Genomic DNA, 115,343 nt, shown 5'->3' on the forward strand with positions numbered 1-115,343 from the left:
GGCCATCGTCGCCCACATCGAGGCCCACAACACCGCCGGCAAGGCCTTCGTGTGGACCAAGTCGGCAGATGAGATCCTCGAACGGGTAGCGGTTGCTTGTGAACGTATTTCTAACTCAGGACACTAGCCATGCCGATTCCGTACGACGACGAAGCTGTGCCGGGGCTCATTTGGACACTTACCTCGTCCGGTGCGCAGACTGTGGACCTCATACTCAAGGCCGTATCGGCTGAGCTTGCCCGAGAATCGAACGTTGGTAAGAAGTAAGTGACGCGGAGGCCTCGGCCTGACGGTGGTCGGTTGCGGGAAGGGGCCATCCCAGAGGGGACAGCGACCACTTATCCCTATAAGCCCGGCTACGCCCTGCCACCACCTGTCCCGCGAAGGCCGGCTTCCGGCAAGTTCGGCAGCACCTTGAACACCCCCGGGTGATCCGGATCGTCCACGCGCGCCGTACGGGTCTCCAGCAGGAGATGCAGGTAGCCCTCGGCTCCGCCGGGCGGGGTGACCTCGAACCCGAGCGGCGTCCAGCGGTCGATGTCGCGCTGGGAGGCATACGGGAGGATGGCGACGGTGCAGCCTGGCGCCAGCGTGTCGCAGAGGCGGCGCACGAGGGCGAGGTCGATGTTGCGGCCCTCGTACGCGGGGTCGATGACGAGCTCGCTGATGTAGAGGGCGTCGTTGCCGCCGCCCTCTAGGTATTCGTCATTGGGCAGTCTCGTTCTCGAAGAAGATGTCGTGGAGCGCCTCGGGATCTGCGTTGTCGGCGTCGAGCACGTGGAGGAGGGGTACGTTGAGGTCGAGGGCGCTGCTGATGTGGATGCGGGCGACGCGCGCGTGGCCGATGCGGGCGGGGTTGGGGGCGGCGGCGTCGGGGAAGATGTCGATGGAGAATCAGGTGACGAGGCCGGAGGAGGCGTTGGGCTCGCTGAGGGGGATGTCGGCGGAGACGTGCATGCGCATGGGGCCCTCCCGTGGATCAATGTGGGGAGGCTTGCACAGGTTTGTCGGCGGGGTCAAGTGGTGCGGTGAGAGGGACTCGAACGAGTGTGTGGAGTAGCGTCGGAGGTGGGAGGTTGTTGCTTACGGCGAGAGCCCAAGTTGGCAGACTAGACGCTGTAAGAGTTGTGTGATAGGTGACTCAGACTGGCGCGCCATGATTCCGAAGCAATCCCAGATTGAACTTCCGCTGCTGCAAGTCCTCGCAAGGTTTCCGGGAGGGGAGGCCAAGCCCAGCGACGTCTACCCACTGCTGGAGAAGCGATTCCCAAACTTGACCAAGGAAGACCTTGTCGAGCAGCTGGAGTCAGGGAGTTCTAAGTGGACAAATCGAGTTCAATGGGTCCGGCAGAGCCTGATCACCAAGGGCGAGATGTCGAGTCCGCGTCGTGGAGTATGGGCCATCACGGATCAGGGGCGCGCAAGGCTGGCTGCCAACAATTCTGGCGCAGGCACCGAGCCGGCAAATCCGTTGAATCTTATGGCTCTTCAGGATGAGTATCTCACTCAATTCAAGGACAATCTCCTAGAAAGGCTGATCGCACTTACACCGGAGCAGTTTGAGCATTTTGCAAAGAAGTTATTGGAGGCATACGGTTTCCTCAACATGAAAGTCACCACCGTGTCCCATGATGGCGGAATTGACGGGCATGGCTTGTTAAAGGTTGGTCTTGCCACTATGAACGTCGCGTTCCAATGCAAGCGATGGCAGACCAGTGTGCCCCGCCCAGAGGTCGACAAATTCCGTGGCGCCATTCAGGGGGAGTTCGAGCAGGGACTGTTCTTCACCACGTCCGAATTTACCGAAGGTGCCAAGGGGGCATCTGTAAAGCGCGGTGCTGTGCCCATCATTCTGCTGGATGGCGAGAGCATCGTGGGATTAATGATCGAAAAGCAGTTCGGCGTACGCCGCAAACCCCTGGAGCTCTACTTCGACGAAGTTGACCGCTTGTTCGTGGATCGAGACTGAGGATTACGAGGATGTCCGCGCGAGACGACTTCAGCGAGGCTACAAAGCGGATCCTCGCGGGCCGAGTTGGAAACATCTGCTCAAATCCAGACTGCAGGGCACTGACCACCGCGCCACACACAGATCCTGGTCGTATGGTTAACGTTGGGGTTGCCGCACATATTGCGGCGGCAGCGCAGGGCGGCCCTCGCTTTGATGACACGCAGACGCCGGAGCAGCGCGCATCGCCCGAGAACGGAATCTGGTTGTGTCAGACCTGTGCGAAGATAATCGATAGCGACACCGCGGCGTACTCAGTGGAGTTGCTGCGTCAGTGGAAGAACTGGGCCGAAGAGGCGGCGTCGTCCAGAGTCGGTAAGACTGAACATGGCCGACAGAACGTGCGACCTATTTCGCGCTTCTACGGCATACCCATCGATAGCCTTGGGGATGGTCTAATAGGTCGCGATAAGGATCTCGATTCATTGCACGCCCAGATCCAGGCGTCCGTCAGTCTCAGCGGAGGACGAGTCTTTGTTCATGGTGGGGGGGTATCGGCAAGACCCGCCTTGCGGTTGAGTACGGCTTGCGTTATGCGGACTACTACTCAGGCGGCGTATTCTATTCGATGGTGTTGGAGCGGGGGCCGATTCACGTGTTGGCCGAGTCTGGCCGTAGAGTGTTCCCCGACGAGCCCTTGGAACAAGATGAGGTGGCTGCGGCAGCTTTTTTTCGCTGGCTTGGGACGGAAAGATAGGTCCACGGCTGATTATTCTGGATGATATTTGGGGAGAGGTAGAGGAGGTAGTCGAGCGGTATGCAAAGCCGACAGATCGGCGTGGAAGAATACTCTGGCCTCTGACGCCAGACTTGAACGTGCGTGTACTAATTACCACGCGTCTTCGCCATCTGCCGTTTGCGCTGCCCTTCGAGGTCTGCGCGCTGGACGCCGACGCCGCGATAGCACTTCTCCTCTGTCGAAGCGGCCGCTCGTGGCTCGACACTGACGAGCAGGCGGCCGCTCGAGCATTGGCGGTACGGGACTTGGGAGGACATCCTCTCGCACTGTCTATCGCGGGAGCATATCTGCGTCGCGTGGGGCGGAGTGTGTCAATCTCAATGTACAGGCTAAGGCTCGACGAGCGGGGCTTGACGGAGGCGCTTGAGGACGCAGCCAAGCACGCAGGTGCGTCGATATTCGATCACGACTACTCGATTGCAAGGACGTACGCGTTGAGTATGCAACTACTCTCGCGTGGTGAGGAGCCCGTAGACGAACGCGCACGCATGCTGTTCCCGCTGCTTGCGTGCCTGGCGCCCGGGACTCCAATCGATAGTCTGCTCACCAGACGTGTCGCTCAGGCGCACGGGGACGAGGGAGATGTTGAGGCACTTGCACTTGCAGTGGCAAGACTTGTGGAGTTGTCACTACTCGATCCGGCACGTGGGTCGTTGGATGGAGATGTGGTTATACATCCAATTGTGGCAGATTATGTTCGCTGGTTTGTGGGTGGGGAGCGCTTCCGAACAGGGTTGACGGTGGTCGTTCGAGCGGTGAACCAATTGTTTCCGCCGTCTCCTGAACATTTCTGGCAAATTCTTACTGCGCGTGCCGATTCGAAAACGGAGTTGTTGTCCCCGGCGCGTGAGGCGCACGCCAGGGCAGTGTTTTCGCGAGCCGAACTGCTGGCCACTCAAGGTGAGCGAAGCGCGCTTGGTATTGCGCTGGGCGACTTGTGTTTCGTACGGTGCGAAGTGGACGAGGCCCGCAATTATTATAGGTGCGCGCTTGAGAGCCGCGAGCAATCTGTCGCTGCGCAGGTAGACGAAGATGCGCAGGTAGACGAAGATGCGCAAGTGGAAATGTTGTCGGTCGCACATGGTCGGCTGGGGAATCTGCACCTATTTGCTGGCCAGGTCAGGGATGCGTTACAAGCATATCAGCGTGCTTTGTCCCTAATCGAGGAGCAGCTTGTATCCGACCCCGCGAATGGTCGCTGGCTTGGTCGGATGGTGGTTCATCTCATGTTAGTCGGCGACGCGTCTCGTGCTTGTGGTGATACTTCAGCCGCTATGGATGCATACGGCCGAAGTTTCGATGTCGCGCGCACTTGCTAGATGCGCTTGAGTACAACCATCTTGAGTGGCGGGGCCTCACGTGTATCGGCAGCCGACTGGCGTCTGCTTACCACGAGAGCGGGCGCTTGTTGGATGCTTTACGAAGCCAGCAGGCCACTCTGGAAATTACTCAGATGCTATGCGAGCAGTCTCCGGGTAACGAGCTGCTGCAAGAAGACCTCGGAAGGGAATTTTCAGAAGATCGGTACCATTCAGCATGAATTGGGTAACAACTCTGTAACATTGATGTCGTTCTTGCAGTCGCTTCACATATTCGAACGGTTGTATGCGTTGGACCCGAATAGTCCCATGAGGCAGGCCAACGTTGCGTCATCGTGCTACAACGTGGCGCTATGTCGACTCAAGGAGGAGCCTTCGGTCATGCCTCAAGTGCGCCCGATGCTGGAACGTGCGCAGCGTTTTCTTCGCACATTGGCATCGACCAACCGGCTCGATCGTGAGCGCTTGCAGCTGCTTGAGCAGGTGGACGATATGCTCTCATAGCTCGACGCTGGACGAGCACATTCGGTGCCCACCACCTTTTCGCGCTGTGCTACACTTCACCCCTCGCAGTTCGGCTGGGATGACCGGGAAAGGACCCGATCATGCCAATCCGGAAAGTCAACCGCCGCGGGGAAACCCGGCTGTTCATTGACATCCGCTACAAGACGAAAGACGGACAGCGGGCGAGGTACCGCAAGGATGCCCAAGTCCAGACGCTCCCCGGCGCTCGTGCCGAGGAGAAACGCGTCCTTCTGAACCTCGCCCGCTTCGGCACCCCGTATGCGCCCGAGGACGACGTTCCCGCGCCGCCGGCACCATCCCCCGCCGGCTCCCCTCCCACCCCATCCACCACCCCCGCCCTCCCCACGAAGACCTTCTCCGAAGTCGTCAGCGAATACCGCTCCACCTTCATGCTGACCGACCTCAAGGTCACCACCCGCTGAGGCTACGCGCTCGTCCTCGACCGCCACCTCCTCCCGACCTTCGGCGATCTCCCCATCGTCCAGGTCGACCGCTCCGCGGCCGCCGAGCTCGACCTCGCGCTCTCCAAGCAGGACCGCGCCCGCACCACGCGAAACAACGTGCAGATCGTCCTCCGATCCGTGCTGCGTTTCGCGACGAGCCGCGGCTACCTCGCGGGCTTGCCCCCCGCATTGCCTCGACTCAAACCCGCGGAAAAGAGCATCCTCGAAATCCTTTCCGAAAGGGACATCGACACGATTCTCGCCTCCGCGGTCCCCTCCCAGCGCCTCGCGTTTGCGCTCATGGCGTACGCCGGCCTTCGCCCCAACGAAGTCCGCGCGTTACGTCGGCGCGACGTGCTCCTCCCCGGGACAAACGGCGAAGCGCAAGGCGGCTTCCTCAGCGTGCGCGAAGGCCGCTCCTACGGCGAAACGCACACGCCGAAGACGGGGCAACGCGAGATTCCCATGACGGCCCCGCTCGCGCGGCTCCTCGAGCACGTGGAGCGCGGGCCGAAGGATGGGCGTGTCGCGCTCAACCAGCAGGGCAAACCGTGGGGGCAGTACGGACTCACGCAAGCCTTCGAGCGCGGAACCCAGCGTTTCTTGGAGGGGCGGTAGAAGAGAGAGGTGCCTTTGGGGAGGGGCATGGTCGACTTCCACGGCGCGAACATGCGCTGCGATGTTGGCTGTACCACGCGCGTAGAGATCCGAGCGAAAGGTTCTGCGATTCTTCCCATTTGCTGATAAGACGATGGAGAGCCGAGGCGAGGTTCATGGCGACCGACGATGCGAGCAGCGGCGGGGCGTTGCGCCCCTTGATCTACGGGCTTTTGCTGAGCTGCACCGCGTGCGCGCCGGCAGAACGGGCGCGGATTTCGGAGAGCCCACACGCGATGGCATCGGCTTCCGCTTCACCATCCGCTCCCCCGCCCATGGCCGCGACCTCCCCACCGCCCGCGGCTGCTGCGTCGCAACAGGCTCAGCCCCAGATGAAGCCCGAAGACTGCCCCGAGGGAACGGTATTCATCCCCGGCGGCAAGCTGACGCTGACCGTGGAGCCGACCCCGCGGTCCCTCGAGACGTCATCGTTTTGCATCGACAGAACCGAGGTCACGGCCCGCGCCTATCGCGCCTGCGTCGCCGACCCCGCGCGTGCATGCACGCCTGCGGAGGCGACCGAATATCACAAGAACGGCACGATCTATGTGCCGCGCAAGCCGTACTGCAATCCCGGCAGCGCGGAGGAGCTCTTGGAACACCCCGTCACCTGCATGACCTGGCAACAGGCTGAGCATTATTGCAGCTCGCTCGGCAGGCGATTGCCCACGCAGGAAGAGTGGGAGATGGCCGCCCGCGGGCCGGATGGCCGGATGTACCCCTGGGGGACTGAATTGCCCACCCATCGACACGCGAACCTTTGCGGGCCGGAGTGTGCCCAGAGGTTCAGCCGCCGCTTGCCGATCCGATGGTGGCCCGCATTCGATACGTCGGATGGATCGCCTTCCACGGCGCCGGTCGGGGCATTTTCTCTGGATGCGAGCGCGTTCGGCGTGCGTGATCTCTACGGCAACGTTTCGGAGTGGACTGCGACGGTCACGTGTTACAGTGAAGGGAAATGCAACGAGCCATCTTCGGATGGTGAGCGCATCGTCATCATGGGAGAAGGGTGGCGCAGCATCGGTGCGGACCGCGTCCCCTGGTACCCAGTGAACGTGACACGGCCCGAAACGCGAGGTGCGGATCTCGGGTTTCGCTGTGCGTTCGGGCCCGCACCTGGTCCCATCAGAACCCCGGACTCCTCCGCAGCGCGTCCATGAGCATGGCCCCGCAGAAGAGCTGGTGCACCTGCTGCGCGAGGTCTTCCCAGTTCGAGTACGTGTTTGGAAGAATGGGGAGCCACGAATGCTCGGGCAGCACTGCGACCGTGCGGTGCGCCGTGCTCGCGACATAGGCATGGTCCCGGGGCGGAGGTTTGCCTAGAAGCGCTTGATGAACGGGCACGAAGGCTCCTGCACTCGTTCCGTAGATGCGGATCACCTTCTCCTCGTGCTTCTCGCCCACCGAGGCCCAGTTCACGGCGTGCGCTGCGAGGGCAGCGACGCGGTGGCGAGGTATGTCGAAGCAATAGACTTCGCGCAGCGTGTTTCTGTAAAACGGGTGTGCTTTGTTCTCGTCTCGCGCCAGGAAATAGGCGAGCTGTTCGTTTCCCGAGCTGAACGACGCGAGCGCCACGCGGCCAACGTGTTGCACGGGGGGACGGAAAAGCCCAGCCGCACGGAAGCAAAAGGATTGGATCGCCTCGAGCAGCTCCTCCAGGAGAGTCGCATTCACGCAGTCGCCGACTTCACGGCTGTCCTTCAAACGCGCGTCGCCAACGGGTATGACCAGTACCAGTTGCTTCTGCGAGGCTGCGATCTGGTAGAGGAGACCACGTGAGTAGGTCTTCAGCGGATCCTCGCGGTAGTTGAGATAGGAGTACACCGAAATATAAAGGTAGTTCCAGCCGAACGGATAATCCTGGAAAGAATCACCAGCATTGTGCTCCTCGAAATTCTGATTGAGGAGATGCGTCAAGTAGACGAGAAATGGCGTGGGGCCTGCGTCGACGGTGCGCCGCAAGGATCTGGGCCAGCTCACCAGAAATGCCTTGGGCAGCGATCCTTCCTGCTTGCGCTCGAGGATGAAATCGGTCGTTTGCGGTGAATACCGCCCGCGCGTGAAGCTGAGCGGGGGCACCACCAAGGGGGGGTGGGGCTCTCGCCCGGGTGGCGGCGTGACCAGCGTGGTCGTCGTGCCGAGGATCTCGGGCGTGACCAGGCTGAACTCACCATTGGGGAGCGTGGGCGTGGACCAGGACGTTGGCTCTCCCGGTGGTAACCACCTGCCGTCGGCGTTCTTAACCCATTTGTCAGCGTTCGCCTTGAGTGCCTCGAAAGCTTCCTGCGTCCTGTCCCGGAAGATGGACAGATGAAACAGGATCACCGTGACGGTATGCATCCCCCAGGTCCGCTCCGGGCCCGCTGGGCCTTCCATGACGAACGTCCCCTCGACGAAGAAGAATGCGGGCGACGCCCCGGCTGGGATGAGCGCGCCGTTCGAATCGGCCTTGAATGCCCCCTCGGCGGCCCAGTACTGAGGCGCCGCCGGCGTCCCGCGAATGATGATCGAATCGAGCTGGCTGGCCGATGGAACGGCAAAGGACCACTTCATCCCGTCCGCTTGGGCCGGCGAAAAGGTCTTGCCGCCATCGATGGAAAATTCGAACCGACAACCGCCGACGATGTTTCCCTTTCGATCGGCGGCCATGAGAACGATGACATCCATGCTGGGATCTCACTCCTCGTCCGGCGGAAGGACCGTGATCGCCCGGGCAACGGAGCCCGCGTCTTCGTTGATGAACGCCGCGCAGAGCGCATCGATCCTCATTCGCAGACGCGGCGCGTGCCGTGCATGCTCGGTACCGATGCTGATCTCGTGGTCGACCGTCGGGGGGAAGCGCGTGAAATCGATCCGCCGCCGGCCGTCGACTTGCATGCCCTCGGGACCGACGTCGAGAGCGCCGGCCACCTCGCCGGACGAATCACGCACCCGGATCTCGACGACATCGCGTTCGCTCGGCAGAAGCGCGGAGTACCAGTGGAAGCGGGGGATCAGGCAGATGACCTGGCCCTTCTGGTTCGGCGCGACGTAAATGGAGCGCTGGTGAGGCGGGGGGCGAGGGTCCGACGGGTCGTTCGGCATGCACGTGCAAGGTACGCCAAATAGGGTCTGGCATACAAGGACTCCTCGCCTGGGCTGGGCCGATGAGCTTCCATATCCGACAGCTCACAGTCGCGCCTTCGGAACCTTGATCCTCCTCGGCCGGGGCGGGCGCACAAAAGCACTTGACATTCGCGAAACCCTTTTGTGTTTCCTGGTCCTCGATACCGCTTCACGCATCCAGCGTCGGACCGGCCGCGGGGCGCGCAGCAGGAAATCAACGGTTGCTAGGACGAGCAGATGGTTTCGGCTATTGTTAGGCTGTCCGCCAGGCGGCGAGCCGTGGCGGAAGGTGCATGAGCGCTCTCACAGAAGGCAGCATCATCGCCGGCCGATACCGGCTCGGTCCCCCGCTCGCGAAGGGCGGCATGGGATCCGTCTTTTTCGCGGAGCATCTCCAGCTCCGCACCGGCGTGGCCGTCAAGCTCATGGCCCCCGCGCTCGCCGCCTCCGCCGACGCACGCGCGCGCTTCGAGCGTGAGGCGCAGGCGTCCGCGGTGATCAAGAGCCCGAACGTCGTGCAGGTGTACGACTACGGCGTGGAAGGCGACTGCCCGTACATCGTGATGGAGCTGCTCGACGGCGAGGACCTCGAGCGCCGGCTCGTCCGCGTCGGGCGTCTCTCGCTCGAAGCCACGTTGGACATCGTGCAACAGGTCTGCAAGGCCCTTCGCCGCGCGCACAAGCTGGGGCTCGTGCACCGCGATCTGAAGCCCGCGAACCTCTTTTTTGCGCGCAACGGCGACGAGGAGCTCGTCAAGATCCTCGACTTCGGGATCGCGAAGGCGAACGGTCCGGTGCTCGCTGGAAACGCCACCAGGACGGGCACGCTGATCGGATCGCCGCAATACATGAGCCCGGAGCAGGTGCGGCGCGGGAAAGAGGTCGATCCCCGCAGCGATCTGTGGTCGCTCGGAGTGATCGCCTACCGCTGCGTGACGGGCCGGCTGCCGTTCTTGGGCGAAGAGATCGGCGATCTCCTCGTCGAGATCTGCACGGACCCGATCCCTGCCCCATCGAGCATCCACGACGCTCTCGGCCCCGACGTGGACTGGTTCTTCGAGCGCGCGCTGACACGCGACGTCAACAAGCGATTCCAGAGCGCGGGCGAGCTCGCCGACGCGTTCGCGGCGGTGGTGAGCGGCAGCGGGCCCATCTCGATGAGCACCTCGTCGCAGAATTACGCGCTCGGCCCGCCGTCGGAGCCGGGCGCCGTAGCCTCGTCGCAGAATCACGCGCTCGGCCCGACGCCGGCGCCGGGCGCAGTAGCCTCGTCGCAGAATCACGCGCTCGGCCCGACGCCGGCGCCGGGCGCAGCAGCCGTCAACGCGCCGGGGTCAGCTTCGGGGGCGGGCGGAACGTTGTCGCCCTCGGGGCTCAGCCTCGCGCAATCGCCGGCGAGCAAGCCGCGCACGATCGCGGTGGCGGTCAGCATCGCTCTCGCGGCCAGCCTCGCCGTCGGGCTGGGCGCGCTCGCGTGGTCGCGCTCCTCGGCCCAGAGCGAGCCTGTTTCCACTCCGGAAAGTGAAGGAGAGCGTCCGGCGTCGTCCGAGCCCAGTCCCGCCGGAACCGCGAGTGTTGCGGCGCCCGCGAGCGTCGCGGCGTCCCCGAGCGATACGGCGTCTGTGAGCGGCACGGCGTCCGCGAGCGGTACGGCGGTGGACGCAAAGGCGCCGCCTGCAAGGCCCGTCAAGGGCGCGGTCCGGCCCAAAAGAGGGACCAAGACAGGTCATGATCCGCTCGACCATCAGTGAAGCCGCGCGCCGCGGGGCACGCTTCCGGCCCGCCGTGGCATGCGTGACCTGGGCGATCGTCTCGGGTGCGGCCACGGCGCACGCCGAGCCCGTGAAATCGGATCCTGCGGCCGCGGAGGCGCTGTTCAAAGCGGGCCGCGATCTCGTCAAGAAGGGAGACTATGCTGCGGGCTGCCCCAAATTCGAGGCCGCGCTCGCGCTGAACCCATCCGCCGGCACGATGCTCAACATCGCCCGATGCCACGAGCATGACGGCAAGCTCGCCACCGCGTGGGAGGACTACCACCGCGCACGGACATTGAATCGCGAGACGGCGGGCGACGCGCGCAAGCGGGAGCTCGACGACATCGCAAACCAGGGGATCAAGGACCTGGAGCCGCGCCTGCCCAGGCTGAAGGTCGTCGTCACCGCGCCTCCTGCCGGAATCGAAGTCTCGCGGGACGGCAAGGATTTGCCGAGCGGCGCGTGGGGTGAGGCGCTCCCCGTCGATCCGGGCAAACACGAGGTCAGCGCGCGGGCCCCGGGCCGCAAGCCTCGCACGTTCGAGGTGACACTCGAAGAAGGCAAGACGAGCACGGTCGAGATCGCGCTCGAGGTCGACACGACGCCGCCGTCCAAGGGCGGTGTCCCCGTCTGGGCGTGGATCGTCGGCGGCGCCGGGCTCGCGCTCGTGGGCGTCAGCGCCTATTTCGTCTACGATGATCTGGCCGCGATCGACGCCCTGCAAAAAAACTGCGACGTGAGCTACAATGGCACGTACTGCGCCTCGGGCTACGACTACCAGGCGGACAACAGGCGCAAGAGCCTCGATTTCGGCCTCGCCCTGGGGCTGGGCAGCGCAGGCGTCCTGGCGCTTGGCGCCGCCATTTATGGGATCGCGACAGCGCCTCGCTCGAAACCGGCCGAGTCGCAGGGCGTCGCGGTGACGCCCTGGGTCGGTCCCGGCGCAGCCGGAGCGTCGATTTTCGGGAGATTCTGATGGCTGCTTCGAAGTGGTCTCTCCTGTGCGCCTTCGCCCTGGCCGTGGGGTCGGCCGGTTGCATCGACGACGTCGTGCCGAGCTCTTCGCTCGCGAGCTGCGCGGATCTGGCGGCCACGTGTGGGCCCAAGAAAGACGAGATATGCTGCGCGAACTCGCTCGTCACGGGGGGGGCGTACGAGCGTCTCGACCTGGAACAGAACAAATCTTATCCGGCCACGGTGAGCGATTTTCGGCTGGATCGCTTCGAGGTGACGGTCGGGCGGTTTCGAAAGTTCTGGATCGAGTATCCTAATAGTATTCCGGCCGCGGGCGAGGGGGCTCATCCGAACATGCAGTACAGCGGGTGGGACGATTCATGGCCGTTACCGCAGGATCAGGTCGAGCTCACCGATACTTTGAAGTGCAACGAATACTACCAGACCTGGACGGACGAGCCCGGCGATGGCGAGCACAAGCCCATCAATTGCGTCAACTGGTATGTCGCGTTCGCCTTTTGCGCCTGGGATGGCGGCAGATTGCCGACCGAGGCCGAGTGGAACTATGCAGCGGCCCGCGGCAGCGAAGAGACGAATTACCCGTGGGGAAACGCCGCGCCGGACGATGGCCATGCGGTGTATTGCCCGAATTACTCGGAGGCGGATCAGGGCTGTCCGACCGCGACGCTCGCCGACATCTCGGACGTCGGCTCCAGGTCCCCTGCGGGCGATGGGAAATGGGGACAAGCCGACCTGGCCGGCAGCATGCGCGAGTGGACCCTGGACTACCACGACGTGTACTTTGAACAGTGCGTCGATTGCGCCAACGTGACGAATATGATCGGGGGCCGCGAGGCGCGCGGCGGCGACTGGAACAACGACGCGGCGAGCCTGAGCTCGTATCAAAGGATCGGCTACGACCCTGCGGAAGCGAAGAGCTGGGTGGGGTTTCGCTGCGCTCGCCGGCCGCGCTGAGTATCAGGGCGCGTTGCACATGATGATGTGCTCGACGGCGTCGATGAGGATCTGCTCCACCCGCGGTGCCTCGATGGCTCGGGCGTCGGCGAAGCGTTCGAGATCGAAGGGCGGCGGGTTGACCTCCAGATAGGCGAGGATCTGGAGCGGATATCCTTTCCAGCGGATCACGCAGAAGCCGACCACGTTGCGGCTCCCCGTGGCCCCCTGGAGGCCGAGGGCGAGCTCGATGCTCGGGGTATCGTGCCCTTGATCGAGGAGGATCGCGGCCTCGTGCCCGGCCCGCCGGAGCTCGGCCGCGAATTCCTCCATCTTCGGCCGGAGCAGATCGTCGCGGAGGGCCGCGAAGCTCCGGAGGAAATCGGCCTCGTCCGGCGTCCGCCCCTCGGCGATGCGCCGCGCATAACGCGCGGTGAGCCGCTCGAGGCGGAGGCGGTTTTGCTCTTTCATGCGGGCGTCGTCAGGGAGCGAGAATCAGCACCTTGGTCTGGCTCGGAGCGACGGTCATGCCCCGGGCATTGGTGCGGTTCTGCATGGTGGGGCTCGTCAATCGCGTCACCGGCGCGCCCTTGATGAGCACCTTGCGGGCTCCCATCGTGTGCCGCGAGGTGCTCATCACCGAGCGCGAGAGCACGCCGCCGGTGATGCCTGGATTGTCCCCGTTGGTCATGGGCACCTTGGTGCGCATGTTATGCGCCGGCGCGCACACGAACAGGACCTTGTAGACCGCCGAGACCGCCATGGGGTTGGCGGCGAAGTTGGGATAGGGGATCGGCGTGGGCCCCGGGGGCGTGAGGCATACGTCGGGCATCGCGAAGGCCATGCCCGCGCGCTGGGTATTGGCAAACATGGGATCCTCCTCAACCGATGTGGACCTGACCGCCGTCGATCTTGGTCAACTCTCCGCTTTTCACGAGGGTGGTTTGCGATTTGATGTTCACCGCGGCCTTGGCCGAGACCTCATAATACCGGGCCCGGACCTGCTCCGATTCGGCGATGAAGCGATAGGCTCGCGCCACGCGCGATACCCAGCGATCGGCCACCGACTCCACCGATCGGGCCACGGTCTTGACGTGATCGATCTTCGCCACCAGCTGATCGCCGAGGTAGCTCATGGCCTCCACGGCCAGGGCCGCTTCCCGGGCGTGGACCCGCACCTTGCCCGAGGCCAGCGTGGTCTCGCCGGGCGTGGCCATGCACATGCCGCTCTGGGCGCGAATCGTCACCTTGCCCGCGGGCGCGCTCATTTCCAGATCGCCCTCGGCCACGAGCCGCGTCGCCCCTGCGCCCTCGCGCTTCAGCACCGCGAGCACGTGGCAGCCCTCGTCGTGGAGGGCGAGAAGCACCAGGTCCCCGAGCTCGGGCTCGACCAGGCAGCTCACCGCCCTCTCGGCCTCGTACTCGCCCGAGCCCACGCGCACCATGAGGCGTTTGCCCAGGATCGCAGTCACCGTGCCCACCTCCTGGGTGGCCAGGGTCTCGGTCCGCTGTCTCGCCAAGTTATCTCGCATCGCTCGTCTCCGTATCTGGAAAGAGGCCTCTCAAGGAGACCAACGCTCTGCTTCGAGTAGCTCCTCGTCGTCGCCCAGGGCGCCGGCCCGGCTCGTGAACACCGCTCCTTCGTCGCGCGTCTGGTGAAAGCGGGCGCGGAAGAGCTTGGCGTGCGATAGATCCGCTTCCTCCACGCCGGCGTGGGAGAAATCGGCATAGCTGAGATCGGCGCCGCGGAGGTTCACGAGCTTGCACGCGGCGCGCAGGAAATTGGCCTGGTAGAGGCAGGCGTCGGCGAAATTCGCGGCCTCGAGGTTGGCCTTTTGAAAGACCGCCTGCCGGGCGTGGATTCCCTTGGCCGAGGCGCCGCCGAGCCGGGCCTCGGCGAACATCGCCCGCTCGGCATTGGCGCCGTCGAGCTTGGCGCCAATGAGCTTGGCGCCCTTGAAGTTGGTCTGCACGAGCTCTGCTCCGCGCAGATCGCAACCGCTGAGATCGGCCTCGTCGAGCATGGTGAAGGACAGGGCCATCCCCGAGAGATTCTGCCCTCGGAGCTTGGCTCCGCTGAGCACCGAGAGATGTATCCTGGCCCCGCGCAGGCTGGCGCTCGAGAGGTCGGCCGCCATCAGGCAGCAGCGCTCGAGCTCGGCCTCGTCGAGGACGATCTTTTCGAGCTCGGTCTCGACGAGCACGAATCGATCGAGCTTGGCCTTGCGGAAGCTGGTCTCGGCGGCGCGGCCCTTGATCACATCGACAATGGTCAGGTCCGCGCCTTCGAAGGAGACCCGGGACAGGTCACACTCGATGATTTTCGCGTCCACGAGATCGCTGCCTTTGAAGGCCGCGCCCTGCATATCGCATTCGTGGAAGGAGGTATGACGGGCCTTGGCCCCGCTGAGCTCGGCGCCGCCGAAGTCGCAGGCGTTGAAGATCGATTCGCTGATCTTCGCGGCCATGAGCTTCGCCCCCCGGAAGCTCACGCCCTCGAAGACCACACCGCCGAGATCGAGGCCGGAGAGATCGAGGCCGGCGAGATCGGCGTCTTCGATGATCTCGCCCTCGTCGATCAAGGAGAGGAGCTCGTCGCGCGTCATCCTTCGTGCCTCGTGAACGCCACCTGCTTCACCAGCGCCCCGGCGAAGCTCGTGCGATCATCGCCGATGGTGTGGAGGAGGCTGGCGCCGAAGAGGTTGGCTTTCTCGAAGATCGCGCCCGGCACTTTGGCCTTGTCGAGGACGGCCTCCATGAGGTTGGCCCCGCGGAGATCGGCCTCGCTGAGATCGGCGCGGGCAAAGCGCGCTTCCCGAGCGCCGAGGGATGCGAGGCGCGCGCCGCGGAGCACGGCCTCGCTGAAGTCCGCGCCCTCGGCCCGGGCTCCCTCGAAATTGGCGCCCTCGAGGTTCACCCCGCTGAGGTTGGCCTCTTCGAGATCAGCGGCCGAGAAATCCGCGCCCGGCAGCGCCGAATCTGCAATCACGGTCAAGCCTCGGGCCTGAGCCTCCCGGAAGGAGGCCTTCTCGCCGCTGAAATCGAGGAAGCTGGTCTCCACGAGCGTCGCGCCGTCGAAATTCGCGCCCGCCCCCTTGCATTGCACGAAGGTCGCCTCGCCGAGCTGCGCCCCGGTGAAGCGCGCCTCGGTGAGATCGAGCTGATAGAACTGCACCTCGCGTGCGTCGGCGTCGGTGAAGTCGGCGCCAAACACCAGCGTCTCGAAGAACTCGGCGCCGGTGAGATCGGCCCCGGCGAGCTGGGCCCCATCGAGGCGCGTCTTGTAGAGGACCGCATCGTGGAGATTGGCGCCGGCGAAGCGCACGCCCGAGGCCTCGGCGAGGCCCAAGTTGGCGCCCACGAGCTGGGTGTCCTCGAAGCGCGCGCCCTTCAAAATGGCGCGGACCAGGACCGCGCCCGAGAGATCCGCCGAGCTCAGATCGCAATCCGAGAGATCCGCTCCCTCGAGCAACGCCTCGCGGAGATCGGCCTCCGCGAGCCGTAAACCGTGCAGATCCGCGCCGGTGAGATCACGTCTGGCGAGTGACTCGCCCGCGCCGACCGCCGCCTCGACCTCGGCGCGCAATTTTGCCTTTTCGGCGTCCGAAAGAGCCTCGGCAGGAGGCAACAGGTGCGCATGGGCGCGATAGGCCTCGAGCGAGGAGGCCTCCATTTCTCGGAGGTCGGCGACGAATCTCGGATCCGCGATCTTGGCTTCGAGATCCGGTATCGGAGCGCCGGCTTTGCGGGATGCTGCGGCGAGATCGCGCATCTGGGCGATCTCGGCGTCCGCGCGGAACTTCGGCGGTCCTCCGCCCTCACGCTGCGACTTTTCACGGAGCGCGTCGAAATCGATCCCCTGCGCGGAGCAGTTTCTGCGCGCCTTCTCCTCCGCGTCCCTGGACCGGGCATCCATGTCTTTTTCCAGCATGTCCGCTTCGGCGTCGAGACCCTGGATGTAGTCGGCCAGATCGTCGCCCTGCGGCATCGGCGCTGCCGCGACAGGGCGGTTCGGGAGCGCCTCCTCGGGATCGATACCGGCTGCGCGGAGATCCTCCCGCGCCCGCGCGAGATCGCGCTCGGCCCGGGCGCTGGCGCGTTTTTCGAGGAGCTCGTCGTCGTCGAGGAGGTCGTCCATGTCGCCGCTGAGCTCCTCGTCGAACAGGGGCGCGTTCGGCGGCAGCTCCGGGAGCAGATCTCGCTCCCGGAGGGCCTCGACGAGCCCCTTCTCTTCATCGAGGCGCTTGATGAGCACCTCGCGGTAATGCGTGGCGGGCTTGGGCGCATCGGCCCTTTCCAGGCCAGCGAGGAGCACCGCCAGGTCGCCGGCGTCGTCCTCAGCGACCTTGATCACGCCTCGGAAGATGGCGACGCCGCGCTCCAGATTGGGGAAGAGGAGCACGGTTTCGAGGCGGGTGGCCACCTCGCGCAAAACTTCCTCGGCGGCCACGCCCTCCGCCGTCTCCGCGTTCGACACGAAGACGCGGGCGCGAAGGAGGGGCACATGGCTTTCGAGGCGCGATCGTTTGGGGTGGAGGTTTTCGAGAGCGATTGCCTCCCCGCCCTGGAAGTACTCTGCGATGCGTTGATCCGCGGGCGCGACCTGGAAGGCCTCGGGATCGATATCCCGGGCAAAGCCGGGGAAATCCTTCTCGAGCCACTCGGAGCCATAGGTGCCGAGTTTGGCGCGGCGCTCCTCGAGTGTGGGATCGAGGGCCCCGAAGGAAGCCGGCGGCGGTCGGTCCCGCGGCGAGGTGATCATGTGCCGGGGATCTTCGAGGTGCGGGAGATAATGCACCGAGCGGCCCTCCTCCTCGACCGTCGAGAGGCCCATTCCCCGGGGGTTCTGCGGGTACGAAGGACCGCCGAAGGCGTTTTCCCAGGCGATGATCATCTCGGTGATCGGCTCCGGATCCGAGGGCACCCCGTTCTTCCAGACGCGTTTGCCGACGGCATAGATGGTCTTGTCGAGGGTCGGTTTTTCCGCCGGCCCGAGCTTCAGGCGGGCGGCGAAGGCCGGGCTCGCCTTGGCGCCGGGGGCAAAGGCGGTGCCGTACACGAGGACTTCGCCCCGCGGTTTGGGCATCCCCTCGTCGAGGATCGGCTCTGCCCCGGCGGCGCCCTTGCCGAGCTCGGGCGTGACCCTCTGCCACATCGCATCTTCGGGCAGGGGCACCTCCGGCGCTTCGAGGGGGAAGAAGACGCAAATGCCGACGCTCAAATGGTGTTCGCCGCGGAGGGTGAACACCCGCTGGAAGACGGAGAGACGTTGGGGTTTGACGACGCGCATGGAGGGGTCCGAGGCAGAGAAACGGTTTTGGGGGTCGATCTCGAAGCGACGAGGAGCTCGACGCCGGCTACAGGACGACGAATCGCCCGGTGCGCCACATCTCCTGCCCCGCCTGCTTCAGCTCTCTGTCGAGCCTCGAAATTCGGGTCCTGAGCCTCTCCTGATTGACCTTGTTTTTGACCTCGACCGCGACACCATCGTAAATCTCGAGCGTTTGCCCGGTGATCTTGTACATGGAGTTGCCCTTCAACGTCTCCCGGACATTGCCAATCGTGTCGAGGTTGACGAGCCCTCGCTGGCTTTCGTCGAGCTTTCCGATGTGCGTCACCTGGGCGTTCCCGTTATGGGTAATCTTCTCGCTTCCGATGTGCGTATCGGTCAGATCACCGAAGTGGAGCGACACCGTATCTCCCTGGTGCTTCTCCTTGAGCTTCCCCACGTGGGTCACGTCTTCGTCGCCGCGATGGATCTCGGTCACGCTCCCATTCTGCGTCGACGTGGTATTGCCGATGTGGAGCTCGGTCTTGTTGCCTTTGAGGGTCTCCTTCTTGTTGCCCTTGATGGTCTCGTTCTTGGGCCCGACATAGAACTCGCTCACCTTCCCCCAGGTGAACGCGAGCTTGCCGCCCAGGAGCTGCTCGGTCTTGAGCCCGACGAGGAGCTCCTGCTTCCAGAGGCCGCCGAACTCCATCACGGCGGCGAGCTTGAAATCCTGGGTGGAGCCCACGGTGAACGTGGTTTTGTTGCCGAGGACCTTCTCCGTCTGGTGCTTCCACTCGTTGGTTTCATCGCCCTCGGCCTTGATGTCGAGGTTCCCCTTTGCCGTGATGCTGATGTCGCCGGTGACGTTGACCGTCCAGTTTTCGCCCACGGTGTTGTCGTAGTTCTTGCCGATGGAGATGAGGCCGTTGTCGTCGGTCTTGGCGATGAACTCGTGCCCGTCGTTGGGTGAGCCCATGCGGATGTAGCTGTTCGAATAGGGCGTGGAGAGCGTGACCCGCTGCGAGCCCGCCAGATCCTCGAGCTCCAGGCGGTTTCTGCCGCCGGTCTGGATGATGTTCTTGGTGTGGTTGCCGCTGCTCACCGGGCTCGGGGTGAGCACGTTGGGGACCACGCCAGAGATCACCGGGCGATCGGGATCGCCGCCGAGGAAGCTCAAGACCACCTCGGTGCCCTTGCGAAGGGGAAAATGAAATCCCTCGATGCTCCCGCCGTGGGGCTGCATCATTCGCACATAGGTGGATCCGGAGCCGCTCGGGGAGTCGTTCTCGTCGAAGTTGAACTTCACGAGGTAGCGCCCGTACTCGTCGATCTGGGCGTATTCGCTCTCCCCGCCGCCGTCGACGACGCCGTTCTCGAAACCGTAGATCCGCGGCCAGGACGTCCGGGATTCGGGCCGGAACTGGGTGCTGGCCGGGATGGCCGCCACCTCGACGAAATAGGTGTCGTCGTGCTCGAGGCCGATGAGCTCCTTGATGCGCACATCCCCGGCGGCCTGGTTGCCCTGGTGATGGACCTCGATGGCCAGATACTTGGTGTTGAAGCGGGCGCGGGGGTGCTCCTCGAGATCGAAGGTGTAGCCGGCGCGGAGGTGCATCCGCGTGCCCGTGGCCCGGGCGATCGATTTCCGGGTGAGGTACTCTTCGGATCGAATCTTGGCCAGGCGGGCCCCGGTGTCGGGAGAGAAGAAGCGCTCGCCATAGAGGCTGACCTTCCCGGCCCCCTTGGCCGAGACCGCCGCAGACCCCGAGAGATCGAGCTTCGGCCGCGCATAATCGTAGTCGCGGAGCTTGACCTCGGCGGGCATGGATCCGTGATTCAGGGAGAAGGAGCGGAACGAGGCGCCGGCGCTACGATCCGCCCCGGTCTGGGGGGAATAACGGACCGGCTTGCCCAGGCCCTCGGCGGGGTAGGACTTGTCATCACAGAAGACGACCTTCTCGCCCTCCTCGCCGTGCTCGAAGAAATAAAAAATACCCTCGCGCTCCAGCCAGCGGGAGACGAAATCGAAATCGCTCTCGCGGTATTGACCGATGTGCTCCTCCACCTCGTAGCTCTGGGTGAGGCGGAATTCGTAGCGGCCGGCGAGGCCGTTGTCGTCGAGGATCGCCCGGATGGCGTCGGGCGCGCTCTTTTGGGTGAAGATCCGGCTGTGCCGCGAGAGAGCGAGGCGTGAGAAGCGGGGCACGAGCACGACGCGCACCAAGGCCCGGCCACCATACTCGTGCACCAGATCGACGTCGCCGAGCACACCGGCGAGCACGAAGGGCGGGATGTCGTCGCTCTCGCGATCGATCACCAGGCTGGCCGGGTCGCCCACAGCTTCGGCGAAATCGATGTCGCCGTCGTCGCTGTGAAATTGCAGGTAGACCTCAAATCGATAGGGACGCGAAACGGCTTCGGTGCCACGGAAGCCGACGACACGCGACGGGCGGGGAAGTCCGCTCGACGAAAAGGTGATGAGGTCGCGCATGGGTGTACCTTTCTCATCGCGGCGCCGAGGGCCCCGGCGCTTCGGGCGTGGAGTATAGCGATCCGGCTTCCGAGAAAAAAGACGTGATTGTGCGCCGAGCAGCCGGAGCTCGACCTTCGAGACGCCGCTTCACGCGGACCGGACCCGGGCAATCTCTTCTTTGACCTGCGCGGCGAGCACCGGATCGACGATCCGCTTTTCCCACCGCCGTTTCACGCGTATCCACACGGTGCGCCGGATCCGGAGCGCATCGAGCGACGCGGAAAGGTTGCCGCGCTCGTCGGCGACGACGAGGGTCGCGTAGGTTTTTACGTCGACCGGGCCACGGATGGCCTCCCACGCAGCGAGGTACGCCGCGTCGAAGCGATCGCGCAGCGCCATCACCCCGCGCTTGACTTCCTGATCCACAGCGTCGTTCCAGCGTTGCTCCGTGGCGCGCCAGGTCTCGTCCGTGAGCCCGTGCTTGGCGAGGATCTCGGTGCGCGACGCAGGACGCTCGGCGAGCTCCGCCGCGATCGCGGCACAGCGCTCGAGGTCGATCCGGTCGTGGGGTGAAGGTGAGGTCGCTGGTGCAGGGGCCGCGGGCGGCGCCGGTGCGGCAGGGAGCTCTGCCCCGAGCGAGATGATGGGTGCCATCACGGCCGGAGGCGTCGGCGTGGCCGGAGGTGCGGGTGCGACGAAAGGTTCCGGCTCGGGCGGGACCCTCGGCGCGACCTCTTCGGACTCCGGGACGAGCATCATCGTACCGGCGTCGAAGGCGGGCGCCACGATGCGCGGCGCGTTCTGACCGGACCAGGGAGCGCCCGCGATCGGCGCAGCGGGCGCTGCGCGCGGCACGCCCTGCGTGCCCGGATCCGCGAAGGGGAGCGGCGGCGCCGTGACGACGCCGTCATCGGGCTGCAGCACGAATGTTGATGCCACGGCGCCAGTCTGCGCCGCGGGCGCGTCGTGACGCGAAGCATGCGAAAATGGCAGGATCGGCCGCGTCGCCGACGCTCCTTCGTCGTCCGCGAGCACCACGGTTTCCGCGCCCTTGCCGATGACCACCGTCACGGCGTCGTCGCCACCGACGGCGGGCGAGGTCACGGGTGATGCGGGAGCCGCGGCCTGCTCCATCCTTCGCGGATCGGGCCACACGAGCGTCTCCCCCGCGACCTCGATGCCGGCGACGATGCGCGCGGCCGCGAGCGCCGCCTCGCCCGCGACGGGGAAGCTGCGCCGGCACACGAGCGTGCATCGCTGCTCGTCACCGTCGATGCGGAGCGTGTCGGCCACGAGATCGAGCGGATGTCCCTCGGGGACGCCGAACGGGGAGAGACCAAAAATCCTCATGACGCCGCGCGCCCCCGGCAAGCGCGTGGCGACGTGCGGCCGCGTGGGCGAGAGCCCTTCGAGCACGATCCACTCATCGCCGCGCAGGAACATCGTGCGCTGATCCGGGGGCGCCGCCTGGAAATACGACCAGTCGAAGCCATCGGGGATCTCCGCGATCGCGCCCTCCAGCGCCTTGCGCGGCGTGGCTCCGAGGAGCCGCTTGCGCGCAGGCCAGGCACGCGCGATCGGGCCGAAACCGGCAGGGCGAAGCGGTGCGCCCGGATCGGTGATGCTTGCCTCGCCTTCGCCCTGCGTGATCCCGAGCGGATTTTCTTCCCCCAGCGCGCCGCTCCACGCGCGCTCGTAGACGACGGGCATGCGCTGAAAGCCCGCCTTTTCATGGGCCACGAGCCGCTTGTCGAAGAGGGGCCTCGTGCCGTCGAAGACCGCGAGGCGCAATGGCAAAGGATGCGCGGCGCGCTCCGGGGGCGCATAGGCGTGGCCCGTGAAGAGCACATCGGTGCGGCCCAGATACGGCGCCACGTCCGTGGTGAAACGGACGCTGCGGCCCGGATTGTTGCCGTGATGGACCTCGGCCCGCAGGATCGGCTGCGGCTCGGCGCGCTGCATATCCGCGTCGGGCACGAAGGCGAACGTGGCCTTGACGATGACGGTAAGGTGGAGCTGCCCTGCAACGCGCCACGCAATGGCAGCGGCGGCCGACGCCGGCAGGGCGATCACATCGGCGACAGGCGCGCTCTCACGCACGGCTGGAAGACCTATCACGGCGGCCTCCACCCTACAAGGGTTCTTTTCGGACGACGGCATTGAACGATTCTGCCGGCGCACGATCGGAGGTGGCCACGGCGATGTGTCGGGCAGCCCCTCACGACGAGGAGAGCGCCAGCCGAAAAATCGATAGCTATCAGATGTATTCGGGAAAGCATCCGCCGGACTGGCGTCGCTCTGCCCGGTCAGAGCTTCGGATACAGAGTCAGGGGTGGAGGAAGCAACAACGGAAAACGTGGGATTGTGTTGAGGGCCTCGCAGCCCCAGGAGCCCACGAGGACGTACTCACGCTTGCACTTCACGATGATTGTGTCGCCCGTCGTCGAGACCTGCAACGAGTGCGACCAGCGGCACCCGCTCCCACTTCATGAAGGTCGTCCTGACAATCCGTTTGGCTGGCCAGGTGGTTCGGCCGCCTCCGGCTGCGCCACGGATGCGCTGCCACCGCGCAGTGAAGCCTCACGCATACCTCGCTCCGCGTCTTCGTGCTTCGTGACGCGGTATCGCACCGCATCCCCCACCAGCGCCTCCACGAGCGCCCGGGCACGCTCGCCGCGCTCGCGGGAGTTCGTCTGGATTTCCAGCCGCTCGCCTTCGATGCGCAAAGAGGCGATGACAACCTCTCCCGCCCGCTGCTCGCCGCTTGCAATCCAGGTCCAGCGATACGCGTCGTCGTCCCGCTGGAGACCCGGCGCGCGGTCGAGCTCGGATACAAGCTTGCGTTCGTCGAGCACGTCGAAGTACCCCGTCGTGAAGAGGAGACGGTCGCCATCGTGGTTGACGAGTTCTGGCATCCTCGGGGTGAGCCAGACCTCGAAGAAGAAGGGGGCGAGGCTCGTTCGGAAATCTGCGTCATCGAGCTCGGCGCGTGCCTTTTCGAGATCCATGATCAAGGCGCCCCGGAGGTGGCTCGGGAGCGGCAAGAGGCCACCATCGAACTCCGGAGAACCCGACGCGCCCTGGGCAAAGACCCGCGCGGCGACGAGATCCCACGGGCGCACGGCACGCGACGCGCTCCGCTCGCGGACACGTACCTCGCCGCCATCGAGGACATTGCGAACGGTCACGCACGCACCCGGTTCAACTGCGACGACCTCATAGAGTATCATGGCGCTCGCGCGGCCCATCTCGAGGTATCTCCGCTCTCCCGCGCGGAGGTCACGATCGTGTTCGAGAAGGTGCTCGGCCAGCGTGACGCCCGCGTGATTCTGCGCGTCGAAGAAGAGCCACCACTGGAAAGCACACTCCGCCATGTCGTGCAGAATGGCGTCTTCGTACTTGTCGCGGAGGGGCACGAGGTCGCCCCAGAACCCCTCCCGCGACCCCTCCAGATCGTCTTCATCGACCGAGTCGAGCAGTCGCCCGAGCGCGGATACGCGATCCGCCGCCGTGTATGCCGCGGCAGCCGTCGCCACGCAGCACTTCTTGTACTTGCGTCCACTGCCACAGGGACAGGATTCGTTGCGCCCGATCTTCGCCATCGGGGACAAACCTACTCCATCCGCGCCGACAAGGGAAGGGCAAGGTTTGTCGCCGCCGTCGCGGCGTTCGCCCAGGAACATCTCCGCGCCAAGTTGCCCCAGCCCGCCCCCCCTGTCCGCGGACCCGAGAGCGGATCCGCGGTGCCGATGCGTTCGTCGAGGTGAGCGGGACCTACCCCATTGCGCTCCCGTGGCTCAGGAGACGCCTCCAGGGTCCTTCGACAGGGTGACCGTGAGGCTCACGTGCGCCCCTTCGAGCGCGAACTTCGATTGCAGCACGACGCCCCCGATTTTGACGGTCTGTCCCGCAGGTGGGTACATCCAAAGGGTCCCGAGCAGCGCCTGCAGGACCGGCGTTTCGGAGTCGTGGAGGCGGGCGTCGGGGTTCTGCGGCTCCGTGACGGTGGAGAAAAACGGCAGGTTGCGCGGGAGCTGGTCGAAGATCGCCAGGGCGAGCCCCGCGTAATGGAGCGCCTGGTCCTCGGTCATGTTCATCGTCTTCAAGATTCGCTTGAATCGCTCCAGATTTTTCCGGGACGCTTCGGGGATCGGAGCGCGGATGACGCACGTCTCGGTCTCGCTGTCCGACGCGAAGCCGCTGAGGAATCGACGCTTGACGGAGAACCACACGTCGAGCGAGAAATCGCGCAATCGCTCGTATTGATCCTGTAGCTGCTTCACGCTCCTCTTCAGCGCGCTCGGCGCCTCCTGAAGTTGACGAACCCGAAGGAGCTGCTCCGGTGACTGCATGAGCGCGAGCGCCAGGGAATAGACCGGGAGCTTGGCGGCCTTCTTGATCGCCTGGTTCATCGCGCCCGGCGAGACGTTCAACTCCGCCAGACGTTCCTTCAGGGCGTTGTAGACGGTCTGGACAGGCGTCTTAATGGCCGGCAACGTCGCGCCGAGCGCGGTGGTCGCCCCCTGGAGGATGAGGTCTTTCACCTCCTGCGGGAGCACTTCGAGCTCCCAATCCATGTATTCGGGCTCCGTGCTCTTGTCCGTCCAGTACACGAGGCGCGCCTGGCCCGTCGTGTCAATCTCGATGGCCCAGACCACGCCCTCCATCCACCCGACCGTACCGCTGTTGAAATACGTCGTTTTGAACTGCGGCTCGAGGATGTCGGGAGTTTCGAGCTGGATCGTTTTGATCACCCGCGACAGGGGAGGCACCAGGGCCGCGATGTTGTCCAACTTGAAATGCGGCTGGCTATGTGGGTTGTGCGTGTGACCGATGCAGATGTGATGGATGTGATGGCGCTTCAGGTACTCCGCGATCCCGGAGGACGAGAACAGGTCGAGCTCGTTCCGGCTCTGGGCCGGCGTGATCTCCTGGTTGCGCTCCGGGTCCCAGTAGTTCAGCGCGATGCCGAAGGTGCCATACAGGGCCGCGACGCTCTCATAGAACATGATGTTGTCGAGGAGCACCCGCTGCTCGTTCGGCATATGCTGCACCTGATGGGCGAAGCGCACCGCCGAGCTCCGCGCGGGCCAGGAGTCGAAGACCGGCCAGCGCGAGAAGAGGTCGTCGAATTCGAGGAGCGGGTTGCCGTTCCACGCAAACCCACGCAAATCCAGGAACGGATCCATCTTCTTGTCGACGTAGGTCGCCACGGTATTGGAGATGAGCTGCCCCAGGATCTGGTTGTTCGCCGAGTTCCAGGGGTCGAACTGATGGCCGTGGCACACCAGCATGCGGCATTTCTCGGTGTAGGCGCCGGCATCGAGGCCGAGGCGCCCGATGAGCAGGTTGTCGCGTAGCTGCTCCTTGGTCGTCTGGCCGACGAGGAGCTTCGCCGCGTCCGTGAGCACGTCGGCGATGCCCTGCTCCATCATCGTCTTGACGCCGTCGATGACGAACGCGTCGTAGAGCTGGAAGGGGCCGGAGTTGTTCTTCTCCATCTCCGTCTTGAGCACTTGCCAGACGGAGTCGTCGGTGCCGGCTTTTCTCAGGTAAGAGTCGTGATTGCCGTACGTGCGGAAATAACGCCCCTGCTTGTGGAGCGTGCGCAGCCGTTCGAAGATGCTCGGGTGCGTGCTGACGATTTCACTGAGCTTCGCCGCGATGTCGAGCGAGCCGTCGCTCTTGCGGGGGTATTCCTGGATGCTGCGAATGAACCAGAGCTCCTCGCAGTCCCCTCCCTCGATGACCGTGTACCCGTTCGTGATGGCGTAGTCCAGGATGCGCTGGTAGAGCTGGGCATTGCGCTTGAAATGGTCGATGGATCCCGACTGGAAGAGCCCCTTGTCGTCGGTCGCGGCGTCGCGATGCACGTCGCTGAAGATGAGATACTTCCTCGCCGTCCCCGGGCCCGACCCCGGCGACGGCGGCGGGAGCGTCTTGACCGTCCAATCGGCCGTCGTGCCGTCTTTGATCTTCCACACGATCGGGGTGCCGTCGCTGCCGCGTTCCGGGGAGCTTTGCTCCGCAAAATGGAGGTTCCACCACCGCTGCGCTTGCCGCTTCGCCGTGCCCGGCATGGACGCGAGGATGAGCGAGAGCCCGAGCAGCGGGTTCTCACAAGCCGTCTCGATCAGCTCGAGCTCCTGCGGACGATCCGGCGCGGCGATCAAATTCGTCAGCAGGGTGGACCAGGCCGAAAGCTGCTCCGGGGTCACGGTGACGTTCGGCGCCGTTTCGAAGTAGCTCTTCCACTGCTGGAGGAGCTTGGCCATGTCGTCGGTTTCGGACGCCGGCAACGCTGCCAGGACGCCGAGCGCTTCGAGCACTTGCGGGAAGTTCGGTGACATTCCGGTCTCCTCTCAGGGCAGCGCGTCGTAGCGGTTCATCACGCGCTTTACGTAGTCGTCATCGGCGACGGTATCGAGGTCGCCGGCCAGGGTGGAGGCGGCCCCGCCCTTATTGTGCATGTATGCCGTGATCTGGGCTCGGGTCCGCGCATCCAGCCCGAGGCTTCCGGTCGTGTTCCAGTTGCTCCGGATCGCGTGGCGCCCCATCTTGAATCCGGTGTCATCGGTCAACGCATTGCGGAGGAGCTGACCTTCCGGCGTCAAGAAAATGCTGCGGTTGACGAAGCCTTGTTTGTGCTCTTCGAAGTATGGTTCGCGCAGGTACGTCTCAACGTCCGATTGCGCGAGGCGGAGACGGGCGATGTTGGCCGCAGCGTGGGGGTGGGTCGTTGGATTGCAGAGCACCGCCGCGTTTCCGCCCGTTCCGAGCGCCAAGAGGTGCCGGCGTAGCTGCCCGGTCCGAAACATCGCTTCGATGTCGTCGGGCCCGAGGCCGGTCGTGGCGCGCACCGCCGCCGCGTGGGCCGTCACGTAGGCCGCGATCTGCGTCTTCAGCGCGGCCTCGGTCGTATTCGCCGCGACCGCAGCGGTGATCTCCTCGAATCTTTCCACCGTCGCCACCGCTCTGTCGCGCAGCGCCTGCAGGCGGGTGGTGCTGAGGCCGTAAAAGGTGGCGAAGGTCGTCGAGCCGAGGAGCGTATCGAGCGCCTTGCTGCCGACCACCTGCGCTGAGCCCCACGAAGCGGGGGTGCCGGACGCATTGCGCAGGAGCGCCGGAATCTCCCCGGTCGAGACGCCTCCCTCCACCGCCTCGATCGCGCGAATGAGCCGCGTCAGGTCCGCGTCCGCGAAGGTGGGTCGCTTCGGCCCCGCGAAAACGAGCACGCAGTTCGGGTTCGGTGCGGTGGGCGTGGAGAATGCCGGATCCTCGAGGATGCGCCGGGCCCGGCCGCCCGCGCCGGGATTGATGACGAAGTCGGGCGCCTTCGCCGCGAGGCCGGCGAGGGTCTGCTGAAGCAGCCCGATCGCCGCAATCGTCGCCGTGAGCGTGGCCACGGGCGCGGACCCACCCACAGACGGATCGACCCGCTCGACGAAGTAATCGACGCCGCCGAGCAGGCCGAGCTCGAACAGCCGGTCCTGCACGGGGCGCACGTCGGCACGCGCGTTGACCCCGGCGGTGCCGACCTTGTCGCCGAGCGTGAGCTGCACGCTGCGCGGGATCACCGGCCAGATGAGCGAACGGAGCGTCTCCGAGAACGGCGCGACACGTGGCTGCTGCGGCGCGCCGAGCATCAACGCCTGCCAATCTCCGATGGCCGCGATCGTGTACGCGATCTGATGGTCGTGGAGACGCGTCTCCTCCGCGTCGGGCACGGCCCTCGATTCAACATCGAAGTCCTCGTCGGTGAGGAAGCCGAGTCCATGCAGGCGCCGCTGGATTTGCAGAACGTCTCCCGGAGTATTGTTTCCGTCGTACCCCACGGAATCGACGAGCTCGATGGGCGTACGCAGGGCGCCCAAGCGGTCCTCCAGGGCGACGAGCTCCGGGCTGCGCGCCTCCACCCGCTCGAGCACGGGCGCGGCCTCGCCGAGCAGCGACGCACGGAAGCGCCGGATCGCCTTGCGCGTCGCCACGAGCTCGGAATCGCTGATCCGGCCGGCGCGCGCGGGATCCACAGCCTCGGCTTCGAAGTCCGGATCGGCAAGGAGCCGCATCGCGTGCAGCCGCTCCTGGAGCGCGCGCACGTCGGCCGGAAAGTTCCACCCATATGTGCCGACGGATCCGGTGAGATTCAGCGGATGCCGGCCAAAATGGAGCGGATCGACGAGGAGCTGATGCGTCTCGTCTCCGGGCTCGATGAGCCGCTGCGCCGTCCAGGGGCTGAGGTCCGCGGCGGGCGGGAGCTCGAAGACGCGCCGCCGGAGTTGCTCGATCGCCGCGAATGTCGCCACGAGCGTGGTCACGTCCAATGGGCCCGCGCCTTCGAGGTCCACAGCCTCGCTCTGATGATCCGCCTCGGCGAGAAAACGCAGACCGCGCAATCGATCCTGCACGGCACGAACGTCGGCGCGCGCGTTCACGGCGCCGGCGCCGACCGAGCTGGTCAACACGAGCGGGCCCCGTTGCTCGGAGACGAGCGAAAGCGCGACGGCCGTGTGCACGACGTCCGCCTGGTCGATCCGCTCGGTCGCGTAGGGGTCGGCGCGCTCCGCGTCGAAATCGGCCTGCGAAAGGAAGCCAAGAAGCAGAAGGCGCTCCTGCAGCCGGCGGACGTCGGGCGGCCGATTCGCAGCCGCCATGGCTGGACCCCACCCGACCATGCCGGTGAGCTCGAGCCGCGGCGGGCGATTCAAGCGCTGCAGCGCAGAATCCACCGGGTCGACCAGCGATGGAGCGGGCGCCGGCTCGCCGAGCCGCGTCTGGCGTAGGGCCGAAATGGCTGCGAGGGTCTGTGGGATGCTCGTGTCGGCGACGCGGCCGTTCTCGTTCGTGGCGGCGACCACCGCGCGCTCCACCTGATGCGCGGCGCCCGATAGAAACCCGAGCCGATGCAGCCCATCCTGCACGCGGCGGATGTCGGCGGGGCGATTTCGGCCATGGGTGCCCACGCTCGCGGTGAGCGGGAGCGGCTGCCGCCCGAAGACGAAGGGGTCATTCAGCAGATGTTCGTTCCGCGCGCCGGGTACGATCGCGCGCAAGGCTCCGCCCGCCACGTCCCTGTCGAAGGCCATAATCGCGGCCATCGTCTGCGGCTTGGTTGCGAGAGCCACCGGGCCCGCAGCGGTGACATCCGTGTACTCCGCGACATGCTGGGCGCGGGAGAGCCGCCCAAGTTGCTGCAGCCGCTCCTGCACGGCGGCAAAGGACGCGGGCTCGTTGCGGGGGACGGAGGCGTCGGCATCGGGGAGCTCACCCACCGCCGAGCTCAGGCCGATATGGATGAGAGGAAACGGTGGATCCATTGCGAGAGCCGCGACGGTCGGACCGGTGGGCTCCACACGAATCGAAGGCAGTGGGCGCCCGAACGACGCGGTGAAATGCGTTGCGAGCGCGGCGAGCAGGCGCGGTCCTGGCTGCATGGGCGGTGAGGCCGCGAGATCGATCGGCTCCGCCGCGACGTCGGCGTCGGTGAGGCGGCCGAGCCGATGGAGCCGATCCTGCACGCGGCGCACGTCATGGGGTCGGTTGTCACCGCCATCCCCGACCGATGCCGTCAGGCGGAATGGCACGGGGAGTTGCACGTCGCCGAGCAAGTAGGGAGGGCGGCGCGTCTCGACGATGCGGCGCTCCCCCTCCCGCGCCTCTATAATAATGAGGTACTCGTCCGGGGCGGCAGCTCCATCGAGCTCGAAGCGGCCCTCGTCGTCGGTCGTTATCACCGAAAGCTCACTGCCGCTGAAAGCGCCGGTAGCGAGCATTCGCACCGAAGCCCCCACGAGCGGCACGCCAATCGGATCGATCACACGCCCGGTGATGAGCCTCCTCGGATCTGTGCTTCCGAAGATCCACGAGACGACGCTGAAGACCTCGTTGACGATGGTCACAGGTGGACTCCTCGTAACAGCGGTCCCGTGGAGGCCACGAATAACGCTACGTTACGGATGACGGGTAGGTTATCGACACCGGAGCGATAAGAATATGCTGGCGTTCGATGCGCGCGAGACCGGTGAGGTCGCATATCGAGCCCGCACATTGGCGAATTTAGAATGGCACGTCAAGGTCTCGGGATTCGAAATTCAACAAACGACAAAAAGCTGTTTGGTGATTGCCTCGTGCCACGATTCCGTGTAGCGTTGCCTCTGGCCGCCGCCACCGCGGATTACTTATCCGGCTTTCTTCAACTTAGGCCACTGGGCGCGCGATTTCAGGCGCCGCTGGCCTCAACATCTTGGACGGGTCCGTTGAGCGCTACCTCTCACGTCTCGCCCCAGCTCCTTTCTCTCGCCAGGGCCATTGGCCTCGTCGCAGCCGATGGCTACGTCGATGCCGGCTGGTTCGATAACCCACTCGATCGGCTGCGTACGATTGTATCCAATGCGCACCAGCGAGCGGCATTCCTGGGCCTGCTAGAGGAAATCCTGCCATCCATGCCCGTCTCGGGCTTCGATGGGGATGCCCGCTGGTATCCACTCCTTTCACCCACCGGTCGAGGGAACGTCTATCTCACGATTCAGGGGGAATTGATCGGCGTGGCCGCCTCGCTCGAGACGCCGGCAGCCATGACGCCGGGGGCCCGCGCCTCTCTACGGCTGCCGCTCGTCGACGTATCGAACGGGACGGTGGTGGCGGTCGCCGGATCGGCAGAGGCGCCGTTCGAGCTCGTGCTGGAAGCACAATGGGCACCGGGCTCGCATCCGTCGAGCATTGCAGCCGTGGCTTCGGTGAATATCGAGGCGGGCGGTGCGCTACGCATCGTGCTCGAGGACCTCGATCCGGCGGCCGCACCCGGGACGCGCACCTATCTGGATCCGACGAAACTCGACGCGGACGCAGCGCGGGTCCTCGCGAAGCTCATCACGCAAGCGCTTGCGCAATTCAGCGGGGATGACCCGTACGTCGCCCGCGTCTTGACCCATCTGCCCGGGCTCTTGGGGCTCGATGGCTCATTGCCGGCGCTCCGCGTGCACGATTTGCTACGCGACCCGGCGGCGCTGCGGAGCTGGCTCGCTGAAATCGCGGCCGATCCGGTGTCGCTCCGAAGCTGGTTCACCCGGCTCGTCGGGCTGCTCGGCTCCGGGCTGCCGGCGGCGGAGCCGACCGTCAGCGGGGATGGATCGGCGGCGAGCCCCTTGTGGGCGCCCGTGCTCGATCTCGGCTCCGATTCCAGCCTTTCCCTGACGCTGGGCGTGGACGCGCCGGCCAGCGGACCGCCGGTGCTGCTCCTCGGGGTCGCCCTTTCGCTCGCAGCGGCCGCGGGCCGCCTTCAGGGGGCCGCGACGCTGCTCGGGCTCCCGCTGGCGGAGGCGTCTCCGGTGGCGGTGCTCCCCGCCGCGCACCTGGAACTCGTCACCCCGACGACGGGCTCGGTGATCGATGTGGCGCCCGCCATCAAGCTCGGGACCGTGGCCTGTGGCATCGCCTGGGAGGGGCAGCGGCTCGTCCCGAGGCTCGAGCTGCGCGACGTCATCCTCAACGGCGCGACGCATCCGCGGCTCGACCTCAGCAACACGAACGCGCTCGTCAGCTCGGGGACAGCGGCGGTTCAGGGCGCGATCGAGGCGGCGCTCGGGTCATCCCGGCTTGGCGAGGCCGTTCTTGCGCTCGTGGGGCTCCGGGCCCCGGCGAGTGATCCGAGCTTTTCGCACGCGCTGGACATCGCGGCGCTGCTCTCGGATCCGACGCGCGCCATCGCGAACGTGCACCGCAGCGCGCTCGGGGACACGCAGCACGGCTGGGAGCACCTGTTCGCGGAGCTCGCGGCGATCTTCGGGATCCTCACCCCCCACGCGGGCGACGGAACGCCGCAGCAGCCGTGGCGGGTGGTGATCGCGGAACAGGGCGTCGCCAAGATCGAGCTGGCGGCCTGGAACGCGCGCGACGCGGCGACGCCCTCCGGCACGCAGCTCCTCCGGCTCGGTCTGCGGCTCTCCTTCGCGACGGGACCGTGGGAGGGGGCTTGGGTCGCCGAGCTCCTCGCCTTCGACCTCCCGCCGAGCGGCTCGGCTGCGCTGCGCTTCCTCGATGCGCAGCACGTCTCCCTCACGCTGACGCCCATCCCGGAGCTCGAAACCGCCGCCGGGCTCGGGCTCACGGCGACGGCCATCTCCGGGCACCTCGACTGGGTGCTGGCCAGGACGCCTACGTGGCGGATCCTGGTCGACGAGCTGGTCGCGACGGGCAGCGGCGATCCCGTCGGGCCGACCACGCTCACGTTCCCGATGGCCTCCTTCGATCCGGCCGCGCCGGACCTCGGCCTGGGACTCGGGGCAGGGACCGCGCTCGCGCTGCTCCGCCTTCTCCTCACGGAGGTCTTGCACAGCGCCGGCGGGCCGGCGGGCCTGACGATCGGAGCGCTTCTCGGGCTGCACCGCAAGCTCCGCGGCCTGCCCGCGGACTGGCCGCTCCTCGGACCGACGGACCCCGCGGACCTCGGCAGCCTGTTCAAAGACCCGCTGGGCGCGGTCCGCGCGCACCTCGAGCAGGTCCTCGCAGGCAGCTCGGCCGATGGGACACCGTTCACGCTCGCCGCGCTCCCCTGGCTGCGCGCGCTCCTCGTGAGCGAGCTGCCGGCGCGGCCCGCCGACACGTACCCTCCGAGCCTCCCGCTTGCGGGGGCCGGCACGTACGAGCGCCCCTGGATCCTGCCGCTGGCCGATGGAAGTGTGGAGCTCCTCGGCTGGCTCGATCCGAATGGGCCGCCTCCGGCGTGGTGGCAGGCGCGTGCCGAGCGGGTCCGTTTGGCCGCAGACGGCGATGCCCTGGTCGGTTTTCTGGAGGACGTGTCCGCGCTCCTGCCGGACGTGGCCGGCGCGCTCGAGGGGCGCGACCCGGCTGAGACCGCGGCCGCGCTGACCGCGCTCGCCGACTGGTTCGCGCTCGGCGATGGGCTCGTGCCGGCCGCTGCGCAGGCTCCCGCAGTCGCGAGCTGGGGGAGGGCGACGCCGGTGCCGGCGGCCCACCACGAGCTGCCCGCCGCCCTCGCGGCCATCGCGCAGATCGGGCAGGCCATCGACGGCTGGGCAGGCGGCAGCAAGGACGTCGTGGCCAGGGCGGTTGTCCTGCTCTCCGCGCCCTTCGCCGACCACGAAGCCTTCGGCGCCTATCTCCAGGCGGCGGAGTCGGACCGACCCCAGGGCGCGCATTTCGACCTGCGCGCGCCGAGCATCGACCCGCTCACGGTGCCGCTCTCGCACGTGACGGCGGCCGCGACGCATTACACGGCCGACCTGGCCGACGGGGATCTCGGTTTCATGGCCGCGCAGCTCGCGCGGGTGGTAGCTCGTGTGCGGGAGCTCACGGGCCAGACGCAGGTCTACCTTGTCGGCCACTCGACGGCCGGGTTGGTCGCGCGGGCTTATGGGGCGGTCGTCCCCGCAGAGGTGGCCGGGGTGGTGACCCTCGGCGCTCCGCACGGCGGCAGCCCGCTCGCCCCGCTGCTCGATTCGACGATGGCCGGCGCGGTGCGGCTCGTGAACGTGCTCTATCCGGCAGCGGACCGCACTCCGGCTGGGCGCGCCATCGCGCACCTCGTCGCGATGCTCGACGACGCGCGCCCCGATCGCCTCGCGGCCTTCGTCGGCCTGGAAGGCGCCGAGAGCACCGGACGAGGGCTCGCGATTCCGGGCTACCTCCCGACCGGGCTGATCGAGGATCTCGCGCAGGTCGTGGCGGACCGGGCGCTGGCCGCAGCCGGCAGCTTGGCAGCGCCGACGCGTTTTGGCTTCGGCGTGCGGGCCCGGCTCCACCTCTCGGACGGGAAGCCCGGCGACCTCGACCTCCGCGCCGCCGTGCGGGTGGACGCGCTTTCGGCCGCCCTCGCGGCTGCGTCCCCCGATCCGGTGCGCCCGACCCCCGCGGTGCACGTGCACGCGGAGGTGAGCCGGTCGGATGGTGCCTGGCTCGTCGGCGGGCCGGAAGCGATGCCGGGGGAGCGGCTCCGCTGCGTGGAGCTCGGGGTGTCCGTACGGCCCGACGCGGGAGGAAGCGCCACGGCGATCCCGCTCCTGCGGCTGCACGACGCGGGCTCCGATGCCCTCCGCCCTTGGCTAGAGCTTTCCGACCTGGTGAATCGGCTCCCGTCGCTTCCGCGCTTCGCCTCCCTGGCAGGCCCCCGGCCGGCGGCGGGAACGCGGGAAGCCCTTCTGCTGGACGTGCTCATGGCGCTCGGGCTGGTGGTCGGGGACGGTACCGGCGCTCTTTCGTTCTCCCTGGAGGAGCTCGGGGCCATCGCCGCGCAGCCCACGGCGCAGCTCGGGCCACGGCTGCCGGCACTGCTCGACGTCGTGGCCGACGCCGTGGGCGCCACGCGCGGCGCCGGTCCCACCTGGACGCGACAGCTCGCGTCGCTCCCGATCGCGCTGACGGTGTCCGCGAATCCCTGGAAGCTCGGTCTGCGGACGTTCGACCCGGCGACGGAGGCGGACACGCTCACGCTCGCCCCGGCGCTCGGCGTGGGGGTCGCGGCAGAGCTGACCCTTCCGGACTTCACGAGCTCGGTGGACGCGCGCCTTTCGCTCGCCGCCACCCAGCTCCGCTGGTCGAGCGGGACGGTGACGCTGGCGGCGCCGCCGTGGCTCGAGCCCATCCAGCTCGTGCCGGCGCCGCCCGTCGAGGTCCTGCGCGACGCGCTCGCCCGCCATGTCCCGATGCTCGTGGCCTCCGCGGTCATCTCCGGCGTCCTCGGCGCGCTGGTCGGTGGGGACGTGCGGGTGCGCGGGATCGAGCGGCTGCTCACGTCCCCGGCCAGCCTGTTCCTCTCCCCGCTCGCCCTGGGTGCGGACGACGGCAGCGGTCTCGACCCGGCCAAGGTCAGCGCGCTGCTCCAGGCGGTCGCGAGCGCGCTCGGTCTGTCGAACGCCGGTGGGATCGAGCTGCCGGGGGGCCTCGTCCTCGTGGCGAGCGGCTCGGACCCGCTCACCCTTGCTCTCTCGGGCGTGATTCCGCTGGGAGCCGGCTCGGACGAGCTCGAGCTCGAGCTCGGCCTGAAGCTCGATCGCGCGCTCGCCGTCACCCCGACCGGCAAAGGGATGCTCCGCGTGGGGCTCCCCGGCAGCGGGTGGGCGGGCATCGAGATCGAGGTCGGCGCCGACCCGAGTGGCCTTTCCCTGTCCGTTCAGCCGAACAACGCCGGGCGCATCCAGCTCTTGCCGAGCTTCAGCGGCTTCGATGATCTCGCCAGCGGGGTCGCGAGCCTCTTGCCGGCCGTCTTGCAGGCGGTGGTCGACGAGCTCGCCCCGCAACCGGACCAGGCCTCGGGGCTCGTGCGGATCGCGCTGTCGATCGCGAAGGCGCTCGGCATCTACGACTTCGACGCGCAGGGCTTCGAAGAGCCGACACGCGCCGCCGAGCTCGGGAAGATCCTGCAGCCGGGCTGGCTCGAGTCGAAGGCCACCTCCGGCGCGGTCATCGCGGATGCGATCACGCAGATCTTCACGGGCCCGACGCCACTCGTCGCGCTGCCCGGAAGCGTGACCGGCGTGGGCTCGACGGTGCGATGGACCTATCCCCTCGCCACGGGCGGTACCGTGTCCGCGATGCTCGGCTGGACCGGGGCGGGCGCGGCCGCCGCGCCGGCGCTCACGCTCGGCGTGCAGGGGGTCCGCCTCGGTCCCGTCGTCGCCGACGAGCTTTCGGCGGGCTACGACCAGGGCCTCGTCTGCCACCTCGTGCTCCGCCTCGACGCCGCGGGCGAGCTCGCGTTCCTGCAGCCGTCGATCGATTTCGCCGTCGACGACGGCCGTCCCGCCTTCGAGATCCATCCGCTCGGCGCCGCAGCCAAGGACGAGTTCGCCGTGCGTGTGGCCCCCGTGCCGGAGCTCGTCCTTGCGGCCGGCGCTGCCATGACGCTGCTCGAGCGCTGGGGCGTGCCGCTCGTCGCGCAGCTCCTCCTGCGCACGTTCGAGGCCGAGCTTCCGCGGTCCCTCTGGGCGGGCGGGCCGACCGTCCGCGCGGTGCTCGATGCGTCCGGGCTCGTGGAGCCGAATACGACACCGCCGGCGCTCGCGGCGGTGCGACCGCCTCTCCCGGAGCTCGCGTTGCGGGCGCTCAAGGCGCTCGTGACGAATGTCACCATCCCTGTCTCGGACACGCTGAGCCTGACGCCTGTCGCCGAGCAGGGGCGGCGGGGCCTGCGGCTCAAGGGGCGGCAGGAACTGAGCGGCGGCGACGTCGACGTCAGCGTGCGCTTCGGGGAGGCCAAGTGGCTCGACGATGCGGACGCGGGCGTGACGCTGTGGCTGCTCGAGGACACGGAGGGCATGCCGCCGGTGCGCATCACGCCAGCGCTCGACGTGACCGGCCTGGGGGTCGTGCTCTCGGGCGCCGGCGACGAGGCGCTGGTGAAGGGTCCGTTCGAGATCGGCGCGGCGGGCGGGTTCCTCTTCTTCCGCATGACCTTTCTCGACGCCGCGCGCGCCTTCGCCGTCGACGTCTCGGAGCTCGGCGCCAGCGCGGAGCTCGACGCTGCGCGGATCAGCGTCTCGTCCGAGGACGGCGACTCCTTCCTGAAGAAAGTGCTGCCGCCGGAGCTCGCGGCCCCCTTCGCCCTCGGGGTCGCGTGGCGGGAGGGGAAGGGGCTCATCCTGCACGGCGGTTCCCCCGGCGGTGGGCTCGAGCTGACCTTCCCGCTGAATCTCGACCTGGCGATCCTGCAGCTCCAGGAGCTCTACCTCGCGCTCAAGGCGCGTGAGGGGGTCGTGTCCCTCGAGGCGGCGCTGAGCGGCAACGCCTCGCTGGGCCCGTTCCACGCGTCGGTGCAGCGTGTCGGTCTCAAGGCATCCTTCGGCGCGGCGGGCAACCAGCTCGGCTTCCGCGCGCCGGACGGGGTCGGCCTGGCCATGGACGCCGGCATCGTCGGGGGCGGCGGCTTCCTCTTCGTGGACGAGTCGAAGGGGCAGTACGCGGGCGTCGTGCAGCTCGAGTTCAAGGGCATCGCGCTCAAGGCGATCGGGATCATCACCACCCGGCTGCCCGACGGTCGCGACGGCTACTCGCTGCTGCTCATCATCTCCGCCGAGTTCACGCCCATCCAGCTCGGATTCGGGTTCACGCTGTCCGGCGTCGGTGGGCTCATCGGCGTCAACCGGACCGCCGTGGTCGATGTGCTTCGCGCGGGCATCAAGGCGCGCACGCTGGACTCGATCATGTTCCCGCGCGACCCGGTGGCCAACGCGCCGCAGCTCATCTCCAACCTGAGCGCGGTGTTCCCGCCGGCCGAGGGCCGGTTCGTGATCGGGCCGATGGCGCGCCTCGGGTGGGGGACGCCGACACTGGTGACGCTGGATCTCGGGCTCATCCTGGAGCTGCCGGCGCCGGTGCGGCTCATCGTCCTCGGCCGCCTGCGCATGGCGCTGCCGCACGAAGAGGTGCCGATCGTCGCCATCAACATGGACGTGCTCGGCGTCGTCGACTTCGAGCGCAGCCAGGCGTCGGTCGATGCGACGCTCTACGACTCGACCATCGCGGGGTTCGCCCTCACCGGCGACATGGCGATGCGCATGAGCTGGGGCGACCGACCTGGGTTCGCGCTCGCCGCCGGCGGCTTCCATCCGCGCTTCCAGCCGCCGCCCGGGTTCCCGGCGCTCGATCGCCTCGCGCTCTCGTTGTGCACGGGCAATAACCCCCGCCTGCGCCTGGAGTCCTACCTGGCCCTGACCTCGAACACCGCGCAGTTCGGGGCGCGGCTCGAGCTGTACGCTTCGAAGGCCAGTTTCAGCATCGAGGGCGTCCTCGCTTTCGACGCGCTCTTCCAGTTCGAGCCCTTCTCGGTGCTCGTCGAGATGAGCGGTTCGGTCGCGCTCAAGCAGGGGTCACGCAAGCTCATGAGCGTCAGCGTCTACGTGACGCTCACCGGACCGTCGCCCTGGCACGCGCGCGGGTACGCACGCTTCAAGCTGCTGTTCATCTCCGCGGACGTCTCCTTCGACGTACGCCTGGGCTCCGCCGCCCCACAGCCGGCTCCGGCGCTGGTGGAACTCGAGCCGCTCGTCGAGGCGGCGCTCAAGGACCCGCGGAGCTGGAGCACGCAGCTCCCGCCGGAGGGAGAGTCGCTGGTGTCCGTGCGGGAGATCCCACGCGCCGAGGGCGAGCTGCTCATCCATCCGCTCGCCACCCTCTCGGTCACGCAGCGGGTCGCGCCTCTCGGCCGGGAGCTCCAGCGCTTCGGTAGCTCCCGCATCGCCGGAGCCACCCGTCTGGACATCACCCAGCTCAGGGTCGGGGGCACGGACCTCGTCGGCGAGCCCATCGACGAGTACTTCGCGCCGGCCCAGTTCCTCGATCTCTCCGACCACGAGAAGCTCGCGCGATCGAGCTTCGAGCGCTGGGAAGGTGGCCGCCGCGTCGGCGGGAGGGGCGTCTCGCGGGATAGCGCCCCCCCGCTCGAAACGACGCTCGAGCCAGAGACCATCATCATCGATAAGCCGGACGGGCCCGCCCGTCTGGCAGCCGAGGCTGCGCCCATGTTCGCGAGGTCCCAGGTTGCGGCGAAGTCCGCTACATCCCGAGCCGCACCGTCGGCGATGACGACGCTCCAGCGCTTCGCGGCTTCGGGGGCCGCGGCGCACGCCAAGGCGCGGAGCACCGGCACGGCCCGCTTCCGCGGTCCGGCGCTCAAGTTGGGGGTGGCAGGATGAGCGGCCTGACCTTCCTCTCCTGGGCGCGGGTCGGCCCCCAGCTCGACGCGAGCGTGACGGACCCGCTCACCGGACCGCTGCCGGCGCATGGCGCGTTGCGCATCGGCGTACGGCTCAACGAGCGGGCCGAGGTGCAACTGCCCGCCCGGCTGTACGGGCCCGGCGACGTGACCGGCCTCGACCCGCGTCAGGTCATCCGCACCGACCCCGCGTCCGGCGTCGACTCCGCGGAGCCGAGCTTCTTCCCGCTGATCGAGTTCGACGCTCCCCACCTGCCGTGGCTCCTGACCCCCGCACAGGCCCAGGACGGCGAGCGGCTCCGCCCGTGGCTTGTGCTGGTGGTCGTGGAGGCCGGGATCGGCAAGGTAGGGCCCGAGCCTGGGGCGCCGCTGCCCGTGCTGCGCTGCCCGCGCCGGGAACTGCCGAACCTCGACGAGTCATGGGCCTGGGCGCACGTGCAGCTCGCCACCGACGGCGACCTCGAAGCCGGGACGCTCGACGGGCTGCTGAGCGGCCCGCCGGAGCGCTCGCTGTCACGCCTGCTCTGCCCCCGCCGGCTGCGCGCCGGCGCTCGCTACATCGCCTGTGTGGTTCCGGCGTTCGAAGCCGGGCGCAAGCGCGGGCTCGGGATCCCGCTGAACGCCGCCGACGAAGCGGCGCTCGCGCCCGCGTGGACGGCGGGCGCGAACGACGACGAGATCGCGCTCCCGGCCTACTATCACTGGACGTTCGGGACCGGCCTGGAGGGCGATTTCGAGGCGCTGGTGCGGCGCCTGCGCGCCCGACCGGCGCCTGGAAACCTCGGGCAGCGGCCCCTCGACGTGAGCCATGCGGGGCCCGGATTCCCGGCGATCGACCCCGCCGACCCGGCCGCCGTGGTCAACCTCGTGGGGGCCCTGCGCGGCGCGAAGACGCCGTCGTCGCCCTGGGACCCGGACGCGGCCGCGGCGTTCGCGGACGCGCTGACGCCGCTGCTCGCCCAGCGTCCTGGCCGTCTCGGTCCGCCCCTCTACGGCGGCGGCCACGCCGGCGTCGGCAACGTGGTCGACGGCCCGCAGTGGCTGCGCGAGCTCAACCTCGACCCGCGGCACCGCGTGGCTGCCGCGTATGGCGCCGAGATCATCCGGCGTCACCAGGAGGCGCTCATGGCCTCGGCGTGGTCGCAGGCCGCGGCGGTCGCGCGCGTCAACGATGCGCTCCGGCAGGGCCAGCTCGCGCGGATGGCGGGCACGTCGGCCTACGAGCGCCGCCTGCTCGGCGGCACCGCCCTGGATCAGCAGCGACTCTTGCAGGTGAGCGCCCCCGCGCATGCTGCGTTGACCGAGACCACGCCACTCGGCGGCAATCGGGAGGTCCAGGCGGCGGTATCGCCCGCGTTCCGGCGGCTGACGCGACCGGGCGGCCCGCTCGCCCGGCGGATTGCGACCGACGGCCCGCTCGAGCCGCCGGTGGAAGCGCTGGCGACCCGGGACCTGACGGTCAATCCGCTCCTGAAACCAGCGCCGGGCATGGTCGCGCTGGAGCACCTCACCGGGAGCGACAGGGTGCGTGATCTCACTGCGTCGCGGGTACAGCCGCGGTGGTGGGAGAAGACGGATCCGCTTCCGAGCGAAACACGGACGCCGGTGACGCCGCGGGTTTTATCCGTCGGCGCGGCCATGCCGAACCGCGTGTTCATGGTCGCCGAGGACGGCCGGGTGCTGTCGCGCGTGGATGATCCCGCCGCGTGGCATGATCACGGCTTTCCGCCGGGCAGCATCGCCACCTCGCAGCCGGTGGCCCTCCGCGATCTTTACGCGTTCGTGCGCACCGCGGACGGCCGCCTCTGCTCCCTCCATTGGGACGGCGACCGCTGGTTATGGGAGGACCACGGAATGCCGGAAGGTAATCCCATCACCGGACGACCCGTGGCAATCGCGCGGAATACCCAGTCCAGCACGAATGACGACGTGTATGTCTGCGCTGGCGGCAACCTGTGGGAGCTGCACCACGTCGCCCATTGGCGCGTCATCGAACCGCCGCCCAACACGGTTATCCCTGTCCACGGTGTGCCGAGCGTCGCGGATGGCGACAATCTCTTCGTCCACGGCCTCAATGGGCACCTCTACTGCTGCTACAAAGACGGTAGCACCTGGGTATGGGAGGATTGGGGTTGCCCCGCGGACAAGGGCTTCCCCGACGTCGTGATCGATCCCATGGTCCCGCCGCTGGTTCAGGGCACTCCCCCATTGGTTCCCGCATTCGTGCGGACCACGAGCGGCCAGATCTTTGTGCGTTACCCGTTCTTTGGAGGCCTCTGGGGCCCGTTTTCACCGACCGGCGAGAATATCTCCGGGATCCTCGGGTGGTACAGCGGAATGTGGGTCACCTCCGCGTCCAGCGGGCGCGTGTGGCGATACTGGACGCCGCCGGACGCGACCGATCCGGTGTGGGAGCCCATTGGCCCAGTGGGGGGGCTGCGTGCTTTGGGTGTGGTTCGTAATGGCGAGCCGTGGATTGCGGCGGACGGCAAGCTCTTGGTGCTGCGGGTCGGGGCGAGCTACACGTGGAACGATTTCGGGCTCCCGACGTCGTCCGGCGCCGGCGCGGACGACGCATTGCCACCCATGCGACCGGCCTGGCGCGGGATGCTCGGCTTCATGTCGAACCTGCTCGTGGCCCACGTCGATATGCCGGGAGGCGATAACGTCGCCCACCTGCGCATCGGGCGCGACCTCGGGTTCGAGGGCGAGGTGCGCGGCGGGTGGGAGCAGAAACCCGGCATCACCGGCATCGGTGATCACCCCGAGGGCGCGGGCCAGGAGCCTCAGGGCGTGGGCATCGCGCTCTGGGACCTCGACGGCTCGGGCCGCCAGGACATCGTCCTGTTCTGGGTCGAGGATTTGACGCTGGGCTATTTCGGCTCCTGGCGCATCGGTCGGAACGTGGGGCCGGATGGCGCCGCCGACTGGTCCGGACCGGTCAAGCGGATGCCCACGCCGATGAGCACGCAGTTCGGATCGAGCGGCAGCGGGCTCACCGCGGCCTACCCCGTTCTGGCGGCCGACATCACGCTCGGCGACCTCGACGGTGACGAACGGCCCGAGATGATTGCCGCGTACGTCTCCGGCATTCCCAACCAGGAAAGGCTCTTCTACCGGATTGGCTGGCGCGTGGACGCCGCAGGCGACGTCACCGGCGGCTGGACGGAGTCGATCGAGGTGCCCTGGCCTGGCCGTGTTCCCGGAGGGATGCCCGTGCGCGGCGTCGGCGTCGCCCTCGCCGATATCAACAACGATCTGCGGCCGGAGCTCGTGGTGCTGCTGCTCGAGTGGACCCCTTCGGGCTTGCGCGCGAGCTACATGATCGGCTGGGACATCAATGCCCGCGGCCACGTCATTGGCGGATGGACCGGCCCGCACGAGGTGGGCGGCGGGCCGCTCGGCCAGGACGCGCAGGGCGCTTCGATCGCGATTGCCGATTTCTCGGGGAGCCAGTTGCCGGATCTCGTGGTCTTCCACCTCGAGAACCTGGCCGGCCAGAACCGCGCCTTTTACCGGGTCGGATTCGACCTCCAGAGCTCGGGGCTCCCGCGCCGCTGGAGCGAGCCGCGCGAGGTCCACGCCGGCGGGTACTGGGGCGCGGAGAGCCTCGGCGCGGGCATTGCGGTCGGCGATCTCGATAATGCGCTCCTCGACCGCAAGCGCCAGTTCGGGTCTGAGTTCCGGGCGGCGGCGAGGTTGCACCAGCAGCTCATCGAGCGAGGCCAAGCGCTCGCCCGCGCCGATGACCAGGCGCAGCTCGAGCTGTCGTCCATCGCCGAGGGCGTGCGCGCGGCATTGGAGCCGGATCGGACCGTCACGCAGCGGGTGACCGACCGCATCGAAGGCGTCGACTTCGACCAGTTGCCGGACGGAGCGGACCGATTGAACCCGCTCGCGGTCGCGCCGACCTTCCCGCAGGCGATGTCGCAGCCGCTGGCCGAGCTCTCCCAGGATCTCCTGCTCAGCGGACGCGGGGACGTGCCTCCCGACACGATCACGCTCGTCCGGGCCAACACGGCCTTCATCGAGGCCTACATGGTCGGCCTCAACCACGAGTTCGCCCGCGAGCTCTTGTGGCGCGAGTTCCCCGGCGATCGGCGGGCGACGTTCTTCCGGCAGTTCTGGGACGCGCGCGCCGGTGACCCGGACGAAGGGCCCCTCACGGACATCCCGCCCATTCACGAATGGGCGTCCGACAAGGAGCTCGGCGGCCATGCGACGGGCGTGGGCGGCCCGGAGATGGTCGTCCTGATCGTCCGAGGCGAGCTCTTGCACCGCTACCCGAACGCGAGCGTCTTCGCGCGCCGCGCCGCGTGGCCAGGCGGCGACCTGAGCGCGCCCCGCGTCCTCGGCACCGAAATCCTGCTGCCGCAGTTTCAAGCGCACCTGCCGCCGGATCAGGTGCTTTTCGGATTCCCGCTCACTGTCGACAAGGCGCGCGGCGTTGATGGGGACCCCGGCTGGTTCTTCGTGCTGGCCGAGAATCCGACGGCGCCGCGGTTCGGCATCGACGATCCGCCCGAGGACGCCGCCTACGGCGCAGCGCCGGCGAGCTGGGAGGAGCTCGACTGGGCGGCGCTCGCGCAGGATGAAGCAGGCCTCGCGGCGCTGCGGCACGCGCCGGTCCGGGCGGCGCCGTGGGGGGGCGTCACCCGACCCACGCGCCGCGACGGCGGGGACCCCCAGGCCACCTGGGCCCGCAACAGCGCGCACCTCGCGCACATCACCCTCCAGCGCAGCGTGCTCGTCGCCGTGCACGCGACGGACATGCTGCCGGAGTTCGAAAACGACGGCGACCAGCCGACCAACCCCTCTTCCTTCGCCGTGGTGCGTGATGCCTGAGTGGAACTTGCCTGCCGACGTACCGATCGCCCTGCTCCCGGTGCGGCTCGAGACCCGCTTCCGCGGGACGAACCTGCATATCCGCGTCTACCCGGACCAGATCCACGTGGACACCCACGAGCCGGAGCTGACCGCGGAGGAGGAGGCGACCGGGAAGGCTTACTGGAACGCCATGTGGACGGCGGCGGACGAGGCGACCGAGGTCGCGGCGTGGGACACGCTCGCGGCGGCGTTCGGGCCCGAGCGCGGCGCCTGGATCGCCCGCGCGCTCGAGCCGACGAACCTCGCCGCGCGGCCCGGCGGCGCCCCCGCGTTTCCGGCGGTCGAGTCGCGTGGCGCGGTCTGGACGCGCGCGCCGCTGGCGCAGGCCATGCCCACGCGGTGGCACGTCGTCGGCATTCCCATCGGGCGGGCGGACCTGCGGTCACGCGCCACCGGCAGCGAGATCACCTTGCCGCTCGCGGTGGGGCCGTCGCCGGGCTTCGACCCGTCCTTGCTGCCCGACCATGTCGCACCCGTCGACGAAGCCACGAAATGGCTGATCGACTTCGATACCGCGGTCGGCCGTGGCATGGGCCTCGTCCTCCCCCCGCCGCCCGAGATCCCTGCCAGCGAGTTTCAAGGCTGGGCGCAGATCTTCGTGTACGGGGTCCAGGAGTCCACGAACGGCGTGGAGGGCGCGAGCACGCTTTCCGCCCTGTTCGATGCGCATTACTACACGGACGGGTTTGGCTACCTGCCCCAGGGGACGCCGACCAACAACACACCGGGCGCGGCGGCCCCGCCCGGCCGCGAGGATCCCGCCTATCGCGCGGCCTACCGCCCCCGCATCGGGACCGGGCTTCCCACCGATTCCGACGCCAACGCCCGCGTGCTGGCCACGGCGCTCGGGCTGCCTCTCGAGGGGGCCATCGCCCACGCCATGGGCGCCGCGGACCTGGAGCAGGCCGCCGCGCGCTGGATGCACACCGCGCTCTGGCAGGTGACGTGGGGCTATTTCCTGACGCAGATGCTGGGGCCGGACATCGGCGACGAGCAGGCGAACCGCGTCCGCCAGCATGTCCTCGACTGGGTGCGGCCCGGAGGCCCGCTGCCGGCGCTGCGCGTGGCCAACCAGCCTTATGGGCTGCTGCCCATCCTGCCCACCGCAGCCTATACGGAGCGCCAGGACGGCGCAGGCCCGATCGCGCTCGGCGCCGGGACCGTCGCCTTCCTCCAGCGGTTGCGAACGCAGCTCTGGGAGCCGTCGATCGCCTCCGTTCCGCGCGCCGCCGATCGCCGCGGCCCGGAGACGGCGGTGCGGATCCTGGGCATGGGCGCGCATGCCCACGCCTACTACGCGCGCAGCCTGCTCGGGATGGAGTACATCGCCTACCTGTGGCGGTTCTCCGAGCCGGAGATCGGGCTCGGCCAAGGCTGGGAGACGGAGCTCATGGCGGCCGCCGGGCGGCTCGGTCAGGACCTCGGGCTGGGCGCATGGGATCCGCGCGTGGGCCGCGCCGTCTTCGCGACGGAGTCGTTTCCCGTCGCCGGCCCCCCGGTCGAGTCGCCTCTCGGCGAGGCGGCGAGCAGTTACCTCGACCTGCTCTCGCAGGCGAACTTGAGCGCGGTTACCGTGCGGGACCGGCTGGACGCAGGTCCCCCCGAGCACACGCCGCTGCTCTACCGCCTGGTCCGCCACGGGCTGCTGCTCGAGCACGCCCAGGCCGCCACGCGCGTCCAGCGGCGGGCCGGCCTGAACCCGGCGTACCGAGAGCCCGAGCTCGTGGACATCATCCCGGGCCCCATCACGCCGACGATCTGGCGCCAGCTCGAAACCCAGCATTCGTGGTCACCGGAAGTCCCCAACGAGCGGCTCGACGCCTACATCGCCCGCACTGCGGGCACCGACCCGGTCCTCGCCGATCTCACCGCGTTCCGCGCGGCGCTCCAGAGCCTCAAGGACGAGCCCGTCGCCACGCTCGAGCGGCTGATGGCGCAGGCGCTGGATCTGGCATCGCACAGGCTCGATGCGTGGCTCACGTCCTTCGCGACCCGGCGGCTCTCCTGGCTGCGGCAGCCGGCGGACCCGCCGAGGGCGGCCGGGGTGCATATCGGTGGTTATGCGTGGCTCGAGGATCTGCGGCCCCGCGGCCCCGTGCCCGTGGCGGGTCCGGTGACCGATGAGCCGGGAACGCACTTGATCGACCCGGCGAGCGCCGGCTACGTCCACGCCCCGTCGATCCCCCACGCCACCACGGCCGCCGTGCTGCGCGGCGGCTACCGAGCCTACGCGGCGGATGGCGAGAGCCCGTTCGCGATCGACCTCCGCTCCCACCGCGTGCAACTCGCGACCTGGCTGCTGGAGGGCGCGCGGCAGGGGCAACCGATCGGCGCTCTGCTCGGCTACCGCTTCGAGCGCGCGCTCCACGAGCACCCGCGGATCGGCCTGCCCGCGCACCTGCCCGCGTTCCGTACGCGGTTTCCACGCCGGGCGACGGGCATCTCCGTGGAAGGGGGCACGCAGGAGACCGTGCGATCATTTGGCGTCGTCGACGGCCTTTCGCTGCACCGGGCGTGGTCGGCGGGGGAGCTCGACCTCGGGCAGGACATCGGCGTGACCGACGCCGGCGAGCGCGCCGCCCTCGCCGACGTCCTTTCCGGCCTGGCCGAGGCGGTCGATACGGTGAGCGACGCGCTCCTGGCCGAGGCGGTTCATCATGTCGTGCAGGGCAACCCGCTGCGGGCAGGCGCCACGCTCGACGCCGCCGACCGCGGCGAAGCGCCGCCGCCCGAGCTCGAGGTCGCCCGCACCCCCCGGACGGGCATCGCGGTCACGCACCGCGTGATGGTCCTTCTCGGCGACGGGGACGCGGAGCCTTCGGGTTGGCCCGTCCAGCCGGACGTGCAGGCGCGCGCGATGGCCGAGCCGCGGCTGAATCAGTGGCTTTCGCGCCTGCTGCCGGCGCCGGGCCGCGTGCGCTTCCGCGCGGAGGTGGCCTTTGCCGCGGCGACGGTCCCCCTCGGGATCGAGATGAACCTCGAAGCGCTGCACCTGTCGCCCCTCGACCTCTTGTACCTGCCGGAACGCGGCGAGGCGGTCGAAGCCGGGGAGCTCGACCTGCGGATCGAGGCCGTCGTGCGCGCGAGGCCCGAGGTGGGCCCTTCGGCGACGGTACGGCTCGATTTCACCCGCGCCGACGCGTGGGGGCCGGACGTGGTCAGCGTCGCCGAGCTGCTCGAGGTGCTGCGGGCGTTGCGGGGGCTCCTCGACACCGCGCGGCCGCTCGGACCGGGCGACCTGGCGCTGCCCGAGGCAGGGATTTCGGCCCCGGCGGTGGATGCCGACCTCGCGCAGCGCGCGTCGGACGCCGTGCTCTCGCTCGGCCGGGCCGCGGGGGACCTGGCGACGGGCGTGGACGACGAGATGTTGTGGCGCGGCCTGCTCCGCGCGGCGCACCTCGGCGTGGCCGGCGCGCTTCCCGGCGGCGTACCGCTGCGCGTGCATGCCGAGGTCATCGCCGCCGAGCTCAGCCGCCGGCAGGACGCCCTGGCCACGCTCGCGGCCCGCAGGGCTCGGGGCGAGCTCACGCAGGTCGCCTACGATCGCGGCCGGCTGGAGGTGGTGTTCGGCGCGGGCTTCCGCGTGTTCCCCAGCAGCGCCGTCCCGGATCCGGGCACGCTCTCGGCGGCCCTCGCTGCTTCCACCGAGACGCAGGGCGGCGACCCGCAGGCCGCGGCTGGCTGGCTTTCGCGCGTGGCTCGCGTGCGTCGCGGCGTCGACCGTTTCGTCGCGACACTCGCGTACGCCGAGGCGCTGGAGACCGGCGACACGCTCACCGCGCAGGTCGTGCAGCTCCCGTACACCCCGCACGAGCGCTGGCTCGGCCTGCCGCAGACTGGCAGCGCTCCGGGCAGCCGCTTGTCACTCCTGCTGCACGCGCCGGAGGCGGTCGGGCCTACCGTGGCCGGCCTCGTGATCGACGAATGGGTCGAGGTCATCCCGTCGAGGACCGAGACGACCGGGGTCGCCTTCCACTTCGACGCGCCGGGCGCTTGTGCCCCGCAGGCCATCCTGCTCGCGGTCAGCCCGGATGAGCGGCCGCGCTGGAGCACGGAGCTCCTGGAGAACACGCTCGCCGAAGCGCTCTCCCTGGCCCGCCTGCGCATGGTCGATCTCGAGGCGCTGCACCCGACCGACCCCGACGCCATGACCGACATCGGGCAACTCCTGCCCGCCGCGCACTTCGCCACCAACGTCCAGCCTGGCGACGCGATCGCCACGGACTTCACCCGTGGGAGCACCTGACCATGCCTTCGATCACCACCTGGACCCGTCTGGAGCCGCGCGCTCGCAGCGGCGACATGCGCCCTGGCCTCGAGGCCCGCGTCCACGACCCCCTGTGGCTGCTCGGTCGGCAGTGGCAGGTGGGCGAGTTTCAGGGAGAGGATGCCGGTTCGCCGGTCTGGGCGCGCCTGCGCGCGGAGGCGGCGCCGCTCGGCGCGGTGCGCGCGCCGCGCGGGAAAGCTCGATCGTACAGCGCCGCGATGCCGCTCGAGGTGGAGGTCGAGCACGACGCGGTGGGCGCCGTGGACCGCCGGACCGCCGCCGAGGCCGGGCTCCACTTCCTGCGCCAGCTCGACCTCGAGGGGGCCGGCGCCTACCGGGATGCGTTCCGGCAAGCGTTTCCCCTGGCGATGCCCGCCGGGGAGATCGACGCCGCGAGCCTTCGTTACCTCGCCGTCATGGGCCGCCGCGCCCCGGATGGCCTTTCGCTCGCGGCCGCGCTGCGGGGCGGCCTCCCGGCGGGGATCGAGATCGCGCCGGAGGACGTGGCGCGTGTCCAGGCCGCTGCCAATCGCTATCTGGCCTGGTTCGACGACCTGGTGCGGGTCGCGCCCGCCGGCGAGACGGCGCTGCATCGCGAGCAGTTCGAGTACCACTTCGAGGTCGCGGCCCAGTCCGCGGGCGCGACGGTGGTGCTCAAGGCGGCGAACCACCAGGGCGGCGCGCTCGACTGGCATTCGTTCATCCACGACACCGAAGCGGCGCTGCCTGTCACCGGGACCCCGTCCAGCGTGGTCGCCACCACCCTGCCTGTCCGCGCGAGTTACGCGGGCATGCCCGCGGCTCGGTTCTGGGAGCTCGAGGACAGCCGCGTGGACCTGGGCAGCATCGACGCGGCCCCCTCGGACCTCGCGCGCATGCTCGTGCTGGATTTCGCCACGATCTACGGCAACGACTGGTATGTCATCCCGCTGGAGCTGGATGTGGGTACGCTCACCCATGTCCGCTCGCTGGTGGTCGGTGACACGTTCGGCGACACCTGGCTCATCGAACGAGGGACCGCGCCGGACTGGGCCATGTACGAGCTCACGGCCGTCGGCCTGGGCGCGGCCGCGGCGGGCGAGCGCTTGAACCGCCTGTTCCTCCCGCCGGCCCTGACGACCAGCCTGGAGAGCGAGCCGCTGGAGGACGTCGTGCTCTTGCGGGACGAGGACGCCAACGTGGCGTGGGCCATCGAGCGCACCGTCGAGGGTGCCGCGGGCACGCGCGTCAACCGCGTCGAGGCATGGCACGAGCAGCGCCGGCTGCAGGGGGACGCGGCGTCCCACGCGGGTTCGCCCGTGCAGATCGCGCCGCTCGTCTACCGGCTGGCCTCCGAGGTGCCGGAACACTGGATCCCGCTCGTCCCCGAGGAGGCCGCGCCGGGCACGAACGTCCTGCGTGTCGCGGCGCTGGAGCGCGCCACCGAGGACGGGCCGCCCGTGCCCATCCTCCCGCGCGGTCGCTTGCTCGATCCGGGACGTGAGCTCCTCGTGCCCGAGGAGGAAGTCCCCGCGGAAGGCGTGCGCCTGACCCGAACCTGGCAGTACGCGCGCTGGATCGACGGGTCGACGCACCTATGGTCCGCCGTGCGCAAGCGCGCCGGTCGGGGCATGGCCTCCAGCGGCCTCGTGTTTGATTCTGCGCAGCCCTGGCAGGCGCCGTTGCTGCCGCTCGCTCATGATGTCGTCGGCCTTCGCATGACGAGCGGCGCGAGCGGCGTGAGCAGCGCCGAGCCGGTGGACCTCGACCTCCTGCTCCCTGGCCAGGCAGCGGTCGTGCGCTTTCACGTCCACAACATCGGCCTCGAGGGCTGGCAGCAAGCGGAGCCGGGCGCGCTCCGCCTCGCCACGACCAATCCTCCGGATCACCCGGGCCGCCTCGCCGCGCCGAGCTGGCTCAGCCCCTCGCGTCCGTGCGGCCCTGTCGAGTCGACCGTCGGCCCCGGGCAGGTCGCCACGCTTCAGTTCGAGATCCGCGTCCCCACCGAGCCGGGGCCGTTCGAGGAGACCTACGACCTCATCGTGGAGGGCCGTGGCCGTGTCAGCGGCCCGGGGCTGCGGCTCCGCGGTCACGTCATGGGTTGGGTCCAGACCGCGCGCCTCTTGTTCGACCGGCTCCTGCACACGGCGATTCGGCTGCGGAACGGCCAGGTCCTGGTCGTCGGGGGCTACAATCCCCCGGCCGAGCTGTACAACCCGGCCACGAATACCTGGAGCAGCACCGCCAATGCTCCGAGCAGCTATCGCGGGGCCACGATGGTGCTCCTCCCTTCGGGCAAGGTGCTGCTCGCCGGCGCTGGCAGCACGGGCAAGTCGGCCGTGCTTTACGATCCGGACACCGGCACCTGGTCGGTGACGGGCCATCTGGCCACGCCACGTTTCTATCACACGGCTACCCTGCTGCAGGACGGCCGCGTGCTGGTGACGGGTGGAACCGCCCAAGAGCACGGAGGTACGGCGCTGGCCTCGGGCGAGATCTACAATCCGATCGCGGGCACGTGGACAGCCGCCGGCTCCTTGGGCACGGCGCGCCAGCGCCACACGGCCACGCTCCTTCCCTCCGGCATGGTGCTGGTGGCCGGCGGGGAGGCGAATTCGACCCGACTTGCCTCGGCCGAGCTTTACGATCCGGCCACGGGCGTGTGGACGACCGTGAGCGCCATGGCCACGGCTCGCACGGCCCACACGGCCACGCAGCTCCGTTCGGGCAAGGTGCTGGTGACCGGCGGGGGGGTCGACGGCGTTCCCGCGACGAAGGCCGAGCTTTACGATCCTGCGACAGGGCTCTGGTCTCCGGTCGCGGCCATGAATCAGCCCCGCGGTCGTCACACGGCGACGCTCTTGCCCTCGGGCAAGGTGCTGGTGGCCGGCGGCTACGATGATTACACGGGCATCCAGCGCGGCGCCGAGGTCTACGACCCGGCCCGCAATACGTGGAGCGTCCTTCCATCCATGGTCGTGGCGCGCTACTGGCACACGACCACCTTGCTCGAAGACAACCGGCTGCTCGTCGTTGGCGGATTCGGCCAGGTCCAGTGGTCCGCCGAGTTGTTTTCCCCTCTGCCCTGACGGCGTGCGTATTCTCTCCTGACGTTCCCGGACAGATTCTGAGACGCGCCCCCGCACGCGTGTAGCGCAGGCTCATTCTCCCCTTGTGCAAGCGAGGTTTTTCCCTACCATCCTCGGGCTCGAGGGGCAGGAGGGCCGGAGGACTTGCGTCTTTCCAATGTTTTCCCGGGGCAATGGTCGATGAATGCCCTGAGCAGCCGTGTCGCAATGGCCCTGGAGGCTGACGCGTGTGGGTTGGCGCACCCATCTCGCTCTGGTGCAACTAGCAGGCCGAACCGGCCCTCAGATGTGGTTTGTCTTTCAAACGGTTTTGCTGTACGTTCCTGGATCCGAGTTGACGGTAGGTTTCGCGCCCCAGCACCATGAGCCCCGTACGCTTCATCCACACCGCTGACTGGCAGCTCGGCCTTCGAGCGCACTTCATCCCGGGAGACGCCGGTGCGGTCGTGCGGAACGCGCGGCTCGAGACCGTGCAGAAGATCGGAACCATCGCCCGCGAGTTCAAGGCCGACTTCGTGGTCGTCGCGGGGGATGTCTTCGAGCACCACAGCCTCAAGCCGGACACCATCCGGCGCTCGCTCGACAAGATGCGCGAGATCCCCGCGCAGGTGCTCCTGCTTCCCGGCAACCATGACCCGCTCACCCCCGAGGCGCTTTACCGGACGACGCTTTGGAAGAAGGAATGCCCGCCAAACGTCCGCGTTCTCGGCTCTCGCGAGCCGATGATCCTCCGCGAGGGCGTCGTGCTCCTGCCGTGCCCGCTCTTCGAGCGCCACGAGCTCGGCGACGTGACCGAGCACCTCACAGCGGACTACGGGCCGCAGGATCACGTCCGCATCGGCGTCGCGCATGGGGGCATCAAGGAGTTCCTCGCCGCGCTCGTCGACGACGAGGAGCAGATCCACAACGCGATCCCCAAGGACCTCGCGGAGCGTGCGCGGCTCGACTACCTCGCACTCGGAGACTGGCACGGGCGCCTGCAGATCGACGAGCGCACGTGGTACTCGGGGACACCCGAGGCGACGCGCTTCAAAGAGCAGAACCCCGGGAGCGTGTTGCTCGTCGAGGTCGGCGGCCGAGGTGAGCGGCCCGTGGTCGCGCACGAACAGGTCTGCACGTTCCACTGGAAGCAGCACGAGTTCACGGTCGAGACGGAGGAGGAGCTCGAGCGGCTCGAGCGCTTCCTCGACACGTACCAGGGCAAGGGCTCGACGCTCATCGAGCTGACCTTGAAGGGTGCGCCGCGCGTGGAGCTCCGCAGTCGCCTCGAGAACGACGTCCTCGCGCGCGCGCGCGACAGGTTCCGTTTCCTGCGGGTCCGCGACGAAAACCTCCACACGATCTTCGGCGACGAGGACATCGCCGCGCTGCGCACGAGCGGATGGATCGGACGCGTCGCGGAGCGTCTCCAGGCGGGCCTGCCGGACAAACCAACCGAGGACACCGCGCGGGCGCTGCGGTTGCTCTATCGGCTGCACAAGGAGGCGTCGTGAGTCGCGCGATCCGGCTCGTGGAGCTGCGTGTCACGAACGTCGGCACGCTGCGTGGCCCGATCCATCTCGGGCCCTTCGCGCCAGGCATCAACGTCGTCAGCGGCAGCAACGAAGCGGGCAAGTCGACGCTCGTCGAGGCCCTGAAGGTCGGCTTGTTCGAACGTCATGCGACGAAGAACAAGACCGTGATGGCGCTGCAACCGCACGGGACGAGGCTCGCGCCCGAGGTGCAGATCGTCATGGACTACGAGGGCGAACGGCTCCAGGTCTTCAAGCGGTTCATCGAGAAACCAATGGCCGAGGTCCAGCTCGCGGATGGCACCATCCTCAAAGCGCACGAGGCCGACGATTTCCTACGAGGCAAGCTCGAAGGTCGAGCGCCGAAGGGCAGGAATGGGGTGTCCCGCGAGGACATGGGCGTTTGGGGGCTGCTCTGGGTGACGCAGGACGAGTCCGCGTACGCGGATCCGGGAGGCACGCTCGACGAAGAGGTGCGCGGTGCGCTCGCAGATGCCGTGAGCCGTCAGGTCGGGAAGGTGATGGGCGGCAAGCATGGCGAGCGGATACGGGCCAAGGTCCACGAGGAGCTCAAGAAGTTCTACACGCCGAAGACCGACAAACCGACGGGGGAGTACAAGGAAGCTCTCGATCGAAAGCAAGCGGCGGACGAGCGCGTGCGGCAGATCGAGAACGCCGTGCGGGATGTCGAGGATCTGGCGTCGCGGCAGGAGGCGCAAAAGGCGCGGCTCGCCGAGGCGGAGAGGCAGCTTCCGGTCCTGAAGGCGGAACGGGAGGACGCCGAGCGGCAGGCGAATGCGGTCCAGCAGAAGGAAGCTCGGCTACGTGAAGCGAACGCCAAGGTGACGGCCGTGGAAGCGCGGGCCGCTGCCCGTCGGCAAGATGTCACCGCGCGGTCGGTCATCGTGGCGCAGGTGGCTCAGCTCGAGGGGGATGTCCGGCGCGCCCGCCAGAACCTCGACGAGATGGAGGCGCTCCTCCTGACCCGCGAGCAAGAAGCGCAGGCAGGGCAAGAAGCGCTGCGACAGGCCGACGAGCAGGTCACGGAGAAGCGTCAGGCCCTCGATGCATCGCGGCAGCAACTCGACCGGGAGCACAAGCGCGCGGAAGCACTCCGGGTTTCGGAGAGCCTGCGGAAGGCGGAGGTGATCGCCCTCGAGATCGAGGAGGTCGACCGGACCCGCACGAGCGGCAGCTTCGACGAGCGGGTCTACAAGCAGATCGAGGAGCTCTCGGGGCGTGTCGATACGCTGCGCGCGAAGCTGTCGGTCGAGGGGACGAGGATCGTCGCTCGATCCGAAGGGCGGATCTGGATCGGCATGGGCAAGGCGATCGAGATCTCGGAGCTCGGTGAGGTCGAGCTCGTGCCTGCGCAGGCGGGGCTCGGGCAAGCCGTGGTTCTGGCGAAGGAGGCTCGCTCCGCGTTGAAGGAAGCGCTCTACAGCCTCGGCGTCGCTGATGTGCAGCGCGCACGCGAGCGACGCGCCGCGCGAGAGGAGGCCGAGCGCGAGGCGGAGACGCTACGTCGTCGAATCAAGCAACTGGCGCCGTCCGGGATCGACGAGCTGGCGGTCCGTGTCTCCCAGCGGATGGGAGAGCAGAAGCGCCTGGAAGAGCGTCTGGTCTTGGCCCTCGAAGCACAAGAGGAGCTCGACCGCGTTCGTGTGGAGCACGGGAAGCATTCGGTCGATGCCGAGGCGATCCAGGCACTTCGTCACGCGGAGAAGCAGGTGGCGCTGGCCCGGGAGTCGCGCGGCGCGATGGGTACGGAGCTCCTTTTGCGCGCCGTCTCGGAGATCTCCGTTCGCGTGGGCGAGGACGAGCCGCCCGTGGCCCTCGCGAAAGGAGAAACGCTCGCTCGCCAGATCACGCGCCCCACGGCCATTTCCATCGGGAATGCGGCGGACGTGCTGCTCACGCCTCGTGGTGAGGAGCTTGCCAGGGCCACCGTGCGCCTGGAGAATGCCGAACGCGCGTTCGTCTCTGCGCTCCGGGTGCATGGCGTCGAGTCGCTGGAGCAGGCGGAGGCCATGGCGAAGGCGCGCGAGGATGTTGCGCGAAAGAAATCCGCGCTCGAGCAGCGCCTCGCCGAGGTGGCGCCGCGCGGGATCGATGCGCTTCGAGCCGAGGCGGAGCGCACGCAGCGCGAAGCGCAGGCGGCGGAGACGCAGCTTGCTTCCGCGCGGGAGGCTCTGACCAGGCAGGCCGAGGTCGAGGTCGAGCTCGGGGCCAACCCCGTTCATGCCGAGAAGCTCACGAGGCTCGTGGAGCTCGAAGAGGCCTTGGCCGCACGGGAGACGACGGTCAGAACCAAGTCGGCGCGTCTCCGCGGTTTGTCGGGTGCGCTTTCGGGCCGCGAGCTCCTCGTGGCCGAACCGATGACGCTCGAGGAGGTAGGCTCGGAGTGGACGGTGATTCCTGGCGAATCGAGCGACTGGCTGAAGCTCGAGCAGGCCGAGCGCGCGCTCGAAGAGGCGTTCCAGCGGGCGCAGATCGCGAATCTGGGCGCGGCGAGAGAACGCTGGGCGACGACGCGAGATCTGGTCGGCAGACGGGAGCGACTCATCGAGAATCTGAGGCTCGTGGCCCCCGATGGCCTGGACGCGCTGCGCGGGCGAAAGCGTGCGCTCGAGGCCGCCGCGACGAGCGAGCGAACCGATATCGAGCAGGGGCCTGCCGTCGAGGTGTTGCGGCGACGGATCGAGGAGCTCGAAGCCGAGCTCTTGCCGCTCGTGACCGCGCAGGCTTCGTCGAAAGAGAAGGCCATCCTCCTCGAGAAGCACAAGAGCGCTTGTGCTCACGAGGTAGGGGAGCTCCGCGGGCGGTGGATGGAGCAGAAGAACCAGTACGAGAGGCGCGTGGAGGAGCTCGTCGCGGCTCGCAAAGAGACGCTCGATTCGGTGCTCGAAGCGAAGCTCGACGAGGCCCGCGTCGAGCTCGAGGAGGCAAGGTCGGGCGCCGAACGCGCGGCCTCGGAGCTCGCCGCCGCGACGCCCGAGCTGCTTCGTGATGAAGTGGCGCGTGCGCAGTCCGCCCTCGAATCGCACGAGAAGCATCTGCTCAAGCTGCGTGACGATGTGAGCAGCCTGCAGGCGTTGCTCACCAAAGCTGCCTCCGAGGGGCGGTTCGAGGATCTCAGCGAGGCGAAGGCAGAGCAGGCTGCAGCAGCCGAGGTCCTCGAGAGCATCGAGCAAAAAGCTCGCGCGGCACGCATTCTCTGGGATTTGACGGAAGAGGCATACACCGAGGCGCAACGCATTTTCCTCGGGCCTGTGCTGAACGAGGCCGCGCCTTACCTGAACAACCTGAGGCCCGGCACCGAGATCCGGATGACGCAGGATCTCCGGCTCGACAAGGTGGTTCGCCGTGGAATGGAGGAGGATTTCGGGCAGCTCTCGGGCGGAACGAGAGAGCAGCTCTCGGTCATCGTGCGAATCGCTCTCGCGAGGGTATTCGCCAAAGATCGGAGACCGCTCCCCCTCATCCTCGACGACACGATGGGCTGGACGGACGATGCGCGGTTCCTCTCCATGGTGCGGATCCTGCGGGATGCAGCCAAGGAACTACAGATCATCCTCCTCACGTGCCACGGGACACGGTTCGACCGGTTGCAGCCCGATTATCGCGTGGATCTCGATGAGCTTCGTCGCAATGCCGCCGCAGAAATGATCTGAGCCAGGAACCATCGTCATGACCGGCGTCGCTTCCAACCAAGATAAGCCCACCCCGATCCGCAACCTCGACGCGGAGGCCATACGCCTCCCGCTCGAACGCGAGCTCGCTGCCCAGCTCCAGCGTGAGCCCTTCGTGGCATCGATCCAAGGTTCCCTTGCGCTGCCCGACCCCGCCGCGGTTCGTCGCAAGTTGATGGGACAGTCGCTGCGCCTCAGCGAGGGGATGGCTCCCGAGCTCCACGCGAGCGCCAAGGAATGCCTGGGCATTCTTGGCATCCAACGCCCAATCGAGATTTACCAGTCGGCGGGGATCGAGAACGCATCGATTCACCTCATCGAGGAGCCCATCCTCGTCGAGGTGCAGGGACGCATGATCACCTTGCTCGACCCGGGGAGCATGCGCGCCGTGCTCGGTCACGAGCTGGGGCACTACCTTGCACACGGACCGTGGACCCCGCTGGGACAGTCGGGTCGAATGGCGAGCGTGCTTGCCGACGCGGAGGATGTACCCGAGCCCATCCAGAAGCTCGCGAGCTCACTCAGCATGGCAGGCGAACTCACGGCCGATCGGTTTGGCTTGCTCGCGTGCCAGGATTTGCATGCGCTCCTTCGGCTCGAAATGATCAGCACCACGGGGCTACCCGGGAATGCACTCACGTGGGATACGGAAGCGTATCTGGCACAGTGCAAGGAGCTCATCGAGCAGTGCCTGCGCGAAGGATCCGGCACGCTGGGCGTCACGCATCCCGAACACAACCTTCGCGCCTATGCGGCATGGCTCTTCAGCGAATCGGATCTTTATCGTTCGCTGACCGGCCGTGGCCCCGGTTCGCGCAGCATGGCCGACATCAATGCCGTGCTTGCCAAGGTCCTCGCAGTGCCGGGATTCGACACCAGCTATCACATGCTGGAACCCCAGCCTACCGAGCTTCATGCGTGCGCGCTCGCCAGCAGCGTCCTCGTGGCGGCCGCCGACGGCGAGATGGCAGACACCGAGGCAGAGGCGATCGAGCGGGTGTTTGCTCCGCTCGTTCAGGATTACGCGGCGTACTTCGACGTCGCGTTCGCTCGCCGGCGTTTTGGCGAGCTCGCGGGCTTGATGGCCTCTCTCGGAGCGGCCTCCCATCGCTCTCTCTTCGGCCTGCTGGCACATGTGATCGGAGCGGATGGGGTCCTGGATCCTCGCGAAGTGAGTACGCTTTTGGCCATCGGCGACGCGATCGGCGCAGGAGCTTTGTTCCAGCGCCTCGCAGCCGTCCTCGTTCGCCGGTTTGGTTTGTCGCCCGATACGATTCCGCAGCCGGTGCTGGACGTTCCGCTCCCTCCACGCGCGAGGGAGGCGCAGAGCGCGCTCGACGCTTTCCTGGGGGCCATGGCACGCCGAGGCGGAGGCGAGGCGACGCTTCGCCGTCTCTTGCGGCTCCTCGGCGCGAAACGGAAAGGTTCGGAGCTTCTGCGCACCGTGCAGGAGGCAATCCCGCGCGCTGGGTTGCGGTCTGCCGAAGACATCGCCTCCGTCGAGCTCGATACCGTGCTTCACCTGGAGGCACGGGGCGCCACGCCGCCTCCTCCCGCAGCATCGACGTCATCGGTCGTCCCCGGGAGCCCCGAAAGCGTTGTGATTCGCGGGATCGGCAAGTTGCGCGAGCAGCTCGTCTCGGGTGATGGCCGTAGCCCGTCGGTTCGCCTGTACCAGGCCCGCCCCGGACGCGCTTTCGACATCGATACGCTCGAGCAGGTCTCGGTCGGTTTGTCGGAGCGTGTGCTTGCGCAGGTACGGTCCGGAGAGCGCGCTGTTCTCGTGAAGGCCGCGGAGGCCGGACGGCATGCAGGGGCGAACCAGGCGCTGCGAGATCTGTTGATTCTCGATCGGGAGCACAACGCGCGTCTCGAGGAAACCGGGGCAAACGATCTGGCGCTCGGGTATCCGTTCCTGATCGGGCTTGCCGGGGGATACCTCGTGCGAGGACCTCTCGTCCTTTACCCCGTCGATCTCGAGCGTGACGATCGCGGCGCACGCAGCTTCGCCTTGAAGCCGCACAAGGACCAGCCGCCCGCGGCAAACCTCGCGCTGCTTCGAGCGCTGTTCACCAAAAAGGGACTTCCCCTGCCGGACGACCTCGCGGCACGACTCGATGAATTGGCTGCAGATCTGGCGCACGGGCCCGAGGCGCTGCTTGGAGAGCTTGCACGCCTCGGCATCAGCTCCAACAAATTGACGGGCGAGCTTTCCCCACTCAAAGATCGTCGCGAGGAGGTGCTGGGACGACGCGAAGACTTCCTCGAAGTCGAGGAGATCGCGGTCCTTGGCCTGTTCCCGCAGTCGAATTCGGATCTCCTCCAGGACTACGATGGTCTCCTTTCAGACCTGGCACGCGGCGATACCCCGATCGGTACCTTGCTTGGCGGTGCCCTGGAGCTTCTACCGGCCGAGATGCGGGACAGGTTCGGGTCGAATTTGACGCCGAGCCCTCCGCAGACCACGAGCGATGAGAGCCTCGGTGTTCCCGTGATCGCGTCCGATCCGAGCCAGAGGCAGGTCCTCGCTTTCGCCCGGACGAAGCGCGCGCTCGTGGTCGACGGGCCTCCGGGGACGGGCAAGAGCCAGGTCATCGTCAATCTCGTCGCGGATGCCATCGGGCGAGGTGAGCGGGTCGCGGTGGTCAGCGAGAAGCGCGCCGCGCTCGACGTCGTGGCGCAACGACTGCAGCAAACGGGTTTCGAGCACGCCGTTGCTCTCGTGCACGACGTCCAGGAGGATCGGAAGCCCGTCTACCAGAAAATCGCTGCGCGTCTCGAGGCCGGACCATCGGCGGAATTCGATACGGCGTCGGCCGCGCAGACCACGCAGGAGCTCGCCGCGTTGACCCAGGTCTTCGATCGGCGTGCGGAGTTGCTCGGGCGAAAACTTCCAGGATGCTCGATTCATGTCGGGCAGCTTCATGCGCTCAGCTCAGGACTACCCGCAGCCGCCGTTTCAGCTGCATCCGGCTGCATGGGGCTTCGTGACGGCGATCTGCGCCGCGCTCAAACCGAGATGGCGGCGCTCAGACGCTATGCCGATCTGTTCGGGAAGGGTTCGCAGTGGCGGTCGGGGCGCATTTCCCTCGCCGACAAGGCGGAGTCCTGGTTCCAGACCTTCGAGCCTACGATTGCCAGGGCCGTGACGACGGCCGCGGAGCTTCAGCAATGGCTTGCCGCGGTGGCACCGACGCCCATCGATCGCCTGGAGTCCGCGAAGGGCATGCTGGAGGCAGCGCGGGCGACGCGCGATCTTCGCATCCATCCGGAAGACCAGATGCTCTTCGCGAATGCCCTCACGGTCGCGACGCTCTACCCGGACCGCGCCCGGAACCTGGGTGAGGCCGAGCAGGCGTGGGCGCAGGCACAGGAAGTGCTGCTGCACTTCGCACAACGCGTGGCATTCAATCCAGGGCCAACGGTCGAAGCGGCCATGGGGGTGCTTCTGCAATGGGGGAATCGATTCTTCCGGTACTTCTCGCCCGCTTGGTGGCGCGCGAGGGGCGTCGTTCGAGGCTCCATGACGGCGCTCCTCCCGGAGAAAGCAGGCGCGCCGCTCGACCCGCCGCTTCTCACGGAGCTCTTGTCCCGTGCGCGTGCGACGCGCGCTTGGGAGCAAGCCGAGGCATGCCTCGAAGCTTTCAGTCTACGCTCGCTCGCATCCAACTCCGCGGCCCATGTGGGGGGCCTGCTCCGGAAGGTGGGGGAGACGTATCGGCGTCTGACTGCCCTCGTCGCGACGAGGCATCTTCTCGAGGCCGTGAACGCGTGGCCGGCCCGCTTCTCGGTCGAGGAGATCGAGGCATGGGATCGCGCCCTCGACGCGAGGCTTCAAGTGATCGCAGCACGGGACGCGCACCATACCGCGGCGCAGTCGCTTGCGGGGTTCTTCCCCTGGCTCGGGCGGCTGCCAGGACGGGCCGAGCTCGAGGCCTTCCTGGAAATGTTCCGGCGCGACGCTCGTCGGGTTGCCGAGGCAGATCGTCGCCTTGCTGCATTCAGTACATTGTGCCCCGAGGCGCCCGCCGTCTTTCATGCATTCGCGGAGCATCTCCCGACTGCGGATGCTTCGGCCTGGACCGAGTCGCTGGTCAAGACCTGGGCCGTTGCCCGTCTCGACACGCTGGAGCGATCGACGCCGGAGCTCCGGCAGCTCGATGGCCCCACGCCGTTCGGGGACGAAGAGACCGCCGAGCAGCGGATGGCTGCGACGGTCGGACGTGCGGCGGACCTCGAGCGGAAACGTATCGCTGCACGGCTCGACAACCATGCGCTGCTGCGCGCGGGTACGGCGCAGCGAGGTCGTCGTCGCACGGCGGATCAGGCCATGAAAGAGGCGATGCTCAAGGAGTGTCGCAAGCAGCGGAACGTCATGCCGATGCGCACGTTCATGCGCAAATTCGCGCCGGAGGGCTTGCTCGATCTCGTGCCCGTTTGGCTCCTCTCGCCGGAGACCATGACGGTGCTCTTCCCCCGGCAGCCGCTCTTCGATCTGGTGATCTTCGACGAGGCTTCACAATGCACCGTGGAGAGCGGGCTCCCGGTGCTCCTGCGTGCGCAGCGCTCGGTGATCGCGGGTGACGAGAAGCAGATGCCGCCGACGTCGTTTTTCACAGCCAAATCGACGGACGAGGGGGAGAGCACGGATGACGAAGAGGCGACCGGAGCGCGCGAGCTTTTCGAGGCGGAGTCGTTGCTCACGCTCGCCCGATCACGAGTGCCTCGAAGCGGCCTTTCGTGGCACTACCGCTGCGCCCACGAGGAGCTGATCGCATTCTCCAACTACGCCATGTATGACGGCTCGCTGCTCACGATCCCCTCGACTGCGAGCCGCACGGCGCCACCGGCCATTCGTACCGTGATGGTCCCCGATGGCAAGTACGACGCCAGCCGCAACGAGCCAGAAGCCCGCGTGGTCATGGACGTCGTGATGGACCTTCTCGGACGAACCCCCGTGCCTACCATCGGCATCGTGACGCTCAACATCCAGCAACGGCAGACGATCCTCGACGAAATCGATCGGCGCCGCACGTCGGATCGCGTGTTTGCGGAACGCTGGGATCAGGCGTGTTCGGCCGAACGGCTGGACGAGCGCCCGTTCGTCAAGAACCTCGAGAACGTGCAAGGGGACGAGCGCGACATCATCATCTTCTCGCCTGGGTATGCGCCCGTCGAGCGCGTCACCAAGAAGGGCACGGAAAGAGTCGTTCCAGCGCGCTTCGGGCCTCTTGGGCAGCGTGGGGGCGAGCGTCGTCTGAACGTGGCGATCTCACGTGCGAAACGCGAGTGCATCATCGTCGCCTCGTTCGAGCCAGGGATGCTATCGGTTGCCCGCACCAAGAACGAAGGTCCCAAGCTGTTCAAGCTCTTCCTCGAGTTCGCTTTCTACCTTTCGAGCGGGCAGCGTGCACTGGCGGAGCGGGTCCTTCGCGTCGTTCGCGAGAGCCGTCCGACGAGCACTCCGTCGGCGACCACGGACCTGCCGCCGGGTTATGTCCCGCTCAAGGCGCAGATTGCCATGGCGCTACAGCAACGCGGGATGACCTGCGAGCTCGATGTTGGAACGTCCGAGTTCAAGGTGCCGCTGGCTGTGGTAGATCGCGTCCAATCGTCGCGTTATGCGGTTGCGGTCCTGTGCGACGAAGGGGACGAGACATGCGAAGCGTTCGAGCGGCACGTTCATCGTCCGGCTGCATTGCGGGCGCGAGACTGGAAGGTCATACGCGTGACGGCGAGGGATTGGGCGCGGAATTCGGAAGCGGTGCTCGCGCGGATCACCAAAGCGTTGGGGGTTGATGCGGTAGCATCCGCGAGCATGTGACCGGTCAAGAGGGCAGGCTCGTTTGAGTGCCTCGACGCTGCACGTGGTACAAGGACGAAGGATTCCATGGAGGATCGCATGACCACACGGGAAGCGTCGCCGAGCGAGGACCTCTTTCTGGGCTGCTTGCTCGGCGGAGCGCTGGGCGATGCGCTGGGATATCCGATCGAGTTCGTCCGATCCGAGAAGCAGATCATCGAGCGGTTCGGCGCCACGGCGCCTCCGGACCTCTCGTACGCGTCGGAGGTACGCGTCTCGGATGACACGCAAATGACCCTCTTCTCCGCCGAAGCCCTCCTGCGCGCGCGGAGCGCCGGCAGCGGCGCGATCGTACCTTTCGCATTGGGCGCCTACCAGCGGTGGTACGTCACGCAAGAATTGGCACCGCGTGATCGCGTACGCCACCGCAGCGGCGAAGGATTGCTCCTCGCGGATCCGCGCCTCTACGCTCGCCGCGCGCCCGGACAGACGTGCTTGAGCGCTCTCTCGTCGAGCTTCACGCGTCCCTCCATCGCGACCATCGACGACCCTCCGAACGGCAGCAAGGGATGTGGCGCCGTGATGCGCGCGGCCCCCTTCGGGCTCGCGGCGCGCACCCGTGAGGATGCATTCGTCGTCGCGCGAGACGCCGCTGTGCTCACGCACGGGCACCCCAGCGGTTATCTGTCTGCCGCGTATCTGGCGGCGCTGGTGCACGATATCGCGCGGGGCGCGACGCTCGAAGAGGCCATGGGCCTGGCCGATGCGCTCTTGGTGCGCGAGCGTGAGCACCAAGAGGTCGCGGCGGCGCTCACTCGCGCGCGAGCGCTCGCGGCGGGAGGCGCCCTGTCTCCTTCGGCCATCGAGCAGCTCGGCGGGGGCTGGGTCGCGGAAGAGGCGCTCGCGATCGCCATTGCCTGCGTACTCCAGGCGACCGCGCGCAGCGTGGCGCAGACCTTGTGGCGAGCCGTCGCGCATGGCGGCGACAGCGACAGCACGGGGAGCATCACCGGCAACCTCGTCGGCGTCATGTTCGGCGCGTCAGCGCTGCCGGTGCATTGGCTCTCGCAGCTCGAATTGAGGGACCTGATCGAGCGCGTCGCTCGGGATCTCCACGCGGCGGCCATGGGGAGCGGCCGCCCTGATCCCACGGATTATCCGGCGGCCGATGGAGTCGTGCGTGTCCCGCGCTGGAACGCGTAGGACGCATACAATCGTCATGCGTCCGTTGCCCACGTCGTAATCAGCACCCGCTCTTCGGGGCGGCAGACCGACGATGGCGCAAGGCGAGCAGACCAAGGCCGAGCAAACCGAGGAGCGGGCCAGGGCTGCCGCTCGGGGTTCCAGGTGCGGCGCGGCAATCGCAGCCGCCCTCCTCGGCGATTGGGCCGCCGCCGCTGCCGCCGCTGCCGCCGCCGCTGCCGCCGCCGCTGCCGCCGGTCCCCGACTCGCACGCGCCGCTGATGCAAGCGCCTCCCTGGCACGGCGTTCCGTCGGGCGCCTGCGCATCCCCAGGGCAGTCATCCAGAGTTCCGTCGCACGTCTCGGCCACATCACACACGCCGGCCGAAGCGCGGCATTCCGTGCCCGGCGCGGCTTTGGCATCCGCGGGGCAATCGGCCAGAGCTCCGTCGCACGTCTCCGCCACATCGCACACGCCGGCCGAAGCGCGGCATTCCGTGCCGAATGGCTTCATGACATCGAACGGGCAATTGATCGTAACGCCGTCGCACGCCTCCGGCACGTCACATGCGCCCGCCGCAGCGCGGCATTCGGTGCCGAATGGTTTTACGCCGTCGAACGGGCAATTTTTCGCCGTGCCGTCGCACGTCTCCGCCATGTCGCATACGTCCGTCGAAGCGCGGCATTCGGTGCCCGCAGCGAGCGCCGCGCAGACCCCGTCCACGGCCGCGCCCATCATGACGCTGCACGCCTGACAATCGCTCGGAGACCCACCGCCGCAGGCGTCGTCGCAGCACACGCCGTCGACACAAATGCCGCTCGCGCAATGCAGCCCGGCCGTGCAGGCCTCGCCGTTGCTCTTGAGCTCGCCGAAGAAAAACACGTACGCCGAGCCGGAGGCGTCGCCCTGGTCGTCGTCCCCGTACGCCCCAACGAGCGCCGTATTCTCGGAGAGGGCGACGTCATGGCCGAAGAAGTCGTTCGCCGCCCCGTCGCTGGGCAGGAGCTTGCTCTGCTGCATCCAGGTTGCGCCGCTCCGCACGAACACATACGCCGAGCCGGAGAATGACCCCTGGTCGTCGTTGCGTTGCGCCCCCCACGAGCGCCGTGTCGCCCGAGAGCGCGACCGAGCCGCCGAACAAGTCGCTTGCCGCCCCGTCGCTGGGCAGGAGCTTGGCCTGCTGCGCCCAGACCGCGCCGCTCCGCACGAACACATACGCCGAGCCGGAGTATATCCCCTGGTCGCTGTCGCCCCACGCCCCCACGAGCGCCGTGTCGCCCAAGAGCGCGACCGATATGCCGAAGGAGTCTTCTACCGCCCCGTCGCTGGGCAGGAGCTTGGCCTGCTGCGCCCAGACCGCGCCGCTCCGCACGAACACATACGCCGAGCCGGAGGAGCTCCCTGGTCGTCGTTACCCTCCGCCCCCACGAGCGCCGTGTCGCCCGAGAGCGCGACCGATCTGCCGAAGAAGTCGCTTGTCGCCCCGTCGCTGGGCAGGAGCTTGGCCTGCTGCGTCCAGACCGCGCCGCTCCGCACGAACACATACGCCGAGCCGGAGAATGACCCCTGGTCGTCGTCCCCGTACGCCCCCACGAGCGCCGTGTCGTCTGCGAGCGCGACGGAAAACCCAAAGTGGTGGTCCGCCGCGCCGTCGCTGGGCAGGAGTTTGGCCTGCTGCGTCCAGACCTCGCCGCTCCGCACGAATACATACGCCGAGCCGGAGTTGCTCCCCTGGTCGTCGTCGCCTTGCGCCCCCACGAGCGCCGTGTCGCCCGAGAGCGCGACCGCGAGGCCGAAGTCGTGTTCCGCCGCGCCGTCGCTGGGCAGGAGCTTGGCATGCTGCGTCCAGACCAACGGATCGATCACGATGGGGTACAGAGCCCCCTCGTCCTCGACGTGGATCGCCGCTCGCCCCGCCTCCACCGAGAGCCACGCCGCGAGGCTCTTCCCCTGCGCGTCCTTTACCCACAGATCGGTATAGGCGAGCGCCCTCCGACCCTCGCTGTCCACGAACCGGAGCGCCTCCCCACGGCCGTCGCCGTCCTCGTCCTCGAGCTCGGCGTCGAGCTCCCCGCCGAGCTCGAGCGCGATGACCTTCGGCCCCGCGCAGCTCGGCGGCTCGTCGAGCACGAATCCCTGCTCCAGACCCAGCGGGCCATTGAGGTACCACTCCTCGATCCGCTCGCGCCGATACCGAACCCGGTTGCCCGCCGCCTCGGGCTCCGCCGCGGGCAACGGCGACAGCGCCCCCTCGCAGCCCAGGGCCGCCGCGCGCATGGCCAGAGACCATTCGCGCGACGAGACCAAAATCCCCGACGGGCCCAGCGTCGCCGAGAACCGCTGGGCGTCATTCTCGGCGCGGATGAGCCCCAGTCCGAGGTCCACAGCGACATACGGCTCGGGCGCCGCTCGCTGCACCGCCTCGATGTAGGCGGCACGCAGCGCAGGCGGCATGGACGCCGAGGATTCGGTCGTGGAAGGCGGCGCCGACGCCGAGCCCTCCGTCTTCGGTGGCGCGCTGTCGGCGCCGCAGGCGAAGAGCCAGGTCATAAGAGCGAAAGCGAAGCCGCGACGCCGCCAGCCCCCGCTCTTCCGTTCCGTGTCCTTCATCATCGCAAGCCCTTCCTCGGGATTGTTTACAAAGCTGAACCGGGATGCGGCCGAGGAGTACCACAAGAGACATGGCTCGGCGAGACGCTCAACGTTCGGGATACGAGCGCTTCGAGCCAGCGCGCCCAGATTCTTTCGCTTGACGGGCGCGAGAGACTGCGAAACGCTTCGCTGGTCCTTGAAAGCGCTGCGGCGCTCCTGAACAGGAGATTCCATTGACAAACAGCTCCCGTCATCAAGAAATTCCCAGTTCAATCCCTCTAGAAATTATTATCACGCCCGACGTCGCGTTCGAGAAGGTCTTCTCTTCGACCGCCGCCCGCAAGCTCGGCGAGCTGCAGCGGGATCTGACACCGGTCGTTCAGGAGAAGCTGCCCGAGTTTTGGCAGCAGGTCGGCGTGAGCCTCTCGAGCCAATCCGGATTCACCGCCCTCTACGACGCCATGAGCGCGACAGCGAGCGCATTCGACGGACTCGGCTCGGCGCCCCCTCCCGCCCCGTTCAGCACGCTGCACCATGTTTCAGGGGCGCAGACGTTCTACCAGTATAACGTGAGGTTGTCCTGGAAGGTGGCCACGGCGATCCTGCTGGGCTTGGATCCTTCCAAGGTGAATTACGACAGCCCCGACACGCCCGTTTATGCATCCTGGATCGCCGCCATCACCAATGGTAGCGAGATTCCCGCCCAGATGCTGGAGCCATCCAGCGCCGCCGCCGAACTCTATGGCTGGTGGAGTCCGGACGCGCGCATGGACAGACCCTCGAGCTCGAGCTTCGAGCAGGGCAACGACGATTTCTCCGCCATGTGTCAGATCGTCTCGCTCGCGCCGGAGTGGTACCCGTATGGCCTCGTGCGCTTCAACATCCCCGATGCCACTTCGGTGCAGGTGGTTCGCCCGTCGCCCTATGATGGATTGACGAGCCCGCTTTGGGTGCAGCGCCCGCCGACCCAGCCGGCGCGCACCGGCGGAGCTGCGCTCGAGACCTTGCTGGGCACGACGATGACGCTCGGACAGCTCGGCCCCGTGCAGGCCTATATCGTCACGCCACAGACGACGCAGGCGATCTTGCAAGCCGCGTCGGTCGTGTACTACGCGGAGGACCTGGCGCTGGTGAAGTGGGGCGATACTGCAGAATCTCGGTTCGTGGCCGGTCTTCAGGTCCTGGTCACGGAGCAGTGCCGGGCCGCGCGCGCCATCGCCGACCACGCATTCGCCGAGCTCATCTTGAAGGACCCCATGAAGAAAGACGACGCGGTCTCAGGAGCGAATGCGGGATCGGCCGCCCCGAGCGCGCCTCCGGCTTCGCTGGCGGAGGAGATGGAGCGGTGGGCACGACTCGGTATGCGTGAACATCGCGGGCAGCGATTCCCGTCGGACCGCTTCAGCGAAGAGGTGCATCGGACCAGCAACGCGGTCGCGATTCACCAGGCGGCCACGGATCTCTTGCGGCGCTCCGATCATCCAGACGTGCTCCGGATGATCGTCAATATCGCGAACGTCTCGACGCACCGCCCCTTCTTCGATGCGTTGCTCGAGCGCTTGGAAGGGCGAGGGGTGCCCGATGGACCTGGCCAGCGCAGCGGCACGCTCGCCGGGGATGCATTGCAGCGCCTCGTGGAGGGATTGCCTGCGGGCGACCAGGCGCTCGCGCAGCGGGTTCATGCGGTGCTCGAGCGCGCCGGACGGAGTGATCTGCGCCTGCTCGCGCTCTCCAGCGGCGCGTTGACGGACGAGGTCGAATCGTTGTTCCAGCGGGTGGGAGCTCAACCGGGCGCGGATGCCAACCTGCTCGGTCTCGCCGCCGTGCAGATGGCGCGACAGAGACCCGATCGCCTCCTGGCCATCATTGCGGCGGCGAGAGGCCAGGACGAACCTACGCGGCGGAGAATCACCGCGATGGTGCAGCAAGCCGAGGGCGGGTGGTTTGCGCAGCACGGCGCGGCTCTCGAACAGGCGCTCGGCCTCTCGCCCTGAGCAGCTGGGAGCCTTCGAGCTCTGCCCCCTTCGCGTACGGCCTCATCCGCGACGAGGCATAACCCGGCTCAGGTATCCGCGACGATGCACACCATGTGGATCTCGTCTTCGGCCTCCATGGAGAAGACGCTACGTTCTTGCAGATACAGAATGCAAGCGAACAGGGACGGCGGGGGCGATCAGGGCGCCTTGGCTTTTTCTTCTTTTTCGTAGCGGGCGATCTTCTTGCCAACTTCGAGTCGCCAGCCACCGCCCGCGGGATCGATGAAATCGACGCCCACGGCGTCGCCGCGGTGGAACCGGTCGTTGTGCTTGTCGAGCACCTTGGCGATTTTCTTCATGAGGGCCTCGCGCTCTGCGGCCGGGAGCTTGGTTTGCTCGGGCGTGAGGAAGACGCGAGAGGGGGGCGGGCCTCCGAAGGGGCTCGTGCGCAGGCCGTGCTTCGCCCAGGCGTTGTGCGCGCCGTAGGCCTCGAGCGAGACCCCGAGCCAATCCATCGAGTGGTTCGTCGCGTATTCGTTCCGCACCACGAGCTTCTTGTCGCCCGCGCGGAACGAGACCGTCGGATGGCTCCCGTACGAGACATCGGCGAGGATGAGCGAGTATTTGGCCGCCTTGCCCGGCTCGATCACGCCGAGGGCTTTCTTCACCTCGCGCACCTCTTCGCGGCCCTCCGGGGAGCTGCGCATCTGGCGAAACCGCGCGAACGCCTCGATCGGCGGCGTCGGCTCTTTGCCCGTGTTCTCGAGCGAGCCCGAGAGCGTACGGTTCGAGTGCATCCAGCTCGACATGTTCACCGGGTTCTTCAGGACCAGCGGCGTCGCGGCCGGATCCACGATCCCGATGCCCGACGCGTAGAGCGTCGCGTACGCATTGCCCTGGCTGTCTTCCTCCCGCTCGACCTGGAAATCGATCGGGCCTGCGCGCAGGTGCAGGCGCATCTTTTTGCCCGTCACGATCGGCACGAGCGCGCGCGCGTCGACGAAGACGCGCTCGATGAGCTCCTTCGCGCCCTCGCCGTCGAGCCAGGGCAAGACCACGATGATGTACAGGTCATCCCAGCCCGCGATGAACTGCACGTCCGGCTCCGGCACCATCGCGGCCTCGGCGATCTTTGGCCTGAGCTCGCTCGAGAGTGGGGTGATCTCGGCCCGCCCGAAGGAGAGCGCGCCGGGCGCCTTGTCCGTGACGAAGACCTCTGCGTTGTCGTGGAAGCGGTCGAAGCGCCCGTCCCGCGAGGTGTCCGCGAGGGAGACGAAGGCGACGCGCGTCTCGTCGCTGTCGAAGGTGAATGCGCCGATTGCTGCGAGCGGCCCCTCGAGCTCGGCGAGCGGCTCGCTCGAGCCTGCCGCCGCGAGGACCACGGAATCGGCTTCTTCTCGCAATTCGAAGAGCGTGCCTTTGGGGCTCAAGACGCGGCTCGTTTTGGGGGGCGGGGCTGCGGGCGCCACGGAGTCATCGGAGGGGCCTGCGTCATCCGGCGCGCCCGCGTCCGGGTCCGGCGGCGGAGGCTCTCCGGCGAGACGCTTGGCGCCCGAGCCGTCGAGCCCCGCACGGTAGATCGCGCCCTCGCCCGTGCGGAACAGGAGCCCATCGCCCACGAACGCCGTGAAGAGCTTTCCTGTCTCGATCTTTGCGCCGTCCACCGAGATCGACGCGGGCAGGTCGGTGATGGATTGGTCTTTCACGTTCACGAGCGCGAGGTGCCGGGCGTCGCTCTGGTTCCACCAGTCGCGCACGTCGTCTTTCTTCGGCTCTGCGGGTCGCCTCAGGAGGACGCGCGCGCCGTCGGAGGAGATATCGTGCACGATTCCCTTGGGCGTCAGCTTCACGTCCTCGCCCATGGCGCCGAGCACATGGGTCTCTTCGTCGGCCGCCTCGTACGACCGCAAGGCTGCCCTGCCGTCCTTGGAATCGACCTTGCCGATCGAATAGGCGATCCATCGCCGTGAAACGGCCTGGGCGACCGTGCTGCAGCGGTATCCTTCCGGCGAGATGCGGACGGGCGCTCCTGCGGCTGCGGGCAGGCGGTAGAGCGCTGTCTTCGCGAACGCGTCGCCGAGCTTCTCGTAGTAATCGTCGCCGTCCTCGTCGTCGTCCTGCTTGGGCAGGGCGGGCCTCTGGATCACGATGGCGTCGCCGCCGAGCACGGCCATTGCGAGGATCTCGTCCTGCGTGACGAGCAGCTCCACCGCGGGTCCACCCGCGATGGAGCGGCGCACGACGGCGTTCGTCGGAGGCTGTCGGGAGGCCTCGTCTTTCGGCGGTCTCTCCTCGAGGGTGAAGATCTGCGAGCCGTCTTCGGAGAACATCACGTCGAGCACGCGGGCCTCCGCGCCGGCAAGCTTGCGGAGCGACTGGATGGGCGAGGTCGACGTCGGGGCGGGCGCGGCGTCGCCTGCGTCGGCATCGGGCGTGGGGCCGGGCTTGCTTTTGCAGGCCAGCGCGGGGGCGGCGAGCGCGAGCGCGATGGTGGCAAACCAAAATGTTCGAGCCATGAGAGCCTTCTTTTCGAGAGCCGCGCACGGCGGGAGGGGCCGACGGTGCCAGAGGTCCGGCCGGCGAGGTGTTTCGAGGACAAACGCGCGCGGGGATCGGGGGCAACCTTCATGCCAGGTATTTCCACTCGATCTGGGTCGCGCGAGGGCTTGAGGCAAATAACCTCGTAAACGTGTTCTTGGCGCAACCGTGCGCGGGGCGTGTAGAAGTACGCCCCCGTGACGCACGCGCAGGTCGACTCCGTCAGGTGATCGCTGACGCGTCAAGAGGATCGCTGACGCGTCACGAGGGGCGCTGACGCGTCCGTGTCGCAGACAGAAGGCCGGCGCCAGGCGAGAAGAACGGCTGGTACCCTATCGGCTGCTCGAGAGAATGTGGCACACGACGTGCTGAATGACGAACGCGGAGGTGTGGTTCGTCGCGGCGGCTTGCGCACCATGACGCTCAGGGCGAAGGAGGCACATCGATGGGAAGGGTGAAGATCCTGTTTCTCGGCGCGAATGCGCGCAATACCACGCGCCTCCAGGTCGGTCTCGAGGTCGGCCACGTGAAAGACGAAATTGCGAAGGCTGGCGCCGGCGACTTTCTTCACGTCGAAGCCGAGTTTGCCGTGAGACCCGAACAATTGCAGAGCCATCTGCAGAAGCACGCGCCCGAAGTGCTTCATTTCAGCGGTCATGGCGGTGGGAGAAGGGGGCGCTCGGGGGCTCGGTCGGGCGCAGAGGGAATCACACGAGAATTCATCGACGAGACGGCAGAGCAAGACGCAGGCGCCATTCTGCTGGAAGATCGGGACGGGAACGCCGTGGCGGTGCGCCCCGAGGCGCTGACCACGCTCATCCAGATCGTGCAGCGAGGCACACCCTTGCGCTGTGTGGTGCTGAATGCCTGCTTCACGAAAAAGCAGGCCGAGGATCTCGCGCGGCACGTCGATTGCGTGATCGGCATGAAATGCGCCATCGGCGATGCGTCCGCGATTGCTTTCGCCGTGGGCTTCTACCGGGCGCTCGCCAAAGGCAGCAGCGTCAAGACGGCGTTCGACTTCGGATGCAACGAGATCGACCTGCGGGGCCTTCCCGATGAAGACGTGCCGGAGCTACACCATCGACCCGAGCGAAATCCGGACTCCATCCGATTACGGACTGCCTCGAGGCCATCGCCGCCGAACCTCGAAGGCTCTCCGCCCGGAAAACAGGAGCTCGTCATGCTGCTGCTCGCGGCAAACCCAGATCGGCAGGCGCGGTTACGGAGTGACCGCGAGGTCCGGCAGATCCAGGAGCGACTCTTGAAGACCAATCAGGGCAGAGGCATGGTCGTGCACGTACGCTGGGCCGTATGTCCGGACGATGTATTGCAGGCCGTGCTCGACCTACGCCCGCGCATCGTGCATTTCAGCGGATATGCCATGACGCCCCAAGGGATCCTGCTCGAAGACGATGTCGGCGACACGAGAGCGGTCAGCGGTCATGTGCTTGCCGAGCTTTTTGGTGCCCTGCGGGACGAGATCCGGTTGGTCGTTCTCAACGCGCGCGACTCCCAATCGCATGCGGAGGCAATGATCCGGCATATCGATGCGGCGATCGGGATGTCCCGCTCCATCGAGGACGGTGCCGCAATCGCATTCGCGTCGGCGTTCTACCAGGCGATCGCCTCTGGACTTTCCCTCGGCGATGCTTTCGAGGTCGCCCGGAGCGCATTGCGACTGAACGGCCTGCCCGGTGCAGAGATTCCCATGCTGTTCTCGCGCGCCGGCGTCGATGTCGCGCGGACCATTCTCTTCGAGCCTACCGAGCGCCTCGCCGGCACGGCTTCCGTGCCGCGCGCTCACGATCACGGCATACCGGCGAGGGATGGCCTCGGCGCAGGTGATCGCTTCCGCGGCAGCACGGCGAGCGAGCCTGCCGATCTCCTCGCGACCACGGCCGAGCTCCTCGCGGCGGCTTGTCCGGACGAAGCCTCCTTTGCCGCGCTCCTCGCGCGGGTGGGCGTCTCGTGCGCGCGCATCCCTGCCTTACGCTCGCTCGAGGCGCGGTGCGAATGCCTGCTTCTCGATCTCGCGCACGCGGATCGGGCGCGAGGGCTCGATGTCCTCGCCGACGCGCTTTCCCGCCTCGATCGGCCAGGGATCGCCGCAGCCGCTGCCGTGCGACGCTTCGCGGCCGCCGCCAAGGACAATGGGTCGGATTCGATGGATGCGCTTTGGATTTCGCTTTGCCGCCGCGGCGATGGCTGGATGCTCGAATTCCGGGCACCAGGGCATGCGTGCGGCGGCACGGTTGGATCCACGCGGAGCGCGAGGGTACCGGTCGCCAAAGAGACTGTCATTCAGGTCGACGTCAAGGAAGCGGGCGTGGCCGTGCGCGTCCAGGCCGGGGTCGAGAGCCCTCTGATTGGCCTCAAGGCGCGGGTCTGGACGGGGCTTACCACGCTGTCGAAGCACTTGATGCCATGGTTCGACGAGCGCCTCGGCCCCACGGCCGTCGAGGAACTAACGCTGCTCGAGGCCGCCACGACTTGGAGTGAGCTCGATGCTGCATAGAATGTCGTCGCTGCTGCTGCTGCTCATGTCATTCTTGCCGTCCGCGATCGGCTGCAGCGCCGCGGCGCCGAAACCTCCGGCGCCCGTGCGGAAACCGGTGATGGGCGCAGGGATACCGCTCTCGCAGTTCTCGGTCGAGGTCGTGATCCCCGGCGGCAACCCCTCCTCGGTCGGAAGTCTGCGGCGCGGTGATGTCGATAGCGGCGAACGTACGGCTGATCTGAACGACGGTCCGATCCATGTGTGGATCGCTGCGCGGGCGGCGCATCGAGCAGAGGCCATTTATATGGTGGGCCGCGCAGACGCTGCATGCAATCTGCGAATCTCCGGCTTCTTGGAGGACATCGCAAATGACCCCGCGTTCAAGAGCGCATGGATCACGTACGGCGTCTCGCTGATCAGAGCGGCTGATCTTTCGCAGCAACAGCGCTTGGGTGAGCTGGGTGAGAAGCTCGCCAACACGACGGTGCACGAGGACTGCAGTGGCCAAGTCAAGCTACATCGATTGCGCGCGGATGAGATCCATGCCGCATCCGAAAAGATGCACAAGCTCGCAGGGAAGGTCTTCCAGAGCGCGGAACGAGTGGGCCGGCCCATCCTCTTATGGCATAACGCCTTCGATGGGCTCCCGCGGTTCGTGCCCGTGGCCATGGGCGCCGATGGAGCGCCGCTCACGATCCATCTCTCCCTGGAAGAACTCAAAATTCCGAATGCAGTCTTGCGAGGCCTGACCCTCGACGGGATGACGCGCCAAATTGGCCATCTGGAGGCGGAGGTCGAGCACGTCGAACTGGTGCTGGACCTGTTGCGCCCCGGAGGACAGTACCCCAAGAGGATCGTGTACAAGGGGTCCCAATTCAATGACACTGCCATTCCCGAAATTCGTTCGAGAATCGTGGCCGCGCGGACGAACATCGAGCGCGCGCTCGAATACGAGGAACAAGCCATCGAGGCGACGCTCCTGCTTGGACGCGCCCCTTCCCGCTTCGTTCGGTTCGCGGACTCTCTCCGGCACGCGCGGGCGGAGAATCAGCACGTGCTCGAACGGCTCGACCACATTGCGTCGGGATCGGACGTGCACGAAGTCGTATTCGGTGACGTCGAGTTCGCGGCGATTGACACGACTCCTTCTGCGGGCGCCGTGAAGATACTCGAGGGCCAGCGTGAGACGCTGCGCGCCAAGATCGCTCAGGCCAAGGGTGCCGAGAAGAAGCGGCTAACCAGCCCCATACCCGTGCTCGTGGACGCGTTCCTGCGCGGCTGGCCAGCCTCGTTCGATTCTCGAGAAACGAACGAAATGTACGATCGATGGATCCTGGCCCAGCAGGAGAAGGTATGGGACTCGATCGAAAAGAAGCTGTCGCAAGCGGGCATCACCTTCTCGAAGGCCAGTCATAGTCTTCTTCTATCGAACGTGATGTTTCACGCGCGCCTTTCCGAAGACGAGCGCAGCGTGCTGGTGACGCCGACGTACGTCATGTCCGGCCCAGGATTTCAGGTCGCCGACGTCCGTGCAGGCGTAGTTCGCTACGAATCCGCGTCCGCCGAGCAGAACCTGATTGCACGGTAAGCGGGAGGTCCACCATGTCATCATCGCGGTTTGCATCCTACATTTCGTTCCTCGTTGCATTCCTCCTCGCTGGGCAGCTCTGGGCCGGGAAATCCAGCGTGCCGCCTCTCCGTCCCCCTGTTCGCTCGGCCCCCGCGGGCGCGGCGAAGGTCGAGACACCATTGCCGCAAACGAGCCCGGTCGTCGCGAAGCTGCGGGAGGAGCTGCGCGTCCCCGGCACCAAACCGAGCGAGCTCCCCAGCGCACCGCCGGTCAAGGCCCCTGCGGTCGATGCTGCGGGTGCGACCACGGCGGGGCGTGTGGAGCGGCCCAGTTATTTGTCGCTCGAGCTATCGGTTCGCTCTCGACTCGAATCCAAAGACCCGATCAAAATGGATGCAGCCGCCTTCGAGGCGAAAGGGATCCCCGCAGGCGTACGTCCCGGCACGACACCACCACCGCCGACCGCAACGGTATCTTTCACAGGCAACGAGTTGGTCGTCGATTTTCGGGCGGCTGGGACCGAGATCATCAAGGTGGAGTTGCCCAAGGGAAACATCAACAAGGAAGTGTTGCTCGAGAGGCTGAAGGACGCAATACGGCTACTGCCCAAGGCACTCGAAACCCAGCCGAACCGCATCGACGAAATCGTTTGCACCGAAACGAACTGCTCCGCCGTCATCAGAGGAAAGGCTCTCGAATTCGTGCCGGCCGAACAGACCGAGCATGACGAGCACGAGGCGCCGACCCAGGTCGCGACGAGGTAAGCCGTGCAGCTCGCTCTCCTTGATATTGTGCCTCAGGGCTCGGAGATCGGCGTGCGCTTGGCCCCTCCCGAATACGAGCTCATCCTCAGCGCGGATCGCGTGCGTTCCCGAGCGGAGATGGTCCGGCAAGCCGTATCCCTCCGCCGGGAAGGCGGCGGTCTCGGCGCCTATAGTGGCAGTCCAGATCAGGACATGGCGACGGGTCGCGCAGAGATCGCCTGGCGGATCCTACGTGCTTGGGATGCCGAACATGTCGTCGCGCCGCTGCTCGCGGAGTTGTCCGCGCGGGAGGCGATCGTAGCTTATCCCGGAGCGAGCGAACTCGAGCACTTCAGTTTCCGTGCTTCGCTCCGCGAGATGATCCGAACCGCCGTCGTCGAATCGGATGTATTGATGCGTCTTCCGAGCTTGCCCCTCTGGCACGTTCGCGCATTCGACAGGCTCTTCGGCATCTCCGCGACGAACACGCTTCCACTCGTGGATCCAGCTCGAACCGTCGTGCTGCTCGCGCCGCTCGCGGCCGAGGGCGGATTCCTGCAGCGATTGTCCCGCTTGCCTCGGCCCGTAGCTCGCCGCGTTCTCGAGCAATCTCCTGCGCAACTCCAGCAGATCCAGCGGATCCACACGCTCGAGACTCTATTGCGAGAGCTCGCGCGTGATACCGGTGTCGAGCTCGTGAGTCCAGTGACTCGAGCTGATCTCCTCGAGCACCTCTCGCCTCCTTGCGCTGGCCGATCCTTGATCCTCGTGGCGCATCAGGACGAACACGGTTTGCACCTACACGACGGTCCGCTGGATCTCGGCACGCTTCGCGCTGCGTTCAGCGAGCGGATCAAGGCTGGGGCACCTACGTACGATAGCGTGCTGCTCGCGGTTTGTTTGGCCGAAGAGCCGAGCAACCTCGCCGTCTGTTTCCAGGCTGCGGGCTGCCCGGTCGTCATTTCGCACGGCTTCATCACGTTTTACGGTCGAGTTCTCGCGCTGCTCGCTTGCGCGCTCGAAATCCTCATGCTGCGTGGCCCACGGCCGCTGCCGAGCCTCGTCGACGAGGCTTGGCTCTCCACCTCACCCGTTCGGCTACGTGGGTAGCAAAGGCTGTGTCATGAAACATTTGCATTGTCTCGTGCTCCTTCTGGCATTGACGAACCTCGCCGGTTGCGGTGGTCAAGAGCAGCAGTCCGTCAAATACATTTCCGAGTACACGGTCGATTACCAGCCAGAACAATCGCTTTCGCTGTCGGAGGCCCGGTACGGCTTCAGGACGAAGCTCACGCAGTACAAGTCCTACGGCGAACCAGCCCCCGAGCCGCCTCCGGGCGTGTTCCGCAAGATCCGATACGATGCTCCAGCCGGTAAGCTCGCGGCGTACATCAGCCCCGACCCGCAAGATGGTAAGAAACACCCGGCGATCATCTGGGTCGTCGGAGGCCTCGACTATAACTCGATCGGCAATCTCTGGACGGAATTGCCCGACGACGCTGACCAAAATGCGAGCGATTACCGCAGGGCCGGTATCATCATGATGTTTCCATCGCAGCGTGGTGGCAACGACAACCCAGGCTTCAAGGAAGCATTTTTCGGAGAAGTCGACGACATCATTGCCGCCGCCGATCACCTTGCCAAGCAGGAGTACGTGGACCCCAATCGCATCTACCTGGGCGGTCATAGCTGTGGCGGCGCGCTGGTCCTTCTGGTGGCCGAGTCGACCGCTCGCTTCCGCGCCGTCTTCTCCTTCGGACCGATCGACGATATAACGCGCTGGGGCCCGGGGATCATTCTATTCGATACTTCGGACCCACGGGAGGCCGAGCTTCGGGCGCCGATACGCTGGCTACACTCGATCCAGAGTCCAGTGTTCGTGCTCGAAGGCACCGCGGGGGGTAACGTTCGTGCGCTTCACGCCATGGCACGAGCTTCCAGAAACGACAACGTTCATTTCTACGCAGTGGAGGGAGCGGACCATGGCAGCATCCTCGAACCCACGAATGCGCTCATCGCGAAGAAAATCTTGCGCGATGTCGGACCGACGACCAACCTGACCTTCGATGAGGAGGAGCTCAATCGTCCATTCGCGGAATGATGCTTGAATCGAAAGACCTCGCGGCGGCAGCAGAGAGCCTCGCTCACAGCCGGCTTCGTGTACCTCTCGTGTATCTCGAATGATGGGATGAGTTCTACCTCGAGCGGTTCTATAACCACGACCGGCGGCACTCGTACCTGGGGTACCTCAGCCCGGTCGAGTTCGAATGGAGAGCACAAGTGGCCGCGTTCGCGGCATAGTCGGTTTGTCCACAGCCGCGGGGGAAGATCAGTCCGCCTCCCTCAGAGGAACATGATCACCGTGCATTACGGCTCCCACGGCAAACCCCGCAAGAACGGCCGGATCTACCACATCCCGACACGCCTCGAGGGACTCGACCGAGCGGTACGCTCACCTCGCGCCGGGGGCTCTGCTCGCCCCCGCCGCCCGCCTCGATCTATCCAGATCTATCCACCGGCGGGACGGCGAGAGGAGCTAACCCCACGGAATCACTCAGCACCCCCGGCAGGAATTGGACCTGCGACCTTCGGTGTAGGAAATGCGTTCGGTGCTCTGAACAGGGGGGCTGTCGCCTTTTCGCGAGGGGGTGCGGAGGGGGCTGGTGGAGAGCCTGGAACGCCCTCGGGGCGATGACGCTACTCGCCACGACAGACGCCGCCGACAGCGCTGACCGCGACGTCGGCCTCGCTGTGGTCACCCCGTCCGACGACCAGCCCAGCGCGTAGGATGGCAGTCTTGATCAGGGCGTCACCAACCGGCGCCTCTGATGTGCTCGCGCGGTGCTGGCATCGTGAAGGTGCGGCACGTCGGCACGAAATCTATGACGCGTACATAGATGGATGGCGCGACACTGTGGTTCACAGCATCGAGGGGTTCGTCGCTTCGTCCTCGATTTGGCCGAGGATAACCGCCATGCAATCATTCCCCTTGACCACGCCTGACATCGGGAGTATTCGCTCGCCCCGAACACAGGAAAAAGAAAGGCATATCTCATGTTCAGCACTCGAACGTCTCTTACCCTTGTCGCCATTGTGTTTTTCGGACTGTTTGGTGCGGGTTGCGATAACAAGCCCGCGGCGGAGGGCGCCAAGCCCGGAGAGGCCAAGCCGGAAGGCAAGGCCGAGCAGAAGGCCGAAAAGAAAGCAGAGCCCGCAAGTGCCAAGGTCGCCTCCTGCAACGTGATCAAGACCGAAAGCATTTGCCGGCAGTTCGGCGATGAGAACATCTCGGCGGCCGGCGAGGACTTCCTCAAGAACATGTGTACCGGCGAATTCAAGATGGCGGCGTGTCCGGCAGACAAGCGCGTTGGATCCTGCGCGACCCCGGAAGGAACGAAGATCTACTACAACGACGGCCCGCTCCCCAAGGCGGCGGATGCGGCGGCCAAGGCGTGCAAAGAGGGGGTGCCCGCAGGGGAATGGAAAGCGGGACAGTGAGCAGGGCAAACAACCTGCCCTTTCCGACCGGCGCCGCGTAGCTTCCCATCCACCAACTTCGTCCGACGCCGGCCCGGTTTTGCGGTGCGCGTCGCAGCTTGTTTTACCTGCCACGCCCCCGCCGAGCCGCCCCCGCCTCTCAACGAGACTGCCCCCAACGCCTGCCGCTGGCTAGGCCTCGCACCGAGCAAATCCTGACTGCGCACGGCTGCACAAGCTTTGCTCTGGAAACGGGACCGAGAAACCCCATCATCAACAGAAGGCCCTATCACGGCCGCCTTCACGCCTTTGGCTTCGTGAAGGGCAGCAAGCGGCGGGGTTGTCGATGAGCAGCTTGCGCAGCTCGGCGTCGATCAAGCCCACCTTGCGGAAGCGCGGCACGACCCGCTTGAGGATGTGACCATAGCCCCAGCCGCGCCGAACCGGGGCATCTTGCTACTTTCGTTGTATTGCGTGGGCCGAACGCCGTTTTCGCCGAGGCACGGGGAGCGGCTAGACGTGGACCGTGCCTGGGCTTCAGGGCGTCGCGGCCGAGGCTTCGTCTAGCAGCTTGTCGAAGCACCCGGCGGCGAACTTGCTCCGGACGGCGTGGAGCTTCGCGCGCGCTTCTCGTTCGGACGCGTTGCGACTGGCCCATTCCTTTCGCATCTGCGGCTCGAGCTGCGCCATCCGTCGCTGCGCGCGCTCTCGCTCCGAGGGGGACGTGGAGGGGTCCCGCACCGCGGTCTCGAGCTGGTCGTATTCGGCAGATACGCCGTATCGGACGCGTTCGCCCATCCAGGTTTCGGTTCGCCGGTAGGTCGGGTCGGACAATCGCGCGCAGAGCGTCGGCTCGTCGACCGCCCTCGGCGCAATCGTGGTCATCCCGGTGAACAAGGCCTTCGCCCTATCCGCCGGCAGAGGCGTGAGCTTTCCAAAGACGTAAGATCCGTAATGGAGCCAGACGTCGACACCCTTCGAGCGCCCGTCGAAGTCGGTGATGGCGAACGACCACGCGCCGAGCACGTCGCCGGTAGCCGTGTCGGCGAACCCGACTTCATACGCCCCGGGGCCATCGACGTGGCGCGCCTCGAGCGCGAAGGCGTGGCTCGCCCGGTTGTCCGCCAGGTTGTGGGCGCGGAACGAGAAGTTCTCGTCCTGCACGACCTGGCCATTCCGGCGGACGATCGCGCGGTACCCGCGCGGCTCGTCACGGAGATCGAACGGCACCCAGGCGACGACGTGCGTTTCGCGCACGTACCCGAAGTCCGTTCGGCTCGACGGCTTCACCGTGAAATCGCGCTTCGCGTCGTAGGCGGGGACCTGGACGAGCTCGAACGTCGCGGTGCTGAGCACCTCGCTCCCGGCGCGCACTTCGAGCGTGTACGGGCCTTTTTTGGGGTCCGGGACCCGCCACGCGCAGGCCCCCTTGAAAAAGGTGAAGAAGACGCTGTCGCACTTCCCGTTCGCGCCCGCGATCGGGATCGAGGCCAAGAAACCATCGGGACCACGGAGCGTCCCGACAGCGTTGGCCGCGCCTGCGGCATCGTCGAAGAGGATGGTCGCGACGATCTCGCCGTTCACGTAGTCGATCTCCGCCGGGATGATGGCGGCGTGGGGCTTGGCTGCGTTCGCGTCGATCGGCCCCTCCGCACCGCGCGAGGAAGCGCCGAGCACTCCGCAACCGACGAGACACATGAGGGCGAGCGAGGAGAGGACGCGCGAGAGCATCGGGAGCGCATTACGCGCGACCAGCGTCGGCGTCCAGCGGAGCCTGCCTGGTCCTTCCACCGGGAAATGCCAGTCCCGGCCAGTGGCAGTCCACGTCCAGGACCAGTGGACTCGGCGTGGCCCCCTCGGCGAACGTGGGGCGGGCTCCTGCTCGGTGGCGAGCTGCCCGCGAACGAGCCTGTCGAGCGCACCGTGAGCCGTGCGGAGACTCACGCTGCACCCAGGGGTCGCATCCCAGCAAGGTCCACTTTTGGGGCGCTGCGCAAGTCAATGGAGCGCCGGGCCATACGCGCCGGCGATTGGGGGGACGGAGGCGCTGCTCGACGGGGTGCGGGCGCGGAAGTTCGGGCGGCTTTGGCGGGTGAAGTTTTCGGAAGCGTGGGGCGCGCCTTGAGCGCCCGGAAAGGAGCGGGGTCATGGCGGTCCGGAAGATGACGCGGCGCGGGAAGATGTTTCTGTTCATCGATCTTCGATATCGACGAGCGGATGGCAGCAAGGGCCGATTCCGCCGGGACGCGAAGGGGCAGACGATGGCGGCTGCGCGCGAGGAGGAGAAGCGATACCTCCTGAACATCGCGCAGCACGGCGAGCCGTATGCGCCGGGCGAGGCGGAGGCGGGCGCGGTGCCGCGGTCGGGGAAGACGTTTCGGGACGTCGTGGAGGAGTATCGGGCGACGTTCATGGTGACGGAGCTCAAGGTGTCGTCGCGGCGGGGGTATGCGGCGCTGCTCGAGGGGACGCTGCTGCCGAGGTTCGGCGAGCTCGCGATCGGGAAGGTGGACGGCGCGGCGGCGGCGCAGCTCGACCTGGAGCTGTCGGAGCGGGGGCTCGCGCGGGCGACGCGGAACAATGTGCAGGTGGTGATCCGGTCGGTGCTGCGATTCGCGGTGGCGCGGAAGTATCTGCGCGCGATGCCCGAGGGGATGTCGCGGCTCAAGGCGGTGGGGCAGAGCATTCTGGAGATTCCGTCGGACGAGGAGGTCGAGCGGATCCTCGCGGCCGCGAGCGAGCGGCATCGGGTGAGCTTTGCGTTGATGGCGTACGCGGGGCTAAGAGGCCGAACGAGGTGCGGGCGCTACGGTGGCGGGATGTGCGGTTGCGGCGGGATGGGGAGGTCATGGGCGGGTTCGTGAGCGTGCGGGAGGGGCGGTCGCAGGGTCTTCGCGAAAGGGGCCGACCCCGAGCGGCTCGGCAGGGTCTTCAGGGCAGGTCGGAGGGGAACGGCTGGGCCGTGACGCTCGTCCCGGAGCGCATGTAAAGGAGATCGAACCGACGCCGGGTGAACCGGAATCCGCTCGCCGTCCGCACGTACTCATCGCTGTAGACGCCGCCCACGTTGGTGTCGACGCCCTCCAGCACGCCGAACTCGCTCAGGTACCAGCGCCCCGTGGCCCGCTGGGGGTGCGCGTCCGGAACGAGCTCGACGGTGCCGGAGTGGACCGCCTGAATGATACTGCTCCACTTGTTCAGGATGTCGGCCAGGAACGTGACGATGTTGTCGCGGCCGACGACGTGATGGCCGGGGATGTCGAGCACCGCGTCCGCCGTGAGGAGGTGGTGCATTTCACCCATCGCCTTGCGGTTCACGAGATCGGCGAACCTGGCAACGAGTTCGTGGGCCTCGAACTTTTGCCTGATATCAGCGTTTTTGGACATGGGTCACCTCATGACATCGTATGTTGGCATCAATCCCGCGGCGCCGACGCGCATGACAACCAGCTCGGTCATGCGCCATTCAAAACGGGGGCCGCGCGCGAGATATAGATAGGATAGCACCGTCCATGGCGCACGCGGCACATGAAATCCCGCGTCCGGACATTGTTTGACCTAGATTCGGTTACAAAGTGCAGGTGGTGATCCGATCGGTGCTGCGATTCGCGGTGGTGCGGAAGTACCTGCGCGCGATGCCCGAGGGGATGCCGCGGCTCAAGGCGGTGGGGCAGAGCATTCTGGAGATTCCGTCGAACGAGGAAGTCGAGCGGATCCTCGCGGCCGCGAGCGAGCGGCATCGGGTGAGCTTCGCGCTGATGGCGTACGCGGGGCTGCGGCCGAACGAGGTGCGGGCGTTACGGTGGCCGGATGTGCGGCTGCGGCGGGATGGGGAGCTCGTGGGCGGGTTCGTGAGCGTGCGGGAGGGGCGGTCGCACGCAGTTCCGGAGGTTGGATGGCTTCACCGCTCGGCGCACCGCCAAGCCCAGAAGGGTGAGCCGAGCAGGAGCAATCTTCGGGGCCGCGACTGTACCAGATCTGCGGCACCAAAGTTTGTCAGCACCTGACAAACCGTTACGTTCTGGGCGTCGTCTTCATTGGTCCACGATCATGGGTAGGCCCAGGCGCGCCGCGTCCTGGAGCGCTGCGCGGAGCGTCTCGACGGCGCTCGCCGCCCTTGTCGACCACGGCCTGCTCGACAGCTCCTGAAGCGCCCGCGGGGTCGAACCCACGCGCCGCTCGAAGGGCGAGCTCATCTCAATCGGCGCTGCGAGGTCGCACGGAACCAGGAGCGTCATGCCAAGGTGCACCACTGCCGAGGGCGCGGTGCCGAAGAGGCCGAAGGGGCCGCGTTTCCGAGGTCGCGCCGCCTCCTCCAGCAGAGCCTCGTACGACCCCGGATCGACGCGGTGAAAAGCGGGCTCCGCGGCGGAGCGCTCGTCCCACGAAGCGTCTCCGATCGCGGGGAGGGCGCGCAGGTCGCCGAGCAGCATTTCCAAAATGGCCTCGCGCCGGGCAGGTGCGTCCGGACCGCCGAAGGGTGTGTCCTTCGGGATCTGCAGCATGCCGTGAGGGCCGAGCAGCGAGTAAGGCAAGCCCGCATCCCACGCGGTCCGCATCGCAGGCGAGATGAAGTCACCAGCGATATAGCGGCTGAGGGGCATTACCATGAAGTCGATGGCCATCTCCAGCCTCTTCGGCGGACCCGACCGATTTGTCAAGCGCATTCTCCACCGGCTTACCGTGTGATCCGGTCGGTGCTGCGATTCGCGGTGGCGCGGAAGTATCTACGCGCGATGCCCGAGGGGATGCCGCGGCTCAAGGCGGTGGGGCAGAGCATTCTGGAGATTCCGTCGGACGAGGAGGTCGAGCGGATCCTCGCGGCCGCGAGCGAGCGGCATCGGGTGAGCTTCGCGTTGATGGCGTATGCGGGGCTAAGGCCGAACGAGGTGCGGGCGCTTCGGTGGCGGGATGTGCGGCTGCGGCGGGAGGGGGAGGTCGTGGGCGGGTTCGTGAGCGTGCGGGAGGGGCGGTCGCACGGGGAGACGCACACGCCGAAGACCGGGCAGCGGGAGGTGCCGGTGGCGCCGGAGCTGGGGAGGTTGCTAGCGGGGATCGAGGGGCGACGGGTGCGGGGCGGGAGGAGTATGTGGCGCTGAATGAGCGGGGGCGGGCGTGGGGGCAGTACGGGATCGTGCAGGCGTTCGAGAGGGTGCGGCGGAAGGTGGGGGTTGGGGGGTGGTCGGTGTATTGTTTGCGGCACTACGCGATCACGATGTGGTTGCGAGTGGGCGTGCCGGTGCACGTGGTGCAGAGGATGGCGGGGCACAAGCATCTCGCGACGACGCAGCGGTATGTGCATCATCTGAAGGAGGATCTGGAGGAGGCGGGGAGGAGGTTGGCCGTATCTCCTCGCGCAGCCACGTCTTGCTCGACGCCCGCAGACGTGGCAGGGCGCGGCCGGCGCGTTCCCGGGACTGCCCGGTTCGTCGCAAGCGATCAATACTCCGAGCAGTCCAGTGCCCTCGTCGCGCCGCCTTCGGCCCGGACAATGCGGCATGCCGTTCGCCTTGCGCTATCCCTGAGCCGCGACCTCATGCGGCAGCGCGATCCTCTCTCCGCGCAACGCCGCCATGACCGCCCTACGTAGGTACGCCTTCGGGTCGAGCCCGCAGAGCTTCGCGCTCTCCACGTACGAATAGAAAAGCGCAGCCACCTCGGTCCCACGCTTCGACCGTGACCCGTAGTGATTCTTGCGCCCGACCACGACGCCGCGTTCGGCTCTTTCGGTGTGGTTGTTGTCCAGCGGTACGCGCGGATCCACCAGGAAGCGCGTGAGTCCGCTCCACATGCCCGCCATGTATTGGATCGCCTTGTCGAGGCTGCTCCCAGGTACCACAGCCGTCGTCGTGGCGAATTCCTGGATTCGGTCGATGATCGGCCTCGACACGTTTTCCCGCAGCGCACGCCGCTTCTCGTCGCCCGCGGCTCCTGCCTCGCACTCCGCCTCGACCGCGTACAGCCCGCGAATCAGCCCGAGCACGGCCTTCGTCGCTTCGGGATAGGACTTCTCCGCCTCGATGAATTCACGCCGCACGTGAGCCCAACAATGCGCGAGCTTCGTCTTGGCATTCTCCCCCTTGGCCAGCGACTTGTAAACCGCGTAGCCATCGCACATCACGACGCCCTCATAGCCGCCGAGCACCTGCTTCGCCTCTGCGGACGAGCGACCTTCGAGGATTCGATAAGCCACTGCATCCGGCGCGACAATCGACCACGCGTGCCATCGAGACGGCTCATTCTTGCCAAGCAGCGGCCACCGCGTCTCGTCGGCCCCGATGACCGGCTGGCTCAGGACATGGCGCACGAGCGCCTCGTAGCCCGGCGAAAGGAGACGTGCCAGCCGCTCGATCTGGTCCCATAGCGTCTGCGACTCGACGAGCAGCCCCTCACGCCGCATCTTGCGCACCTGGCGCTCCAGGGGCGCGTGATCGCAATACTTCTCCGTCGCCACCTCGACGGCGAAGTCGATCGAATACCGTGCGCCCTCGAAGAGCTTCATCGGAGCGGGCGCCGTCTCGACGCAGCCACCGCAGCGGCACCGATACTTCTGCCGCTTGTGCTTCTTGAGCTCGAAGCGCCGCGGGACGAAATCGATCTCCTCGGACTCCTCGAATTGCCCCTCCCACGCCTCGAGCGCACCGCCGCACGAGCCGCAAACCTTGTCCGCCTCGTCGAGCTCGTGCACGACCTCCACGATCGGTAATGATGGCTGCGCTTTCGGGCCGTGGCCCTTCTGCGGTGGCTTCGGCGGTGTTGGCGGGACGTCTTGCTCATCGCCACCACGCCGCTCCGACTTCTCGCCGAAGAGCAGGCGGTTCTTTTGGGCAATCTGCTGCTCGAGCTCGGCGATGCGCAGCTTGAGCTGCTCCGGATTGCCGCCCTTGAGCGCGAGGAGTTCGGCGGTCAGCTCGATGATCTTCTTGGCGAGCTTCTGGTTCTCCCGCTCGAGCAGCAGCGCCGCTTGTCGGAGGACTTCGGGGTCATTCTCGGTATCGAAACGCATCGGGTCTCAGACCCTATATGTCGTCAGACCCCTCGAATGTACCGACGGTCCGCAAAAAAAGCTCAGCCCCAGCGCAAGACCCGATTGGCGGGTGTATACGCCGGCGGCGAGAGCGGCATTCGCCCGATGAGCTCGCTCCCTTCGAGCAGAAGCGCGAGCTCGCTCGTGGTGAGCACGAGCGGGCCGTCCCCAGGTCGCGCCCACGGTGCCGCGAATCGCCCCTTCGCGAGCCGCTTCGAGAAGAGGCAAAGCCCCGTACCGTCCCAAAACAACACCTTGGACCGCTGGCGGGACCGGCTCACGAAGAGGAATATCTCACCCGACATCACGTCGCGGCGCATGCCCTGCGCGACGAGCGCCGTGAGCGTATCGAACGACTTGCGCATGTCGACCGGCTCTCGATACGCGTAGACCCTGACCTGCCGCGTCGAGCCGATCACGACAGCCTCCGGAGCAGCTCGGCGAGCGCGTCGAGGTCGAGTCCCTCGACACGTAATCCCGAGCGGTGCTGCACGACGAAAGGTCCGCCTGCCCGCGTCGCCGGGACGTCAATGATTTCAACGGGCGAAAACCCGGCAGCCGGCAGCTCCGGCGGCGCCGCGCCCTTGGCCCAGCCGTACAACGTCCGCCAGTGCAAGCCGATCTCGGGGCCGATCTCTGCGATCGTCGCGCCCTCGTCACGCCGCGACCAGAAGTATTCGATCGCGCGACGACGCACCTGCTCGGGGTACGCCCTCCCTCGTCCTCGACCCTCGCTCCGCTCGATCTCCGCACGAATCGCCGACGCTCGCTGATGGTTTCGCATCGGGTGCTCCCTTCGGGGCACCAGCGTCGGAGCCGCAAGCCGTCGGTGTCACGACGGGGCTCGGCGAGGACTTACGAACTCGCGCGCGGGCGCTCCGCGGCCGAGCTTTCATGCCGAGCATCCCACGAGCGCAACCCGTGGGGCTCGGGGATTGGCTTGTGTGAACATCGGCGTCCTACTCGTCCGGCCGGGCGTAGGCGTCTTCCTCAATGGCCCGCCGAAGCCGCTTGCGAGCGGCTCGCACGCGCGCATACGCCCGCTCCGCCGTCATACCGAAGTCACGCGCGATTTCGGCGATCGTTTCGCCATACAGATCGTAACGAACCAGGAATTGCCGCTCCACCTCGCCGAGCGCATCGAGCCCGCGGCGCACGATCTCACGGACCTCCGGATCGGCTCCTGTGGAGAGCTTGTGGATCCCTGCCTCCCCATCGAGTACCTCTCGGCGGCGCCGTCGGTAATTAACGACGACGCCTCGGGCGACCTTCACGAGCCATGCTCTTGCATCGTCGCGGAGCTCCTCGGCATGCCGTATCGCGATGACAAAAACCTCTTGGTGGAGATCCTCGAGCGTCTGACCACTGAAACCAAGCCACTGCAACTTCGCACGAATCATAGCGGAGTGTGCCACGTACAATGCCTCGATGCGCTTCCGGTGCGGCAGCGATAGGGAACTTTCGGACATCGCAATTCACCCGAGCCGGATCGGCCGCACGTGGATTGGAGCATCCACATCCCCGCGCCAGTACGGCTCCACGTAGATCAGCCGCCGCAACGAAAACCCAGGTCCATGCGGCTGCATCTTCCAGTGCCCCGCAACGAGCGTCTGCACGCTCAAGTTGCGCTTCCGCCCTTCGAGGTAATCCCGCACAGCCGGCCGGAAGTCCTTCTCGAGCGGCTTGCCCACCCGAAAGATCATCGTTCGCGGCACCTCACCCCCGCGCCGTGCATCGGCCTTCCTCCTCCGGCCCCGCGAGCCCGCCGGAGCTGGTGCGCGCACGCGCGCGGGATCGCTCATCGCGAGACACGTGTTGACGATGAGCCGACCGATCAGCGCCGCCACACGCTCATCGCGCTCGGTCACCGTCATCGGGAAGATCGACATCTCGGTGAGGTCGTGCTCGGGCAACGAAGGCGGCAAAAGCTGGGCCGTCGTCACCCCGAAGCGCCACAAACACGCAGGCGATGCGGTCCACGCTGCGTAAGCCCACTTCTCGCTCTTGGGCTCGTGATGGACGAGAACGACACGCACGGGGGACGGCCCCTGCTCCGTGTCGATCGTGAGCAGCCCATTCGGCACCTCGATCAAGAAGACACGGAATGGAGGGCGCACGCATGCCAGCACTTCCTCGGTCACGGTCGTGGCAAGCAGGGCAGCGGCGTACGTCTCTGGGAGCTGGATCTCTGGATACCCGCATTGGGCCACCGAGGGAGGCTCATCAGGGCGATCTGGCCGTCATAGCAGGAGGCCATCGTCTCGATCGTGAGGACGAGATCGAACTCGCGTTCCTGCGCGGGACCCCGGGGCAAAAACCGGGGCTCGCGGAGTGCATCCATCAGCCCTGGGTCGTCCTCCATGAGCGCCTCGGCAGGGATGCGATCCAGAGCACGACGCCACAACAGAACGGCCATCTCGAGCAAAAATTTCTTCGTCGGAAGCTGCAATTCAGTGTTCTCCATTCAACTGCTTGAAACGCGCTACGAGCCGGCGATGACGCAATCGGCGTACGATCACAACGAGGCCAGCGAGGAGAGTGCCGCCAGGCAGGACCACGAGCGCCACGATGGCCAGTAGGCGCCAGATATTCTTCCGGCGGCTCACGTCTCGATACCTGCAACCAACGCAGCAATGGCTGGACTGGCGGATGCAAGCGCCCGCGCATGCTCACGGGCCCACGCGCCGATCAGCGCCCCGGGGGGCCGCCCCGTTGCTTTCGCGAGCACCGCCACGAGTTGTCGGTCGACCTCGCCCAAGCCCTCCAAGAGCGGATCCGAGGCCCCTCCGATCGAACTCGGCCCACCGTCGGTGCCGTCCGCACGCATGCGCGCACCGCGCCGCCGCCCCCCGGGCGCGGGGAGCTGGGCCCCGTAGTACCCCGGCGGGCGCACGTTCGACGGCCAGGAATCGGGCCGCGGGAGCCCCCCGCGCCCCTTCGGCGCCACGGCCCGAGCCCGAGCTTCGCCCCGATCTCGTTCGCCTTCTGGCAGAACTTCGGCCCGTGGCCCTTGTAGCCATTCTCCAGGTCGTCGAGGAGTTCCGCCTGCCAGGCGTGAATCATCTCGTGAAGAAGGACATCCAGGATATACAGGAGCCCGTGCTGCTCACACCGTGGAGCGATGCGAATCCGGCTCGGAATCCCGTGGACGTCCTGCGCGACGTAATCGCCCTCAGCCCGCGGTGAAGCGGGCGTAGTCATCAGGATGAGGGACTGCTTCAGCGCACCGTCGAAATACTCGGCGTTGTAGGCGTCGAACGCCTCGTAGAGCGCCCGCGGAGCCTCGCGGCCGTCCTGCTGCACGAGCTGCCGGACGGCGTGGGCGGGGGCGCGGGGATCGACGCGGTCGCGCTCGGCTGAAATTCCCCTTTGAAAGGGACAGGTGCGATCCGCCATGGCCGAAAACCTAGCGGCGAGGACGGATCGTTCAACTGTACAGTTGTGCTATTTATCGTCCAGTGCGCCCGCCTGCCGCAACGCCTTCATTAGGTATTGCTGTACGTCCATGTTTTCCCGCTTGGCGCTGGCCTCGACCTTCCGGCGCACATCCCACGGCAATCTCTCTTCGAGAATTTGCCGGACGTATCGCCGGATCGGGATATCGAGCTCCACAGCCTCCCGCTTGAGCTGCACCCTTAGCTCGCTCGGCACGTCGACCTTGAGCGCCCTCAGCGAAGCCTCGTAATCCGATCTTTTTGATCCGGACATGTAGCGCGCCTACGCCAATCTTAGGCGCGAATTGCCCTTCGAGAAGAGGGGAGAGAAAGAAGCTTCCGGGACGGATTCAAGGTCGGACGTCTTGTCGTCGTCAGCGACGTCCCCGTATCGCGTTCTGGGCGCGTAAGTAAAGCCTGTTCCATTCCTGATACAATGCCGGAGCTCGGGCTAACCGCTCCTTCCACACATCATCAACGGCCTTCCTCGCATCCCGCTCCCCAAGGCCATATCGGGCAAACGTCTCTTCCGCGCTCGCTCGGGCCGCCGCCAGCTCGGCACAAAGCGCCGCATACCGCTCGAGCGACAGCTCCGGGACCTTCCGCTCCGGCTCCGCAGTTTCCCTTGTCGGCTTTCTGAGGTCCGCCGGAAGCTCAAACGCCACCGTCCGAGCAAAATCCCTCTCCAGATCCTTCCCATCCCCCTTCCGACTCGCGAGCTCCCGCATGAACGGCAGCGCCTCAACCTTGGGCATGCCGGTAATCGGTGCCGTCGCTGCGAGCCCCTGCGCACCTGGGAGTTCCTTCGCATTCCCTGCCGCCGCCCCCTTCTGTCCCGGCGGCTCTTCCCCGAACGGCAACGCCGGCCCCCGCGGCACTGCGACCACCGGCGCCGTCTCCCCCAGCTCCCGCGGCACCTCCACCCCCCGGCCCTCCCCGAACGGCAACGCCGGCCCCCGCGGCACTGCGACCACCGGCGCCGTCTCCTCCAGCTCCCGCGGCGCCTCCACCCCCCGGCCCTCCCCGAACGGCAACGCCGGCCCCCGCGGCACTGCGACCACCGGCGCCGTCTCGTCGAGCCCCGCCCCCTTCGTCGCGCTCACCGCTGCCTTCGCCCCCGCCTGGAACGGCAACGCCGGTCCTCTCGGCACATCCAGCGCGAGCGATGTCTCGGCGAGCCCAAGGGACGACGGCGCCTTCTGCACGGCCCCCTCCGCCTGTATCTTCACTGCCCCTTCCGACCCCGCAAACGGCAACGCCGGCCCCCGTGGAACATCCACCACAAGCGCCGTCCCGCTCAACGATTCCGCCGTCCTCGCGGGCTTCGGCTCAGGCACGCTCGCCGTCAGCGGCGGCGCTCCGTCGACGAACGGCAACGCCGGCCCCCGCGGCACGTCCAGCGCGAGTGACGTCGCCTGGAGCGCCTCCACGCCCCCGGGCTGGGGCAATGGCGGTAGCCGCAGCGGCGCCGGGCTTGGCGCAACGTCAGGCTCAACCTGCACCGCCTTCTCCGCAAGCCCGCGCAAAACCCCCCGATGCGCCTCCAGCCATCGTCGACGCACGACCGACGTCGGCCCGTCGTCGCTCGCCTTCACGGCCGTAGCTTCTGCCGCAAGACGCCCTTCCGCGACGCGCGATCTCCGCAGCACCTTCGGCTCGACCTCGATCCGCGGCAGCCCTCGCGGCGCGCGTGCCAGCTCAGCGAGCTTCTTCCCGATCGACGCATCCTCCTCGAACCGCCGCGCCCACCGCCGTTCGAGCCGCGCCACGTCATTCAATCCGAGCCCTGCCCCCGCGAGCAGCCCGATTGGATCCGCGCTCTTCGTATACGCATGCAGAAAGCTCACCCAGGCCGCAGGATCGTCTTCGAGCGGTTTTACCCGGCGCCCGAGCCAATCCTCGGCCCTGGCAAGCTCGTCTCCGAATTTTCCGAAAAGCGCCGGGTCACCCGCGAGCTTCTTCTTCCACGCGACATCCGCCTTCTTCCAGGCCTGAGCCTTGATACCCTCGACGCCGAGCACCTCGTCCAGGGCAAACCCCTCTGCGAGCGCCGCGCGCACGGCCGCGTAATGTGCGAGCGACACACGATGCAGGATCGAGGCCGTGGTAACGCTGAGGCTCGGTGCCGCGGTCATGGCGCTTCACTCCCCAACGAGCACCGTCCCGGCGCTGATCACGTTCCCGTTCGGCGCATCGACCGGATCGTTGCACGTCATCACGGCGCTCGCGTTCGTCGCCGCTGGCTTGTTGTTGATGCGCACGCGCGAGCTCCCCACCTGCACGGTCCCCTTGTTCCCCGGCGGCTTCTGGAACGGCCCTCCTGCGGGCACGTGTGCCGGTGCGTTCGTCGCCGTGCTCCCCTTCGTCGCGGCAGGCTTGTTCTCGATGAACACATTCCCGCTTAGGTTCCCGTCGAGCGCCCCGCTGAACGGCATGGGCGTCGGCGTCGGAACCGGGCCCCCTGGCGTCGGGGTCATGACGATGTGCGTGTCGACGCCCACGACCTGATCGCCCTTCTTCGCGACTGGCTGTCCGAACGTCAGATTCGCAGGTTTCATCCCCATTCTCGTCCTCGACTCGCTATCAGAACCAATCGAACAACCGCGCCCACCCCGTCCGCTCCGAAGCCCTGCGCGCCTCTTCCTTCGCCAGATCCTCCGCCGCGGGATCCTCGCCGACCGGCTCCGGAATCGTCGGTGGGATGATGATGATCCCAGCGGCCGGGTTCGGGGGAGGAGGCGGTCCGCGGCCGAAATCTTCGAGCGGGCCAAGGTCGTAAATGACCTTGCCTGCCGCGTCGATCGTGGCTGAAAGGTGTCCTTCCGGCACGGACTTCACCGGACCATTCGTCATGACTGGATACACCGGTCGGAACTCGGACAGCGCCTCGACCTGCGCATCTTCCCCCGTCATCTGCTTCCAGTAGTCGCGCACCTGGGAGAAGACGTTCCTGCCAATGTTGGGGCTACGCATGTGGTAAAAGCGGTGCACCGCCTGGATCGCAAGTTCAGCGTCGCCCTTCTCCGAGGGAAGCGGCGCCGTGAGCCGTGGCCGGGCCAAAGGACCTTGCGCCCACGCGACCACGTCGAATTTGTCCCCTGTCCAGTGCTGCAGATGCGCGATGAAGGTGTAGAGCGCCCCCGTCTGGATCTTGTCCGCCTGTGGAACCGTGCCAGTGGTGCTCAGGAACGCATCGCGTTGCGCATTGGTGATGGTCGCCCGCGTCAGATCGTCGCGCGCTGCCTGCACCCACATGAAATGCAGTTCGTCGGTGTTGTGGATGACCCGCACCGCCTGCCCAGGTGTCTCGCCCGGCCCCGGCGCAGCCTTGGACCACCGCTTGTTGAGGTCGTCCACCCAGACGGTCCCCTGCTCCGTATCGACGACGTAATACCGGCCGGCGTCGTACATGAAACCGCAGAGGTAGAAGAGCTTCTGGATGTAATGCCGTTCCGGATCCTTGCTCTGCGCCGCCTCGAGTTCGTAAATCCGGCCGAGCACCTTGGGCAGGCCCCCCTTGAGTGCCCAGCCCATGCCCCAGGTCACGAACGCCTTGTCGTACGTGTTCACCGCGCTCGTCGGCCCTTCTCGCCCATTCATCAGGTGCGCGAATGCCATGCGCTTCATGTACTCGACGCGCAGCGACGTCTTCACGGCGGGGTCGCTCTCGGCCTCCATCGAGGCCTTTACCTGCATGGCGTCCGCTCGCAGCTCGGATACCAGCTGGGAAATGAATGCCGGGGTATCCGTGAACATGTAGCACTTGGCGAGATCGCTGCCGCCCTCCAGGAGCACCGCCTTTGCATCGTCCAAGGGCGGCCACTTTCGGAACTTGGGATCGAACGCCCGCACCATCGCGCGGACCTCTTTGACCTGCTCGAGCGTCTCCGCGGGCAACTTCTGGCCGGCATAGGTGTGCCAGGGCAGGATCGGCTTGCTCGGACCGGAGATGTGGGCGACCTGCGAGGCATCGACGACCTCGGCGCGCTGCACCTTGCCGTCCCCTCCGTACGAGAGCCGAAAGACGTCGAGAATGTCCTGGATGCGGGTCGGCTTCATTGTTTCTTGCCTACGGAAGAGACCGGAGTCCCTGAAACGAACCGCGTGACGAGATCCGGCGTCGGCAAGAGGAACGTGGCCTCGCTCGACCGCACGAGCCGGCCAGCGAGAACATCCGGCCCCTCGCGGAAGACCCAATCTTCGGGCGCCTTCCGAGCGAACGCCCGGCTATCGGTCCAGGGTCCCGTGCGCGGATCGAAATGGAGCACCTCGCCATCCGCCAGACGACGCACGGCCGGCCCGGCGACGAGCTCGAACCGCCCGGTGGGATCTGCGTTTTTCCAGTCCGCGACACGATGCGTGTCGCTTTGCACCCAAGCTCTGTCGCCGCCGACGAATTTCTTCGAGATCCCATCGTTTATGATTACCAGCGCACCATCCGGCGTCCAGTGGATTCGCCGATACCCCATGATGTGCTTCAGCGGCCGCGGAACCTCAGTCCGCTTTTTCAAATCATACATGCTGACCGAGCCGTCGTCCGTCGCGAGGTACAGGGAGTCGCCCTCTGGACTCCATTCCATCCTGACCACGGCTGGAACGGGCAGAACGACATAGCTTTCGCCCGTCTTGCCGTCTCGGACCATGACGGCCTCCTTGGTCGCCAGCGCAATCACATCTTTCGGTCCCCAGGCCGCCGCGACGACTCCCTCAGCGAACTTGGTCGGCGCGCCTTTGCCAGAGCGTGGACGGACGACGAACGTGCCTCCCTCGGAATAACCGAGGAGCGATCCATCGGGCGAAAAGGCAATCGGTGGACCGCCCTTCATTCGACCAAAGAGCTCGTCACGACCTGCATTGCGGACCTCGATGTGCGCGCCCGTGACGAACGCCACGGCATCGCCGCGAGGTGACCACGTGAGGGACGAGGCTTCGACAGGGATGGACCAGAGAGCGCTCTTCTCCTCGTCCAGGCGATGAAGCTCCGTGGCGGGCGCCTTCGAGGCGTGATGATCCCCGGGGTATTGCTCGCCGCATTCGCCCAGGTTCGTGAGCGAGAGCAAGAGCGCGCGGCCATCGGGCGATGCGCTCGCGGCGTGGAGCACGGCGCGCTCGAAGGACCGGTCCTTCACGTCTCCCGTGGCCAGGTCGAGCGCCGCGATGTCGATCGAATGATCCTCGCAGGCTTCCGCCGGAATAGGCGTTTTCCGGATCGCATAGACGATCGTACCGCTCGGGGCCCAGACAGCGCTCACCGTGGCGAGCTCGCGTCTCGCCTCTTCCACGTCAACCTTGCGATCCGCGAGCAGCTCGCGACCATCGGCCAGCGCCACGACGGACGTCATGTGCCCGAGACTCCGCTGCGCGGGGCTCCTCCCGCTGCCGCCGAGATACCGCGTCGCCGGGTCGAGCCACACGCGTTCGTACCGCTGCATGTTCGATTCGATCGCCTTCGGCCGGTCTCCCGCGCGGTTCGGATCCCACAGGAAAGCTCCGGCCGGTAGGGCCGCAGCAATGAGCTTCCCGCCGGACGGCCACGCAAGATCCTCGAGCCGCGCGGGCTCGGCATCCTGTCCTGCCGGAAGCGGCCCAGAGAACGAGAGCTCGCCGGACGCGGCGTCCCAGATGTACACTTCGGAGCTGCCTTTGCGCCCCGTCGCGATTTGCTTCCCGTCCGGGCTCCATGCGGCAACGAGCTGCCCGACGTCCTCCTGCGGCGGGTCATCGGGGTGCGTGCTTTGCGCAGGCTTTCCCATCGGCGTGCCCTTCGCGATCTTCTCGGGCACCTCCCGCCGAGCGGGCCGCCAGCGCTCGCAATCCGCACGCGGCACGCTGCCGCGGTAGAGTCCAACCCCGAGGTCCCACACGTCGCAGTGCTCGCCTTCGACTTGCGCAACGAGCGGCAGCGTCGGGTGAAACAGCATGGGCGCCGCCTGGATGGCCTTCTGCGGCACCGCCACGGGCTCTCCCGAGGCCGGCGCGGGCTGGGTCGAGGCCGACGCAGAGCCCGAGGGTGCCGGTGCGTTCGAGCTCCCGGAACGGCAGCCGGCGAGGACGACGAGCGCGAGGGCGAGGAACGCTGGTCTCATGGCTCCCGGAAGGAGGAATCGTCCTTCAGTACCTTCGCAAAGAGCCCAGGGACGTGCAGGCGCTCCCCGCAGACCTCGAAGGGAAACCATTGGCGGCCCACGGTGCAGAGAGTGAGCCGGCGCAGGCTATTCGCCTCGGGACCGACGAAATCGACGTATCCGTCTTCCGTGAAAACGACCGCAGCGTCGCGCCCCTCGGCGGCGCGGATCGTCAGAATGGGCTGTTCGCGATCGGTGCGCCACAGAGACAACGACCCGTCGGGAGATGCGCTCGCAAGGAAACGACCGTCCGGCGACATGGACATCTCGTAATGCCACGGCTTTCCGTGCACTGGGTGTTTCAGCGATCGCAGAAGCTTGCCAGAAGCCGCGTCGAGAAGACCGATCGCGCCCCTGTCGCCGAGTGACGACGTGACGATCGTGTTCCCATCCGGAGCGAGACTCGCCGTCATGAAGCTCGTTTTCGACCGCGGCGTCTGCTCGAACGTCGACTCGCCAGTATCCAGGTTCCAGCGGCGCAAGCCTCCATGGGTGGTCCACGACCAGAGCGCGTCGCTTCCAGCGAAGAAGAGGCGAGAGACGATTCCGCCTTTGGGGATATATATCTCGCGCGCGATTTTCCCGGTCGTGGCATCGAGTACGAGGACCGTGTCGTTGATCGCGCCGATCGCCACACGCCTGCCGTCTTTGGAAAACGCGGTCGCAGTGAGGAGGGTTCCCCCTGGAAACGTCCATACGCTGGCCCCCGTCGACGCATCCCACAGGCGCGCGGTCTTGTCGTAAGAAGCCGTCAGGATGCGTTTTCCATCAGGCGAAAAGGCGACGCCGTCGATCCCCTCGCCGTGGCCGCGCAGCGTGCGGGTTTTCTGCCACGTGGCCGTATCCCACAGGTTCAGAAGTCCATCGTTTCCGGCTGTTGCAAGTGTCTTCCCATCCGGCGAGAACACCACTGCGGCGATCGTTTTCTGGTGCCCCGCGAGTCGTCGTGGTCCGTTCGTCGAGCCTAGATCCCACACGAGAACCACACCCTCGTCGAGCCCCTGGGCGAGGTACCTACCGTCCGGGGAGAAACGTGCCGCATACACGGCGCCAACGGGCCTCGAAATGGCTCTCGATTGTCCCGTGCGACGGTCGCGAAGCTCGAGGCCGTTGGCACCGGCTGTCAACAGGTGAAACGGGTCCGTGAAAACGAAATCGGTTGTGTCCCTGGTGCGAAAATGAGCCTGCTCGGTGCACGTTTTTGCATCCAAGACCAGGAGGCTTCGATCTGCAGGCTTTCCCGAGAGGGTGGCCACCACCTCGTTGTCGGGGGAGAAAGCGATCGCACCATTTTCCTCATCAAGAAACCCGCCCCCGCATTCAGCGCGCTCCTTCCCCGTCCGAACGTCGAACAATCGAAGCGCAGTCGGCGCCACGGTTGAACCCAGCGGACCCACGAAGCAAGCTACGAGCGCGCCATCTGGGGAGATGGCGAGGGACGGCGTCCAGGGCACATCGAGGCTCTCTTTCGGCGTAACCTTGCGCAGAAGCCTCGCGCTCGCTGCATCATAGAGGCGTGTGGAGTGTTCATCCCCGAATTGCCCTCCCTCGATCGCATGACGCACGGCGAGGGTTTTCCCGTCGGGCGAGAATATCATCGCTGAGACTGGCGTGCCGAATGTCGTGGATCCGAGTGCCTGGTCTCGCTCGATGTCGTACGTCGAGAGCCCGTAACCTCGTCCCTTGTATCCTGCGAAGGCGGCGCGCTTGCCGTCCGGCGAGATGGCGAAGCGAATGGGGGAAACGCCACCTCCTTTCGTCCCCTGCATTGGCACGACGCGAATGAGCTGCGCCGTCTCGACATCGTAACCGAGTGCGGTCGTGGGAGCGAACGAGCTTCTATCGAGGAGATAGAGCCGCGAGCCCGCATCGGACAGCACCGGCCTTTCGTGGGGAATCCACGCCTGCCCGATCCTCGCCCCGAAGCCCTTGTCGAGGTCGAGAACGCTCACGTCCCCGTCACTCGATTGCACCGCGACGACGGGGCGCGATCCTGGCACGGAGGCCAGGTGTTCCACATTGAGGCTCGGCGGTACGAGCCCGGGAGCAGACCACCGATCATACGGCTTCGGCGAACTCGCCTCCTCGGCCACGGCGGCGCGTGTCGCCTCGTCGAGCGCCCGATCGAAGAGCCTCCGCGCCTCGACACGATCGCCCTTCGCGTGCGCCGCGCGCCCCGCAAGCGCGAGCGCTTCGGGAAGCGGCTCGGCCTCCGCCCATGCTTCCCTCGCGCGTGTCAGCGCTGCGTCGTAGTCCTTCCGAACCCACGCTTGCGCAGCCTCCTCGAATACCTTCCGCGCCTTCTCGAGCGACGCCGCGGACCGCGCTCGGGTCGTCTTCCCCTGCGCCTCGCGCGCCGCCTTCTGCGCGCCCTCGGCGGCCCCCGCGGTCGACAGGACCGTGGATACGAGCTTTTTTTGCTCGTCGATTGCCCCGAGCTCGCCCAGCACCGCGAGCTGTGCCTCCCAGGTCTCGCCAGCCTTCGCGGGGCAGAGCTCCGCGGCAAGGGCGAGCGCGCGCCGCGAACGCTCGAGCTTCCCCTCCGCACGAAGGCCCGGGACCCGCGCAACAAGATCGGCCGCTTGCTCGCAAGGGGGCTTTGGGGCAGGGACCAACGCGGATGCGACCGCCGGAGAGGCCGGCGTGTCCGTCGTCGGGCTGGTGGCACTGCCTTGCAGGGTGTGCGGAGGAGGAGGAGGAAGCGGCGTCCCGCTGCCGCATGCAACGCCGAGGAGCGCTGCGGCGAGTGAACTTGCGCAAAAAGAGCGCGATGCGTTCATGGTTCGTCGTGTACGCATGAGTATCACATGAGCGGAAGCATGCCGGGCTTGCCGGCGACCACGGTCTCCTCGGGCAGTGGGGACCGCGGGGGACCGCTGAAATACGAGCTCATCGCCGTGAGGTCCGCAATCTGCGGGTTGTCCTTGTTGCTAGGATCCGCGCACGTGTACTGCTCGTCGACGGTCATCTTGCGCCAGCGCGCCCAGAAGGTTTGCTTGGGCGCGTCCGCGAACTTTAGGTCCTGCAGCTCCTTGGGAAACTTCGATGCGCCCGAGATAGGCACCCCGTTCCACTCGTTTTTCTTGCCGTCGATCTTGCGTCGTTCGAACACGGGCCCCGCGTCGGCACCGTCGATCATCGGCGTCGAGCCCATGATATGCGTCGGCTCGAGCAGCGTTTCGAGGCCCTTGTCCCGCAGCTCCGCTGTGAGCAGCTCCCGCACGGGCTTCCCTCGTGCGCCCGCCGCAACAAGCGCGCGCGTGAATTCGGCGACCCGCGGTATACTGAGGACCCAATACACGCGGACGTCCTTTGCGGGCAGATTTCGGACGGACCAGATGTAGCGGCAGAGCGAGAATCCCTTGCCACCGTGATCCATGGGCAAAACGCGACTGATGAACCGGACGGTGCGCGAGGCGTCCACGACCACAAGCTGCGCGAGGCTGAGAGGGCGCGCCGTCGCGAGGAACTTCACCTGCTCCTCCGAGGGCTCGGATGGAGGCAAAATTCCGACCCCCACGAGAATACGGCTCAGGGCAGTCATCGCCCCCTTCGTACCCCCGTGATCCGCCGTGCCTTGCTCGTTCTTGCCATCTCCGAGCGGCCCGGTGTCGATCCCCTGGAACTTCGGCGGATCATTGTCCGGATAAATGCGGAGCACGGAGGCGATGTGCGCCTGTCCGGCCTGGCTTCCCGATTCAGGCCCCAGCGAATTGAAGGCGAATACGCTTCCAGGCGTCAGCGTCAACGTATCGAAGAGGTATTTGACGCTGCGATAGCTGCCAGTTTCGGTCTTCTCACCGGTGCTCGCGACGTACCACCGCTTTTCCTCACCAGGCTTCGACTTGAAGATGGGAAGCCCGCCGGTACCGCCTCCCGCTGTCATTCCCCTCTTGCCCAGCTCCGTATGCGAAATGCCGCGTGACATCGCGCAGAGTGTCGTCAGGTGCTGGCATGCGAGGACGATCGGATACGCTGGATCGCTCTCGTCCTTGTCGAGGCGGCGCATGATGTCCATGTCGTCCTTGCCGCCGTCGGAGCCTTTCGTTCCATAGCAGCCGGCCGTTCCGCCGTAAGCCGCGTACACGACGAGCTCGGAGAAGATACGGGCCCACTTCTCCTCGTTCGAAGAGGAGAGCTCGCCCTGGTAGCCGTACTCGGAAGCCCACGCTTCATCGAGCCCCATCTCCAGGCGCTCGCGAAGGTGGTCCATGAGGAGCTGGACGTTCTCTCCGAACTTCGCGGGGTCACTGAGATCGGCGACGCGGTTCGCACGCTCTACCGAAGTCTTGTAGCGCTCCTCCGTGCCAACTGGCGCACGCTTTACGGCCACCGATAGCTGCGGGACCGGCGCATCCTTGTCGGAGACATGGGCCGGCTTGGAGAGGTCGACGTCTTGCTGGTTGTTGGGCTTTGCCATCGGCGCACCTCCTCCCGCTCAAGAACCGTAGACGTCTTGAAGCGCGGCCACGGTCTTCGCGTCGAGCTCGCCGGTGGCCTCGAGCCGATGACTCTCAGCGTGATCCCGCTGGAAGGCCGCGAGTGCGCTCTGCACGTCGGCGTTCATCTCCTCGGTGGGTTTGCCGAAGTAGAACCCGAGGGCCCGCAGTCTTGCCTGCGCCCCTTGCGGCGTATCGGCCGGCGGGATCTCCGCCATCGAGAGCGTGTAGAGCCGCTGCCTTCCGGTTGGATACTCGTCAACCCACAGCTTGATCACGACCTGCTTCACGCCCTTCGGGAGCTTCTGCTGCACGACGCCATCCGCATCCGTCGTGCCCTCGTACTTCAGGCCCTCCGCCATCAAGTGATATTTCTTGTTCGCGTAGGGCTTCATGTACCAATCGCTCAGCTTGCACGAGAGCGGCTGCGTTTCCTTGCGATTCTCGTCCTCGTCCCCTTCGGGCTCGCCCGCGTCGCAGTTGAGCAGCACCTTGTCGCCCTTGATGCTCGCCTCCTTGTCGAGCTCCACGGACGCGCCCTCCGAGTAGAGGCTGATCTTCTTCGCGACGAGCTCGACCTCGCTGTCGAGGCTCAACGTCGGCCCCTTGCCCGCGATCGTCGCCGACTGCGCCGCCTTCACGTCAATCGAGCTTCCGCGCAGCGTGATCCCGCCCGGCCCGATCTCGATCGCGCTCTGCCCGCACTCGATCACGAGCCCCCCCTCGGCGCGGAGCACGAGCCGCTCCGAGGCGCCGATCGAGGCCGACCCGAACACGTACGTGTCGCTCTGCGCCTCGCGCACACCATTGCCGATCACGACGCTGTGATCGCCATCGACCGAGAGCGAGTGGTTCATCACGACGTGCAGCGAAGCGTTCCCGCGCACCGTCGTGGTGTCGTCTCCGTCGATCGACGTCGTTCGGTTCTGCTTCACCGAGAGCCGCGCGTCGCCGTTCACCTGCACGCCCTGATCGCCGAGCACCGCGAGCGTGTCGTCGCGCCCGACCTGCGCGCTCCGGTTCCCCACAACGTTCTCGACACGATGACCGCGCACATCACTCGTCTGGTTGCGCTCGATCACCTCGTCGAAATCGCGCTGTGCGTGCACGTACACCTGCTCGCGTCCGACGCTGTCCTCGAAGCTCAGCTCGTTGAACCCTTCGTCGCGCGGCGTGCTGCGCGTGCGCACACCGCTCCGCGTCTTGTTCTGCGGCAGCATGAACGGCGGCGGGTGCGTCGCGTTGTACGTGCAGCCCGTGACGATCGGGCAGTCCTGATCGCCGCCGAGGAACGTCACCATCACCTCCATCCCGATGCGCGGGATGAACTGGAACCCCCACGAAGCGCCAGACCACGTCTGCACGACGCGCAGCCAGCACGAGCTGTGCTCGTTGCGCTTGCCGTCCAGATCCCAGTGGAACTGCACTTTGATGCGCCCGTGCTCGTCGGTGTAGATCTCCTCGCCCTCGGGGCCGACGACGGTGGCCGATTCGAGCACCTGCCGCAGCGCGCGGCGGGGGCGCTTCGGGCGGAAGACGACCGAGGCGGGGACACACTCGAAGCGGTTCTGATAGACCCGCGGCCCGGCATCGGTGCTCACCGTCGTGCTCGTGAGCTCGGGCGTGTGGCCCTCGTGTTCGACGCGCGTGGCGACGTACTCCTGGCTGAGCGAAGGGTTAGTTTCGGCGTCGAGGTGGAAGCGACGGCCCGGGGAGAGGTGCCGCACTGTGCTCGTGCCCTCGCCGTGCACGGCGTCGCGTCGGTGTTGCTCGAGCTCGACGCGGGCGCGCGTGGGGTTCACCTCGGGTTCGTCGTACTCGCCGCGATGTTCGTAGATGCGAAGATCACCGGCGACGGTCGTTGGCGTGTCGCCCGTGCGTAGATCCACGGAAACCTTCACGCCGACGCGCGGATTGGCACTCGCGGAGGTGCTGAGGCTGATGCCGTTCGCAGAGGCTTTCGCTTCGGATCGCAGATCAAGCAGCGGGCGGCGGAAGTCATAGTCCCGCAAGAGCGTGGAGCTCGGGCGCACCTTGCGGCGCAGCGAAAAGCTCGTGACCACGTCCTCGGGGGTGTTCGTCCCCGAGAGGTCGCGTAACGGGAGATGCGGGCTCGGGGTGGTGGTTGCGGACGCGTACATCGACACGTTGCCGCTCGTCGAGGCGGATGCGTTGATCTCCGCGCCAAATAAGGCTCCGCTGGGAAGAGCGACGTACGCTTCCGCGCTGTCGCCGAACACGACCGTCTCCGCGTGGTCGAGCGCCGTGGCGATCACGCCGCTGGCCGCGCCGGGGACGAAGTTCTCCAGGAGGCCCGAGGGCTGCTCGAACGTGTAGAACATCCCTTCCTCAGCGATGAGCCGCTGGATGAACACGTAGTCGGACTCCTGGTACTGCACGCAGTAGGTGCGCGCCGGGTACGAGCGCGAGAGCTTGAAGGCTGCGCGGACGCCGGCCTGCTCGAGCACGGCGCCGATGATCTCGGGCACGGTGCGGTGCTGGAAGATGCGGCTCGTGACGCGGTGCTTGAGGAGCCACAGGCGCGGGACGAGGCGGATGCGAAGGGCGTGGCGGTCGCGAGCCTTGGTGGTGGCCTCGGGGGAGATGCTGGCGACGACGCCGTGGACGACGCGGGGGTTCTGGTCGTGGACGCGGATGACGAGGGTCGCGGGTTGGCCGAGGAGCGAGGTTTCGAGGAGATCGAAGGGGGGCGGGGCGGTGACGAGGAGGTCGAAGGAGAAGGGTTTGGAGAGGGCTTCCCGGCCGCGGAAGGAGATGACGGCAAGGGAGAGCGCGCCGAGGGGGCCGAGGTGGAGTTCGAAGAGGGAGGGGGTAGGCATGGGAAGCGGGCTCCTGCTCGGGCGCTACGGCGCCTGCGGTCTTTGTGTATCCCGGTCTGGCGCAGAATTCATAGGCGGAAGCAGGATTACGAGGTTCGGCGGAGATGCTAACTCCACGGGTTGCCAAGACGCCGGACAGCGTCGGCGTGGGCTTGCAAACCGAACCCGTCAGTGAGATCCTGACAAGGTTACCGCCTTCGTAGGAGACCCGCCGATGGCATGTTCGAAATGCGGCCAGGGTGGTCATAACGTCCAGACGTGCACGCGCGTGCGCCGGTGTGGTCTCTGTAATGGAAGGGGACACGATCGGCGCAACTGCCCCGAACTTCGTACGCCAACCGATGTTGGCATTGCCGAGGAGCCTTGCTCTCGTGAACGGCTCGTCCAGTTGTGCTCTGGGCAGGACGCACTGCTCGCTCACCTCTATTGGACCGAACGAGTGAAGTATTTCGAGGACAACAGGGACAAATATAGAAATGGTGGTAGTTGGAGCTTTACCGCGACACCCGGCCACGGAGTGCACCGCCCACTCCGTCCAACTATCAACTTCTTCGTAGCCGACACGATTTTTGCCGCCTCGCACGAGGAGGCCGCCAAGGCTCGAGGGCTGAAACACGGGATCTTGATCCGTCGTTCTGCGATCGAACGGGTTGCGGACGGCGACGAATTTCAGCTTGCAGATGTGAAGGTTGGCCATCCCCTCTCCTATGGTCAGACTGATCCTCGCGAATACTGGAGGTTTGACCTTGGCAATCATCGTTTCGCTTCGGTAGCTGCACTCCGGTATGCAACGGTCGTCCGACTCGCGACCCCAGAGGGCGACCTGCGCCGCGAAGTTTCTATCCCTCGAGATGCCATCGTTGCGTGGTGGTAATCGCTGCCGGCCGGTTCCGGTCTTGAAGGGCCACGGACAGGTCCAGCGGTCGCCCCATGTTGTCCCCAACCTGACGCTCCTGTACACTCTCCCTGCAACCCGGAAGGTCCAGACGGATGCACACGCGAGCCAAGCTTGCGGCCTTGGGGGTGGTCTGCGCCGCGGCAGCGTTCGCAACACCAGCTCGGGCCGAACCCACCGCAGCCGACAAGGCGACCGCCGACGCCTTGTTCACCGAAGCCCGCCAGCTCCTCGACGCGGGCCGCGCACCTGAAGCCTGCCCCAAGCTCGAAGAGAGCCAGCGCCTCGACCCCGCCGTCGGCACCGCCCTGAACCTCGCGGACTGCTACGAGCGCACCAACCGCACCGCGAGCGCCTACATCACCTTCGAGGACGCCGCAGCCCTCGCGCGCCGCACAGGTGACACCACCCGCGCCGAGGAAGCTGAACGCCGCGCCCAGGCCCTCCAGCCCAAGCTCGTGCGCCTCGCCGTGAACGTTCCCGACCCGAACCGGATCCCGGGCCTCACGATCCTGCGGGACGGCCAGCCGCTCCCGCAGGCTCAGTGGGGAACGTCGGTCCCGGTCGATCCCGGCGAGCACGTAGTCGAGGCGAAGGCGCCGGATCGCACGCCCTGGAAGAAGACCGTGCAGATCACGACGCCGGGAACCGTCGAGCAGCTCGCCGTGCCGCTTCTCAGCGAAGTCGAGCTCCCGCCGCCTCCTGGACAAACGGCTCAGCGGGTCGCCGGCATCGTCGTCGGCAGTGTGGGGCTCGCGGGGCTCGCCGTGGCCGGAGGGCTTTCCATTGCAGCGGTGACGACGGACAAGGAATCGAAGCAGTATTGTCCCGAGGACCCGAACAAGTGTTACCCGAAAGGCGTGGCCCTTCGGAACGAAGCCATCACGTACGCCGATACCGCGACGGTCGTGGTGATCGCGTCAGGCGTCGTCGTCGCCACGGGCGTCACGCTGTTCCTCCTCGCGGGAGCGCCGAAGTCGCCGAACAAAACCGCCCGTACGTGGGTCCTCGTGCCCCACGCTTCCCCGCAAGGCGCGGGCCTCGTGCTCGGTGGTGTCTTCTAACGAACCCTGCCCTCCGGAGCCCGCATGCAACACGCCTTTAAGCCCGGGCAAATCCTGCTCGACAAGTACCGCGTCGAGCGTGTGCTCGGTGCCGGAGGCATGGGGATCGTCGTCGCGGCGTGGCATCTCGCGCTCGATGAGCTCGTCGCGATCAAGTTCATGCTCGGGCCCGGGAGTCAGGCCGATGTGACTCGCTTCGTGCGCGAGGCGCGCGCCGCGGTTCGTCTTCGAAGTCAGCACGTGGCGAGAGTCCTCGACGTCGCTGCGCTCGAGGACGGGACGCCGTACATGGTGCTCGAGCACCTCGACGGGAACGACCTTTCGCACATGCTCCGCGAGCGCGGTCCGCTTCCCGTGGAAGAGGCCGCGGACGCCATTCTCCAGGCATGCGAGGCGATCGCGGAGGCGCACTCCATCGGCATCGTGCACCGGGACATCAAGCCCGCGAACCTGTTCCTCACGCGCGCACTCGACGGCTTGTCGTGCATCAAAGTACTCGACTTCGGCATCGCGAAGTGGGCGAATGCGAGCACGGCGAAGCTCGACCCTTCGCAACCGATGGGATCCGCGCCGTACATGGCGCCAGAGCAGTTCGCAGCAACGACCCGCGTGGATGCGCGGACCGACGTGTGGGCGCTCGGCGCGACGTTGTTCCACCTCTTGACCGGCAAGATGCCGTTTCACCACGACGACGTCGACTCGATCCAATCGATGATGCGCGCGGTTCTGCATCGTCCGCCGTGGAAGCCGCGCGAGCTTCGGCGAGATCTCCCCGAACCAATGGAGGCTGTGCTACTCCGTTGCCTCGAGAAGGACCAAGCCGTGCGGTTCGGCAGCGTCGCTGCGCTCGCGGCGGCGTTGGCGCCCTTCGGCTCCGAGCACACGGCGATGTACGCGAAGCGCGTGGCGAAGGTTCTCGGCGAGCCGGAGCACAGCGCACGTGTGCCGTCGCGTCCCGAGATCGCGCCGGTTGCAGCAGCGCCCGCTGCTCCACCGCATGCGCCAACAGCGCCGCTCGGCGCCACGGCGCAATCCACGGAGCAGACAGCTCCGCTGCCGCAGCTCGGTCGCGTGAACGAAGCAGCGACACCACCGGCGGCAACAGTCACCACTCCGCAGCTCGATGCATCTGCCCCGAGCAAGCTTCGCGGCCCACTCGCTGCTGCACTCGTAGCCCTTGTCGCGGTGCTGGTAGCCCTCGCGATCGGCATCCGTGTGGGCCGTGAATCTGTCTCGCCGGCTGCGGCATCCGATGTACCTGAAGCGAAGGTGTTGCCGCCGACCGAGAGGCCGACCGAGTCCTCCGTCGTTGCTCAGCCACCTTTGCCTGCCGCCGATGTTTCGCCCGCGAGAGACACGCCTGCCCGCGTCGAGACGACGGCATCGGCCCCCACCCAGCGCAGCACGTCGTCGCCGCCACGATCCGCACGACCGGCCTCACTCACGGGAGCTCCCGCATCGAAGTCCCCACCGAAGGAGGATCTCTATGGCCGACGCCGATGAGTCGCGAACATGGCCGCAGCTCGTGCCGTTGTCGTCTTCCCGGCGCGCTGGTCAATGGCTTGGTACCGTGCTCGCGCTCGCGCTCGCCGGCCTCGTTGCGCCTATCCCTGGCTGCTCTTGGGCCTCTACCGATTGCGTGGCTCAGGACGACGGCGATCCTTGTACGCTGGACGCTTGCGACGGCGGCACGCCCACACACGAGTACCTTGGTGACGGACACCCGTGCTTCGAGGGCAAACGGGAAGGCCGCTGCGACTCGGGACGATGCACGATTCCGTGTGCATCCCTGACGGACTGCGACGACGGCAACCCTTGCACGCTGAGTGAGTGCCAAGGGGGCTCCTGCGTTTTTGTGAACAACTGTTTCGGTTTCGAACCTTCCGGCGTATGCGCCTTCAGCCACGCCCGTCTCGATCGTGACGACAATGCTCACGAGCGACGCGACGAGGCCCGTGGGGCCAGAACCGCGCGAGGCAGATGCCCCCGGGCCCAGTCCGATCAGAAGACGCCCCCCCCAAACGAAGCGATGCTGGAGGCGTTCCGGAACATCCGGGTCTACGTGGACGCCAGGGACGGCAAACGCGCAGTCAACAAGGACGCGCTCGTCGCGGATCCCGTGCTTCTCGCGGCCGCCGCCAAAGAGTTGCTCTGGCGACACTTCCCCGAGACGCTCCACGAGGACATCGCTGACGCCGTCGGACTGGAACTCGACCTTGCGGCGCTCGGCAAGCGAATGCGCGATCCGCGGTTTCGCGATCACGTGCTCAACGCCTATGCCCACTGCTGCTCGATTTGCGGCTTCGACGCGAGGCTCGGCGGCAGGAACGTGGGCCTCGAAGCAGCACACATCCGCTGGGTGCAGATGCTCGGCTCCAACAACATCGACAACGGTCTGGCCATGTGCTCGCTGCATCACAAGCTCTTCGATGCAGGAGCGCTCGCCATTGAGTGGAACGGACACGTGTACCGCGTCCTGTTCAGCGCGGAGCTGAACGGAGCAAGCGAGGCATTTCGTAAATGGCTCCTCCGCGCTCATCGGGCAAACCTCCATCTACTCCCCCTCGACCCAGCGCACCGGCCCCATCCCGATAATTTGCGTTGGCACCATCGTGAAGTCTTCAAGCGCCCGGAACTCAATGTACCTGCGATTTAACACGTGCGGCATACTCTCTCAGCAAACTACCAGTCGAGCTCGGTCGCGTATGTCAACAACCCGGACGTCCACGCTGATCCCCACCCGGCGCTCGTCGTGACGCTCGTCCAATGTCCTGCGTGAATTTTCGGGATGTCGGCGAGTGGATTGCTCTGCTGGGGGCAGAGAACCTGCTTCCCGCAAGGCGGTTGCTACGGGGCGGGAAGCTTGACGCGGTCCGAGAGGCTGCGGAAATCGGCCATCCTGGGACGATCGTCAACCTTCGGCAGGGTCCGGATCGGCACACCTTCGGGGCAGAGTATCGGCACGTTTCCATCCCGAATTCGTACGAGAAGTACGATACGACCGACGCGACCGTACGCCGATGGCTCAACGCGGTGGCTCAGGCTGTCTGCGAAGCGCCCGCATTTCCAGTGATGCTCCATTGCACGTCCGGGAAGGACCGGACCGGCGTCGCTGTCGCGTTGCTGCTCACCGCTCTCGGTGCGCCGCGGGCGATCATCGTCGAGGAGTACCTGCTCAGTGATGGGGAGGTGGAGCGGGCTTGGATCGAGCGGGCACTTGATGGGATCGGGGATGTGCGGCGGTATCTCGCACGGGTCGACGTGCAGCGACTAAGAGAGCGGTTACGCTCAGTCTGAATCACTCGTAATCGTACACGAACACTGGCGTGTCGATCAGTGCATCCTCGATGAGCGGCTCGACCTTCTCCCATTTGCCACCAGCGAGCCCGCACCCTATTCGAGGCATGTGAACCGACGCTCGGTTCTCTTCTGCCACGCCGCGCAGCTTGCGCAGGCATTCAGCGAGTGCCTCGTAGCGAATGGGCGGCCCTTTCGAGCCCGTCCGGATGCCCCGCTGTGCAAGCATGTTGACCACGTGAGTGTCCGGCTTGACCCGGACCACCTGGATCGCACCGAGCGCGAAGTCGTTCCGCGCCCGCTCTGCGTGCCAGCGTCGATACGCCTGCTCGGGCTCCGGCCATCGACGGGAGATGGCGAGCACGAACCCCTTGCCCCAGCCGCCAAGGTCGTTGACGACGTGGGCGATGAGCTTCGGACCCTTCGCCTGGGGGACGGTGGCGTCGCCCTTCAGGTAGGTGATCACGTCGCGTCCTTGGCGGCCTTTTTTACACTGAGGTAAGCATCCCAGATTTGCTCGACTGCCCACCAACAGAATTGGTTCTCCAAGGGATCGCTCACCGTTACAAGGTCCAGGTAGCTGATGCCCTCGGAGACGGGGGAGAACCAGAGAACGAGGCCGCTTTCGCCATCTGGCATGGGAACCCCTCCCTCTTCCTCCAGGTGCTTGTCCATCAGGTCGTCTCGAACGACAATCGCCCATCCTTTCGGCGGCCATGTCGCGGGCATGTGTGGCGCGCGCAGGACCACCTCGTTGTCGTTCTCGTCGTAGATGCGGAAAATGGCATTGGGCCACCGGACGCGTACCGCCATGAGAAAGCGGCTCATTACATCCTCGAAGTGTGGTACACGCGGGAAGTTGTGGTCGAACCCTCCAACCGTTGAGGTCTCCTCGTCTCCCGCGCTGGACACCTTCTGAACCGACACCTTGAACATGATTACTTGCACCTTTTGCCATGAGCGATCTGCTGCTCGCGACGAACAGTCAGATCCGCCGGATGATACACTGAGACACCAGCCTCTCCCCGTCCGCCCCGCAATGGTTTCAGCAACGAGTCTGGGATGTCCATTTGGAAGTAATACTCCACCTTTTCACGCGGAAGCCCACCCAGCTTTGCCGCTAGGTTTTTATGCGTTGGCGGAAGCGTCGTAAAATAAGCTCCGTATGGATGGTCACCCGGTGGCTTCGATGCCTTGAAGAGCCAGTCTCGCTGCGCAGTGATAGCTTTGAAGCCCTTTGCGCTCGTGTAGTGGTACACGATCGCGAGGCCCAACGGATCGGATGCAACCGCGGGGTCGGGCACGTATCCATACGCCTCGATTCCACCTAGTAACCCGATCGGGTCCTTGCTGGTGTACCTCCCAGTCTCCGGGTCGTAATACCTGAACCGATTGTAGAACAGCCCCGTCTCAGCATCCTCGTACTGCCCCGGAAACCGCCACGGAACCGCGGTCTTCTCCACATCGGCCGCCGCCTTCCCGTAGACGTCGACTTCGCCCTGCCACGCGACCCCGCCCCACTCATCGAACGCCGCGCATGGCGCCCCAACCTGATCCGTGACGATCGCCCACCGCCGCAAGCCCTGTACCTTCGCCGCTGGTGTGAACGTCCCCGGCTCGAACACCCACGCGATCGGCCCTTCCCTCGTGGAGAGCTCGTGCAGCGGGACATCCCCGTCCCAGATCCACGTCTGCTCCTCCGCGTCCGAGGTCTTCTTCACTCGACGCCCGAGGGCGTCGTACTCGAACCGGACCACCTTCCCGTCCGCCTTCGTGACCGCCACGAGCCGCCCGGCAGCGCTCCACGTGTACGTCTCGCGCCGCCCGTCCGGCCACATCTTCGCGGTCCGGTTCCCGTCGCGGTCATGCTCGTACGTCACCCCATCCGCAGCGGCGAGCACGCCGCCCTTCTTGTACGTCTGCGGCTCCCCCTGCATCGCCTGCTGGATGTTCCCCGTCGGCGTGGGGCGCCGCCAGCGCACGCGCCCGCTGGGCTCCGTCGCCGCCGTGAGCCTGGCGCGCCTGTCGTGGAAGTACCGCGTGAGCCCGCGGCGGGAGTCGTCACGCTCCTTCTACAACGAGCCCGGCTCCCAGGTGAACGCGACGCGCCGCAGCTCCTTGCCGCCGTCGAGCATCGAGGTCTCGGCGACACGCCCGCTCGGATCGCGTCGCGTTCGGACCGCGATCCCGCCGGGCAGCCGCCGCTCGGCCTCGAGCCCCGCCGCGTCACGCATGATCGACGTACGCCATCGATCGACGCCCGTGCCGAGCGAGATCGCATCGAGCTCGCCCATGGCATCACGCAGGAACGCGCCATCGAAGCCAAGGGACGACGACACCTCGGCGAGCAGGCCGCGCGCGTCGTAGCGCCGCTCGATGACGTGGGGCCCTTGCTGATCGCGCACCACACGCCCCAGCGCATCGCGCTCGAGCGTCACGCGCGCTGCCTCGTTCTCGGCCGCGATGAGCGCCCCATCTGCGCGATACGTGAACCGCTCCTCCGTGCCGTCCGGGTAGCGGACGCACGTCACGCGCCCGATGGCATCACGCTCGAACGCGACCGTCCGCCCGCTCGGCTGCACGCTCTTCACGAGCACGCCGCCCGCGTCGTACACGTACCGCTGACAGCTCCCGTCGAAGCCGATCTCCTGGATCACGCGCCCGCACGCGTCGCGCGTGAGCGTGTGGATCTCGCCGGCCTCGTTCTCGATCGCCATCAGCTGCCCCTCGGTATCGTACCGCAGCCGAACCGTCTCGCCGGCCTCCTCGCGCAGCGCGAGGTGATGGAACCCGGTGTAGCCGAACCTCACGTGTCGGGCGTGATCCTTGGCCTCGACTGGGTTCCCCTCCGCGTCGTACTTGATCCGCAGGTGGTTCCCGTCCGCCTCCTCGACCTCGACCAACCGGAGCGCGTTGTACCTGTACCTCGTGACACCGCCACGCGCGTCGTGATGCTCGACCACACGGCCCAGGATGTCGTGGACGAGCCTCTCTTCGCCCCCGTTCGCGTAGCGGATGCTCCGCACGTTCTTCGCGTCGTCGTACTCGAGCGCGACCCGTCCACCCATCGGGTCCGTGACCTCGCGGAGCAGCCCCCGCTTCCATCGACACCGCGTCTCTCCCCCGAGCGGATTGATCATGGCCCGCATGCGCCCCGCGCCGTCATACCGGAGGCGCCACTCGGCTCCGCACGGATTCGCGAATTCCACCAGGCGGTCGCGCTCGTACTTCATACGCTCCGTCGTTCCATCGGGACGCACGATCTCCACGCAGTTTCCGCGCTCGTCGAACTCGCGCCGCACTTCCCACCCGAGCGGATCCACTTCCGCGGCCACCTGACCGCTCTCGGGATCATAGCGGTACCGCGTGGCTTTCCCTTGCTGGTCGGTTACTTCCACGACGTTTCCCAGCTCGTCCCGGTGGAACACGCGCAGATTGGCGAGGCTATCGTCCACAAACGTCTTCCGGTTCCGCTCGTCGTACCGGATCACGTGGTCGTAGATGCCGCCATCGCCCCACGTCCGCACGCACTTCGCGTATTCGTTCAGCCCATCGTACTGGAAGTAAAACGACAACCCCGTGCGGTCGGTCTCCTTCACGAGCAGATGCCCCTTGTACGCGTACGTCTCCGCGTTCCCAAGCGCATCAACCACACGTACGAGGTTCCCCGGTTCGTCGAACTCGTACTTTGCGTGACGTACCCATCCCTCACGCGGATGCGGCACCTTGATCTCACGGAGCCTGTCGTTGCCGTCGTACAGGAGCCGGAGCATCCAGCCTCCGCTATCGATCACCCGTGAAAGCCTGCCCCGCTCGTCGTACTCACACTCGATGGTGATGCCGTCCCGCGCCGCGATACGCTGGAGTCGGGCGCGCATGGGATTCTTTGCGCCCTTCATCCGCGCGAAGTGCAGCACCTGCCCCTCGTGCGTCTCGATCTCGAACCGATGCCCGCGGCGAGCTTTCAACGTGAGGCGGTTGGTCGGCTCGTACACGCTTTGGCCAGGCCGAAGCATGCGCTCGGGGAGATGGCCGAGCAGAAACTCGATCTCACGTCCGTCCTCTGCCAGATAGACGACCTTGCCCCGCTCGCACCACACCGCTTGATCCAGGCTGTGCGACCACCCATAACCGAGGGGCCCATCCCGCCACGACCGCGACGACGAGTAGATCCGCTCGATAGCGAGCGGCATCGGCCCCGGCAGTTCCAGGTCGCGCTTCTCCGTGAACATGCGTCCCGTCGCGACATCCACGGGATGCCCCGTCGCGAAGCAGATCGCCGTGTGAATACGGTCCCGATAACGCCGCGGTGCGATGTGATCAACAGCCCGACGCATTCCTTGGCTGATGCGCGCCCACTTGCCGCTTCGCCGCTGCGCGGCCCGCAGCTTCCGGAAGAGCTTCCCGCCCGCGCGAACCACGGCCCCGAGCGCACGAAGCGTCGCCTTGAAGCCGGCCGCGAACGCGATGGCCTTCACGTCCGGCACCATCGGCCGAGTCACGAGCACCGGCGCACCCTTGGGCACGGCAAGCACCACGCTCGTCGGCAGGCGAACCGGATCGCTGCACGAGAGCGCGAGATCCCCGAGCCGCACGGCGAGGCTGCCGCCGAGTGTCACGCCCAGCGATCCGAACATCAACTCGGCGTCGTTCCCCGGTCCCGTCGGCGGCAGGAACGTCACGCCCGGCGTCGGAACGTGCGGCATCGTGAGCAGGTTGGTCCCGAGGGTGCCGGTGTTGGCGACAGGCATTCCATTGACGAACACGAGCCCAGGCCCAGCCCCCGCAGCCATGCCGACTGCGGCCGAAACTGCAGCCCCCACGGGATCGAACACCATACCAACGAACGCCATCGGCACGAGCGTCGGTACCGGCGCAGGGGCAGGCGGAGCAGGCACCCCGACGATGTGGAAATCGAGCCCGAGGACGGGATCAAACTGCGTCGCAACAAGCATCGTCCCCCTCCATCGACGGAGTATCCGCCTCGCTCTCGCCCATCGTCTCCATCTCGACCGCGACACGCTCGAGCCAGTCCGCCCGATCTGTGCTCCCGTGCTCACGGAAGATTCGCCCGAGGGCGCGCGCAGCTTCCGGTCCACTCGACAACCGCCACTCCTCCGGCTCACCGTCGCTCGCGATCTGCACGGCACGCCAGAATGCGCCCGCGGCATGCTCAATATCCCGCTGCGAGACGAGAACCTGCCCAGCCATGCGATAGGCCTCAATCGCGAACATCCGCTCACCCTGCCCAGCGGCCAGCTGCCCGGCCTCGGCGAAGGCGAGCGCAGCCTCGCCGCTCTTGCCCGCCGCGAGCAGGCCGGAGCCGACCGCGAGCTGGGCCTGCGCGGAGAGCGCCGGCAGCTTCGCCGCGTCGGCTTCCGCGCGAGCCTCGCGAAAGATGGCCGCCGCGGTATCCGGGGCGCGCGCCTGCATGGCGAATCCACCCATGACGAGCCCCATCATCACGGCGAGTTTCCCGAGCCCCGCCCCGCGACAAAGCGCCTTCGCCTCGCGCATGAGGGCAACCGCTCGCGATGCATCGCCCTTGATCATCGCACCCGCTGCGCCGATGACGAACCCGCGAAGTTCGCGCATGGGCTCAGGCCGCAAAAGCGGCTCCGGAATGCCTTTCTCGATCGCGTCGGAGCGTGCCTTCTCCGTAGCTTCCGCGATCACGCGGGCTTGCTGGGACGTGAGCGGGGGAGTCCGCACCTTGTGCGGCGGCGGAACCTCATCCGGCCCGGCCATGCCCGCCATCCGCATCCCATCGGCCCCGGGGGGCGCCGATGCCGCAGCCGAAAGCATGGCCTCGACGTCGCGTTGCACCTCGCGTGTGTCGAGCCGTGCGTCCACGACGAGCGCCAAGTCGCCGCGCCTCTCGGCGATCGACCTGCAGATTGATTCGTCCAAGTCGACGATAACCCATCGAACACGTGCAAGCTCTGGCCGCTCGACGAGCGCAGCGACGTCCTCCATCCATTGCTTCGGATCGCGCACCCAGACAGGCGAAAGCACGACCACGAGCCCCTCCAGCGGGGAGCCGAGGGAGTCGACCGCGGCCCTCAGCTCCAAACCGAAGCGTCCCAGCGTGGACGGGGCACGCGCTTCGGCGGGCATCGGGCGGATCGTGACCCCCTCGCCCGCCTTCTCGTGCAGCTCGGCGAGCTCCTCCATGTCGGCTCGCAGCTCCTCGCTGCGGAGGCTCCAGCCGTCATCCGTCGTCTCGGTCGGCGCTTCGAGGAAGACGAACGGGCAGAGGTTCTCCTGGTGGTGCTCCGCCGCGGCGATGTGCTCGAGGGCCGCGATGCGGATGGGATCGGACGTGGTCACGTGCAGGAGCCGCAGTTCCGGCTCGGCGATGAACGTCTGCATTGCCTCGGCCACGTGGACGAGGGGATCCGTGATGCTCTTGAACATGGCCGCCCCCTCAATTCACGCTGGCAATGCCCGTGGCCACGTTGAATGCGCCGCCGCTGACGTCCACCTTGCCCCCGGACGACGACACCCCGCCACCGTCCGCCGCAACGACGCCTCCAGGCCCCGAGAGAACCGCTACCGCACTACCCGAGACCGTCGCGGTGCTCCCGCACATCGTCGCCTCGGCCGGACTGCTCATGGTCGCGTTCCCGTCGAGGAGCACGGTGCTCCCGCCGGTCGACGACATGCACGCGTTGCCATCGAGTAGCACCTGGCTACCCGCGGCAGACTTCGCGCAGACGTTCGCATCGAGCAGCACTTCCGCGCCGCCCGTCGCCTTTGCGAGCGCGTTCGCATCGAGGAACATGCGCGACCCAGCGGCCGATTGCAGGAGCGCGTTCGGGTCGAGAACCAACGTCGCCCCGCCACCGGCCGTGATCGTGATCTTCCCCGGCTCGATGAGCACGAAACTCCCGCCACACTCGAGTCGGATCGACGCGGGCGCCTGAACGTGTACTGTGTCCGACGCGTCGAGCTCGTACTTCCCGCGCACGGTCACCGCGCCGCCGCGTACGCCTCCAGGCTTCGGCTCGTCCCCGTCGATGATCGTCCGCTGATTTCCTCGCACGTGGATGTGCTGGCTGCCGTCGACCGTGAGTCCTTGGTTCCCGCGGACGTGCTCCGTGTCGTCGCCGTCCACGGTCTGCGTGCGCTTGCCGTGCACCGCGGCGGAGCGGTCGTGCTCGACAACCTCATTGTAATCGCGCTGGGCGTGCACGTAGATTTCCTCTGCACCCGTAGCGTCGTCGAAGCGGATCTCGTTATGTCCGTCTCCGCCGAACGTCTTCGTGCGGATTCCGCTGCGCGTCTTCTGCTGCGGCAGCGCATACGGCGGCACGTTCGCTGCGTGGTACAAGCTCCCGATGACGAAAGGCCGATCGGGGTCGCCCTCCAGGAAGGCCACGACGACCTCGTGCCCCACGCGCGGCAAGAACTGCGCGCCCCAGCCCGCGCCCGCCGAGGATTGCATGACGCGAAGCCAGCACGAGCTGCGCTCGTCCTTCTTTCCCTGCCGATCCCAATGGAATTGCACCTTGACGCGGCCGTAGGCGTCCGTGTGCAGCTCCT

73 protein-coding genes and 2 pseudogenes (1 of these 75 running past the window's edge) are annotated in these 115,343 nt (G+C 66.9%); 34 read left to right on the forward strand and 41 right to left on the reverse strand.

The features are described from left to right. Positions 1–356: 356 nt before the first annotated feature. A complete protein-coding gene (locus tag KEG57_RS28450; RefSeq protein ID WP_272426813.1) occupies positions 357–611 on the reverse strand; it encodes a hypothetical protein in 255 nt (84 codons plus the stop codon). Between the two features lie 97 nt (positions 612–708). Here KEG57_RS28450 and KEG57_RS28455 point away from each other — a divergent pair, with 97 nt between their 5' ends. The 7 genes from KEG57_RS28455 (at position 709) to KEG57_RS28485 (ending at position 6,851) form a co-directional block, all read left to right on the forward strand. Then, positions 709–1,032, forward strand: coding sequence for a hypothetical protein (locus tag KEG57_RS28455; protein WP_272426811.1), 324 nt, complete (start codon positions 709–711; stop codon positions 1,030–1,032). 124 nt (positions 1,033–1,156) lie between these two features. Next, positions 1,157–1,969 carry a restriction endonuclease gene (locus KEG57_RS28460; RefSeq protein WP_272458961.1) on the forward strand — a complete coding sequence of 271 codons (813 nt, stop codon included), beginning with the start codon at positions 1,157–1,159 and terminating at the stop codon, positions 1,967–1,969. Positions 1,970–3,097: 1,128 nt separating this feature from the next. Then, entirely contained in the window at positions 3,098–4,066 is a 969-nt protein-coding gene (locus KEG57_RS28465) for a tetratricopeptide repeat protein (protein WP_272458962.1), read from the forward strand. Between the two features lie 309 nt (positions 4,067–4,375). After that, the gene (locus tag KEG57_RS28470) at positions 4,376–4,570 is read left to right on the forward strand and encodes a hypothetical protein (protein ID WP_272458963.1); all 195 of its coding nucleotides are present in this window, start codon (positions 4,376–4,378) and stop codon (positions 4,568–4,570) included. A 101-nt stretch (positions 4,571–4,671) separates the two neighbouring features. After that, a complete protein-coding gene (locus tag KEG57_RS28475; RefSeq protein WP_272458964.1) occupies positions 4,672–5,013 on the forward strand; it encodes a hypothetical protein in 342 nt (113 codons plus the stop codon). Between the two features lie 138 nt (positions 5,014–5,151). Further along, positions 5,152–5,652, forward strand: coding sequence for a site-specific integrase (locus tag KEG57_RS28480; protein WP_272458965.1), 501 nt, complete (start codon positions 5,152–5,154; stop codon positions 5,650–5,652). A 314-nt stretch (positions 5,653–5,966) separates the two neighbouring features. Then, a complete protein-coding gene (locus tag KEG57_RS28485) occupies positions 5,967–6,851 on the forward strand; it encodes a formylglycine-generating enzyme family protein (RefSeq protein ID WP_272458966.1) in 885 nt (294 codons plus the stop codon). Here KEG57_RS28485 and KEG57_RS28490 read toward each other — a convergent pair. Together KEG57_RS28490 and KEG57_RS28495 are read right to left on the reverse strand one after the other, a co-directional pair. Continuing rightward, positions 6,817–8,358, reverse strand: coding sequence for a hypothetical protein (locus tag KEG57_RS28490; protein WP_272458967.1), 1,542 nt, complete (start codon positions 8,356–8,358; stop codon positions 6,817–6,819). The two genes, KEG57_RS28485 and KEG57_RS28490, sit on opposite strands and share 35 nt — an antisense overlap. A 9-nt stretch (positions 8,359–8,367) precedes the next feature. Further along, complete coding sequence (locus tag KEG57_RS28495; protein ID WP_272458968.1) at positions 8,368–8,775, reverse strand: hypothetical protein; 408 nt, start codon at positions 8,773–8,775, stop codon at positions 8,368–8,370. A gap of 314 nt (positions 8,776–9,089) precedes the next feature. Here KEG57_RS28495 and KEG57_RS28500 point away from each other — a divergent pair, with 314 nt between their 5' ends. From KEG57_RS28500 to KEG57_RS28510, 3 genes are read left to right on the forward strand one after another with little or no spacing between them, the layout of a single operon-like run. Then, complete coding sequence (locus KEG57_RS28500) at positions 9,090–10,547, forward strand: serine/threonine protein kinase (protein ID WP_272458969.1); 1,458 nt, start codon at positions 9,090–9,092, stop codon at positions 10,545–10,547. Then, positions 10,525–11,526, forward strand: a complete 1,002-nt coding sequence (locus tag KEG57_RS28505) for a peptidase associated/transthyretin-like domain-containing protein (protein WP_272458970.1) — start codon at positions 10,525–10,527, stop codon at positions 11,524–11,526. The genes KEG57_RS28500 and KEG57_RS28505 overlap by 23 nt, the downstream gene beginning before the upstream one ends. Next, the gene (locus tag KEG57_RS28510) at positions 11,526–12,479 is read left to right on the forward strand and encodes a formylglycine-generating enzyme family protein (RefSeq protein ID WP_272458971.1); all 954 of its coding nucleotides are present in this window, start codon (positions 11,526–11,528) and stop codon (positions 12,477–12,479) included. The genes KEG57_RS28505 and KEG57_RS28510 overlap by 1 nt, the downstream gene beginning before the upstream one ends. Before the next feature lie 3 nt (positions 12,480–12,482). Here the strand turns inward: KEG57_RS28510 and KEG57_RS28515 are convergent, their stop codons facing one another. The 10 genes from KEG57_RS28515 to KEG57_RS28560 form a co-directional block, all read right to left on the reverse strand. Next, positions 12,483–12,929, reverse strand: coding sequence for a hypothetical protein (locus tag KEG57_RS28515; RefSeq protein WP_272458972.1), 447 nt, complete (start codon positions 12,927–12,929; stop codon positions 12,483–12,485). Between the two features lie 10 nt (positions 12,930–12,939). Beyond that, positions 12,940–13,329: a DUF4150 domain-containing protein gene (locus KEG57_RS28520; RefSeq protein ID WP_272426801.1), complete on the reverse strand. Its 390-nt coding sequence runs from the start codon at positions 13,327–13,329 to the stop codon at positions 12,940–12,942. 10 nt (positions 13,330–13,339) lie between these two features. Beyond that, the gene (locus KEG57_RS28525; protein ID WP_272426800.1) at positions 13,340–13,990 is read right to left on the reverse strand and encodes a DUF3540 domain-containing protein; all 651 of its coding nucleotides are present in this window, start codon (positions 13,988–13,990) and stop codon (positions 13,340–13,342) included. Positions 13,991–14,020: 30 nt separating this feature from the next. Beyond that, positions 14,021–15,064 carry a pentapeptide repeat-containing protein gene (locus tag KEG57_RS28530; protein WP_272458973.1) on the reverse strand — a complete coding sequence of 348 codons (1,044 nt, stop codon included), beginning with the start codon at positions 15,062–15,064 and terminating at the stop codon, positions 14,021–14,023. Then, complete coding sequence (locus KEG57_RS28535; protein ID WP_272426798.1) at positions 15,061–17,748, reverse strand: DUF2169 family type VI secretion system accessory protein; 2,688 nt, start codon at positions 17,746–17,748, stop codon at positions 15,061–15,063. The genes KEG57_RS28530 and KEG57_RS28535 overlap by 4 nt, the downstream gene beginning before the upstream one ends. 67 nt (positions 17,749–17,815) lie before the next feature. Then, positions 17,816–20,221, reverse strand: coding sequence for a type VI secretion system Vgr family protein (locus KEG57_RS28540; protein ID WP_272458974.1), 2,406 nt, complete (start codon positions 20,219–20,221; stop codon positions 17,816–17,818). Positions 20,222–20,350: 129 nt separating this feature from the next. Next, positions 20,351–22,303, reverse strand: a complete 1,953-nt coding sequence (locus KEG57_RS28545) for a DUF2169 family type VI secretion system accessory protein (RefSeq protein ID WP_272458975.1) — start codon at positions 22,301–22,303, stop codon at positions 20,351–20,353. Positions 22,304–22,689: 386 nt separating this feature from the next. Further along, positions 22,690–23,805, reverse strand: coding sequence for an SEC-C metal-binding domain-containing protein (locus KEG57_RS28550; protein WP_272458976.1), 1,116 nt, complete (start codon positions 23,803–23,805; stop codon positions 22,690–22,692). 195 nt (positions 23,806–24,000) lie between these two features. Further along, positions 24,001–26,553, reverse strand: a complete 2,553-nt coding sequence (locus KEG57_RS28555) for a hypothetical protein (RefSeq protein WP_272458977.1) — start codon at positions 26,551–26,553, stop codon at positions 24,001–24,003. A 12-nt stretch (positions 26,554–26,565) separates the two neighbouring features. Next, a complete protein-coding gene (locus KEG57_RS28560) occupies positions 26,566–30,102 on the reverse strand; it encodes a carboxypeptidase-like regulatory domain-containing protein (RefSeq protein ID WP_272426793.1) in 3,537 nt (1,178 codons plus the stop codon). 357 nt (positions 30,103–30,459) lie between these two features. Between KEG57_RS28560 and KEG57_RS28565 the strand changes: the two genes are divergently transcribed. The 8 genes from KEG57_RS28565 to KEG57_RS28600 all read left to right on the forward strand — a co-directional run bounded on the left by KEG57_RS28565 (position 30,460) and on the right by KEG57_RS28600 (position 63,301). Continuing rightward, positions 30,460–38,850 carry an alpha/beta fold hydrolase gene (locus KEG57_RS28565; RefSeq protein WP_272458978.1) on the forward strand — a complete coding sequence of 2,797 codons (8,391 nt, stop codon included), beginning with the start codon at positions 30,460–30,462 and terminating at the stop codon, positions 38,848–38,850. Then, positions 38,847–43,715 carry a hypothetical protein gene (locus tag KEG57_RS28570; protein WP_272458979.1) on the forward strand — a complete coding sequence of 1,623 codons (4,869 nt, stop codon included), beginning with the start codon at positions 38,847–38,849 and terminating at the stop codon, positions 43,713–43,715. The genes KEG57_RS28565 and KEG57_RS28570 overlap by 4 nt, the downstream gene beginning before the upstream one ends. After that, positions 43,708–48,003, forward strand: a complete 4,296-nt coding sequence (locus tag KEG57_RS28575) for an amino acid adenylation domain-containing protein (RefSeq protein ID WP_272458980.1) — start codon at positions 43,708–43,710, stop codon at positions 48,001–48,003. Before KEG57_RS28570 ends, KEG57_RS28575 begins: the two co-directional genes overlap by 8 nt. Positions 48,004–48,005: 2 nt before the next feature. After that, on the forward strand, positions 48,006–51,092 hold the full coding sequence (locus KEG57_RS28580; protein WP_272458981.1) for a Kelch repeat-containing protein: 3,087 nt from the start codon (positions 48,006–48,008) through the stop codon (positions 51,090–51,092). 362 nt (positions 51,093–51,454) lie between these two features. Further along, the gene (locus tag KEG57_RS28585; protein WP_272458982.1) at positions 51,455–52,585 is read left to right on the forward strand and encodes a metallophosphoesterase family protein; all 1,131 of its coding nucleotides are present in this window, start codon (positions 51,455–51,457) and stop codon (positions 52,583–52,585) included. Beyond that, complete coding sequence (locus KEG57_RS28590) at positions 52,582–56,277, forward strand: AAA family ATPase (protein ID WP_272458983.1); 3,696 nt, start codon at positions 52,582–52,584, stop codon at positions 56,275–56,277. The genes KEG57_RS28585 and KEG57_RS28590 overlap by 4 nt, the downstream gene beginning before the upstream one ends. 16 nt (positions 56,278–56,293) lie before the next feature. After that, complete coding sequence (locus KEG57_RS28595; protein WP_272458984.1) at positions 56,294–62,119, forward strand: AAA domain-containing protein; 5,826 nt, start codon at positions 56,294–56,296, stop codon at positions 62,117–62,119. Positions 62,120–62,197: 78 nt separating this feature from the next. Next, positions 62,198–63,301, forward strand: coding sequence for an ADP-ribosylglycohydrolase family protein (locus KEG57_RS28600; protein WP_272426785.1), 1,104 nt, complete (start codon positions 62,198–62,200; stop codon positions 63,299–63,301). A 40-nt stretch (positions 63,302–63,341) separates the two neighbouring features. On the opposite strand, the gene KEG57_RS28605 is transcribed toward KEG57_RS28600, so the two are convergent. The 3 genes from KEG57_RS28605 to KEG57_RS28610 are packed head-to-tail and all read right to left on the reverse strand — an operon-like array spanning position 63,342 to position 65,831. Further along, entirely contained in the window at positions 63,342–64,301 is a 960-nt protein-coding gene (locus KEG57_RS28605; RefSeq protein ID WP_272426784.1) for an MYXO-CTERM sorting domain-containing protein, read from the reverse strand. Then, positions 64,243–64,659, reverse strand: coding sequence for an FG-GAP repeat protein (locus KEG57_RS56135; RefSeq protein ID WP_372518263.1), 417 nt, complete (start codon positions 64,657–64,659; stop codon positions 64,243–64,245). The genes KEG57_RS28605 and KEG57_RS56135 overlap by 59 nt, the downstream gene beginning before the upstream one ends. Continuing rightward, the gene (locus KEG57_RS28610) at positions 64,593–65,831 is read right to left on the reverse strand and encodes an FG-GAP repeat protein (RefSeq protein ID WP_272458985.1); all 1,239 of its coding nucleotides are present in this window, start codon (positions 65,829–65,831) and stop codon (positions 64,593–64,595) included. The genes KEG57_RS56135 and KEG57_RS28610 overlap by 67 nt, the downstream gene beginning before the upstream one ends. Before the next feature lie 275 nt (positions 65,832–66,106). Here KEG57_RS28610 and KEG57_RS28615 point away from each other — a divergent pair, with 275 nt between their 5' ends. Next, a complete protein-coding gene (locus tag KEG57_RS28615) occupies positions 66,107–67,867 on the forward strand; it encodes a hypothetical protein (protein ID WP_272426782.1) in 1,761 nt (586 codons plus the stop codon). Positions 67,868–68,046: 179 nt separating this feature from the next. Here the strand turns inward: KEG57_RS28615 and KEG57_RS28620 are convergent, their stop codons facing one another. Then, entirely contained in the window at positions 68,047–70,365 is a 2,319-nt protein-coding gene (locus tag KEG57_RS28620; protein ID WP_272426781.1) for a hypothetical protein, read from the reverse strand. 467 nt (positions 70,366–70,832) lie between these two features. Between KEG57_RS28620 and KEG57_RS28625 the strand changes: the two genes are divergently transcribed. From KEG57_RS28625 to KEG57_RS28650, 6 genes are all read left to right on the forward strand, one after another. After that, the gene (locus tag KEG57_RS28625; RefSeq protein WP_272426780.1) at positions 70,833–72,905 is read left to right on the forward strand and encodes a CHAT domain-containing protein; all 2,073 of its coding nucleotides are present in this window, start codon (positions 70,833–70,835) and stop codon (positions 72,903–72,905) included. 1 nt (position 72,906) lies between these two features. Beyond that, positions 72,907–74,475 carry a hypothetical protein gene (locus tag KEG57_RS28630; RefSeq protein WP_272426779.1) on the forward strand — a complete coding sequence of 523 codons (1,569 nt, stop codon included), beginning with the start codon at positions 72,907–72,909 and terminating at the stop codon, positions 74,473–74,475. Between the two features lie 161 nt (positions 74,476–74,636). Continuing rightward, positions 74,637–75,221 (forward strand): hypothetical protein, encoded by a 585-nt coding sequence (locus KEG57_RS28635; RefSeq protein ID WP_272426778.1) that lies wholly within the window; start codon positions 74,637–74,639, stop codon positions 75,219–75,221. A gap of 51 nt (positions 75,222–75,272) precedes the next feature. After that, positions 75,273–76,310, forward strand: coding sequence for a hypothetical protein (locus tag KEG57_RS28640; protein ID WP_272426777.1), 1,038 nt, complete (start codon positions 75,273–75,275; stop codon positions 76,308–76,310). A 13-nt stretch (positions 76,311–76,323) separates the two neighbouring features. Next, a complete protein-coding gene (locus KEG57_RS28645) occupies positions 76,324–77,301 on the forward strand; it encodes an alpha/beta hydrolase family protein (RefSeq protein ID WP_272426776.1) in 978 nt (325 codons plus the stop codon). A gap of 953 nt (positions 77,302–78,254) precedes the next feature. Then, the gene (locus KEG57_RS28650; RefSeq protein ID WP_272426775.1) at positions 78,255–78,698 is read left to right on the forward strand and encodes a hypothetical protein; all 444 of its coding nucleotides are present in this window, start codon (positions 78,255–78,257) and stop codon (positions 78,696–78,698) included. A gap of 252 nt (positions 78,699–78,950) precedes the next feature. On the opposite strand, the pseudogene KEG57_RS56455 reads toward KEG57_RS28650, so the two are convergent. After that, a pseudogene (locus tag KEG57_RS56455) lies at positions 78,951–79,103 on the reverse strand (hypothetical protein); the annotation flags it as partial. A gap of 111 nt (positions 79,104–79,214) precedes the next feature. After that, entirely contained in the window at positions 79,215–80,408 is a 1,194-nt protein-coding gene (locus KEG57_RS28655) for a hypothetical protein (RefSeq protein ID WP_272426774.1), read from the reverse strand. A 416-nt stretch (positions 80,409–80,824) separates the two neighbouring features. Here KEG57_RS28655 and KEG57_RS28660 point away from each other — a divergent pair, with 416 nt between their 5' ends. After that, complete coding sequence (locus KEG57_RS28660; RefSeq protein WP_272426773.1) at positions 80,825–81,541, forward strand: site-specific integrase; 717 nt, start codon at positions 80,825–80,827, stop codon at positions 81,539–81,541. A 67-nt stretch (positions 81,542–81,608) separates the two neighbouring features. Here KEG57_RS28660 and KEG57_RS28665 read toward each other — a convergent pair whose 3' ends face one another. Continuing rightward, complete coding sequence (locus tag KEG57_RS28665) at positions 81,609–82,064, reverse strand: nuclear transport factor 2 family protein (protein ID WP_272426772.1); 456 nt, start codon at positions 82,062–82,064, stop codon at positions 81,609–81,611. 194 nt (positions 82,065–82,258) lie between these two features. On the opposite strand from KEG57_RS28665, the gene KEG57_RS28670 reads away from it, so the two are divergent. Further along, positions 82,259–82,684: a site-specific integrase gene (locus KEG57_RS28670; RefSeq protein ID WP_272426771.1), complete on the forward strand. Its 426-nt coding sequence runs from the start codon at positions 82,259–82,261 to the stop codon at positions 82,682–82,684. A gap of 27 nt (positions 82,685–82,711) precedes the next feature. Here KEG57_RS28670 and KEG57_RS28675 read toward each other — a convergent pair whose 3' ends face one another. Then, positions 82,712–83,338, reverse strand: coding sequence for a hypothetical protein (locus KEG57_RS28675; RefSeq protein ID WP_272426770.1), 627 nt, complete (start codon positions 83,336–83,338; stop codon positions 82,712–82,714). 36 nt (positions 83,339–83,374) lie between these two features. Between KEG57_RS28675 and KEG57_RS28680 the strand changes: the two genes are divergently transcribed. Next, positions 83,375–83,776 carry a site-specific integrase gene (locus tag KEG57_RS28680; RefSeq protein WP_272426769.1) on the forward strand — a complete coding sequence of 134 codons (402 nt, stop codon included), beginning with the start codon at positions 83,375–83,377 and terminating at the stop codon, positions 83,774–83,776. Further along, on the forward strand, positions 83,767–84,267 hold the full coding sequence (locus KEG57_RS56145) for a tyrosine-type recombinase/integrase (RefSeq protein WP_372518264.1): 501 nt from the start codon (positions 83,767–83,769) through the stop codon (positions 84,265–84,267). Before KEG57_RS28680 ends, KEG57_RS56145 begins: the two co-directional genes overlap by 10 nt. On the opposite strand, the gene tnpC is transcribed toward KEG57_RS56145, so the two are convergent. The 14 genes from tnpC to tssI all read right to left on the reverse strand — a co-directional run bounded on the left by tnpC (position 84,193) and on the right by tssI (position 102,542). After that, positions 84,193–85,683 carry an IS66 family transposase gene (gene tnpC, locus KEG57_RS28685; RefSeq protein WP_272458986.1) on the reverse strand — a complete coding sequence of 497 codons (1,491 nt, stop codon included), beginning with the start codon at positions 85,681–85,683 and terminating at the stop codon, positions 84,193–84,195. The two genes, KEG57_RS56145 and tnpC, sit on opposite strands and share 75 nt — an antisense overlap. A 62-nt stretch (positions 85,684–85,745) precedes the next feature. After that, entirely contained in the window at positions 85,746–86,123 is a 378-nt protein-coding gene (tnpB, locus tag KEG57_RS28690) for an IS66 family insertion sequence element accessory protein TnpB (RefSeq protein ID WP_272458987.1), read from the reverse strand. Beyond that, positions 86,120–86,488 (reverse strand): helix-turn-helix domain-containing protein, encoded by a 369-nt coding sequence (locus tag KEG57_RS28695; RefSeq protein WP_272458988.1) that lies wholly within the window; start codon positions 86,486–86,488, stop codon positions 86,120–86,122. Before KEG57_RS28695 ends, tnpB begins: the two co-directional genes overlap by 4 nt. A gap of 175 nt (positions 86,489–86,663) precedes the next feature. After that, positions 86,664–87,173, reverse strand: a complete 510-nt coding sequence (locus KEG57_RS28700; protein ID WP_272458989.1) for a sigma-70 family RNA polymerase sigma factor — start codon at positions 87,171–87,173, stop codon at positions 86,664–86,666. Positions 87,174–87,179: 6 nt separating this feature from the next. Then, positions 87,180–87,914: an AcrVA2 family anti-CRISPR protein gene (locus KEG57_RS28705; protein WP_504968480.1), complete on the reverse strand. Its 735-nt coding sequence runs from the start codon at positions 87,912–87,914 to the stop codon at positions 87,180–87,182. 478 nt (positions 87,915–88,392) lie between these two features. Then, entirely contained in the window at positions 88,393–89,100 is a 708-nt protein-coding gene (locus KEG57_RS56150; protein ID WP_372518265.1) for a SprT-like domain-containing protein, read from the reverse strand. A gap of 48 nt (positions 89,101–89,148) precedes the next feature. Then, complete coding sequence (locus KEG57_RS28715) at positions 89,149–89,412, reverse strand: hypothetical protein (protein WP_272458992.1); 264 nt, start codon at positions 89,410–89,412, stop codon at positions 89,149–89,151. Positions 89,413–89,512: 100 nt separating this feature from the next. After that, positions 89,513–91,198 carry a hypothetical protein gene (locus KEG57_RS28720; protein ID WP_272458993.1) on the reverse strand — a complete coding sequence of 562 codons (1,686 nt, stop codon included), beginning with the start codon at positions 91,196–91,198 and terminating at the stop codon, positions 89,513–89,515. 81 nt (positions 91,199–91,279) lie between these two features. Next, positions 91,280–91,696, reverse strand: coding sequence for a PAAR domain-containing protein (locus KEG57_RS28725; RefSeq protein ID WP_272458994.1), 417 nt, complete (start codon positions 91,694–91,696; stop codon positions 91,280–91,282). A 25-nt stretch (positions 91,697–91,721) separates the two neighbouring features. Continuing rightward, positions 91,722–93,197, reverse strand: coding sequence for a hypothetical protein (locus KEG57_RS28730; RefSeq protein ID WP_272458995.1), 1,476 nt, complete (start codon positions 93,195–93,197; stop codon positions 91,722–91,724). Beyond that, a complete protein-coding gene (locus KEG57_RS28735; protein WP_272458996.1) occupies positions 93,194–95,224 on the reverse strand; it encodes a hypothetical protein in 2,031 nt (676 codons plus the stop codon). The genes KEG57_RS28730 and KEG57_RS28735 overlap by 4 nt, the downstream gene beginning before the upstream one ends. Then, complete coding sequence (locus tag KEG57_RS28740; protein ID WP_272458997.1) at positions 95,221–96,861, reverse strand: WD40 repeat domain-containing protein; 1,641 nt, start codon at positions 96,859–96,861, stop codon at positions 95,221–95,223. The genes KEG57_RS28735 and KEG57_RS28740 overlap by 4 nt, the downstream gene beginning before the upstream one ends. A 1,205-nt stretch (positions 96,862–98,066) precedes the next feature. Next, the gene (locus KEG57_RS28745; RefSeq protein WP_272426563.1) at positions 98,067–99,683 is read right to left on the reverse strand and encodes a hypothetical protein; all 1,617 of its coding nucleotides are present in this window, start codon (positions 99,681–99,683) and stop codon (positions 98,067–98,069) included. Between the two features lie 18 nt (positions 99,684–99,701). After that, positions 99,702–102,542: a type VI secretion system tip protein TssI/VgrG gene (tssI, locus tag KEG57_RS28750; RefSeq protein WP_272426564.1), complete on the reverse strand. Its 2,841-nt coding sequence runs from the start codon at positions 102,540–102,542 to the stop codon at positions 99,702–99,704. A gap of 439 nt (positions 102,543–102,981) precedes the next feature. On the opposite strand from tssI, the gene KEG57_RS28755 reads away from it, so the two are divergent. The 5 genes from KEG57_RS28755 (at position 102,982) to KEG57_RS28775 (ending at position 107,798) form a co-directional block, all read left to right on the forward strand. After that, positions 102,982–103,416 (forward strand): hypothetical protein, encoded by a 435-nt coding sequence (locus tag KEG57_RS28755; RefSeq protein WP_272426565.1) that lies wholly within the window; start codon positions 102,982–102,984, stop codon positions 103,414–103,416. Positions 103,417–103,532: 116 nt separating this feature from the next. Further along, positions 103,533–104,501 carry a tetratricopeptide repeat protein gene (locus tag KEG57_RS28760; RefSeq protein WP_272426566.1) on the forward strand — a complete coding sequence of 323 codons (969 nt, stop codon included), beginning with the start codon at positions 103,533–103,535 and terminating at the stop codon, positions 104,499–104,501. A gap of 24 nt (positions 104,502–104,525) precedes the next feature. Next, positions 104,526–106,004 (forward strand): serine/threonine protein kinase, encoded by a 1,479-nt coding sequence (locus tag KEG57_RS28765; protein ID WP_272426567.1) that lies wholly within the window; start codon positions 104,526–104,528, stop codon positions 106,002–106,004. 526 nt (positions 106,005–106,530) lie between these two features. Further along, positions 106,531–107,157 (forward strand): HNH endonuclease, encoded by a 627-nt coding sequence (locus KEG57_RS28770; protein ID WP_272426568.1) that lies wholly within the window; start codon positions 106,531–106,533, stop codon positions 107,155–107,157. A 119-nt stretch (positions 107,158–107,276) separates the two neighbouring features. Further along, entirely contained in the window at positions 107,277–107,798 is a 522-nt protein-coding gene (locus KEG57_RS28775; RefSeq protein ID WP_272426569.1) for a tyrosine-protein phosphatase, read from the forward strand. 1 nt (position 107,799) lies between these two features. Here KEG57_RS28775 and KEG57_RS28780 read toward each other — a convergent pair whose 3' ends face one another. The 6 genes and pseudogenes from KEG57_RS28780 to KEG57_RS28805 form a co-directional block, all read right to left on the reverse strand. Then, a complete protein-coding gene (locus KEG57_RS28780; protein ID WP_272426570.1) occupies positions 107,800–108,264 on the reverse strand; it encodes a macro domain-containing protein in 465 nt (154 codons plus the stop codon). Further along, entirely contained in the window at positions 108,261–108,734 is a 474-nt protein-coding gene (locus KEG57_RS28785; protein WP_272426571.1) for a hypothetical protein, read from the reverse strand. The genes KEG57_RS28780 and KEG57_RS28785 overlap by 4 nt, the downstream gene beginning before the upstream one ends. A gap of 2 nt (positions 108,735–108,736) precedes the next feature. Then, positions 108,737–109,828: pseudogene (locus KEG57_RS28790) on the reverse strand (RHS repeat-associated core domain-containing protein); the annotation flags it as partial. Positions 109,829–109,870: 42 nt separating this feature from the next. Continuing rightward, complete coding sequence (locus tag KEG57_RS28795; protein ID WP_272458998.1) at positions 109,871–112,753, reverse strand: DUF6531 domain-containing protein; 2,883 nt, start codon at positions 112,751–112,753, stop codon at positions 109,871–109,873. Beyond that, positions 112,731–114,215, reverse strand: a complete 1,485-nt coding sequence (locus KEG57_RS28800) for a hypothetical protein (RefSeq protein WP_272426574.1) — start codon at positions 114,213–114,215, stop codon at positions 112,731–112,733. Before KEG57_RS28800 ends, KEG57_RS28795 begins: the two co-directional genes overlap by 23 nt. A 10-nt stretch (positions 114,216–114,225) precedes the next feature. Next, positions 114,226–115,343, reverse strand: partial view of a type VI secretion system Vgr family protein gene (locus KEG57_RS28805; RefSeq protein WP_272426575.1) — the end only. 1,186 nt of this gene lie beyond the right edge of the window; the window shows 1,118 of its 2,304 coding nt (coding positions 1,187–2,304); its start codon lies off the right edge, out of view — the gene reads right to left on this strand; it ends in the stop codon at positions 114,226–114,228.

The organism is Polyangium jinanense, from assembly GCF_028435365.1.

Bases quoted from the DNA above. Each gene is read 5' to 3' on its own strand.
- KEG57_RS28460 (WP_272458961.1), top strand. From the start codon at position 1,157: ATGATTCCGAAGCAATCCCAGATTGAACTTCCGCTGCTGCAAGTCCTC.
- KEG57_RS28470 (WP_272458963.1), top strand. From the start codon at position 4,376: ATGAGGCAGGCCAACGTTGCGTCATCGTGCTACAACGTGGCGCTATGT.
- KEG57_RS28475 (WP_272458964.1), top strand. From the start codon at position 4,672: ATGCCAATCCGGAAAGTCAACCGCCGCGGGGAAACCCGGCTGTTCATT.
- KEG57_RS28485 (WP_272458966.1), top strand. From the start codon at position 5,967: ATGGCCGCGACCTCCCCACCGCCCGCGGCTGCTGCGTCGCAACAGGCT.
- KEG57_RS28490 (WP_272458967.1), bottom strand. From the start codon at position 8,358: ATGGATGTCATCGTTCTCATGGCCGCCGATCGAAAGGGAAACATCGTC.
- KEG57_RS28495 (WP_272458968.1), bottom strand. From the start codon at position 8,775: ATGCCGAACGACCCGTCGGACCCTCGCCCCCCGCCTCACCAGCGCTCC.
- KEG57_RS28500 (WP_272458969.1), top strand. From the start codon at position 9,090: ATGAGCGCTCTCACAGAAGGCAGCATCATCGCCGGCCGATACCGGCTC.
- KEG57_RS28505 (WP_272458970.1), top strand. From the start codon at position 10,525: ATGATCCGCTCGACCATCAGTGAAGCCGCGCGCCGCGGGGCACGCTTC.
- KEG57_RS28510 (WP_272458971.1), top strand. From the start codon at position 11,526: ATGGCTGCTTCGAAGTGGTCTCTCCTGTGCGCCTTCGCCCTGGCCGTG.
- KEG57_RS28515 (WP_272458972.1), bottom strand. From the start codon at position 12,929: ATGAAAGAGCAAAACCGCCTCCGCCTCGAGCGGCTCACCGCGCGTTAT.
- KEG57_RS28520 (WP_272426801.1), bottom strand. From the start codon at position 13,329: ATGTTTGCCAATACCCAGCGCGCGGGCATGGCCTTCGCGATGCCCGAC.
- KEG57_RS28525 (WP_272426800.1), bottom strand. From the start codon at position 13,990: ATGCGAGATAACTTGGCGAGACAGCGGACCGAGACCCTGGCCACCCAG.
- KEG57_RS28530 (WP_272458973.1), bottom strand. From the start codon at position 15,064: ATGACGCGCGACGAGCTCCTCTCCTTGATCGACGAGGGCGAGATCATC.
- KEG57_RS28535 (WP_272426798.1), bottom strand. From the start codon at position 17,748: ATGCGCGTCGTCAAACCCCAACGTCTCTCCGTCTTCCAGCGGGTGTTC.
- KEG57_RS28540 (WP_272458974.1), bottom strand. From the start codon at position 20,221: ATGCGCGACCTCATCACCTTTTCGTCGAGCGGACTTCCCCGCCCGTCG.
- KEG57_RS28550 (WP_272458976.1), bottom strand. From the start codon at position 23,805: ATGGCGAAGATCGGGCGCAACGAATCCTGTCCCTGTGGCAGTGGACGC.
- KEG57_RS28555 (WP_272458977.1), bottom strand. From the start codon at position 26,553: ATGTCACCGAACTTCCCGCAAGTGCTCGAAGCGCTCGGCGTCCTGGCA.
- KEG57_RS28570 (WP_272458979.1), top strand. From the start codon at position 38,847: ATGAGCGGCCTGACCTTCCTCTCCTGGGCGCGGGTCGGCCCCCAGCTC.
- KEG57_RS28575 (WP_272458980.1), top strand. From the start codon at position 43,708: ATGCCTGAGTGGAACTTGCCTGCCGACGTACCGATCGCCCTGCTCCCG.
- KEG57_RS28580 (WP_272458981.1), top strand. From the start codon at position 48,006: ATGCCTTCGATCACCACCTGGACCCGTCTGGAGCCGCGCGCTCGCAGC.
- KEG57_RS28585 (WP_272458982.1), top strand. From the start codon at position 51,455: ATGAGCCCCGTACGCTTCATCCACACCGCTGACTGGCAGCTCGGCCTT.
- KEG57_RS28595 (WP_272458984.1), top strand. From the start codon at position 56,294: ATGACCGGCGTCGCTTCCAACCAAGATAAGCCCACCCCGATCCGCAAC.
- KEG57_RS28600 (WP_272426785.1), top strand. From the start codon at position 62,198: ATGACCACACGGGAAGCGTCGCCGAGCGAGGACCTCTTTCTGGGCTGC.
- KEG57_RS28605 (WP_272426784.1), bottom strand. From the start codon at position 64,301: ATGCAGCAGAGCAAGCTCCTGCCCAGCGACGGGGCGGCGAACGACTTC.
- KEG57_RS28610 (WP_272458985.1), bottom strand. From the start codon at position 65,831: ATGACCTGGCTCTTCGCCTGCGGCGCCGACAGCGCGCCACCGAAGACG.
- KEG57_RS28620 (WP_272426781.1), bottom strand. From the start codon at position 70,365: ATGGCTCGAACATTTTGGTTTGCCACCATCGCGCTCGCGCTCGCCGCC.
- KEG57_RS28625 (WP_272426780.1), top strand. From the start codon at position 70,833: ATGGGAAGGGTGAAGATCCTGTTTCTCGGCGCGAATGCGCGCAATACC.
- KEG57_RS28630 (WP_272426779.1), top strand. From the start codon at position 72,907: ATGTCGTCGCTGCTGCTGCTGCTCATGTCATTCTTGCCGTCCGCGATC.
- KEG57_RS28645 (WP_272426776.1), top strand. From the start codon at position 76,324: ATGAAACATTTGCATTGTCTCGTGCTCCTTCTGGCATTGACGAACCTC.
- KEG57_RS28650 (WP_272426775.1), top strand. From the start codon at position 78,255: ATGTTCAGCACTCGAACGTCTCTTACCCTTGTCGCCATTGTGTTTTTC.
- KEG57_RS28655 (WP_272426774.1), bottom strand. From the start codon at position 80,408: ATGCTCTCGCGCGTCCTCTCCTCGCTCGCCCTCATGTGTCTCGTCGGT.
- KEG57_RS28660 (WP_272426773.1), top strand. From the start codon at position 80,825: ATGGCGGTCCGGAAGATGACGCGGCGCGGGAAGATGTTTCTGTTCATC.
- KEG57_RS28665 (WP_272426772.1), bottom strand. From the start codon at position 82,064: ATGTCCAAAAACGCTGATATCAGGCAAAAGTTCGAGGCCCACGAACTC.
- tnpC (WP_272458986.1), bottom strand. From the start codon at position 85,683: ATGCGTTTCGATACCGAGAATGACCCCGAAGTCCTCCGACAAGCGGCG.
- KEG57_RS28695 (WP_272458988.1), bottom strand. From the start codon at position 86,488: ATGCGAAACCATCAGCGAGCGTCGGCGATTCGTGCGGAGATCGAGCGG.
- KEG57_RS28700 (WP_272458989.1), bottom strand. From the start codon at position 87,173: ATGTCCGAAAGTTCCCTATCGCTGCCGCACCGGAAGCGCATCGAGGCA.
- KEG57_RS56150 (WP_372518265.1), bottom strand. From the start codon at position 89,100: ATGGCGGATCGCACCTGTCCCTTTCAAAGGGGAATTTCAGCCGAGCGC.
- KEG57_RS28715 (WP_272458992.1), bottom strand. From the start codon at position 89,412: ATGTCCGGATCAAAAAGATCGGATTACGAGGCTTCGCTGAGGGCGCTC.
- KEG57_RS28725 (WP_272458994.1), bottom strand. From the start codon at position 91,696: ATGAAACCTGCGAATCTGACGTTCGGACAGCCAGTCGCGAAGAAGGGC.
- KEG57_RS28730 (WP_272458995.1), bottom strand. From the start codon at position 93,197: ATGAAGCCGACCCGCATCCAGGACATTCTCGACGTCTTTCGGCTCTCG.
- KEG57_RS28735 (WP_272458996.1), bottom strand. From the start codon at position 95,224: ATGAGACCAGCGTTCCTCGCCCTCGCGCTCGTCGTCCTCGCCGGCTGC.
- KEG57_RS28740 (WP_272458997.1), bottom strand. From the start codon at position 96,861: ATGATATTCTCGCCCGACGGGAAAACCCTCGCCGTGCGTCATGCGATC.
- KEG57_RS28745 (WP_272426563.1), bottom strand. From the start codon at position 99,683: ATGGCAAAGCCCAACAACCAGCAAGACGTCGACCTCTCCAAGCCGGCC.
- tssI (WP_272426564.1), bottom strand. From the start codon at position 102,542: ATGCCTACCCCCTCCCTCTTCGAACTCCACCTCGGCCCCCTCGGCGCG.
- KEG57_RS28760 (WP_272426566.1), top strand. From the start codon at position 103,533: ATGCACACGCGAGCCAAGCTTGCGGCCTTGGGGGTGGTCTGCGCCGCG.
- KEG57_RS28765 (WP_272426567.1), top strand. From the start codon at position 104,526: ATGCAACACGCCTTTAAGCCCGGGCAAATCCTGCTCGACAAGTACCGC.
- KEG57_RS28770 (WP_272426568.1), top strand. From the start codon at position 106,531: ATGCTGGAGGCGTTCCGGAACATCCGGGTCTACGTGGACGCCAGGGAC.
- KEG57_RS28785 (WP_272426571.1), bottom strand. From the start codon at position 108,734: ATGTTCAAGGTGTCGGTTCAGAAGGTGTCCAGCGCGGGAGACGAGGAG.
- KEG57_RS28795 (WP_272458998.1), bottom strand. From the start codon at position 112,753: ATGCTTGTTGCGACGCAGTTTGATCCCGTCCTCGGGCTCGATTTCCAC.
- KEG57_RS28800 (WP_272426574.1), bottom strand. From the start codon at position 114,215: ATGTTCAAGAGCATCACGGATCCCCTCGTCCACGTGGCCGAGGCAATG.